Below are 115,343 nucleotides of genomic sequence, written 5' to 3' on the forward strand. Positions count from 1 at the left end.
CAAAACTGGGGGCTCACCCTGTCGCAGCTCGCCATATTCTTTGAAGGCCGGCTTGATGAAGTTATTGAATTATGATGTTATGCGGGAACGCCTAAACCCGGCCTGACACAGAATTTTAGACGCTCCCCTTTTGCCTGCCGGAGATTGGCGCTGCTGAGTGCGGCGTAGCCAAACACGCCCAAATCACTGATCTTAAACTCACGCCCCAACTTCAGCCCAAGATGAGGATCATCGGTCAATACCAGCATATTGCGGATGATCTGGCGATAATAATCAGGCGTTGCCACAAACCATTCATCATTAACCGCCTCAAGGGTCAGACCCGTTCCCTCCAGCACCTGCTGATGGGAGAATCCCCGAGCCTTCATCCGATCAAGATAAAAAGTGATTTTGTTCTTTCTCATCAGCTACACCTGAAATAAGATGCCAGAACTAACATAATTTAAGCAGGAAATACCCACTGCCTCAAGAATGTTAAATAACCCGTATCCAGCGGCAATGGCATAAGGTGGTCATTACATTGTCAAAAGAAACCACCTCTGCCCCGTCCGCTCAATCAGGCGACCTGGTAAAATTGCCCAAACCACTTGCGTAACTTGGCAATAGGGCCATCGCCATCGCACAGCAGCGGGCGCTCATGATAGGTCTTATGCTCCCAGATCACCGAATCTTCTTCCAATTGCTTGCAGATATCCCGAATAATGGCCTGGCTCACGCCACCCTCAGGGACTTCGCCGTTAACCCGCTTCTTTAAAAAGGAGAAACTGATCTTCAACCTTTCTTCGTCGATCGGAACCAACCCACCCACCAGCACGGTTTCGCAGATCCCGCTAAAGCGCGTGTAACTCTGTCCGGGGCCATTGCCCACGGCCTCAATCTGTCCGTCGATAACACCCTTCGGCGTTTTCATACGGCTGCGGATCACGCTGCGACGCTGGTGGCCATTAAATTCCACCTCAGTATCCGAACTGGGCATCTCTGCGGTACCATGAACATAATAAAAGTGTGCGGGGTCTGCCCCGTTTTCGGCAACATCCTGTATATTGGCCTTCAGCTCCCACTCATGAATCTCAAAGTCGCTCCACTCCTCATTGCCGGGAGCGGCCTCTGGAATATCAACGACCTCAAACATGGGCTTTTCATTTTCGGGGTGAAACCATAACCAAATACACTGGTTTTTTTCCTCCACTGACCAAGCGTTGATGACGGCCTGGTCGCAAGCACGTGGCGGCTTGCGCTTGGCGTAAGGAATATGCGTGCATTCCCCTGCGCCATTAAACTGCCAACCGTGAAAGGGGCAAACAATACTGTCACCCACCACCGGCCCGGGGCGGCCGGTATGTTCGTGGTTGCTGTAGCCCAAATGCGCACCCAGATGAGGACAATAGGCATCCAGTACCCTGGGGCTACCGGACTCAGTCCGAAACAGTACCAATTCTCGGCCAAAATAGTGAATGGGTTTGACCTGCCCGACCTCCAGATCCTTCGAGTATGCGATTTTGAACCATCCGAACGGATAGGGATTGGCGTGCTTTTTCATGGTGTCCTCAACTTCGATATGCAGCTCCTGAATTCTCTCAATACCGTGTCATAGCGCCCGCGTCCTATAAAGAAAAGTAGTGATTCTCTAGCGGACGAATGCAAGTCGATTGAGGACAGGGGCCACGTCCGGACTGTTCACCGGACAAAGCGATATGCTGAGCGGCCATGGTCCCAGCGGTTACTTTGTTCGCTCGATGGGTTGGATATACTGGGCCGGCACTGCAATATCAATTCCAGGGGGAATCATGTTTGATTACATTATCGTTGGCGCAGGGTCGGCGGGATGCCTGCTGGCCAATCGCCTGTCGGAAGACCCGAACAACCGTGTTTTACTGCTGGAGGCGGGAGTCAGCGATAAAAGCCCCATGATTCATATGCCGGGTGGTTGTGCCCACGCGTTAAAAAGTGACCAACTCAACTGGAAGTTCAACTCAACACCGCAACAGGGGATGAATCGACGGGTAATGCCGGTACCGAGAGGTAAAACACTAGGCGGCTCCAGCGCGGTGAACGGCATGGTTTACATTCGGGGCCACGCTAAGGACTACGATGACTGGGCCGAAGCCGGTAACGAAGGCTGGTCCTACAAAGAGATATTACCCTACTTTAAAAAAAGCGAGGGCAACTGTCGCGGCGAGAGTAAGTACCACGGCGGTGCCGGGGAACTGAAGGTGTCAGACCCGAGTTCGGGGTTGGAGCTCTTCTCCCGCTGGGTGGATGCGGGCGCGCGGGCGGGCATGAGCCGTAACGATGATTTTAACGGCGAGCACCAGGACGGAGTCGGTCTGTATCAGTCGACTATCGACAATGGCGTCAGGTGCAGCAGCGCCAACGCTTTTCTTAAGCCGGCGCGAATGAGGCCCAATCTGACGATCAGGACAGAGTCCGAAGCTGTTCGGCTGATTATTGAAAAAGACCGGGCCTGTGCCGTCGAGTACAGCCACAGGGGAAGCGTTCTTCGAGCGTCCGCCAGTCGGGAAATCATCGTTAGCTGCGGTGCGATTAAAAGCCCCCACTTGTTGCAGATGTCTGGTATTGGTCACCCTGACGATCTTGCCGCAGTCGGAATGGACACAAAAGTTGAATTGCCCGGCGTTGGCGGCAATCTGCAAGAGCATCTGGATCTGAAACTGAACTGGTCCATCAACCAACCGATTGCCCTCAACAAGTACGCCCGTTTTCCCAGTAATATTTTGGTAGGGCTGGAGTATCTCTGGCGCAAAACCGGTCTCGCTGCCAAATGCGGCATCGAGGGTGGTGCCTTCTGGCGCAGTAACGACGACGAAGACCGGCCCGACATTCAGTTTCACTTTATACCTGCCAATATGGAATACCTGACGGATCCACTGCCGAAACAGCATGGGGTAACACTAAGGGCTTGCAATTTACGCCCATATTCCCGAGGCAGCGTGAAACCGGCGTCCAACAATCCACTGGACAAGCCCCTCGTGGATTTCGCGTTTCTCGATAATGAACGGGACTGGAACAAGATGTTGTCAGCTCTGGATATGGGGCGGGAAATTATGCATGCCCATCACTGGAACGGGTTGGTAGACGGTGTCATTACTCCCGGACTGGAGAGTACAGACGAAGGTGAACTCCGGGAAATGATCAAGAACACCAGCGATACGGTTTACCACCCGGTAGGGACCTGCAAGATGGGGAACGACGATTTGGCAGTGGTGGGGCCGGACCTAAAGGTGCACGGTGTGGAAGGATTGCGAATTTGTGATGCATCCATTATGCCCACCATTATCGGTGGCAATACCAATGCGCCGACCATTATGGTCGCAGAAAAATGTGCCGACATGGTGTTGAGTGCAGCGTGAAGAAGGCAGCCCAAAAAGAAGATGTTGTAGGAGACAAACATGAATCAATTTATCAATCTGGATCAGCCTGAAGAAGGTATCACTCGAATAACTCTCAACCGTCCGGAACGAATGAATGCCATGGCGTTCGACGTGATGGAGCCGTTGGCAGAAGCTCTGCAAACGGTCAGTGAAGACAACAACTGCCGTGTGATTATTCTTACCGGTGCGGGCAGCAGTTTTTGTGCCGGTGCGGATCTGCAGGACGCGGGTTTTCTACCCAGCTTTAAGGGTCTCAAGCGTCCCGCTATTGCCCGCCGAGCCATGAGGATTCTGGACAACGTGGTGCACAGTATCCAGCAGGCCCATCAACCGGTGATCGCGGCGATCAACGGCCCGGCCATTGGCGGTGGTTTTTGCCTGGCAATGTGTACAGACATACGCATAGCGGCCCAAAGCGCCTGTTTTCGTGCGGCCGGTATCAACAACGGGCTGACGGCGGCAGAGCTGGGTCTGAGTTATCATCTGCCCAGAGCCATAGGCTCCACCCGCGCGTTTGAAATTATGTTAAGTGGTCGTGACGTGGATGCCGAAGAGGCGGCGAGAATTGGTCTGGTCTCCGAGACCGTTGCCGGGGATGAACTGATGTCCCGTTGTCTGGACGTCGCCCGTCGCATAATGTCGTTCAGTCACCTTGGGGTAGAACTGACCAAACAACTGTTGTGGGCCGGTATCAATGCCAGCAGTCTGCACACTCATATGAACCATGAAAGCCATGCACAACTCTATATGAAACTCACCACAGGCAATTTTGAAGAAGCCATTAAAGCCCGCCAGCAAGAGCGGACTCCAGTTTACGAAGTATAGGCGTTGATATTATGAGTATGCCAGTTGAAGGTCGAGTCATCGATTTAATGATGTCCATTCCCGGAGGCGGTGATCGCCCCGCTTACGAATGGATTAAGCCTATGCTGATGGATGAAGAAAGCCGAAATCAATTTCGCATGCCAGCACAGTACATGTTTAAGGATATTCCGGATGTTAGCGACGAAGAGGATTACATCGCTTACACTCTGGAGCAGATGGACCGCTTTAACATTCGTAAAGCCATGCTCAATGTCGGCTCCTTTGGCGGACTTAACGAAACAGCAGTGCGCAGGCATCCGGATCGTTTCTTTGCCTCCTATGAGGCTAACGCTAATGGTGGAATGGAAGAAGTCCGGAAGATTGTTCGGCTACATGAAGAGTTTGATATCAAAGCTGTGACTGCATCGCCGGCGATGATCTGCCCGCCGGTACCCGTAAACGACAAAAAATGGTATCCGATTTACGCCAAACTGGTGGAGCTGGACCTGCCGTTTTGCCCGTGTATGGGTATACCTGGACCGCGTTTGCCGTTTCAGCCCCAGAAGGTCGAACTGCTGGATGAGGTGTTGTGGTTCTTTCCGGAGCTCAAGGTGGTCACTCGACATGGCTGTGAGCCCTGGACGGATGTGGCCTGGAAGCTGATGCTTAAGTACCCGAACCTCTATTACATGACCAGTGCTTTTGCGCCCAAGCACTACCCCAAAGATATTATTCACTTTGCCAATACGCGGGGTTCTGACAAGGTGATGTACGCGGGCTATTTCCCCATGGGCTTGTCTCTGGAGCGAATCTTCCGCGAAATGACGGATGTTCCTTTGCGCGAGGAAGTATGGGACAAGTTCTTATACCGCAACGCAGCACGTGTTTTCAAATTGGATTAACACTAATAACGCCATTTTGGCAGGGTTCCCCTTGGTACGATTTTCCATGGTACGATTCCCAGTAGCAGCCCGCTCCGAGGGCGACCGGTCGCGCTCAGAGCGCGCTGCTACTGGGATATTTCACCCCGGGTAGTTCGTCATTGAGTCCAGTCGCTTCTGCAGCTTGTTGGTGTAAGGAGGAAGCATCCCCGCCAGTGCCATAAAGTTAACTCTTGACTGTCGGTAAACGGATTTCTTGTGACTGAAGGTGAGAAAGCCCTCATGGCCATGGTAATAGCCCATGCCGGATGGGCCGATGCCGCCAAAGGGCAACTCTTCGCAGCTGACGTGAGTCATTACATCGTTGATCGCAATGCCGCCGCTATGAGTCTCTTCCACCATTCGGCGTTCCTCGGTGGCATCCCTGCCAAAGTAGTATAGCGCCAGGGGACGCGGATGAGCATTAATATAGTTAACGGCCTCATCCATTGAACGATAAGTTTGAATGCAGATGGCGGGACCAAAAATCTCCTGCTGCATGATTTTCATATCGTTATTCACGTTCCAGACAAGATGCAAGGGCAGTTTGTGGCAACTTTTTTTCTGTTGCAAGTGTGATTCTCCGGCGGGGTTCAATGCCTCAACCTGTGCTCCTTTTTGAACTGCATCCTCCAGATAATCCAGAATACGCTGATAGTGCCGTTGATTGACCACTGAGGTACAGTCCGGGTTGTTCAGGTAAGTAGGGAATAGGTTACCGAAGTGATCCCTCATATGCTGAACCAGCTCTTCGCGTGACTCTTCGGGCACGAAGCAGTAATCCGGAGACAAACACACTTGCCCCATATTAATGATTTTGCCGTTAATGATCCGTTCCGCCGCCATTTTCAAATCGGCGCTGCGGCTGATAACGACCGGAGACTTGCCACCCAGCTCCAGCGTTACCGGTGTCAGGTTGGCCGATGCAGAGCGCATCACGGATCGACCGATATGGGTGCCTCCGGTAAACATAAGATGGTCAAACGGCAACGATGAAAATTCCGCTCCGGCTTCGGGACCACCGAGTACGCCAGCGACTTCGCTTTCGTCGAAGTACTGCTGCAGAAGTTGGAAGGTCAGCTCTGAGGTGGCAGGCGTCAGCTCAGACAGTTTGATCATACAGTGATTACCGGCCGCCAGAATGCCGGCCAGAGGCACTAGCGATACGTACACGGGAAAATTCCAGGTGGAAAGATTTCCCACCACGCCTTTGGGTTGATAGTGCACCTTGGCCCGTGCGCCAAACCAGCTTAGCGGTTTCATAACCGGTTTGGTACCGGCCTTCATCCAGTCTTTGAGGTGATCGCGGCTGTACTTGAGGCTGTTCAGCGTTGCCATAATGTCGGCAATCTGAGCCTGATGACTAGAGCGATGCCCAAAATCCATAGAGGTGGCGTTGATCAGTTCTTTCTGGTTGCTGGTAATTAAATCGATAACCCGGTTGATACGATCAATGCGCGTATTGGCACTCGGATTAGGGTTACGCTGATAGGCGCTTTTCTGGTTATTAAAAACCTGATGCATTTGTGTGTTGCCTTGCTCGCTGTCGCAAGACGGAACTAATGATTTGACGATATCCATGGCGAAATCACTTTTATTGGTTTGAGGATATAGCATAAGAAAAGTGACTGGTGGCTTTGCACCAGATTGATGTGCTGGCGGGACATCAGGTGGTTTTTGGCGGCCAAGGGCAGGGCGCACGGTTTATTCGGCAGCGCACTATGCCCTAGTCTGTGGGCTTGCTCTTATCGAATGAGGAACAGAAGCAATGGGCGACTTAAAGCTGGGCCTGCAGTTGGGCTACTGGACCAAGGGATGCCCCGGCAACAGTCAGGCGGAGCTTGCGATAGAGGCCGAAAGGCTGGGTTTCGATTCCGTATGGACCGGTGAATCCTGGGGCAGCGATGTGTTTACCCCGTTGGCCTGGATCGGCGCACAGACAGAGCGCATTCGATTGGGCACCTCGGTGGTGCAAATGTCTGCCCGCACACCAACCGCTACCGCAATGCATGCACTAACGCTGGATTACCTGAGTGGCGGTCGAATGATTCTGGGTCTCGGTGTTTCGGGGCCGCAGGTTGTCGAGGGCTGGTACGGCCAGGCCTTCAGTAAGCCGTTGGCGAGAACGCGGGAGTACGTGGACATAATCCGTCAGGTTCTCAGACGGGAAGGACCCGTGAGCTGTGATGGGGAACACTATCCACTGCCCTATCGGGGCGACAATGGGTGGGGTATGGGTAAACCCCTGCGTACCAATACTGCCGTACTGCGCCCTGAGTTACCGATCTTTATCGGTGCGGAAGGGCCCAAAAACGTGACGCAAACCGTGGAGATTGCCGATGGTTGGTTGCCGCTGTACTACTCTCCCTATCGAGAATCCGTGTATAAAGATCAACTCAAGAACGCCAGCAATGATTTCGAAATTACCGCCATGGCGATGGTAAATGTTGACGATAATGTGCAACAGGCGCTGGCTCCGGTAAAGGGTATGTTGGGGTTTTACGTGGGAGGCATGGGCTCAAAGAAACGCAACTTTCATAAAGAGCTGATGGCCCGTATGGGTTTCGAAGAAGAAGCCAATCGGATTCAGGAGTTGTTTTTGCAGGGGGACCGGGAGGCGGCCATTGCTGCGGTACCGGATGCCTTTGCCGATGAAATCTCACTGTCGGGCCCGCTACCCAGGATTGCCGAAAAAATACAGGACTGGAAGCGCTCTCGAGTGACTACCTTGAACATCTTTGGCGATAAACAACTGTTGCGGGCGATGGCGGAAATGGTACTGTAGCAGCGCGCTCTGACCGCGACTTGGGTAGAAATAATTCAGTCTGAAAGGTGGATTACGCTTTGCTAATCCACCCTACGGACTGGGGTAGAGATAATTCAGTGCCAATACCAGTCGCCGCTCGGAGCGGGCTGCTACGACAGATCAACTATTGCCAATCGTTACCTGTTGGCCCTGATTCAGGCGTTCAGCCCCTCGTACGGCCACATGGTTACCGGCCTTAAGGTATTCACTGTCCGAGCGAATATTGATCCATTGGTCCTTAGCGCGTCCCAGTTGCACGGCAATGCGATGGGCCATTTTTTGGTCATCAATAACCACAACAAAGGTCCCGCTACTGCGGATCAAAATGGCGTCTCGGGGTACGGCCAGCTGACCGGTCTCGGCGGGCAAGCCGATTTCCGCTCTCAGCAATTCCCCCGGAATCCAATTGAGCCCGCCATCCTGCTTCAGGTCAATTCTCACTTCCACCGTCTGTGAACGGGAATCAGCACTTGGCACAATGCTGCGAATATTCGCTGCCACTTTGTTGCCCCTGGCCTTTTGCCGGAATACCGCTACCTGTTGGCCAGGCGCCAGAGAGGCCAGATGTTTGACCGGCACGAACAGCCTCAGCTCCAGCTGGTCGGCCTGTTGTAACTTCAGCAGCTCGTCTCCGCGGCTCACATCTTCGCCTTCACGATGGTTGCGTTCCACCACGATGCCGTTAAACGGTGAGGTGACACGGGTTCGTCCCAATCGCTCTTCGATGATGGCCAGCCGGGCTCTGGCCACCGCCAGCTCTTGCTGTGCAATGTCGCGGCGGGACTGTACTTCTTCAAGCTCATCCTCGGACACATTCTTGCGTTTATGCAGCGATTGCATACGTTTCAGTTCACGGTTCAGGTAACTGAGTTGAATCTGGTCGCGGGCAATCAATGCCTGCTGTTCCGCCTGCAATAACCGTAGTGGTTGTGCATTAAATCTGACCACATCCTCACCCTTGGCGATTCGATCACCGGGCTCGGCAATCCAGCTTAGCTGCGCGTCAATCCCTGCTGTAACGGGCAACAAGGCACGGCTGTGGACATTGCCAGTCAACGACAGAATCGGGTTAACTGGCGAAGAAACCACACTCTCTACCCTGACAACAGGCAGCGATTGTCCGTTAACGCCGACGGCAAGCACCAGGTTTATCAACACGACAAAAGTGGATGACAAAGCGAGTTCTATGGCTGAATGTACTTTCATAATATTTCCGCTGAATAAAAGCTAATTTGGACTATTTTCTGTAGCAGCCCGAGGGCGACCGTTTGTATGCGCAATATCTCACTCATTGTCGCGGTCAGAGCCCGCTGCTACGTAGCAGCCCGCTCTGAGGGCGACGGATCATTGCCACTTGAGTTGGATTTCTCTGCCACGGCGTGTTCCTGCCCCAGTTGCAACAAACTGGGTAACAATACCAATGTGAACACTGCACTGACCGCCAGGCCGCCAACGATAACAGCCGCGAGGCCCCGATAAATCTCCGCGCCGACACCGGGCACAATCATCAGTGGCAACATTCCGAACAAACTGGTGAGCGTACTCATGTATACAGGACGGGCGCGCAGCCTAACCGCCTGGGCAACGGCGGTGGTTCGATTCAACCCCTCGGCTTCGCCCCGGCGAGTATGGTCCACCAGCAGAATCGCGTTGTTTACCACCAGGCCCAACAGGATGATAAAACCAATCATGGTAAGCAGATCCAGGGATTGATAGGTGACCAGATTCAGCAACCACAGTGAAAGGGTACCTCCGGCGGCAGCCACTGGCATTACCGTCAGTACGATCATGCTGTCAATGGCGGAGCGAAACAGCGCGGCCATAATCAGAAACAGAATAAACAGAGCAGAAACAAAGTTGATGGACAACTCTTGAATGGCCCCCTGTAATTGATCAGCGCTGCCGCTGAGACGAATGCCGGCATCCTCCGGCAGCTGTGCCTGAATCTCCGGCAATACCTTGTCGCTGATCAGCTCCAGTGCCACTTCCAGAGGCATATCTGTGGGCGGGCTGACTTCCAAGGTCACCGTACGTTGGGCATCGACCCGCCGCAGTTCGCTGGGGCCAACGGTGCGAGTCATGGTGGTTAACTCCCCCAGAGTCTGGATACCCGCTAACGGGGTATGAATGGGCAACTCAGCCAGTTGTTCAGGGGTGCTCCAAGTCTCACCACGCAGAATCACGTTCAGGCGGTCGTTGCCATCGAAATACTCGCTCACGAACAAACCGCTGGTCATGGCACGTACCGCATCGGCAATCGTCTGGCGGTCCACCCCTGATTGGGTGATGCGCCGGTCTTTAGGGATAAGTCGCAATTCCGGTTCCTGTAAATCCAGCCCAGGTACCGGACGACTGGTTGCTTCGTTCAGGTATTGCTTGACGGCGTTCTGACCCGCAACGGCGGCGGCCATCAGCGATTCGATATCGGAGCCCTGGATGTCGATATCGATAGCACGGCGGGCAATGACGCCGGCGGAATCCAGCATGGAACCCCGAAACAGGTAGTACTGGGTATCAGGCAGGTTGCTAAAGATTTTCTCGCGCGCGACGGCCATAAGCTCTTCAGTGCGCAGCGGATCCTCAGAATAAATAAACCCGCCGCCACCGGCGCCAAAGCTGTAAAAGTTGTAGCTCTTAATGGGCGGCTCGGCCTCGCCATGCATAAAGGGGGTGATTCTCTCTACGACACGACGGCTAATTTCCTCTTCGATAAACGCCAGATTGCCACCGGCGGGCATATCCAGATTGTAGTAAAAGCCATCCGTGGGGGCGCGGGGAAGAAAGTCGGCTTTGGGTAATAACAGTAGCACCAGGACAACAGAGCCCAGCAACAAGCCTCCGATCCACAGACGGCGCTTATGATTGGTATTGGTGAGTAACATGATCAACCGGGTGAGTCTGTCCCAGTATTTCGCCAGCCGGTCAGGGCGAAGCTCATGGCTGAGCCAGTAGTGGCTGGCTACCGGCAGCACGGTAATGGCTACCAGCAACGAAGCGATCACTGAGCTGGAGAGCGCGATGGCCAAATCTGAGAAAAGCTGCGCCTCTATACCCTGCATAAACAGGATGGGCAGGAAGATGGCGACGCTGGTCACCGTTGAGGCAAACAACGCGGGGGTGACCTGGGTGGCTCCCCTCAATACCGATTCCGTTCTCCCCGCACCGGACAACCTCAGCCGGACGATGTTTTCCTGTACGATAATGGCCGCATCCAGCACCATGCCCACGGCAAACGCGAGGCCGGCAAGGGAGATTACGTTAAGACTGCGACCCAGTGCATTGAGTATCAGGAACGACACCATCAGGGACACGGGAATGGTCAGCGCGATCAGCAGGGTGGTTCTGACTCCGCGCAAGAATAACCACAACACGACCAGCGCCAATATCACACCCAACCCCAGATTGCTTTGTACCAGGGCAATGGCATTGCGGATGTGTACGGAGGAATCAAAACTCAAATCGAGGGCCAGTTGCACCTGAGCCAGCGGCCCTTGGTTAAGCTCTGCAATGGCGCGATTGACAGCGTCCAGCAGCTCCACGGTGTTGGCACCGCTGGCCCGGTTAAGGGTCAAATAGTAGGCAGGGTCACCATTGCGCAAGGTAAAGGCGGTGGCGTCCGCCAGTGTTTCTCTGACACTGGCCACATCTGCGAGGTAGATGGGGCGCTGATCACTCCAGCCGATAATCATCTGGTCGAGGGAGTTGAGATCGTACTGGCCGGCAAATCGAACTGTGTACTTTCGCCTCCCCACATCTGCAAAGCCGCCGGATGCGTCCGTAGACCGGGCTACGGCGCGGACGATATCGCCAAGCTGCAATTGCAGACTGGCCAGCCGGTGCGGGTCGAACTCGATACGCACTTCACGGGGGCGCCTGCTGTTGAGATTGACCTTGCTGACGCCCTTGACCTGCTTGAGCCTGGGCTCCACCACATCTTCAATCAGCTGCTGAAACTCCCCCAGATCCTTGATGCCACTGCCGGGCAGTGCCTTGACCAATAGCGAGGCGACGGTAATGCCGTCCCGACCGGCACCGCTGGTGACGATAGGTTCATCGGCATCCAGGGGCAGGGCGGGAGCCTGGTTGAGGTTGTTGATGACATTCAACATGGCTTCCTGCATGTCGGTGCCGATGTTGAACGTCAGAGTGATTTCGCCAAACCCCGGTTGGATGCTGGAGGTCATGTTGTCGATGCCGACTGTGTTCTTGAGCACATTCTCCTGGGGTTCAATGATTACCGATTCCATCTCCTCCGGCGCCGCCGCGCGCCAGCTGGTGGTAATGGTGATCTGCGGGCGCTCGATGTCCGGCAGCAGCTGTGTGGGCAGCTTGAGGATGCTCAATAGCCCGAACGTTATCACCAGGGCGATGATCACGATAAGCGCTGCGGGATTTTTCAAGGACGATTGGGTCAGGTTCAAGGCATTATTGTTCGTTTTTAGGTCAATATGAGTGCTCGATCCCTTGAAGTGATAGCTATTTGCCGGCATCGAGACTACTTAATAGAACGAACGAAGGCTCGGAACCCTCAATTAACGTGCTGATGGAGACACCGCACCTCATCTCACCTCCTTTTTCGCAGTTGGGCCTACATTCATAGAACCATTTATCCGGGCCACCGTGGAGTATCATCAATAGAGTGGCCGTCGTAAAACGGTGCGGGGGCGTCAGTCTAATCGCTGTCTTTTGAGAAACTCTGCTATAGCAACAGGCGACGTTAAATGATAAACCTGCTTCGATTCCATGGAGTCAGTAACAAGTTGTCGATAGGCAGGAGTTAATTTTTTATGGCATAGCCAAAGTATCTTGTAGCTATTCAGGCTGCTTTTTACTATCGGGCTATTCTCGGGCCAACCTTCTGGATTAAGAAACAAGCCTTTCAAGAAACGCTTTGTCACCCACATGCCGTGTGTTAATAAAGGCAGGTCGATATAAACCAATGTGTCCGCTGCGGAAAAGCGTTCCCAGGCTGAAGCAACACAGCCAAAGCCATCGATGATCCATCGATCCTGACGGAGGAGTTCCGAATGCACGTTCAGGTATTCATCGTGGGGGACTTCCTCTCCTCCCGGACGGTATTTGATCTTGTCCAGAGAATGCAGCGGAAGACCGCTGGCAACGGCCAATTGTCTAGCCAATGTAGACTTGCCGCCACCGGTATTGCCAAAGACTGCTACTTTTTTCATTTTTGCTTCCTGTGCTTGAGTAAGAGCCCAAGAAGCTGACAATAAAAAACCCGCCTCTTGGGCGGGTTTGATAAGCGACTGACGCGTCAAAGCCCACCATTCCTATGGAATGATGGTAATAATTCGAAAGTACTGGCGCGTCGTATCTAATTTCATCCTGTAATGATTCCGGATGCATCTATGAAGGTCAACCACAATTTTGCGCATTGAATGATACATTTTCCGTTGCTAAACGTATCATTAGATGATACGTTTAAAGAGGGTAATCGTATCATAGTGAGCAGCTGATGGCGGAATGGACCTGGGTTTGGCAAAGATCCGAGTGGGGTGAGTGGACCCCGCGAGACTTCGCTGTCGGCGAAGAGCTTGAGTTGGCTGTGCGTAGAGTATCAAAAATTGAACAGTTGTCAGAACGCATCTCCGCGAACGACCGGCAGCAACTACAGGCGATCCTGTTGGAACAGGAGTCGATAACCACTTCGCAAATAGAAGGTGAGATACTCGACAGGGACTCCGTGCGTTCTTCCATTGCGAGGCGATTGGGGTTGGAGCATCAACTGGAGGAGGGGCGTTCAAGCGCACAATCCACGGAGGGTATCGTAGCCAACCTGATCGACGCAACGCTGAATTACCAGGAGCCGTTAACTCACGATAGATTGCATCAATGGCAGGCCGCGTTGTTTCCAACAGGGCGGAACTGTTATGGAGCACCTATTGATGTGGGATTTTATCGCACAGACCCATCCCCTATGCAGGTTGTCAGTGAGCGCAGGGGTGGGCGAACTGCAAAAGTGCACTACGAGGCTCCCCCGACCCACCAGGTTCCACAGGAAATGGATCGTTTCCTCACGTGGTTCAATAGCTCCGCTAGCAAACCGTCGTACGTTCGGGCCGCTATCGCAACCTATTGGTTTGTATCGATTCACCCTTATGAAGACGGCAATGGACGCTTGTGTCGACTTATTTCCGATTTGGCCATAGCGCAAGCCGAGCATCATCCGCACCGCTTATACAGCTTTTCTGGTGCCTTAATGAGTAGCAAACAGCACAGAGAGGCATACTACGGGCATTTGGAGTCCTGTCAAAAGGGACTTCGTCCACTAGGACAATGGGTTGCTTTTTTTATTGAGGCTATTGGCGATGCGGCCAGCCAATCTCTTGTCTATGCCAATGACATTATTCGTAAAACGCAATTCTGGGATAGGTACCGTTCCCACGATATCAATGCACGGCAAAAATTGCTGATTAATAAGGTGCTGGATGAAGGCAGCGAATTCGAGGGGAACATAAGCAATAAGCGCTACACTAAAATTCTCGAAGCAGCTAAGATCCACGTTGCGCCTGTCACATCAAAACGGGATCTTGCCGACTTGGTCAACAAAGGTATCATGGTTCCAACAGTGAGTTCCGGTCGAAACGCTGCTTACAGACTGAATGACGTTATTGAATCCAATATTGATTCGAGCTGTTGATAAATACACTGTAAAACCTAGTCCTTCAAACCTCCACCATCTCAAAATCCTCCTTGCTCACCCCACACTCCGGGCAATACCAATCCTCGGGCACATCCTCCCAGGTGGTGCCAGGCGCGATGCCGTCGTCTGGCAGGCCCAGTGCTTCATCGTAGACCCAGCCGCAGGTAATACATTCCCATTTACGCATAACAAGTTCTCCAGGGTAAATCACATGCCGCTGCGGAACACCGACAGGTCGGTTTTGCCGCTGCGGCGAATCGTACGGAAGGCCTGTGCGTATTCGCGCAACAGCTCCAGGCAGTAGCGCAAACGGCTTTCAAAATAGGGTTGTGCCGTATCGCTGTTTTCTTCCGGGTGGGGGTTGAATACAGACTCCACATTGCGGACGATCAAATGCTCGGGCAGGTAACAAATGCGATTGTTTTTGTAGCTGCTCATGCGCAATTCCGCTACCGGGTAGGCACCGCCATCGGTGGATGAGACGGCCACAATCAGAGCCGGCTTGTGGGCCAGCTCGCCCCCGCTCCACATCAGGAAGAAGTTCTTGAGTGCTGCCGGCACCATGCCGTGCCATTCCGGGCAGACGATCACCAGGGCGTCGCTGCTTCGCAGTTTGGAGGACCAGGGGGCCAGCCGTTGCTGCCAGGTATCATCCTGTTGCCAACAAGCCTCGTCCCAGAGTGGCAGGGGGGAGTCGGCGAGATCGAAAATGTTCGCCTGTTCGCACAGTTGGTGTTGTAGCAAACACGCGTAGATAGCATCCGCAATTTTGCGAGTTTGCGAAGCGCGGCGATGGCTGCCGCAGACGATGGTTATCTGCATTCTACGGTTATCCTCATCACTCGATATTGATATTGCCATCGGCCAGGTGTTGGCCCAGTGCCTGAAGGTGCATGGCAGCGCCGCCCAGGGTCAGTTCCACCATTTTGCTGTGAGTGGCGTAACGCCAAAGGCCGTAGTCGCGGTCGGCGCCGATACCCCCGTGCAAGTGTTGGCTGGCATAGCTGACGCGGTGCCCGGCGTCTGCTGCCCAGCACTTGGCGATGCGGACGGCGATGTCAGCGTTGCGTTGTTCACTGAGCAGGGAGACTGCCTGTTGGGTAACCAGACGCAGACAGCTCAAGTCGATAAAGCAGTTGGCGGCTCGGTGCCCCACAGCTTGGAAGGTGCCCACCTTAACCCCAAACTGCTCCCGCTCGGCGACATAGGCTGAGGTCATGGACAACATGCTATCCAGGCAACCCACCTGATAGCTGCACAGTGCCGCAGTGTAGTGTTGTACCAGATAACGCAGTGCCTCGGCGTCTCCCAGTTTTTGGGCCGCTTTGACGTTCTTGAGGGTGAGGGCATACAGGGGCTCTCCGGTATTGCTGTGCAGGGGCTCGCATTCAAGTCCGTCCTGTTGTGCATTCACCAAAAACAAACCGGCCTGATGTTCACAGCTGGCGCTGACCAAAAAGTAGTCCACGTTGTCCGCGTAGCTGACATTGATTTTTCTGCCTTCGAGTTGCCATTCATCGCCGATTTGTTGTGCCTGAGTGGTTGGTGTCTCAAGCTGGTGGGGGCTCCATTCGATCAGGGCGGGGGATGCGCAGCATTGCCCCGTTGCCAGGCTTGCCAGCACCGGTTGCAGGGCGGCATCGCCATATTTTTGCAGAGCCAGTGTGCAGATGCTGCTGACAACCAGGGGAATGGGGGCGAGTACTTTGCCGGCTTCTTCAATGACGATGCAAAGCTCGCTAAAGCTCATGCCCATACCGCCGCAGTCCGGTTTGACGGGCAATCCCAGTAGACCCACGTCACCCAGAGTACGCCAGAGGCGGGCATCGTATTTATCGTCGCCCTCGATGGCTTCCAGTTCCCGGTGTCGGTCCGTGTCAACGTTTTCACGAAAGATTTTTTCGCTCAGTTGGCGGATTTCCAATTGGGATTCTGTCGGTGTGAAATCCATGGTGTTGTCTCCTTATCGGCTGGCGCGGGGAATCATCAGCCCCGCCGCGGAAATAATGTCGCGCTGGATTTCGTTGGTGCCACCACCAAAGGTGAGCACTGACGCCACTCGATACATTTGCTCCAGATGACCATCCAACACCGCCTTTTGTGACGCCCGACTTAGCAGTGAGCCTTCGCCGATCACTTCCATCAAGGCGCGATAGGCCTCGATAAACATTTCTGACCCATAGACTTTGGCGGCAGATGCGTCTGCCATATTCAGGTTGTCCTGGTCAATGGCCCAAGCCTGTTTGTAACACAGCAGCTTGAGAGCTTCGGCGTGAACCTGCACCTGGGCGAGCCGCGATTGTACCCAGGCTTGATCAATCACCCGCTCACCATTAGGCAGGTGTGTGTCGCGGCACCACTGGCATACGCTGGTGAAGAGCTTGCAAAGGGCACCGTGTGTAACCAGCGCCAGACGTTCGCGATTAAGCTGACTGGTGATCATCTTCCAGCCGGTGTTTTCTTCGCCCACTCGCATGCTGACCGGTATACGCACATTCTCGTAATAGGTGGTATTGGTGCGCACACCGCCCAGCGTGTAGATGGGGGTGAAGCTGATTCCCGGCGTATCAAAGGGAATCAGAAACATGGAGATGCCCTTGTGCTTGGGGGTATCCGGGTGATTGTCTGTTCTGGCCGCCAGCCACACATAGTCGGAGCTCTCCGCCAGGCTGGTAAAGATTTTTTGCCCATTGATGACGTACTCATCACCGTCGCGTTCCGCACGGGTTTTTAGAGACGCCAGATCAGTGCCGGCGCCCGGCTCTGAATAACCAATACAGATGTTTACCTCGCCGGCCAGAATGCGGGGAATAATGTCGACCTTCATTTCTTCACTGGCAAAGCGAGCGATGGTGGGGCCCACCGATTCGGTTGTCAAAAAGGGGTAGGGGAAACCCGCCCGTTGTACTTCCTCGGTAAAGATGTACTGGTCAATGGCACTGCGTTGCTGGCCACCAAAGGCTTTGGGCCAACCCAGACCGATCCAGCCATCGCGCCCCAACTTGCGCAGACCTTCACGCCACCGGGGGCCGCCGCCTTCGCGGCGGGAGGGGTCAAACAGCTCGGCCTTGAGCTCTTCAGTCATAAAGTCTTCAAAGTATTGTCTTAGCTCGGCTTTCAATTGTGTTTGTTGTTCGGTAAATTCCAACTGCATTGTATTTTTCCGTTGGTTGTCGGTCAGAGACCGCGAAATATCGGTGGGCGTTTTTCGGCAAAGGCGCGCATGCCTTCTTGGGCGTCCTGGCTCTGGAAAACCGGTTGACCTATGATGAGTTCTTGCCGCAGGGCTTCTTCTTCCGAGAGGTGAGCACCATTCGCTCTCAGCGACTTGAGCACGGCAGCTACGGCGAGTGGACCATTGGTGCAGATTTTCCCAGCTATTTGGAGTGCCTCTGCAAGCGCCTGCCCCGGTTCAACCACACGATTAACAAGGCCCCAATCCAGCGCTTCACGGGCGCTGACGTGGCGTCCGGTCAGCAACATTTCAGCGGCGAGGCAGTAAGGTATCTGTCGGCGCAAACGCACGCTGGAACCGCCGAGTGGAAACAAACCACGGGCCACTTCGGTAATACCAAACACGGCATTGTTTGCGCAGACGCGAATATCGGTTCCCTGCAGGATTTCGGTTCCACCGGCCAGGGCATAGCCCTCGACGGCAAGAATGATGGGCTTTGACGGCACCTGGTGGCGCAGCAGCGCCTGCCAATGCAAGTCGGGTACCTGTTGTCGCAGGGCGTCAAACTCAGCAGCAAGGGCCTGGTCAGGGCCACTCTTGAGATCCATACCGGCGCAAAAAGTGTCGCCATTGGCGGTGAGTACCGCACAACGCAGTTCACCGTCTGCATCCAGGCGACGCCAGGCACGGTACAATCCCATCAGCATCTGCTGACTGAAAGCGTTCTTGGCGTCGGGGCGATTCAGCGTGATCAACAAAGTATGTTCACGCTGTTCCACAAGACAATGATCGGTACTGATATCCAGTAAACTCATGGTGCCTCTCCGTCTATTGGCGGGTTTTGCAAAGCAAACTGCTGCGCCCAGCGATAGTCGGGTTTGCCACTGGCGGAGCGGCAAATATGATCGGCAATGTGCAATTCCCGCGGCAGCTTATAGCGGGCGATGGTCTGGCTGCAGTGTTCCATCAACTCTTCCAGGCTCAGCTGGGTACCGGGCCGAACTGACACGACCGCTGCAACACGGCTGCCAAATCGGGGATCGGGAGTAGCCACCACCAGTGCGTCGAGTACACAAGGGTGTGATTTCGCGGCCTGTTCCACTTCTTCCGGGAAAATTTTTTCGCCACCGCTGTTGATGCAGTTGCTGCCGCGTCCATAGACAACGATAGTTCCGTCTTCCTGGACGCTGGCCAGATCGCCGGTGAGCGTCCACAAGCGTCCGTCAATGTTTAGAAAGGTACTGGCGGTTTTTTGCGCGTCGTTGTAATAGCCAACGGGTATATGCCCGGACCTGGCGAGGTAACCCTGTTCACCGGAACCGGGTGTGACAAACTTGCCTTCGGCGGTGACAACATCGGCGAATTCGTTACGGGCGATGCGCCCAAGGCCGTCGCAGGCCTTGCCATTGTCACCCCCTTGTAACCCGGTTTCTGAAGAACCAAATGAGTTGGTGACTATCAGGTTGGGGAAGATCTCCTTAAAGGCCTGTTGGACCCATTTGGAAAATACCGCACCGCCCGATCCGATGACAAACAGGGAACTGAGATCCCACTTGCTGGGGTTCGCGCGGATTTCATCCAGCAAGGGGATAGCCATGGCGTCGCCCACCAGAGCGATGATATTGACGCTTTCTTGCGCCAGCATTGGCCAGATTTCGGAGGCTTTGAACGAGCGGCCGGGGTACAGCACGATCACCCGACCGGCCAACAGCGAAGACAATGCAGCCCACCAGCAGGCGCCGTGCATCAGTGGTGCCAGGGGCGCGCAGACCATTTCAGCGTTGGGGTCAACCCGCTCGCCGATTTGCGCGGCGGTTTTGATCGGCCCGTCAGGGTGCAATGTGCTGTTGCCACCCAGTGCGGCAAAATATAAGGCTTTGTGTGGCCACATCACGCCTTTGGGGGCACCCGTGGTTCCACCGGTGTAAAGCACAAACAGATCTTCTTCTGAACGCGGGGAAAAGTCGCGACGATCAGGTTGGGCTGACAGTACTTCTTCGTAGGCTTGCGAATCGATAATGGCCGGGTCTTCGCTGGTATCATCATCCACAAAGATGCAGTGTTTCAATTTGCCAATGACGCCCTTCAGGCCCGCCAGCTCGGGTATAAATTCCCGGCCGTGAATGCAGGCCACCATATCGGAGTTTTCGATGATGTATGCCAGTTCTTCGGCAACATAGCGATAATTGACGTTAATCGGCACCGCACGAATCTTGAAACAGGCGAGTGTGGTTTCCAGAAACTCATTGCAGTTGTAGAGGTAAACGCCAACATGATCGCCGGTCTTTACACCGATAGACAACAGGTGGTGAGCCAACTGATTAGCGCGCTGGTCCAACTCTGCGTAGGTGATGCGCGCGTCTCCGCAGATCGAAGCGGTACGTTGCGGAATCCGGTCCGCGACCCGTTCAAACATGTCGGCGATATTAAAAGGTATCTCGTTCATTGGGAGCTCCTTGCTCAACCGGGTTACTGTTTCTCGGCGCCGACGACCCACATGGAAAAAAATTGGGCACCGCCCCCATAGGCGTGCCCCAAGGCCAGCTGTGTACCCTCCACTTGGTAATCGCCCGCCAAACCGCGCACCTGTTGTGCCGCCTCCGCAAATCGGATCATGCCGGATGCCCCGATGGGGTTGGTGGAGAGGACGCCGCCGGAGCAATTCCAGGGAATATCACCGCCTTCAGGCAGAGAGGTAGCGCCCTCCAGGGTTAATTTCCAGCCCTCACCGATATCACAAAAGCCCAGATTCTCCAGCCACATGGGTTCATACCAGGAAAAGGGCACGTAGATTTCCGCCGTGTCCAGATCCTTGCGCGGGTTCTGAATGCCTGCCTGCCGATAGACGTCTTTGGCACAGTCGATACCCGCTTGTGGGTTCACCTGCTCGCGGCCGGCGAAGTTGGTCGGTTCCGAACGCATGGCGGTACCGCGTATCCACGCCGGCTTTTTCGGACTTGCTGCGGCGGCGCGTTCACTGCCGATGATCATGGCGCAGGCGCCGTCAGAGGATGGGCAGCTCTCCAGGAAACGCAGCGGTTCCCACAGCATGGGTGAGGCTTCTACGGTGGCGAGATCGATGTCCGGCATATGCAAATGCGCGAGGGGGTTGCGCAGAGCGTGCAAACGATCTTTAACCGCCACCTGCATGCCGACCTCGGCGGGCGCGTTGGAGCGCTGGATGTATTCACGAATCAAAGGTGCAAAAAAACCGCCGGCGCCGGCGTTCAGGTGAGTGGCAAAGGGTTGCTTGGAAGACAATGCCCACATGGCATTGGATTCGGATTGCTTTTCGTAAGCGACCGTCAATACCCGCTCGAACACGCCACTTTGCACATGAGACGCTGCGACAATGGCGGTGGAGCCGCCCACGCTGCCGGCGGTATGTACCCGCAGAATCGGTTTGTTGGTCGCGCATAGGGCGTCGGCCAGATAAAGCTCCGGCATCATATGGCCCTCGAACATATCGGGGGCCTTGCCGATCACAACGGCATCGATGTCCGACCACTCCAGTTGCGCATCGTCCAGCGCATTTTGAGCAGCCTCGCGCACAAGACCGGCAATGGATACATCGTCTCGCTGGGTCTGGTACTTGACCTGACCGACTCCTATTACTGCTGCATGATTTGCCATTATGCGGCCTCCAGAATCGTCACCAGGTTTTGCTGTAAACAGGGGCCGGACGTCGCGTGTGCAAGCCCGAATTTGTAGTCACCACGCAATATGGCAGCGGCCATACTGCCGATGCGATCCAGCCCGGCGGCCATCATGACGTTGCCCGCGAGGGCACCACCAGAGGGATTGATGTCGACATTTTCAGATAGCCCCAGGCTTTGCCGCAAAAGAATTTCCTGGTGACTGAAGGGGGCATGGAGTTCAGCCGCTTCAATGTTGTTGTGCAAGCCGGCCGACTTGGCAGCATTTCGGGCGGAGGGTGAATCTGTCAGGTCACGAAAACCCAGCATATGGGATTCAATGCGATGATCCATACCGACAACGCGCGCATAAGGCAGGCCCATTTCCCGCGCCTGGGATTCGCGACAGATGACAAGGGCGCTGGCACCGTCGCTGATGGGACAACAGTCGGATTTCTTTAGGGGCGCGATCCAATCTACTTCCGCCTGCAGTTGTTCCTGGCTGACGGGCTTGCGCAGCTGTGCCCGCGGGTTTTTCTGCGCTTGGCGACGGCTGTTGATGACAACCTCGTTCATTTGCTCTCGCGTACAACGTCCGGCGTCCAACATAGCTCGTGCCTGCAGGGCGGCCAGCGAAACACTGTCGGGGCAGAGGGGCTGCAGATAGTAGGGATCCAGCTGCAGTGAAAGCACTTCCGGTAAATTGCCGGGAGAGCTCTTGCCGAAGCCATAGATCAAGGCAGAATCAATGTCGCCCGCCAGCATTTTCAGGTAGCACTCATAGAGTGCCCAGGCTGCATCCATCTCCACGTGGGATTCTTTGATGGGTGGAAACGCCCCCAGAGCATCCACTCCAGCTACAAAGGCAAAGGGTGCCCCCTGGAGATAATCGGCACTGCCGGAGCACACAAAATCAATATCGGTTCGAGCCAACCCACAAGCCTGCAAGGCTTCATTGATAACGGGCATGATCAACTCCACCTCGTTGGCGCAACCGGCATCTCGCACCATGGGGGCCTGGGCGTAGGAAACAATGGCAATATCAGTCATGTTCACCTCCCAGTGGTTTAAAGTAGCGAATGTTATCCAGACCGTAGTCCCACTCGGACTCCGGACGCCACACGGCCTTCACTTTCATGCCCAGTTTTACCTTGTCGTTGTCCACTTCTCCGATCAGGTGGTGGAAGGCGTTGTCGGCGCCGTTTAGTCGGATATGGGCGACCACAAAGGGTGGTTTGATTGGATTGTTGGGAATGGGGATGTGAACAACCGTAAATTTATCGATAACGCCTTCATCAGTCAGTTCGATATTGTCACAGGTTGCGACGCCGCAGCGGGCGCAGGAGCCACGACAGGGGATGTACACACTCTCGCAGCCAGGGCAGCGGCGTCCGATCAGCCGGCCTCGTTTTATGGCGTGCAGAAAGGACAGGCTGGAGGTGCCCGCGGTAAAACGGTATTGCAAATAGAGTGGGGCCTGCATCATGGTGACCGGCCCGGCGGATTCGTTTGGATTGGAACTCATATCGGTCTTCGCTTTTATTTCAAGGCACTGGTTTCTGGATGAATGTCGCCGCTATTCGTTTTCAGCTCACTGCTTGTGGACTTCGAAGCAGGCGATATCCTTCACATTGCCCACTCGCTCTGGGGCCCAGCGCACCCTAACTCTCATGCCGGTGTGTACCTGTTCTTTGGCGTCAGCCGCCAGTGCGTGCAACATCGCGCCGTCGCAACCTTCAAACCTGACCAGAACCCAGGCAAAGGGTTTGTTCAGGGGGGCGGAAGAGGAAGGTTGGCTGACCCAACACCAGGAGAGAACAGTGCCTTCGGCAGCAACGGGTTCGAGCTCCTTGATGCTGGCACCGGAGACGGGTTCAAATTCCGGTGGTGGCACCAGCAGGGTTCCTGCCCGAGTGCGCGCCGCAAGTACTTGTCCGTCGCGCAGGCCGGTCAAAAACCGGCTCAGCACCGGCCCCAGCGAACGCGTGTAGGTAAATCCGAGTTCAAAGTCCTGGGTCAGGGGCGGAAGTTCGTTCAATGTGTCTGTCATGGTGTCATCCCTGTGCCTGTTCCAGCAGTTGGTTGAGACGCTCCTGGGCGCCCAGGTATTCGTTCAGCAACCGGGTAATCAAACTACGGCAGGATTCCACCGCATTGATCTGGCCAACGACTTGTCCCACTGGGTTAAAGGCCACCTCTTGAGTGCGACTGACACCGGCGTAGTGACCGGTGCGCTTCATAGCATCGTTGGTTACCAGTCCCTGCAGGGGCATGCCGAGTGGTGATGGGGTATCCTCCAACTCCCAGGCATCGGACCAGTGGTTTCGCAACACGCGGCAGGGTTTTCCGGTCCAGGCGCGAGAGCGAACCGTGTCTTCCGAAGTGGCATCAAAGTAGGACTGTTTCTGCGCTGGTTGCGCATGGGCTTCTTCCACGGCCAGCCACAGGGAACCGGTCCATACCCCCTGCACGCCGGTGGCCATGGCCGCTAACATTTGCTGGCCGCTGGCAATGCCGCCAGCGGCCAATACCGGTATATCGCCGGCGGCTTCAACGGCTTGAGGCCAGAGTACAATGGAGCCGACGTCTCCGGTGTGACCGCCGCCTTCGCCGCCCTGGGCAACGATAAAGTCCAGCCCGGCGTCGCGGTGTGCTTTGACCTGTTTGATGCGACCGCACAGGGCTCCGACCAGGCGTCCGGAATCCTGTATCTGTTGCACAATGTGGGCCGGAGGTGTGCCCAGGGCGTTGGCGATCAGGCGGCATTTCGGGTGTCTCAGTGCAATATCCACACTGGTGCTGGCGATGGCTTCGTTCCACCCCAGAAGTCGAGTTTCCTCTTCATCGGGCATAGGAGGGACACCGTGATCACTCAGGAGTTTATCGGCAAATTCCCGGTGTTGTGGCGGTACCATTGCCTTGAGTTTGGCTTCCAGTTTGTCCGCGTCGAGCTCGCCCTGGCCCTCGTACTTCTGCGGAATCACCACATCCACACCGTAGGGATAATCACCGATATGTTCGTCTATCCAGTCCAGCTCACGCTGCAGCTTTTCGTTGGTCATGCCCACGGCACCCAATACGCCGATGCCGCCGGCGCGGGATACGGCGACCACCACGTCGCGGCAATGGGTGAAGGCAAAAATGGGTAGATCTATTCCCAGTCGTTTACACAGTTCTGTCTGCATAATGATCCTTTGGTGTTCTGTTCGGCTTGTTCGATGGGATCATTGTACGAACCGGGGGATTGGACAAAATAGCAAATTGGTTCAGTTTGGCATGGCTTTTGACGTCCAGACTTATGCCTTTACGAAATGACCAAATTCGCTAAGATAACCCATCATTATCAAGTGATTTCGGACGGATTACTGAAGGCCTGATGAATCGTTTTTGGCTCATTTCAATACCCTTGACGGGTCGAATGTGCGATGCTGTTTGCCATAATGAAGTCGACCGATGACACTGGTGACGAGAGAGTTTGCGCTTCAGTGGGCATCACGACTTCAATAAAAACGAATGCGGAGAGATTCATGTCTACCAGAACAAACGGAGCTTCATTCACCTGCGCAGCTAAACTGCTGCCACTGAGCATCGCCTTGGCGAGTCTGCCTCTTGTGAGCAGTCACGCCAGTGAGGATGACGACAGTTGGGCGATCGAGGAAATTATCGTTACGGCACAGAAACGCGAGCAATCGTTGATGGATGTGCCCAATGCCGTGAGTGCATTGACGAGTGACTTTCTGGAAAAAACCAATACCAATCAATTCGTGGATGTAGTGAAAGTCACCCCGGGGCTTTTTATTGCCGACACCCGCGATGGCCTCGGACAAGCGGTCAGTTTGCGTGGAGTGGGTGTGGCGCCATTTGCGTCGAACTTGCGTCCATCGGTGACCATGTTTCTCGATGATGTTCCCCTCACTCGCCTGGACAGCGCCTTTACCAGTCTGATAGACGTGGAGCGGATTGAGGTTCTTAAGGGACCACAGTCCACGCTGTACGGTAAGGAGGTGGCGGCTGGTGCTATTGTGATGAAGACCAAGAAACCGGAGCTTGATGTGCTGGAGGGCGGCGTTAAGGTCGACCTGGGCAGCAATAACAAACGCGAATACGAAGGCAAAATCAATATTCCTCTCACTGACAAAATGGCGTTAAGGCTGGTGGCTTACGGAGGGGAAACCGATGGTGAGTTGACCAACATTCTCACTGGGAAGGAAACCAGCCGCGAAACCGATGGCGGCCGCGTACGTTTTCTTTACCAACACAGCGATGATCTGGAAGTAATCCTCACCCATGAGCAGCATAACCAGCGGGTCCGCAATGCTGTGCGTGACCGTGTCAGCTATGGTGTCTTCAGTCAGCCGTTGATCGATGCGGGAATTATTACGCTGCCGGCGGATCCCTTCGATGATAAATCAGAAGTATTGGTTCCTTCAGGCAGAGACATCCGGGTCAAAAACAGCGCTATGCACATCACTTGGGATATAGATTCCAGATGGACACTCAGTTCGATCACCGGCTATCAAGTATTCGACCGGGAGTTGAAGCAGGGTGGCGCGGTGCCCGGATTTGAAGGTCAGTCAGGAGGTGATGGCTCTTTCCTGCCAAATGCAACTTTGCCGTTCCGTTCGGAAGGCAGCCCGGAAAACGAGCGCAGTGTATCGCAGGAATTGCGACTGACTCATGTCAATGGAAATTGGAGCAGTCTCTATGGTCTGTTTTACAACACTTTGGATTCCTATGAGGCGACATCTATCGTTACGGGAACCGGTTTCCCTTTGGTAACGGCCCGCCATAGGGAGAATTCGGAGTGGTCTGTGTATACGCACAATACGTATTCTTACAGTGAGGATCTGGATATCGTGTTCGGTCTGCGCTACGGTGAAACTGAACTGGATCAACGTAATCTGACTTCTTTTTTTACCGGCTATTATGGCGATGGGACTTTGCCGTTGGGGCCCCCCAAGGACGATACCTTCCGCAATATGGGCGGTACTTTGAAGCTGGTTTATAGCATCAGCAATGATGTGAACGTTTATGGGGGTGTTTCTCAGGGGTATAAGCCAGGTGGATTTAACGATACTCCAGGTGTGCCATCGTTTGAAGAAGAAACGTCCACCAGCTTTGAAGTGGGTGTAAAAGGAACTTTTCTTGACAACCGCCTGAGGGTGAGTGCCAGCGTGTTCCATCAGGTGTATCAGGATTATCAGGTACAGGAGTTTAATCCCGAGGTGACTTCGGGGTTGTCCAGTATTCTGTCTAATGCCGCTGAGGTGACAGTTGAGGGATTTGAGGCCGATTTTCTATGGATGGCAACCGAAAATCTGAGTTTTGATGGTGCTATTACCTATACGGATGCGCGTTATGACAGCTATAAAAATGCCAGTTGTAATGATGTTCAGAAGTTGGCTCTAATCGGTACGCCTGCGGGATCGCAGGCATTGGGTTGTACTTCGGCGGAGGACAGTACGTTTACCGCTCCCGATGGGTTTCAGGATCTGAGTGGTAAACGCTTGTCTCAGAACAGCCCTTTTGCGCTTAATCTCAATGCTCAATATACCGGTAATTTGACTGACAGTTTGACCTGGTATGTGCGTGGGGAGTATGCGTTTAAAGATGATTTTCACGGTTTTGTGACGCTTGAGCCCGGTGCGCATCAGTCTGCTTATTCGTTGGTCAATGCGCGCTTGGCGGTTGGTGCCAGTGATGGTGCCTGGGAAGTGGCTTTGTATGGCAAGAATCTGCTGGATGAGGATTATATCGGAGGGTTCTTTCCGGGGCGTGATGGGGAGTTGGGGATTGTCGGGATCAAGGGAGAGGGGCGCACCGTTGGGTTAGTGGCGGTTGGAAAATTTTGATCTTTGGAACATAACTGTAGAGACGCTGCTGTGATTCTATAGGCAGAAAAGTGCCATAAGCTGTCTTTCGTAGTTCGCAGTTTGTGCACTAGAGGGATCGTGGCGGGCCGTTTCGAAGGGAGCCGTTTTCTTTTATAGTTCGGGGGCGGTCCGCTTCGGGGTGCATCCATCTGGAACACGCTCGAGCCGTCCATGGTCGCTAATAGTTCCGCCATCCATGGCGGAACATTGTCCCATATGGATGCACCCCGAATCGGCCCTTTGCATCGATAATTGGTTTCTTAATTAGAGCTCTGTGCTCCCTTCGAAGCGGCCCTTACCTTCACGTTTTTACCTTCTTTTGCAAGGTGCGGGATGCCGCAGATGCCTGCAACGGCCGCACGAATGTAGGTCGGATTAGAAGCGCTTCGCGCTTCGTAATCCGACGTTCCGCCGAAGGTTTAAATTGGCGGCGGCCGTGTATAAAACACCTCTCGCAGCAACATCCCAAGGTGTTAAAAACCAGGCCGCAGCCAACGAACATCGCCGGCGGAACCGTCGGATTACGCTCCGCGAAGCGGAGCTAATCCAACCTACGCGAGAGCAAAACCCTGCCGATTCGAACGGCAGCAAATGGCACTTTGCTGCCGAAACTCGAACCAAAACAACCCAAAAGTTTTACCGAAACACCCTAATTTCTATGGTCTCTTGACCAAATCGGCGGCTTGGCCTTTACCATGCATTTTATCGCAATAGTGACTGCCGCCGTATTCAAGAATAGATTGATCAACTGAGACAGTTTCGACCAGCCGATCGTTCTTGTAGACCTCCACGCTGGTTTTGGCACTCATGGACTTCATAACAGGGTTCTCAGATTGAAACACTGTAAGTGAAGGCGTTACATGATTGTAGAAACTCCCCAGAGGAGCCTCGGCAACAATTTTGACTCGATAGTCTCCTTCTATCATTTGTACCTCCATCCAACTGGCGCAAATGTCGGATTTTGTAGTGGTATCCCAACCCTTGATGGAGGGAGAAAAGGTCAAGTTGTGCTTTGGTGTAATCAAACGGCCAGCCCAGCTCTCGATCGGAAGATTACCGTCAATCCCGCCGGTAAACATCAGCTTCACCTGCTCGGAGACCGCCATTAAATAGATCATTCCCGCTGCCTGACCATCGTTCCAGCCTCTGTCGATATAGGTTAGCCCATGACCGCTGTGTTGTGCCCAATGGTCCTTGAATCTGTACTGAGTCTCCGTCGCCATGCTGAAGACAAACCATTGGTTTTCTACGAATGGCAGGGAGGTTACCCATCCGAAGGGACTAGCGCCGGGGTTTTCGTCATTGGAGTAGTGGATATGCTCATCTTTGAACTGTGCGCTGATTGACACGTCTGGTAAATTCAACTCAATGGAAGATTCATTTATCTTGGCGGCGCCGGGAACTTCGAATTTGAAGGAATAGGGTTTGTCGCCGTTGACGGGGGCTGCCACAACATCCTTGTAGTAGTAATCGTATTCGCGTTTCTGGCCCGTTTTAGGAGTGAACACCACGTGCAGATACGCCTCCTGCTTATCTGCGCCTGTATCTTGGTTGAGGAAAGTTAGAAATACGATTTTGAAGTAGCCGACGTCTGGATCATGTATGTAGTAGTACCAGGCGTCGGACCAGGGAAATCCGTGAACCGGTCGTGGGGAGAATTGATCCAACGTTGTCGCTGAGGCGCTGCTGATGGCACAAATCAGGAAGAGGAGTTTGAATGTCTTCATAGGGCTTGACCAGTAATCGTCTAGAAAGCAGCTATCCTCTACAGGATAGCGCATGAACTTGGATTTTTATTTCGGGTTTTTAATCGGGCATTACACCAGGCCAGTGTTGGGTAAACGCTTCTGGCTCCAGAGCTTCCAGCGGCTTTCTAACTTTGGGTGTACCCATATACAATAATCCGCAAATATGATCAGTCTGTTCGAGCCCGAATGACCGTTTTAGCAGAGGGTGATACGCAGGGGCACCGGTGCGCCAGATGGCACCGACTTCAAGGGCGTGGGCGGCGACCATCATCAATTGGGCTGCGCCGGCGGTGGCCAAGATTTGTTCGATCTCCGGGATGCGGTCATGTTCCTGAACTTTGGCAACCACTACTACAATCAGTGGTGCACGTAGTGGTGCCCTTGCTGCTTGTTCCAGTTCCTTTTCGGTTGCATCAGGCTGACTTGTACGTTTGATTTCCTTGAGTACTTCGCCCAACCCGTGGCGGGCATCACCTTTAATGACGATAAATCGCCAGGGTCTGAGGCGACCGTGGTCATTGGCCCTGAGCCCGGCTCGGATGATTTGGTCAAGTTGTTCCGAATTTGGGGCCGGTTCCGTCAATAGTGCTACGGAGTTACGAGTGTGTAATGCTTCAATGGCATCCATAGGTGTCTCCTTTAATTGTCAGCTGACAGCTCTATTCGTCAGCAACTGTTCGATTTTATCCGCTTCGTATCCGAGGATGTCGGTTAATATGTAACGATTGTGTTCGCCGCTGCTTGGAGCGTTACCGGGCTCGGGCCAGTTTTCATCTACGAACTTGGTGGGCAGAGGCAGTAAATCCGCAACGTGCGTTGCGGCAGTCATCCAGGGCAGACGTTGGTGAAAGTGTGGATCGTTATCAAGCGTTTTCGGAGTATTTACCGGTGCAATGGCGGTGTTGTGTTCCACGGCGAACTGCATCCACGCCTTCGTGCTGCGTTGCTGAAATTCGTCGCGCAGCAGTGCCTGCAGCTCTCGGTTACCCACGGCATGGTCGCCATAGCGGTTGCCGGGCCAGCGTTCAAACCATTCGGGATGACCGACGCCATTGCAGAAGTTTCGCCAGAACTCCTGTTCGGATGCCATAAACAGAATGTGTCCATCGCTGGTCTGGTAATACTGATAGCGCACGCCGTTTTGCATTCCGGCGGTACCCGGCGCACGGCGCTCAAAGTTATCGCTGGCGTTGCCGGTGACTTCTGATTCGGGGCGTTGGTAGGCCTTCCAGGTGCCGGAACGCAGCCAGTCAAAGAAGGCGGCGGAGTCGGCCTGGGCGATATCGATCATGGCCCCCTGACCCTGTTGCCTGGCCCGCAGCAAGGCGGCACAGATCGACATGGCGGCCATAAGTGGACCTGCGTGCATGCCCACGGAAGGGTGCTCTGGAATGTAGCAAAAACCGTCCGCATCGATCTGCGGTTGTACCAGGCCGGCCCAACTGTCAAACGCGAGGCCATGGGCCGGCAAATTCTGGTAGGGACCGCTCATTCCATAGCCAGACAAACAACAGAAAACCAATTCCGGTTTGATTTTGATTAGCTGCTTGTAGCCCAGGCCGCGTCGTTCGAGGGCACCCGGTCGCATGGCTTCAATGACAACGTCGCTTTGCCGGACCAGGTCTTCAAATACTTTTTTGCCGGCGTGCTGGCGCAGATCCAGTTCAATACTCTTCTTGCCCCGTGACACCTGATGGTGCATCAACGAAGCTCCTTCGATGATGGGCCAGGTCAGCTCCCGTACATAGTCACCACCGGGTGGTTCAATTTTGATAACTTCAGCGCCCAGATCAGCCAGGTACATGGCAGCGGCACCCGGTGCTAACAGTGAGCAGTCCAGGACTCGAATACCCTCAAGGGGCAGAGTGGGTGAGGTACTGGAGGACAAAGTCTGGCTCCTTATGAATGAATGGGATTACCCGGCATGTTGGTTGGGTCACCGGGCATCTGTAGCAGCTCCATACGCACGCCATCGGGGTCTTCGATTCGAGCGACCTGGGATTGATACTGTTCGTTCTTGTGCCTATGGCCCTCAGGAACATTGCCTCCAAACGCTCGAACTCTATCCAGGGCGGCATCGAGGTTTTCGACGCGTATGCCAAAGTGGCTCAAGCCCAGTTGTTTGCGTATTTCGGGCAGTCGACAGTGTGGCGGTCGATCCTGCTGCTGCAACTGAATGCGCATGCCATCACGTTGCAGAAACAGCCCCTCGGTACGCAGCTCGTCCAGCCCGAGCTCGACGGCCGTGGGAGAACGGCCGGTGACGACAAGGTGGGAAATGGGCTCGAACCCCAGGGCTTCGATATAAAAACGACGGGAGATGTCGATATCGCTGACCATAAGGGCAACAAAGGAAATGTATTGAATAGGATCGGTACTGGACACAATAAGCTCCTGAAGGATAAAACCCCATGCTAGCCGATCGATACTGTCGATTTGAAAGCCAGAAGCAGGCTTTGCGGACAGAATTGATTCATCTGTTTCCACCTGCGTCTGCCGGATTGAAGCTCATGAGGCAACGCCACTAGAATCTATTCATGCAAGACAATAAACGAGGGGATCTGAGTGAATATACTTCAAGGTAAAGTAGCCATAGTTACCGGTGCGGGAAAGGGAGTAGGGGCTGGTCACTGTAAACAACTGATCGAGCAGGGTGCCAAGGTGGTCGTCAATGATCTCAATCGAGAATCCGCCTTGTCGGTTGTAGAAGCGCTCAGGCAGGCCGGAGGTGATGTATTGTCCAGTCACCACGACATCAGCCAGCGAGCCGGATGTGAAGCACTGGTTGAACGCGCCATCAAAACCTTCGGACGCGTTGATATACTTATTAATAACGCCGGTATCGTTCGCGACCGTACTTTGCTTAAAATGACCGATGAGGAATTTGAGCTGGTTTGGAAGGTACACGTAATGGGAACCTTCTGGTGCAGCCAGGCAGCCGCCAGAGCTATGGTGAAGCAGGGGCAAGGGGGTGTGATAATCAATACCACCTCCGCAGCGCATTTCGGCAGTTTTGGTCAAACCAACTATGCTGCTGCTAAAGGCGCCATTGCTTCTATGACCTACACTTGGGCGATGGAGTTGGCCTCGAAAGGCATTCGCGTTAATGCCATTTCTCCGCTGGCGACAACCGATATGTCCGACACCTATAAAAATGCGGGGGATATGCCGTACTTTGATCCAGCGGCGAATGGCCCCTTTGTTTGCTGGCTGGCCAGTGATTCTGCCGACTACGTTAGTGGTCAGGTGTTTGGCACTGGCGGAGAACGGATAGCGTTGTTGCAACACCCTGGCTACGGTAAAACGGCTACGCGCCAAGACGGCTGGGATATGGCCAGTATTGATGATCATTTTCCATTGCTGTTTCGGGGGCAATTCGGTCCATTGGGGATGCTGGAGCAGCCCTATCCTTTTAACGATGGCGTGAAATCGAATTTCAAAAGCGACTCAATCGACAGCGAGTGAATGTCAGCTTGTCGCCCGCCGTTGAAGTAGAATCTGCGCGAATTTCTGTTCCAGTGCGTGGGCGTTTTCTATTGTGCCGTCCAAGGCGCCCGCGTTTATAGCTCGCTTGACCGAGGCGGTGAATTCGGTATCCGCTGGTAGCAGTTCTCTGCAGAACCCGATAACCGATTGAAGAAAATTGTCATCCCCAAAAACCTTTTCAACGAGACCCATCGACTCGGCCTCTTTGGGCGTGATGCTTGCGCCGCGCCAAAACAAAGACTTGGCGCGGGCGACACCTACCAGGCCGGGCAGTAACATGGTGCTGCCTAGTCCGGGCATTACACCTATCTCCCGGAACGGCAGTTTCAACAGCGACGAACGCGATGCCAGCCTGATGTCAAAAGGCAGCGTCATGGTAACGCCGATGCCGACAGCGATACCGTTAATAGCCGCGATGGTAGGTTTGGGGTAGTGGTACAACTCTGAGCAAAAGCCGGTCAGAAATTCCTCTGTACCGATGAGTGGTTCGTTCCCGGACTGAAACTCGTTAGCGGGCTGGCGAAGCCGTTGCAGACAGGCACTATCGGCGCCCGAGCAGAATGCGCGACCGCTACCGGTAACGACAATGGCTTTGATTTCATCGTCCCGTTCGCAACGCCGGAAGACGTCCACCAGTTCGTTCCCCATGGTTGGCGTATAGGCGTTGAGACGATCCGGACGATTCAATGTCACAACGGCCATATTGTCACTATAGTGCAGTTCGATGCAGGTGTATTGATTCGATGAATCCATTGTACTCATAGCTATTTACCTTCAGAAGTTAGTAACTGAAGACAGAATACGATTTCTGAACGGGATATTTCGGTAGCACGCGTATGCCTGCAGGCCAGATTGATATCTGCGTGCCCACAGCGGTTGAGGTCTCTCTTATTCAGAATTGCTTTTCGGGTTACTATCGGCTTCAGTATCCCGCCGCTACAGAATGCCCATTTTTCTTTGATTAACTTGGAGAGATGTTGTGACTATCAGAGAAACATCAAATGTCATCCCGGAAGTGGACTTTCGGGACATTGACGGCCTCAACCAATTTGTTGGCAGAGCCTGGGGAGAGTACTCCGGCGAGCTGACGGTCACCCAGGAGATGATCGATCAGTTTGCAGCGCTCAGCGGAGATCACCAGTGGATTCACGTGGACGTCGAACGAGCGGCGCGCGAGAGTCCTTTTGGGGCAACCATTGCCCAGGGCTTTTTACTGTTGTGTTTACTGCCCAGGGTCCGCCCGCCCGCCAATCTGGTTATTGCAGGCCATCAGCGGGTTCTGAACTATGGCGGAGAAACCTTGCGGTTTTTGTCACCGATGATCGTTAATGAGCGGCTTCGAGCCCGTGAACGCACTGTTAGTGTTCAAAAGCACAGCAAGGGCACCCTGGTAACGACAGAGATTCAGATGCAGTCAGTCAATAATGAGGCTGTTGTTCTGGTGTACCGGCTACAGCTACTTTATTGCTAGGTGAATTGCTCATGATTGCGATCCCGGATGACGTCCAGGAGAAGATAGGAGTGCCCCTGTGGGCCAGTCACAGCGGTTGTGTTGTTAACGATACCAGTATCAAAAGTTACTGCGCGGCCGCTCGTAACGGCTCGACATTGTTTTGGCGAGATACTTCCGGTGCCCCACGGGAAAGTGCACCGGCACCTGCAGCCATGGTTTCGGTCTGGGGGCGCCCCGATATGTGGCGACCGGACGCCGATGAGCCCCAGTGGGCGCTGCAGTCTCACTTCTATCTCAAACGTGAACTGGGTCTGCAAGACGCGGTTATTGTGGATAGTGAGCTGGAAATTGCCAAACCATTGCGTATAGGGGATCTAGTGGACAGCGTCGAGATCATACGTTCTATCAGCGAGCTGAAGACAACACGGTTGGGGACCGGGCGTTTTTGGGATATCGATGTGGTTTACCGCAATCAATCTGGAGAGCACGTTGGCACCGAGACCTATCGTGCATTTGGTTATCAGAAATGAAACTGACTCGACACACACCAACAGGCACTCGTCTGCCGGAACTCATCGAGCAGATTACGACATCCACCGTGGTTGCCTCTGCTATTGCCACCCGTGACTGGAGGCCCATGCACCACGACCGGGACTTTGCACGCAACAATAGCAAAGCGCGGGATATTTTCTTGAATACACCGAGTCTGCAGGCCATTCTGGAGCGGTATCTAGGGGATGTGAGCGAAGAGACGTGTCGCCTGGGACGGCTTCGAATCAGAATGAAGCAAAACCTTTGTGCCGGTGACCGTATTCATCTTTGGGGCGAAGTAATTAAGCGCCATGTCGACAGTTACGGGGATGTATGGCAGGAACTTACCGTCTGCATTCAAGTCGATGGTAAAATTGCTGTGGAAGCCCGCGCTTTACTGGCGTGCCCTGATTCAGCGTTTGGTTTACAGGCAAGCCCATGGCAGTGGCGCCGAGAATGGCGGGCTCCTGCCTTTTCAGACTCAAGACGTTAGCCCGCCTCCAATAATTTCTTTTTGGCCTCTGCGAATACCCAATGCAAGCCCGCAGGTCTGGTCGGCTGCAGGGAAAATCCGCAAACTGATGACGAATCGAATATAAATCCACAACAGGAAGATAGTTATTCATGTCAGCAGTCGAATCTGTCAGGCCAAAGCTTGGTGTCATAGGTGGATCGGGAGATCTGGGTTCAGGTCTTGTAAAGCAGTGGTTGATGTCGGGTTACCGAGTGATTATCGGCTCTCGTTCCCTGGAAAAAGCGCAACTGGTGAGAAGCAATATTCTGGAAGAGCTTGGGGACAGTTCACTTGCTGATAATCTCTTCGCTGAGGTCAATGCCGATGCCGCGCGCCAAGCTGATATTGCGGTGCTGACGGTACCCTTTAGCCACCATCGCAGTACGCTGGAATCCCTTCGCGATGCCCTGCAAGGGAAAATTCTCGTGGACGTCACAGTACCCTTGAACCCCCCTGCGGTCACCAAAGTGCAACTGCCGGAGGAGGGGGCGGCCGGGCAGATTGCCCAGAATCTATTGGGAAAGGGTACCCGTGTGGTGTCGGCCTTTCAAAACGTTGCTGCGGTGCATTTACACCGGGGATTGACGGCGGACGATCGCCATAAATGCGATGTGCTGGTCTGTGGTGATGACCCCGCCGCGCGGGCGGCGGTGGTCACATTGGCCAATGATGTCGGTTTGAAAGGCATCGAAGCGGGAGGTATCGCCAATGCTGCCGCCGCGGAGGCTATGACGTCTTTGTTGATATTTATCAACAAACACCACAAATGTCACTCAGGTATTCGCATCACGGGCATGGATTGATGTTCAACCGTCCCCTGCACCTGGCGGCCGTGGTGCCTCTAAACCGACAAGATCAGGCAAAGTCGCGATTGTCTCCGCAGCTCAGTCCGCCCTGGCGACAGAAGTTGTTTCGCGCCATGAGTCTCGACGTTCTTTCTGTACTGAATTGTCACCCGGCAATCACAGACTCCTGGGTGATATCCCAAGATGAATTGAATATGGCCCTGGCCGATAGGATGGGCGCTCAATTCTTGAGGCAGCCGGATGATGAGAGAGGCTTGTCCAGGGCATTGCAGTCAGCCATGCATCAACTGCGACACCGTCAATACGATGGATTGGTGGTTGTGCACGGTGATCTGCCACGTATTTCGGATCATGCCCTGTCGAGTTTTTTGGAGCAAATTCTGCTGCAAAAGGGTAAGGGTATGGTCATTGCCACTGATAAGCATGGCCTCGGCACCAATGCGGTCTTTTGTCCATTGCCCAGCAAGTTCCGGTTTGCCTACGGTTCCGACAGTTGCCATCGTCATGTGGCCGTGGCTCATGCGCTGGAGTTGGAATGTAAAGTGATGAACATCGATGCCCTGGCCCAGGATGTGGATGGGATCGACGATATCATTGCCTTGTTCGATTGTGCTTCTTACAGTCTGGGCAGGCATACGCGTGCGCTGCTACCTCGTCTGGCTGATGAAATTCGACCAGGATTAACAACTCATAAGACTTCGAGACCTCAGTTATGTCCTCTCGACACGATCACCTGCTGAATATTGTTGGTGAAGGTGCTCAGCTTACCACCACCGACGCCAGGCAACTGGCGGAGTCATGTTCAACTCAGAATTTGATGGCAGCTGCCCGGCGACTAAGAGACGGCAAGTACGGCAAGCGTATCACCTATTCGCGCAAGGTGTTTATTCCCTTGACTCAACTGTGCCGCAATCACTGCCATTACTGCACATTTGCTCAACCGCCAAAACAGGTCCCATCGCCGTACCTGGGGGTAGAGGAGGTGATGAAGCGGGTGCACGACGCCCAAAGCCAAGGCTGCAAAGAGGTGCTGCTGACGCTGGGTGAAAAGCCAGAAAAACGTTATCGCAGTGCGAAACAATGGTTGCGACGACATGGCTTTGAAACCACTGTGGACTACCTGGCCAGCACAGCCGAGACGATTCTGCGAGACACCGGCCTGCTACCGCATATTAATGCCGGAACACTGACGATCGAGGAACTGGCGAAGCTTCGCAGGGTATCCGCCTCTATGGGCATCATGCTGGAATCGGCCAGCGAAAGATTATGCGAAAAAGGTGGGGTTCACTACGGCTCTCCGGATAAACATCCAAAGGTAAGATTGAAAACCATTGAACAGGCAGGGCAGCTTCGCGTCCCACTGACGACCGGACTTCTTATCGGAATCGGAGAAACACGCCAGGAACGAGTAGAGTCTCTCTTGCAACTGAGACAGTTGCATCGGCAATACGGACACTTGCAGGAAATCATTATTCAGAATTTTCGGGCCAAGCCGGATACACGCATGTCGACGGCTCCGGAACCGGATCTGGAAGATCTGCAGTGGACGCTGGCGATGTGCCGGTTAATATTTGGTGCCGATATGAACATTCAGGTACCCCCCAATCTGAATGAGGGACTGTGCCAGCCCTTACTTGACGCAGGCATCAACGATTGGGGTGGGATCTCCCCGGTGACGCCGGACTATGTCAACCCGGAGGCTCCGTGGCCCGGGATTCAGCGATTGGCCGCACTGACAGCCCGTGCCGGTAAACAATTGCGTGAACGATTGACCATCTATCCGGAATACGCACTCAATGCAACCAAGTGGCTGGACTCAGCATTGCAGCCAAGCGTGTTGCGTCTGCTTGATGGGCAGGGACTGGCTCGCTCAGATAACTGGCTGCCCGGAACCTCTTCGCCTCCGGCGCTGACCAACCGGGTGCCGCTCTGGCTACACGCCAGGGTGGAGCCCAGAGTGGAGGATGCTGTTAAACGAGCGTGCGCCGGAATGCGGTTGGATGAAGAAGAGATTGCGTTTCTCTTTTCCTGCCGTGGAGAAGACCTGGAATACCTGTGTCGCCAGGCTGATAAATTGCGCGAGCGCCATTGCGGTAACACCATCACTTATGTCGTAAATCGCAATATCAACTACACCAATATCTGTTACTTTAAATGTCAATTCTGTGCCTTCTCTAAAGGCAAACTCAGTGAAAACCTGCGCGGACGACCCTATCAACTGGAGCTGTCTAGCATCGAAGAGCGCGTTCGTGAAGCCTGTCAGCGAGGGGCGACAGAGGTTTGCCTGCAAGGGGGCATACACCCCGAGTTCACCGGACAGACTTATCTGGACATTCTGGCTGCAGCCAGACGTGCCAGTTCGAACGTCCATATCCACGCGTTTTCCCCACTTGAAGTGTGGCAGGGCGCAAAAACCTTGAGTCTGGAATTGGAGCCCTTTCTCTGCGAGCTTAAGTCAGCAGGGTTGAATTCCATGCCCGGTACGGCGGCGGAAATTCTGGCGGATGAGGTGCGGCAGCAATTGTGCCCGGACAAGATCAACACTGAACAATGGCTTCAGGTGATGGGGAAGGCTCATAAGGTGGGGCTGCCGACCACGGCGACCATTATGTTCGGGCATATCGATCAGTATAAACACTGGGCCCGGCATCTGTTGGCGATAAGGGATCTACAGGAGCGCAGCGGCGGTTTCACAGAATTTGTACCTCTGCCATTCGTCAGCGAACAAACGCCCCTTTACCTGAAGAGCCGTTGTCGACCGGGCCCCACCTTCGAAGAGACGCTGCTAGTCCACGCCGTAGCGCGCTTGGTGCTTAATCCCCTCATCACCAATATTCAGACGAGTTGGGTGAAAATGGGATTGCAAGGCGCCAAAGCCTGCCTGGAGGCAGGTGCCAATGATCTTGGGGGAACCCTGATGAACGAGAGCATCACACGAGCGGCCGGGGCTGTTCATGGCCAGGAGGTATCACCACGGCTAATGCAGCAGACCATCCGTTCCTGTGTGGGGCGTTTACCGCAACAGAGGAACACTTTATACCAGCCGACAACTGACCGCGCTGGCGGCTAACGCTTTTGCAGTAGCCGCCTTGCCCGTTCCACAACGGGCAGATCGATCATTTGACCCTTATATTCAAATACCCCAAGGTGTTGATTGTCAAGGTTTTCAAATCTACTGACCAGCTCCAGGGCGCAGCGCAGTTGCTCTGCTGTGGGCTGAAAAACATCATTAACGATTTCGATCTGCCTGGGATGAATGCAAAAGGCTCCGGCAAACCCCATGGATTTTGCCTGTTGAATTTGCGTTCGAAAGGACTCCGTTTGATCAATATTGGCGATGCTGCCTGGAAATCCGTAGGCGGGCAGTCCTGCTGACCGGGCCGCAAATACAAGGTTCTGGCAGGGGGAGAAAAGGTTTTCAGGGGTGGGCTCGAAGCCGCCATCCAAGGCAAGATCTTCACTGCCCAAGGCCATCGCTATATTTCGGGGGGAGGCCAGGCAAATGGATTCCGTCTGTTTCAATCCGGTCATGGTCTCTACCAGGGGCAAGATGCCGACGCTGCCGGCGGGGAGTTTGCGCTTGAGTTCCCAACGCGTGATGACTTCATCCAACAGTCGAAGGTGATCGGCGCCCATGACCTTAGGGATACATACGGCTCTGATGCCGGGAACCATGACCGCCTCCAGGTCCAATAGACAAAGTTCCAGCTCCCGGTTCAGGCGCACGATCACTTCCATATTGGCGTCGTTGAGAAGTTCGATGCTACGAGCTACAGACGCCCTGGTTTCATCTTTTTGACGCGGGGCAATACTGTCTTCGAGGTCCAAAATAATGGCTCCCGCCGAACGGGTGTGGGCAGTGGTCACAAATCGTCGATTGTTGGCAGGTATAAATAGAACAGAGTGCCAGCTTGCCGCAGGAGGGCTGTCAATTTTGTCAGTCACTGTTTCCTCTCATTCTACAGTTTCGGTGGCGACGGAAGCGCTAAACTCTCTGCGGATCTTTCGAGAGTGTTCTCCTACTTTGGGGACTCTTGCACAGTTTCCTCCATCCCGGGGTTGTGCATCAACTTTGTCGCTAAACTGTACTGGCGAGGCGACAAGGTTGACGGAACCACCTTCGGGGAGTGTGACTCTGCGGCGTTTTAATTGCGGGTGTCGAATAACCCCATCGGGCGTGTTGACCGCACCAAAGGCAATATCGGCTTCGCGCAGCAGGGATTCCATAGCGCTCCGGGAATGTGAAGAAAACACCGCCTTGATAAAGGTATCGAGCTCAATGCGATGCTTCACCCTGGTATTGTTATCGCGAAAGTGCGCGTCCGTCGCCAATTCGGGCTGTAACAGTACCCGTTCGCAGAAGCGGACCCATTCCCGTTCATTTTGAATGGATATGGCCAGGGTCTCCCCGTCGGCGGTTCTATAGCCGCCATAGGGCGCAATTGAGGGGTGGTGCATGCCGACCCGTTTAGGGGCGCCTTTGCCGTATTGGGTGTGTAACAGCGGTACGGTCATCCAGTCGGCGGCGGTGTCGAACAATGAAATCTTTACCCCTGTCCCACGACCGGTTTTTTCCCGTTGCAGCAGTGCCTGCTGGATACCGATCAGGGCATTCATACCGGCACCTATGTCGCAGAGTGATACACCAATGCGTCCGTAGGCATGGGGTGAGCCACTCACGGCAACCAGTCCGGTTTCGCACTGGACCAGAAAATCATAGGCTTTCATATCGCGGTAGCGGCCACTTTCACCATAGCCGCTTATATCGCAGGTAATCAGCCGTGGATGGCGTTGCCTCAGCGCTGTGGAGCCAAATCCGGCTCGCTCGGCCGCCCCCGGCGCAAGGTTCTGGATAAATACATCGGCTTGGGAGACTATGCGCTGCAGCAAGTCTGCGTCTTGCGGATTCTTGATGTCAAGACACAGTGATTCCTTGCTGTGGTTAGCCCAAACAAAGTAGGACGATTCGCCCTTGGCGGCATCGTCGTAGCTTCTGGCAAAATCGCCTTCTCTGCGCTCGATCTTAATGACTCGGGCACCGCCTTCGGCCAGTCGGCAGGAACAAAGAGGGGCGGCGACGGCTTGTTCCAGAGTCACCACCAATAATCCGCTGAAAGGGCCGGAGGTCGCTGTGCCAGTGTTCTGTTCAGTGAGCATGAAAGTGCCCCGGATTCTGGTGTTCAATGGAAGGGAATAAAGGTGTGGAGGCGGCAAACTGAGCAATGGCGCGCTGCATTTCATTGTTTACAACGTTCATGCCTTCGTCAAAACCCATTCCGGGCTTGATCAGCAGGCGTTCGGGTCGCGCGGCCAGTGCCACGTGTACGCAAGTTCTGGCGGATAGATCGGTTTCGTTGCAGGTACCTCCCTGATAGGCTTCAACGGTATTCTGCTGGCAGTAGCCAATGGCTTCCACCACATTATGAATGCTGCCGAGATCCGGCGTTTTTATCTGAACCATGTGGCAGCAATCAGCATCGGCGAAGTCCCTGATGTCTTGCAAGGTATTGCACCATTCGTCAGCCACAAGTTTGGCCGGGGAGCTGATGGCATTCAGGTGTTCCTTGATCCCGGCCATAGCCTCCATTTGTTCGAGTTTTCCGCCAGCATCGACGGGTCCTTCAATGTAGAGCTTCAAGTCGCCGGTCAAATCCTGCAATTCAGCGATGTACTCCGCCACTCGTTTGTGGTCATGATCAAATACCAGTCCCAGCGTGCCGTAAACATCAAGGTGCAAGTCGGGTTGGTAATTGGGGTAGTCCTGACGGCCGTCGTTGCCCAATTGCCCGATTCGTTCAGTTAGCCACTGTACATAATCCCGCAACTTTTCACCGTGACGACCAAGCTTTGAGGGACTATTGATCAGGCCGTGGGGCAAGACATCGACTTTTTTCAAAATCATTTTGTCGGCACCCAGGTAACGATCATCGCCGCTCTGGCCAAACATCGGTACCGGTTGTGGGATTCTGGGCAGCTTATACTCCTGGCACAGCACCGCTGCCTTTAGCTGACGCTTTGCCAGGGCGGTGGCCTCCAGCAGCGCTTGGGACACACCATAACGAATGGCCGTGTGTAGCGGCTGACCTTCAATTTTGAGATTGTCAAAAAAGCGCGCATTGGGCACAAAGGCGTCAACATTCAAGCCCTCCAGCAAAGGCCTGAGGTACTTCTGCAGAAAGGGGATATAGTTTTGAGCGGTAAATAGTGGGTCTCTTCCACCGGCACCGGAATACTGTACGGCGGCGCAGTCCCCCACGGCAACGCTGCCGTCGTCCAGTTGCAGAAGGATGGAGACGCACTCGCCCGCCTGGCGAATGGCTTGAAAGCCCTGGGTGTGGGCGTCGCCACGATAGACGAATCCGTCCAGCTGAGCACCCTGTTTAATCGCGTGCTGATCGTCAAAATAGAAGGCCGAGTAGCCACTGACAAACAGTGCCTGAACAATCTTCATGGGGGGGTAACCTCGGATTTATCAAAGACCATGTATCGGGGAAACAGTGTTTCGTCTCTGCGGACGGCCGATCAGAGTACTGCGGGAAACGGCGTTAACGTCATCGACCACCATATGAAACGACGCTTCCCGTTTCTCTTGCCGAGCCCGTTCGGCGATTTTGTCGCGATGGAAGGTCAGTACATCATCGGGAAGCGGAACAGAACCAGGATCCAGTAACCGAATGGCGCCGTCGTTATCGCGTACGGGCATCAGAACACCGGCGTTGCAGTCCGCCGGAGCAAAGGGAATATCCAGGGCGCCAGCGGCAAAGGCGCGTACCGTTCCGAGAGCAATATCACCCCTACCGAGGTTCAGTACCTGATCAAGCACAGCGCGAACCTCCCGCTTGATGATTTCCACTTCCCGCTCCATAGCCTCAGTAGTGGGGAAATGCTGTTCGTGTACCATATTGATGGTCTGCCGTGTGGCTTCAAGACCATGGGTGTTGGCCTCCTTGGTGGGAACGCCACAAGCTTCGTGAGGCGTCTTCACAATTATTTTTGTGGCTCCGGCAATGGCGGCAGCGGTGGCACCCCAGCAGATGACCGAGTAGGCCTTGGATTCCTCTTGCGGGAATCCGCCCATCCACTGGTGAAACACGGTACTCAACTCGTAGTCGTTAAATCCCGCCGCCTGGAAGACTTCATCACCCAGTTCCCGCAGCGATTTAATGGCGGCAACATCCTGAATAAGGTTGCCACCTTGACCATAGCCAAGGGTGATGCATTTGACGCCTTGCTCCAGAGCCAGCAACCCTTCAATCAGCATGATGCAATGAGAAACGAATGGCGGCACCAGGGTGCCGGAGAGAGGGCCGAAGGGTTCTCGATTGATGCGAATACCTTCTTCCTCGTATTTCCCCACCAGACGATCACAGTATTGCCAGTGGCGAATGGAAGATTCCAGTCGAACCCGTTTGGCGTAGGGGATATTGTAAGAAATGCCCCCGCCCTCATAACTGGTATAGCCTGCTGCCAGGGTAATCTCACTCAGCAGTCGCGCATCCGGCGTCCCGTGACGAACCTGTACCGGTTTGTTGAGGGCGTTAACCACTTGGCGACAGCCCTTGGGGCCGTGGTTAACCGCAGGAAAACCGTTTAGCAATGATGAGCCTGCCTGCAGGGATTTGGTGATGCCGCTACCCGCTTCGTCGTAGCGATTCAAGCGGGTATAGGCATCGATGGTGGTGGGCAGCAAATCGCAGGAAGACTCCAGGTGCTGCAGCAAGGCGATTTGCTCATGCAATAACGCCACACCCGCTCGCGGCTGCAACAGGGTTTTCCCTGATTGGTCCGCCTGACGGAGTACTGATGAAAACCGCTTGCTGTCGGGCAGGGCGTGCTGAAATTTCACACCTTCGGAAAAATCCACCTCTTTACCGGTGGGCCAGGACTGCAATACTTGCCGACGTTCCTGTTCAAACTCCCGTTCGGAGAGTCTCTGGTTATTCAGTTCCACGATAATGCCTGCCCTGCCTACGCCCTTGCCGCCATATCCAACACGCCATGTTCCCGATGACCGGCCACCAGCCATTGATTCCACTGCGGCTGGCGTCGCTGATGAATGTCCATCCGCAGCAACTTCGCCACGTCATGCAAATCAATGCCGGGTTGAAAAACGCGGTCGTAACCCATGCCGGCAAACAGACGTTGCACTTCGGCAAAGGGGCGCTTGCCAATCACCAGATTGCCACCCACATACAAGATAATCTCCGCCAAGCCTCGTTCCATGCATCTCTCTCGCAGTCCGGCGCAATCGATTTCACCGTGCCCATAAATAGACGACACCAAAATCGCCTCAGCATTGTGTTCAATGGCGGCGTCGATAAACTCGTCCTGACTGACCATAACCCCCAGATTGATAACCTGAAACGACAACTGACTGAGCACACTCATAATGATCTTGTTACCGACGGCATGGCAGTCGGCACCGATCACGCCAAGAATGACCGTAGGTTCGGAGGTGGATTGCTGCATGGTGTTTATCCCTTGAGTGAGAAACAGTGGTTGAGGTCTGGTATGGCGAGATTATTAGATAAGAAAGATTTACATACAATCACAAATACATAACAATAACTTAAGTGTTGAGATCCAAGTCCAACCACCGATTAACAGCCGGGTAATCACAGAGCTTCTTATGAAAGATCCCCTTCGTCATGCGTCTCTCAAGCAACTGAAAATTTTCGCCATCGCGGTAGAACAGCAAAGTTTTGCCCGTGCGGCGGAAATCCTGCATTTGTCGCAACCGGCGGTGTCCATGCAGATGAGCCGGCTGGCTGAAGGCGTGGGCCTGGAGCTGTTTGAAAAGAGTGGCCGCAATCAGCGGGTCACCCGAGCCGGTGAGATACTCTATCCCTACGTTAAACAGGTCACTCAGACGTTACGGGAGGCCGGTGAGGAGCTCGATGCACTCAAGGGCGCACGACACGGAAAAATCAAGGTGGCTATGGTAACCACTTCGCGCTATTTTGCGCCTAAGTTGGTGGCACGTTTCTGCGAGCTGAACCCGGACATAGAGATCGATTTCACCATAGCCAATCGCCAAACCGTGATTGAAAAGCTGGAAAACAATCAAATTGATCTCGCCATTATGGGTCGCCCACCCTCACGTTTGGGTGTCGTGGCGGAGGCCTTTGCCGAGCATCCCTACGTTATCATTGCAGCGCCGGATTACCCTTTGGTGGGCAAAAGGCGCTTCTCTGCTCAAAAGTTGGCGGGGGAGACCTTTTTGGCCAGGGAGGCCGGATCGGGCACCCGTATGCTGATGGAGCACTTCTTCGCAGAAAACGGTATTGAGGTGCCGGTGCTGCAAGAGGTGCCCAGCAATGAATCCATCAAACAGGCAGTCATGGCTGGCATGGGTTTGGCGCTGATTTCGAAGCATACCATCGGCTTGGAGTATCAAACCGGTAATATCGCTATTTTAAATGTCAGAGACATGCCGATTCTGCGCACCTGGTATGTGCTGCACCTGGAGGGTAAATCCGTTAACCCAATCATCAGCGCATTTAAGGCCTTTATGCTGGAGCAAGCTCCCGGGTTTATCAGCGATCTTTTCGGAAAATAGCCTGCTTTATAAAATTCGGAGAAATGTGGCTTGCCAAGTATAAAAAATGGCGTAACAATCAATAAAGACAAAAAATCCTGATGTTATGTGGGTATAGTACTGAATTGATGTTAATAGCACTGAATATTCAAAGGCTTCCAACACCTGGTCTCAGGGAGAAATGTCATGCAAGTAAGATCGGATACTGGAGTTGATAAACAAGTTTCGGCGGCGGTTGTTGCTATGGCGCTCAGGGGTGAACAGCGCAAAGAAAGCGCTGACCGACCCGTTGAAGAGCACCAATGCCTTGATGTGTCAATCGAAGTCGACGGCGATGACTGGGCGTATTGCAAGAGTGATAACTGACCTGGGTTGCTGAATAGCCCCTGAGGGCTGTTTTCAACAAGCAGGATTTTTCGCCCTGGGACCATCACCCATGGATTTAGGGCGTGTCCTTTCCTATTCTCTAAAAAATTGCCAATGGATGGTGACTTAAATCCCATTTTTTACGTCCTATAGAGTGAATTCACACCCGCTATACCATCACTTGAGGCACGTATATGGTCTGTCAGACACTGCTAAGCTCCAGTCGTCGGTTTGAACATTGGATGAGACATTCAGCCCTGCCTTTATGGACGACCAGGGGTATGCATCAAGGCAACCAGGGCGCGGTGGAGCGTTTGTCCTTTGACGGCTCGGCAGATCTGAAGTCGGATAAGCGCACCAGAGTGACCGCGCGTCAAATGTTCGTTCTCGCCTACGCCACACAAATGGATTGGTTGTCAGGTGCCGGCAATTTGATCACCGGTTTGGAAGCCTATCTTGACGCATCCGCTCGCCACCCCGAGTTTTCCCAGGGTTACGTACATCGATTGGAAGCCAATAACTCAATTGCGGAAGGCAGGCAGGATACCTATGATCTTGCATTTTTTTTGCTGGCCTATGCCTGGCGATTCCGGGCGTTAGGGGATAAACAGGCGTTGCAGCGCGCAGAACTCCTGATGCGGCACCTGGATCATAACTTCAAAGGCGATCGGGGTGGATGGGAAGACAAGCAGACTGAAGTCATCATTCGTCGCCAAAACCCCCACATGCACCTGTTCGAAGCCTTTATCGCGCTATATGAAGCCACAGGGTCGTCGAAATGGCTGGCCCGAGCCGGGGAAGTCTTTAACCTGTTCGAAACCCGGTTCTACGATGACAACAACGAGGTGTTGTTGGAATACTTCGATGCCCATTGGAATCCGATAACCATTAACGGTCACTACCTTGTCGAGCCCGGCCACATGCTGGAGTGGGTATGGCTGTTGTGCAGATACAACGAATACGCCAATACCCCTGTGGTCCGGTACACAGAAGCGCTCTATGAGAGGGCTCTGGAGTTGGGGACGGATCCGAATTCGGGGCTGCTATGGGACCAAGTCAGTCCCGAGGGGCAGGTAATAACCGCGTCCAAGCGATGTTGGCCAATGACAGAGCTGATCAAAGCCAATATCGCCCTGGCCGGGGAGGGACACAGCCGATACGAGAGTCGAGCTGCCGAAGCGATTGAATTGCTTTTGCACCACTATCTGAAGGTGCCGACGCCGGGCTCCTATATAGACAGACTGGACGCGCAAAATAAAGTCATAGATCACTCTGCCCCCGCAAGCACACTTTATCATCTGGCGTTGGCTGCCGGTGAATCGGCCTTGTACTGCCGGTCACAGGAGATCGATTGACCCTACTGAGAGTGGAGCTATTGGATCTGATCGAGTTGTCGGAGCAAATGCGATAATGTTCGACCGAAGATTTGCTATCATGACGCTGTAAACCATTTTCTGCGTTGCAGGAGTTGTGGGTTTGATAGCCGAACAGGAGATGCTTGAATTTGCAGGAGTCTGTTCCAGTGGGCGTTAGCAGTATTTCGGAATAATGAAAAATATACTAATAATTAAACACAATATCGGCCCCTATGCGCTGCTAATGCTGGTGTTGCTGACGGTCAATGGCTATGCCGCCAATCAGGAGTTGAGAAAAAGCTATCAATTGCCCCAACAGCAGCTGGAATCAGCGCTTGTCAACTTTGCAATCCAAACCAATATTGACCTGATCTATCATTCGAATCTGGTTAAAGACAAATTGTCTAACGAGGTCTCAGGCCGTTATTTATTGGAAGAGGCGCTCGCAATTCTTCTTCTGAATACCGGCCTGGGTTTCGAATCCAGCAACGCCTCTGTGTATCTTATTACGGAGCTGCCATTTGCCGACAGTGAATACAACAGCGAAGCGACGGTGCCGCAAGAAGTTATTGACGAGGTATTGGTCACCGGTTATGGGCTCCAGAATCAATACGCTATTGCCCACCGCAGAGACTCCTATTCTATTGCGGAGTTTATGTTTCAGGACGAGATGGGTAAGTTTCCCGATTTTAATATCGCGGATTCCTTCAGGCGACTGTCCGGTGTTGGTGCCATCTTCGATGAAGATGAAGGCAGGTTCGTGGTTGCCCGCGGTATCCGGTCAGAACACAATACGGTGACGATTGATGGTTTACCTATTGCCACCATCGACGGATTTGGTGAGGAGGGGCGCTCCATCGGGCTGGAAGCTATTCCATCCGTCGCCGTCAAACGATTGGAAGCGACTAAAACCTTTTCCTCCGATATGGATCCGGGAGCGATAGGGAGCAGTCTGAATCTGGTCACTCGCAGTGCCTTTGATAACGATGGCCCCTTTCTGACGCTCGACAGTTCTCTTTCCTACCACTCTTACGACGATATTCCCAACGACAACAGTTTGGGGTCCAGCAAAGATCATCCGCTGGGCGGAAACATCAACATTCTGGGTAGTCGACTTTTCGGCGGCGACCAACATTGGGGGCTTAGCGCAGTACTGACATACAATATTAAACAACGTGACGAATCAAAGACCGTTCAGGAAGGGGCGAATTACTTCGATGTCAATGGTCAACGCGTCACTGGGCCAGAGTCCCCCGAATGGAACGGGCAGGTTTCTCCCAACGAATATCGATGGCTGATTTATACCAACCGGCTGGAGCGATACGGCGGACACCTTAAGCTTGAGTACTTTCCGAGTGAAGATTTCTTCGGTTACCTGTCTGGCTATTACTTTAAGCAATCTCAGGAAGAGACGCGTAACGGTCATACGTTGACCGATTTCGAAGATCTGCAGGAGCAGTCCATAGCGCGGGGGCGGTACGGATCGGCACTGGGGCGGGTAACCTTCGATTTTTTTCCTCTCAATCAGAGAAATTATGGAATCAGTCTGTTTTCCCAGTGGATGTTAAACCAATCATCACATCTGGAAGTCAATATGGGATATTCCTTTGCGGATTTTCAAGACACAGACCCCAGTGTCATTTTCGAAACTCCAAGGACGACCGAATTGGGTCTGGATTATGACAGCTCGTCCTTTATCGCCACCTATCAGCTGGATAATCCTCAATATTTTGTGGATCCGGATAATTATTCACTCAAGGAGTATGCATTCAGACAAAGACAGTCGGAAGAATCCATCTGGGCCCTGCGGCTGGATTTGCACAACAATATTGGCATTGAAGGTCGCGGCACCGGCTACAAAATGGGGGGTGAGTGGCGCAGACTGGCTCGCCAGCGCGACAACACCGCCAGCATAATGACTCACCCGGCATTGACTCTGTCGGGCCTCACTACCGACGTCCACTTTGTACCGCAAAACCGCTCGGAACCCTACCTCTTTATAGATTTTGAACGTCTTCGGCAACAACAGGGGTTCGAATTGATGGAGGCGGAGAGCCAGTGGCAATCGGCGCTGGAAGACTTCGACTATCAGGAAGATCTGATTTCCGCCTATATGATGCTGACTTTCTCGGGTGATCACTACCGGATGGCCGCAGGGGCTCGCTTTGAGCACGTGGATGTCGATACCAGAAACCCGGTGCTGAACAATGGTGTTATTGGGCAAAAAAGTGGCGACGGCAAATACGCCAATTGGCTGCCGTCGGTATCACTGTTCTACGAAGTTTCGGAAAACACGACGCTGAGAGCGGCCTATAGCCGTACATTGGGCAGACCCGCACCGGGCGATGCGGCCTCACCCGAGACAACCAACCTTGATGGCTCGATCAATCGTGCTGACCCGGACGTCAATCCCAGTCGAGTGGACAACTATGATTTAACGCTGGACTATCATCTGGATGACGGATTTATGTCGATTGGGGTATTTCATAAAGATATCAGCGATAATATTTTCAGAGTTCCCAAGCTTGAAAACGGCACGGTAGTGATACAGCCAGACAATACAACAGACTCCAGGCTTAGCGGCGTCGAGCTAAATATCATCAAGAACCGCCTGGATTTCCTGCCGCGACCACTGTCCGGTTTGGGTTTTAGTGGCAATCTGACTCTGATGCGGGGAACACTGGACTACTTGGACAGTTCAGGAACTCGACGATCACTGGACAGATTGATTGAACAGTCTGAGCGGCTGGCAAATGCGACTCTGTTCTACAACTGGAAAAACCGGTTTGAATGCCGACTGATATACGCATACCAAGGTGAATATACTCATGTTTTCTTTCCCGACGAACCGCATTTGAACAGAGAGTGGCTCGATTACACACAGTGGGACATACATGCCCGATACACGCTTTCGAACAGTATCAGTATGTATTTCGAGGCCAGGAACATAACCGACAACGACCGGGTATTGGCGGAAGCGGAAGCGGGTCTGGGGGCCGAAATAGAATTCGGCCGGTCATTCTTTCTTGGATTGAACCTGTCCATGTAGTCTCTAGCCGATCTCTGACTGTTCTTCCAAGGTGTAGTGAACACTGGAGAGATTCCTTAATAACTCCGCGCTGGACTCGGGTGTAATGTCTCGTTGTGGTCCACACAACAACTCGTAACCCACCATAAATTTCTTGACGCTTGCCGAGCGCAGTAGCGGAGGATAGAAATGCATATGCAGGTCCCACTCGGGATGATCCGCCAAGTCTGTCGGAGCCTGGTGCAGACCCGCGGAGTATGGAAACTCGGTATGGAACAAATTGTCGTACTTTACCGTGACTTCACCAATGATTGCAGCAAGATCGGTTCTTTCCTGATTCGATAAAGTCAACAGGTTGGGATGGTGGTTGGTTGCAAGAATCAGAAGTTCAAATGGCCAGGTGGCCCAATAGGGAACCAGAGCAACGAAGCTCTCGTTGCGGCAAACAATCCGTTTTTGCTGTCGCAGTTCCACCGCCAGATAGTCCTGCAATAGTGTTCGGCCATGTCTGGAATAATACCGCTGCATCTGCGCCAGTTCTTTACCCGGCTCGGTCGGAATGTGGTGCTGGGCCCAAATTTGACCATGGGGATGGGGATTGCTGCATCCCATGGCAGCTCCCTTGTTCTCGAAAATCTGAACATAATTTATCTCGGGTTTTTCGCTGAGCTCCTTAAATTGATCATGCCAAAGGTCCACAACCCCGCGAATTTCTGCAACTTCCATCTGGGCAATGGTCAAATCGTGACGGGGAGAGAAACAAATAACACGGCAGATTCCAGGCTCGGATACAGATTTTAAAAGGTTTTCTTCACAGGTCTCGACCACGGGCGTGTGCTCCAGCAGCGCGGAGTAATCGTTGGTAAAAACGAAGGTGCTGTCGTAGGTGTCGTTCTTCTCTCCCCCTGCTCGTTGGTTGCCCGGGCAGAGATAGCAGGTACTGTCGTATTCAGGCCGTCCATCGCCGCCGATGTTTTCGGTCTGTCCCTGCCAGGGGCGCAATGCCCGGTGAGGTGACACCAGCAGCCATTCTCCGGTGAGCAGATTAAGTCGGCGGTGGGGGCTTCTGCTAAAGTCTACTGCATTCATTCAGGGCGTTTCCGGATGTTGATTTCAGAAGTGTCAGTCTTTCGGGCGTACCTTCCAGACCAAGAGAGTCAGGACCACCGAGATCAGTGCCGAGCCGATCCAAAGTATGGAGGCGGAGCTAAAGTCATAGACGGCAGCTCCGCCGATTATCTGCTTGCTGCTTTCGATCATGTATCCACTGAGGATGTCCTGAATAGCGGCGCCAAGATAACTGGCAACCCCGATAATACCCAAGGCGGTACCGGCAGCGTCTTTGGAGCAAATGTCAACCGCCATTAAACCGCCCAGATAGACGAGTAGTACGCCCAGAGATAAACCAAACAGCGCCATGGCCAGGCTGTCGGAATAGGTGTTGGCGGGCCCGAGAACAAACCAGGCAATCGACAAGGCGTAGAGCGTGCCGAAGATAAGAGCGGGTACATTGCGGCGGCCACGGAAGAATCGGTCTGAAATGATGCCTGAGAAAAACGTCCCGAGAATGCCCAGAATCGCATTAATGGACACGATGGAGCTGGCTTCAACGGTTGTATAACCTTTTTCGGCTTCGAGGAAAAAAATCCCCCAACTGTTCACTGCGTAACGGGTGACATAAAAAAACGCGCTGGCCAGGGCCAGAATCCATACGGCAGGGTTTCGAATCACATCCCATTGTTTTTGGCCCACAGACTTGGTTTGCTCTTCGCTGCTCTGGTCATTGTACACCCGCGGCAAGCCATAGACCTCTGGGCGCTCATAGAGGAACTTCCAGATGACGATACTCATGGCGATACCCAGGATTCCGGCCAGGTAAAATCCCGATTGCCAACCGAAGGCCGTAATGATGACTGCAATCGCCACGAAGGTTATGGCTTCGCCGATGTTATGACTGGTGCTCCACATGCCGTAGAAGCTTCCTCGCTCCTTACCGCCAAACCAGTGGGTAATAGAGACCACGCTAGAGGGGGCACCGAAGGACTGAAACCAGCCGTTAAGCCCCCACAGCAGGAAGAAGAACAGGAAATTCACCGTGTGACCAAGCATCAAATTGATTGCTGCTGAGACAAATAAGCCGGTGGCCATAAATTTTCGTACATTGACTCTGTCGGCCAATATGCCGTTAGCGAGCTTCCCAAACGCGTAGGCGATAAACAGGGCGGAACCGATGAGCCCCATTTCGGTTGCATCAAATATGCCTTCATCGGCCATACTTTTCTTGGCAACACTGAAACTCAGCCGGCAGACGTAGTAAAAACCGTAGCCAAAGGTAATGGCAAGAAACACAGACCACTTGCGCTTGCGCATTTCTAAGGCGATCACATCAGAGGAACTCAAAGGGGTGGTCTGCGCATTGCTGCGAGAGTAAAAGCCGGCCAGGGTTTCGATCATTCATCACCTCATGAGACGTTAGGGCAGGGTGTCTGAGAGATAGACGGCAAAGGGGAGGAACAAGTCACCACCAAATCATCATATTCCAAAAAAGAATGATTATGTCGTTTTATATGTAAAATAAGAATTGCTGAGGTGGTGACTTAGTTCGAGGGAGTTGCGTCTATTATTGTGAGAGGAACCCCATAAAGGTTTTTGGAATCATCCAGATGAAACAGTCCACGCAAGAATCCTGTGGCTTAAACGCGAGCGATACGCGTACGCAAAAACGCAATCGCCAGTTTGTGGAGGCATTGTATGCGGAGTACCACGAGAAGCTGTTGCACTACATCTCCCGTCACTCAGTAGACCGGGAGGAAGCTCAGGATGTCTCACAGGAGACCTACCTCAAAATGTCGAGAATGTCGGACACCTCATCGGTCAAGCATCCACAGGCATTCCTGTTTCGAACGGCACTGAATATTTTGAGAGACAAATTCCGCAGACAACCGTCCACCGGGCTACCTATCAACGTAGGTGATGAGATCGAAAAAATTGAGGTTGAATCCAATATTACGCCATTGAGGGAACTGGAAGCCAAACGAGAGCTAAAGCGATTTCAACAGGCGCTGGAGGGGCTGAGCCCCAATACCAGAAATGTATTTTTACTTCACAGATTTGAAAATATGACTTACGCGCAAATTGCTGAGCATTGCAACATCACGGTGAGTGGTGTCAGTAAGCACATGATTAAGGCTATCGCGCATGTCGCGTCGGCCATGGAGACACAGTAATGACCAATCATTCAGGCCAGCACAGCGGCAGGCTTCCAACAAATGCACTGGAGGATGCCGCCAAGTGGTTTTCCGTTATTCAGGAGCGCGATATCTCGCTGCATGAGCGAAAGCGCTTTGATAACTGGATCAACGAATCAAAGATCAATGAAGAAGCCTTTGCTGCAGTCAGTTCGGCGTGGCTGGGACCCCAGGGTGTGGATCAGGATGCCTATATCAAAAATGCCTGCAGCCAGGCGATGCGTAGCCACGTTCAATCCCCCCAGACCCTGCCCCAACGATTGTGGACCGGGCCATGGGCGATGGCCGCTACAGTGATGCTGGTGGTCGCGGTGGGGCTGCTGATGAATTTCATGGAGCAGTCGTCTCCGTATCCCATAATCTACGAGACATCGGTTGGAAAACAAAAAAACATTGGGCTGGAAGATGGCTCCATTCTGATACTGGATACCAACTCTCGCGTGGCTGTCAACTTTAGAGACACCGTGCGCCAACTGACTCTGGAGCAGGGCCAGGCCTATTTCCAAGTGGCTCACGACAACACCCGTCCCTTTGTCGTCAGAGCCGGAACCGGTGAAGTGACAGCGCTAGGTACAGCATTTGATATTCGCCTTGATGGCCCGGCGGCAACAGTTAAATTGATCGAGGGAAGGGTCAAGGTCAATCTGGCCCAGGCGCCAGACGGGCCCGAAATGCAATTGGTGGCAGGGCAACAAATCCGGGTCGAGTCAGATCAACTGTCTGATGTGAAGAAAGTCGATCTGGTGAATCTGGAAGCCTGGAAGATGGGCAAAATCATCTTTAGCGATACGCCTCTCCCCGATGCGATCAATGAGATGAATCGCTACAGGAAAAAGAAATACGAACTCAGGGGTGCCAAGGCGGCTGAAGTGCGAGTGAGTGGGATTTTTAACATTGACAATGCCGACAAGTTTACCAGCTCCCTGGTTTCATACTTTCCGATTCAAGCCAGGGAGTCCAGCCAGTCAACCATTATTTTGCAGTATCGGGAAAAGTAACGGCTCTGAGGGCGTTACTTTTTAATCCGCATTTCCGCCCGTGAGCGAAGCTCGTGTAGTACGTAGTTGCGCTTGGTTCTGGTCCAGGGTTGTCCGGATTGCTCGTCATAGGTATTGGGAAGCATGACAGCTTCGGGCGCATAGGCATCAATTCCCACTTCTCTTGCGGTGCGAATCGACCGAAGGGAATGTTCACTAAACGAAATGACAATGGCTTTGCCCAACTTATCCGTACTGCCGGCAATCCTTGCAATATCTTCTGCTACGCCACGTGTGCTCAGGTAAATAACGTCTCCGGTTTCCGTTATTTTCGGGTAGATGGGCGTCAGAAGATGGGCGGGTATCTGATCACCAATAATCTCTGCAATCTCCCATTGTGCGTACACGGGTGCTGCGGTTCTTCGAAAGGTTTCTATCGTCAGCTTCGCCAGAGCCTCGTTCATGGTGCCGGGAAGTCGGTTGCCGTTTTCACTGATTCGGTTTCCGAACGCAAAGGCTATGATTGAGTCGGCCTTTTGAACGTTGATGGTGTCGGCCCGCCATTGCATGACATCGTTGAATACAAAGTCGGTTAACACATTGGACGCTTCCTCATCGTTTAGCTGCCGTTGGATTCTTTCATACACGATCTCCCGTAGTTTCGCATCTCGAACATCCTCGGCACTTGCCGAAGTCATTTGTGCGCTTAACAGCAATGGGGTTAGAAAGATAAGATCTCTGGTTCGCATGGATGAACTCACTCTTGTCGGTGGGAAGCTTTCCAATGTCTTCAAAAAGTTGACCGAAGTCAAACAAAAAAATTTAAAAATGGTTGGTGACTTGTTTGAGAGTAACTACGTCTAATAGATTGATGGCGCAGGTTGATGATCGTTTGACAGCACTCAGTGTTGACTATTTGAAACCGGTCTGCGTCAGTCATCAAAAAAATAAATCGGGTAGATTGCGATGAAAGAGAACATGTTATCAAAATCCAGTTTGCACGCGGGTATCAAAAAGGCGACGGCCGGAATTATTCTCGGGTCTTCTTTGGCGATGCAGGCTACCGCGGTAGTTTCTGAAGAAATCGAAGAGATCAGCCTTCTTGATCTAGAGGAAATAATAGTAACGGGTACGGCCGGAAGCACCGTTACCAAGCTGGAATCCTCTATTGCGATTTCGTCTATGAACAATGACGACATTGCCAGACTACAACCCATGAGCGCTGCTGACCTGCTGGAGGTTATTCCGGGTTTCTTTACTGAAGACAGTGCTGGAGAGTCACACGCGAATTTCTCCGCCAGGGGAACCTGGGGCGATTCCAATCGAATGATTGGCATGCACAACGACGGTGTGGCGGTTGCCTACAGTGACATCTTTACTGGCTCCATGATTAAGTCCGATCTGATGACCGAACGGGTCGAAGTTGTCCGCGGCGGTACGGCGGGCATTATCTCCCCAAGGGGACCCACCGCCATGGTCAACTTTATTTCCCGCAAGGGAACCCATGAGCCTGAGGGCATGGTACGTCAGAGCATCAGTGACTATAACATGTTGCGTACCGATGCCTATTACAGCGGGCCATTGAACGAAGATTGGGTTTTTGCCGCCGGCGGTTTCTACCGCACGCAGGACGGCGTACGCGATCGCGGTTTCAAGGCCGATGTGGGCGGGCAATTTCGTCTCAATATGACCCGGGAACTTGAAGATGGTGAACTCACATTAAGTCTTCACGTGGTTGACGATCACAACGCATTTTACCTGCCGACGCCAATGACGGACAAAAGTGATCCGGACGGTATTCCCGGTGGCATTGACGCGCTTACCGGCACCCTGGCCAGCGCCGACGTCAAGAACGTCAATCTGCGCTCCCCCGATGGCATGGTTCGTTATGATCTGCAAGACGGTTTTCACACAAAAGCCAATACCTTTGGGGTGGATCTTACCAAGGGAATCGGTAATTCCGGATGGACGGTAAAAAATCAGTTTAAATACATGTCCTACAAGGGCGACGGACATGCAATCTACCCCAATGGCGATGGACAAATTCAGTTGGCCTCAGACCGCCTCAGCGCACTGGCGTCGGACGCAGGCCTGGACCTGTTTGGTTACTTTCCCACTGCGACATCTTTGGCATACGCCTACGCGGATACCGGAGAGATCATCAATAATCCCGATCAGATGAATGGAAACGGCCTGACTAACCTGCTGACGTATCGAAATTTTGGTTATCATGTGGATCAGTTTGTTAATAATTTCAATCTGACCTACGAAAGCGAGAAAAACACTTATACCATTGGCTCGGTTATTATTGACGCTGTTTACGATAAGCTGTACCGAAACCAGCACAAGTACCTTGCAGAGCTGACTGACGATGCCCGCCGGCTTGACGTGGTCGCACTGGACGCTAATGATGATATCGTCGGTTATTATACGAGCAATGGATTTACCGACTTCTTTACCGAAGCGACGGATGCCAGTGTCGATCTAAGGTCTGTCTCGCTCTATTTTATGGACGAGTATCAGGTCAATGACAAGCTCCGTGTTGACTTCGGGGTCCGCTATGAAGAGCTGGAAGTGGATACCGTTGGTCGAACTGTCTCTAACGATGTTGCTATCGCCGAATCCCTGAATGACCCCTTGGTTTATTCGGATGATACCGTAGGTGCCTGGGCCGATGGCGGCCAGTTTGCCATGACTCCTCGCAAAGAATCAGATTTCGGCTGGTCCGTAGGTTTTAATTACAAACTCAGCGACAATATCGCCATTTACAGCCATTACACCGATACGTTTATGTTCCGCTCCGACCTCTTGGGTGAGGCCATCAACGCCTCCCGTGGTAACGATGTGACCGACGCCCAGGAGCAGGCCAAGAGCGAACTGGAATTTTTCGAAATCGGCATGCGCTACAACGGCGATAATTTGGGGGCATCTGTGACTCTGTATACCACTGAGTTCACCCAGTCAGCCAACTTGACCATCGATGATCAACTGGTGGAAATCACCTTTGGCACCGAGTCGGTGGGTATCGAATACGAAGCCACCTGGCAGCCCACAGATTGGATGACGTTGGATCTGAGTGGTGTGATTCAAGACGCAGAATACGACGGCATTGTCGGAGGCGTTGATGCTACCGGGAACCAGGTGAATCGCGTTGCCAATGAACAGATTCGCATTACCCCGACCTTTCATATCGGCGATGCCGATGTGTTTATGACCTACCACTATATGGGTGACCGCTATGGCAATGCCGCCAACACCAGCGAGTTACCTGCATACTCCACACTGTCGGCGGGCTTTGAGTACCAGTTCAGCGACGATATCTCCTTTATGTTGAAGGGAACCAACTTGACCAATGAAGTGGGTCTCTCAGAGGGTAATCCGCGCGACGTGAGTCAGCTAACCGGTGGGGATATTGAAACCAACTTTTACGCCAGATCCATTTTCGGCCGTACCATTACCGGTTCCGTCAGTATAGCGTTCTAACCGGGTTCCTGACTTATCCCTGCACGATCCAAAATGGCTTGTGCAGGGATCTTTTTCTAGGAGGTATCATGTCAAATACGCGCTGTTTATTAGCGGGGTTACTGCTTCGGCCTGTTCTCGCGTTTATTGTTGTGATCTCGGGAGTTTCCGCGTCAGGTATTGATGACTATACTGACGATCCTGAATTTCGTCCTGTGGTGGCGGCATTTCATAAGAAAGACAAAACTGAGTCCTTTGAAGCATTGAACAGGCTGCTGCAAACGCGGCCCAATAACGCAGACGCTTTCAGACTGGGTATGCTGGTGGCAACAGGCTTTGATCAGTATGACGAATTGTTTCAATTTTCGGATTCGCTGCTGCGCGTTCACCCGCAAGACAAACAAGGTCTGGGTCTCACTCTCTTATACAGCCGCGCCCTGGAAAAGTACGATCTCTATGTTTCCACCCTGGTGTCCCTGGAAATGCAGGCTCCGGATCTGTCGAGGGCGATGGTGAGTATCATCGACGACGTCGAAGACCAGTGGTCATCCAGGGGGCGGATTGAGCATTTGTTAAAAGAGACTGCAGCTCATTTGGGAATTCTGGCATTGGGGTCACCCGCCAACGACGACGGTACCCCCAAGCCACGCTTGAAGAATACCCTGAAAAAAACACTGGAACTCGCCTCCACCTATCCAGCCGCCCCCATCTTTGTCAGCGGTGGTGCCGTATACTCACAATTTACTGAAGCCGTGGCCATGAAGAACTGGCTCATCCGGAAGGGTGTGGATGGCCATCGAATTGTGGTTGAAGACCTTGCTCGCGACACCGTGGGCAATGCAAAGAACATTATGCCTCATCTGAGCGAGAGAAAGGTCAGCCATTTGTTACTGGTGACGGTCGATTACCATCTGCCGAGATCAACGTTAATCTTCGACGGAGTTTTCCAAAAACATGGGCACGATGTCGAGCTGATTGGGGTTGCGGCGGATAGCGATCTAAAGGGCCCGCCACTGTTGCAACGCCTTAAACTGGAAAAAATCGCCAGTTATCGGGACAGAAGTCGGGCACTGGGACTCTATTCTCATCAGGAGTTTGAAAACCTTAATGTGATACCGGAATTATGAACAAAGATTTGCAGCTCTCGATCATTGATATCTCCCTGTTTCTTGTCTATGTCGCCGCGCTTATTGCTATCGCTTACTGGGTATCACGGGAAAGGGACGGCCACGATAAGGACTCAAAGGATTACTTCCTGGCAGGTAACAGCCTGCCATGGTGGGCCGTAGGCGCCTCTTTAATCGCGGCCAATATTTCAGCGGAACAGATCATTGGCATGTCCGGTTCAGGCTACGCCATCGGTCTCGCCATTGCCTCCTATGAATGGATGGCGGCGATCACCTTGATCGTAGTGGGCAAGTATTTTCTTCCCATTTACTTCAAACGGCAGATCTATACCATGCCCCAGTTTTTGGAGGAACGATACGATGCCCGGGTAAAAACCACCCTGGCCATTTTTTGGTTGGGAGTCTATGTGTTTGTCAACCTGACCTCGGTGCTTTGGCTTGGAGCATTGGCAGTAAATACCGCAACGGGAATCGATATGCTCTATGGCATGATTTTTCTGGGAGCCTTCTCGGTTGCCTATTCCCTCTACGGCGGGCTCAAGGCTGTTGCATTAACCGATATTATTCAGGTCGTAGTGTTAATACTGGGTGGCGTGATTCTGTCTTATATTTGCCTGGACCTGATTGGCGCAGGCCGTGGCGTCTTCTCAGGAGTTATGACGTTGATGGATCAAGCCCCCGGAAAATTCAATATGATTCTGGAGCGCGACCATCCCCATTACGTCAGCTTGCCCGGCATCTCGGTGTTAGTGGGTGGCATGTGGGTGATGAATCTGTCCTATTGGGGATTTAATCAATATATTATTCAACGTACGTTGGCAGCCAAGAGCCTTGAGGAGGGACAGCGGGGAATCACCTTTGCCGCGTATCTCAAGTTATTGATGCCAATTATCGTGGTTCTGCCCGGCATTGCGGCGGTGTTGCTGGCTCCGGAACTGGATCGCCCAGACCAGGCGTATCCCACCATGATGCAGCTTATGCCCGAAGGGGTAAAGGGGCTGGTATTCGCGGCATTGGTTGCCGCCATCGTGTCATCTTTGGGGTCAATGACAAACAGTATTGCCACCATTTTTACGATAGATCTTTATTCGTCGGTGAAGCCAGGCGCTACCGAAAAACACTATGTGAGAGTGGGGCGCTGGGTCAGCCTCGGCGCGTTGGTTGCGGCCATGATTTGCGCCAAACCGCTATTGGGAAACTTTGATCAGGCATTTCAATATATCCAGGAATTTACCGGCTTCTTTACACCGGGTATTGTGGCACTGTTTCTGTTAGGTATGTTCTGGAAGAGGGCTACCGCCAATGCTGCGCTGGTGGCAGCCGTAGGCTCAGCAGTGCTGTCATTGGCATTCAAGCTGTTGTTTCCCGAGCTGCCGTTTATTGACCGGGTCGGCGTCGTCTTTATCGGATGCCTTATCCTGCCCATCCTGGTGGTGATTTGGGAGCAGGCAGGTGAACACCGCAATTCGGTGGATCTGGCAGACATCAAGTTTACCACCAGTCGCAGCTATAACGCGCATTGCGTCAGTGTGTCGCTGATTCTGGCCGCGTTTTATGTCACTTGGTGGTAGAAAGATTGAGGCGATGGTAGGGCTCCCGGCAGCATCGGATTCAGGACACTGGGGAGCCCGTCCTCAATTAACGTCCATACACTCTCTGTGCCTGCTCAGACGTGATATAGCCGTTTTTAAGATCTTCTGCTACCGCCTGCGGCGATCTTAGAGACGGATCACCCCATCCGCCCCCAGTCGCTGTCACCATCCGCACCACATCGCCTTTTTTCAGGGGCACACGGGCCGCCTTGCCATATATCTCCGGAGGATCGCAGGGTTGCCCTCCCCGCAGTATTTCCACGTAATTGGAGGACCCCTGCAAACCGCCATCAACTCCCCAGGGGGGGAATTTAAAGCGACCAAAACTACCGGTAAAAAATGCTTCCTCGCAACACACTTCGTATTCCAGATAATTGCCCTTGCCGCCCTGATACCGACCAAAACCGCCGTCTTCGTTATGGAAGGCGTACTGATTCACTTTAACCCCGTAGCGCGCTTCGGTGATTTCCACCGGGAAATTATAAGTTTCACCATCAGCGATGGAGAACTGCCCATTGAGTCCGTCGCGATCTTTCATGGCGCCCCAGCCACCGACAAGGGGCCCAACCAAAATGGTGGGCTCGCCGGTCGCCGGATGGGTACCGGAGAGAATAAACGCACAAACCGACAGCAAATGCCCGGCGCTTAATCGTTCCGGGATGTGCTCCGCCAGTGCCTTCCAAATCAAGTCTTCGGCATAGAGCATGGTCTCCCAGTAGGTTGAAACCGGGGCGGGGCGCTTGGCACTGAACACGGTCTCCTCGGGACAAATCACTTCCAGGGCGCGGAAGCATCCTCCATTGGCCGGGATTTTTGGATTCGTCATGGCCTTAAAGATGGTTCTTACCGCAGACACCAAACCGGATCGTGAGGTGTTGATGGGGCCCAGTGCCTGGGGCGCGCTGCCGCTGAAGTCTGCAACAAACTTGTCTTCAGTGATGTCGATCTTTACACATACCTTTAGAGGCTCATCACCCAGGCCGTCGTCATCGATCCAATCTTCGGCATAGAAGCTGCCTTTGGGGAGCTTGCGAATTTCTGCCGCGATCATGGTCTCGCCGTATTCAAGCAATTCGTCCATAGCCCGCTTGACCGTGTGTTCACCGTACTTGGAAAAGAGATCGTGCAGTCGCCCCTCGCCCACATTATTGGCAGCCATGCCTGCCCAGAAGTCGCCCATGGAAGATTCCGGCATACGGATATTGGCTTTCAGGATATCGATCACCGAATCCAAAGCATCGCCTTTTTCAAAGATCTTGACAGTAGGCAGCTGAATGCCTTCCTGAAAGATCTCTGAGGCGTTGGTGGTGAAGCTGCCCGGGGACATACCACCCACGTCCACCCAATGGGCTTTGTTGACGGTAAAGGCCACCAATTGGTCGTTAAAAAAGACAGGCTTGGCGATAGCCACATCACATAAATGGGTGCCGCCGCCGGAGTAGGGGTCGTTGCCGACAAATACATCGCCTTCGTAAATATTGCCCTGAAACTTGGCTAAAATGTCTTCTACGAGTGAGTCGATCATGCCCAAAAAGACAGTGGTGCCATTGCCCTGGGCGATCAGATCGCCCTTGGCGTCGGTAACACCCACGGAATAATCCAGGGCCTCGTAGATAATCGGACTCATGCTGGTGCGGCTCATGGCCGCAAACATTTCATCGCCAATGGCGATCAGTGAGCTTTTAATGATTTCAAGGGTATAGGGGTTGTCCTGTTCGATCGCTGGCATCAGTCCTGGCCCTCAATGAGAATATGAATATTGCCATAGGCGTCCATACGCACCTGTTTATGGGGTGTGATGACGATGGTGTTGGTTGCGTCCTCGATAATTGCCGGGCCAACAAAACTCATGCCCGGTTCGAGCCTGGCCAGATCATAGATGTCGGCTTCGTGAATACCCTGGTCATCGAAATCCACTTTTCGCACCGCCTTGCGGGCGTCTTCCAGGCTCGCGCCGGTGGTGGCTTTCTCAACCAGTGGTTGTTTCTCGATTTTGCCGAACACCACCACATGGTAGTTCACCAGTTCAATGGGATTATCCAGGGTAAAACAATATTCCCGCTCGTGGGCACGGTGAAATTCCTGGCAGGCCACTTTCAGGGCTTGCTGGTCGATGTTGCCATCGGCCAGTGGGATTTTGATGGTGTGTTCCTGCCCCAGATAGCGCATATCGGCATAGCGTTCAACGTACATCTGTTCACGTTGGATGCCCTCGTTTTCGCACTGTTGCTGTGCGGCACAGGCAATATCGTTATAGCGTGAATCCACTGTGGCGGGGTCGCATTCCTTCAGGTTTTCAACCGAGGTCTGTAGAAAATCCCGACGCAGGTCACTCATCAGCATGCCCCAGGCGGAAAACACCGAGGCGTTTACAGGCACAATCACCTTCTTCACTTTCAGCTCTTCGGCCAGCGCCACCGCGTGCATGGCGCCGCCGCCGCCGAATGCGATCAAGGAAAAGTCCCTCGGGTCGTATCCTCTGTTTAATGACACCAGCTTCAGCGCGTTCACCATATTGGCGTTGGCAATGCGAATAACCCCGCGGGCCACTTCCTCGTGGCTACCGCCCAGTTGTTGCGCCAGTTTATCGAAGGCGTTGTACAGTGAGTTCCAGTCCGGTTTTTGTTCGCCTCCGAGAAACAGTTCCGGGTTAATGCGACCCAGCAGCAGGTTGGCATCCGTGGTGGTGGCGTTATCGCCTCCGCGCCCATAGGCGGCCGGCCCTGGGCTGGAACCGGCAGACTGAGGTCCCACGTGCATACGGTTGCCTTCGTCGATCCAGGCGATACTGCCACCGCCATTGCCAATTTCCACCAGATCCACGACCGGGGTGCGGATAGGGTATCCGGGATTTTCCCGATCCCATTCAATTCGGTATTCGGTGGTTATCTGAGCTTTGCCTTCGTGGATCAGTGCACATTTGGCGGTGGTGCCGCCAATATCCAGGGCGATCAGGTTCTCTTCGCCAATGATCTGGCCGATTGATGCCGCCCCCAGCATGCCGCTGGCGGGCCCGGATTCCACCAGGGTAATGGGGTCTGCGAGGGTGCCTTTTACGGTTGCCACACCGCCGTTGGATTGCATGATAAAGGGGCTGGGTTTTAGACCCTTTTCGTGCAAGTGAGATTCGAGGCGACCCAAATAGCGGTTGGTGATGGGCAACACATAGGCGGAAAGAACGGTGGTGCTGGTACGCTCATATTCACGCCATTCTCGGCAGACTTCGTGGGAGGCAATAACGGCGGCCTGTGGCCAGAGCTCCAGAACACGTTGCTTGATCTGCTGCTCGTGAATCGGATTGACGTAACCGTGCAGCAGGCATATCGCGATGGCCTCCACCTGTTCAGCGCGCAGATGCGCCACAATCTCGTCCAGTTCCTGCAGCTGCACCGGCGTGCTGACTTCGCCATCGTAACTCAGACGTTCGGTCACCTCATGACGTAAATACCTTGGCACAAAAGGCGCCGGCTTTTCAAACGCGATGTTAAACAGATCCGGCCGGTTGCCGCGGGCGATTTCCAAAACATCTCTAAAGCCTCGTGTGGTGATCAGTGCGGTCTTGGAACCTTTACGGGACAACAGGGCATTGATGACCACTGTGGTGCCGTGGGCAAAGTAATCAAACTGAGCGGCATCCAGGTCTGACTTATCAATGGCGTTGAGCACGCCCTGCTCAAAATTTGGGGGGGTTGTGTCTGCTTTTACGGTACGAACGCCATTGGCATCCACACAAACGAGGTCGGTAAAGGTACCACCTACATCTGTTGCTACACGCATATCTCCTCCGGAGTTACCTCTTGTTTAAAAAGCGTCGTTTTAAAAAAACGCCTGTTTAGTGCATTTAATTATTAATCTAAAGCACATATTTAAACTGTATCAAAAAATTTGACGGCAGCAAAGATTTTACTCTAGAATGAATTCCGTAGACTCAAGTGACTTAAGCTTAGATCACACACAAACCATAAAAAGACATCAGACAGATGAGAGCGGGAGAATTGATAATGAAGAGAAACTTGCCTTTTAGCCGTCGCCTACTGTGCAGCGTCATTGCCTGTACCGGCTTCACCGGGATGGCTTCTGCTGAGGAGGAGGCTGCTGCCTTTACCATTGAAGAGGTAGTGGTCACTGCGCGCAAACGCGCCGAAAGCCTGGAAGATGTACCTGTGGCGGTGTCAGCGTACACCGAGGGCATGATTGAGGACGCAGGCATTGAACGCCCGGGCGACTTTCTGGCGCTGACCCCCAATGTGACCTTTGTTGAGTCCGAGAGCGCCGGTACCAGTTTTCTTACGGTCCGTGGAGTGTCACAGGTGCGCAATGGTGAATCCCCGGTGGCGGTGGTGATCGATGGCGTTTTGATGACGGATCCAGGTCAATTCAATCAGGAGTTATTCGATATCCAGCAGATCGAGGTACTGAAAGGACCACAGGGCGCTTTATACGGTCGCAACGCCATCGGCGGCGCCATCAATATTACTACCAAGCAGGCGGCCACCGAACCGGAAGCAAAGTTGACCCTGGGGGCTGGCAACGGCAATCGCCTGAAGGGCAACTTCTCTATGAGTGCGCCGATTATTGAGGATGAGCTCTATCTGCGGCTGGCCGGCAGTTATGTGGAGCAGGATGGACATATTGACAATGAGTTCCTGAACAAAGAAGTGGACTTTTACGAAGACAAGAGCCTGCGCGCAAGGCTCACCTGGGAACCCAGCGATGAACTCAGCGTGGATGTGCGTTATGGCTACGCCGAAACCGAAGGGGGAGCGCTCAACTTTGTGGTCAACAGTGGCGATGCCGATGACACCCGTGTACCGATTCGGGCCAATCGCCTGGGGACCAATGAACGCGAGCTGGAAAACGCCTCGATCAAAATCGATTACGAGCTGGGGTTTGCCACCCTGACTTCAATAACCTCCTGGAATTCCCAGGAAGAGTTTTACGCGGCGGACGCCTACCCCTATGAATGTACGCCGGTATGCCCGCTAACCGCGGAAAACGCACCTGTTAATCACTTCTTTGACAGCGCTTTCGGCTTTGTATTGGACCAGGTGGTGAGTGTCTTTACCGACATCGAAACGGTCAGCCAGGAGCTGCGTCTGACCTCGTCCGCAGAAAATGACCTGCGTTGGATTGCCGGGGTCTACTTTTTGGAAACCGAACGTTTTCGCGGGTTGCCGACGGAAAACGACCTGGGCCAAGCCTACAATCGCGATGTCTTTGACAGCTATACCGTCTCCGGAGCCGCCGATGACAATGACAATACCGCCTGGGCGGCATTTGGGCAGATGAATTACGACGTCAGTGATCAGTGGGAAGTATCCTTTGCGCTGCGTTACGATAAAGACGAACGCGAACAGCAGGACGTGGCCCCGGCGGCATTTTCCAGTACCTCCGGTTTGACGCGCAATGAAGAGTACTCTGAATTGCAGCCCAAGTTTACGCTCAAGTATCAGCCCAACGACGACTTCAATGCGTTTTTTGTGATGAGCAAAGGCTTTCGCAGCGGCGGGTTCAACCAGAACGGCGTGGCGGCGCTGGCGGCCTCTGTCGGTATTGAAGGCATCAGCGATGACTACGAAAAGGAAGTGTCACACAATGTGGAGCTGGGCTTTAAGAGTACCTGGATGGACGGTCGCATGAAGTTGAACGGTTCGCTGTTCCGCACCGATATCGAAGACCAGCACTTCTTCCAGTTTATTGGTGCCATCAATCGCCAATTGCTCAATAACATTGATGAAGTCACACTGCAGGGGCTTGAGTTCGACGCCCGCTACCTCGCCACTGAGTCACTGGATTTGTACCTGGGATTCGGAGTGACGGACAGCGAGATCGAAGACTATACCGTAACACCGGGAGACGAAGGCAACTGGGCACCTTATGTGGCCAAGACCACACTCAACCTCGGTGGTCAGTATAACTTCACCGTGAGCGATGGTATCGACGGTTTTGCCCGGCTGGATTTTGAACGACGCGGCCAGCAGTATTGGGACACCGCCAACTCCAGCGCGCGCAGTCCCATTGAGCTCATCAACCTGCGGGTAGGATTGTCTTCCGAGGAGCACGCCTGGTCAGTCACCGCCTGGGCCAAAAACCTGACGGACGAAGAATACAACGCTGAGTACGTTAATGGTGGCTTTGCAGTGATTGCACCGCCCAGGACTTATGGCTTGGACGTGACCAAGCGATTCTAGGCAAATATTTCGCGTATATTTCAAAGGACGATTTCTCTATAATTCGGCGGAGATTTCAGATTGAGTAGTGGGAGTTCATCATGGTTTTAGGGGCAAAAACAGCCAGCACCCCACCAGTGGGGTTGATGTTGAAAAGCCGGCGCAAGGAGCTGAAGATGACGCTCCAGGACCTGGCGGAAAAGTCCGGTCTGTCAGCGCCGTTTATCTCGCAGGCGGAGCGCAACCAGACCATCCCTTCCATGGTGTCTCTGGTCAAGCTCTCCCAGGCTCTGGATGTGGACGTGAAGTACTTTATGGAAGTGCCTCACGACGATTCCATCGTCCACCGGGCGGGAGAGCTGACAGAAGTGGAGATGGACTCTCCGGTGACCTACTACAATATGAGCTCGGATCTTACCAATCAGCAGATGGATTCCATTCTGATGGTTATCCCTCCTGGCCACGAATTCCCCGTGGATCAGCGGGACGGTGAAGATCTGCTCTATGTTCTGGAAGGTGAACTATACGCCGAAGTGGGTGATGTGAAGACCACGCTTAAAGCGGGGGATTCCATGCACTTTAATTCCAACGTTCCCCATACGGCCGTTAATCAATCGGACAAGGACGTCAAGTTGTTGTATGTGGGAACGCCCAGCATTTTTTGACCAATTTGAGGCGGTAGCAGTCAATGCAGCAAATCAATATCAGCTATCCGGAAGCCAACGAAAAACTCAAAACACTGCTCACACTGAGTAAAACCCACCATAAACAACACGAGGTCGGAACCGGCTTTCTCAAAGCCGGAACCCGCATGCCGGATGCGGGAAAATCCGCGCACGCCCGCCACGAAGTGTCCATCATTGTCGATGGTATGCTAAAGACCAGCTCCGGTGGCCAGACGGTTCTTCTTCAAGCGGGGGATATTGTCTCCATCCCCGAGTTGCAAGAGCAATCCACCGAGGTAGTGGAAGACACTCGTCTTATCTACATCTTCTTCGATAAATAATTTTGCAAGGTGATATCTTCTTCTGAGGGCGGAAGTCAGTTGCTGGCGAGGGCTTCCCCTTCTTGAGTCTCCTCTGGAGAAACGCCGGTTTCCGGAAGATAAAAGCTGCCCACAAACAAGGTGGTACTGATAACGGCGATCAAAGCGAATGCCATTTCATAGCTACCATTGTTGACGTCCACCAACCAGCCAAACACCCACAACACCAGTGTTGCCACCAGGTAACTGACGGCGTAAAAGATACTGAAAATCACAGTAACGCGGGTGCCATTCATACCCGGCAGTTCCTGAGGTAGGGTAATCAGAGCGGCATAGGGCATAAAAATGCAAAACCCTAATACCATGGCGCTGACATTTTGAACCATGGAGTCGGCAGAAAAGCTCAAACCCAGGATTGCCAGGGTCAGGGCAACACCCGACCAGCGGATCAGCGGAAGACGCTTGGGAAAACACTGATTGTAAATAATACCGGCCAGTGTCCCCAAAATTCCGAAGCCGATTACAGAGGTGCTTTGCGCAATACCCGCTTGTGGGTAGAACGTAAACACGCAGATGTAAAACGCCAGCAGGCCAGAAAAGGTCAGTGCATAGATCCAGACGAACGGGTCCTTGAGCCCTTCCCAATACCCATAGTGTGGCTCTTGATTTTGAGTGGTTTTCTGCTGCGGGCTTCGGTCCTTAAAGTCCACCAGTGTCCACAGTCCGGCAAGTACCAGGCTGACAACAGAAAAAGTGGCGAGTGTGTTTTGCCAGCCACCGGTCAGAGCGTTAATGTCCTGGATTAACCAAAGTACGATACCTGTCCCCACATTGAACGCAACCGCGTTGATACCGTTGATGGTGGGCCGCTCCCTGGGGCTGAACCATTGCATCACAATGGGGTTGAAGTAGACGATCATCAACGCTCCGCCCAAGCCCATGGCAAAACGGCTGAGCAACAGGAGTTCGTAATTGGGTGAGAAGGGCGTCAGAAAACCGAACCCGACCATAAGTGCAGACACCAAAAAGGCCCACTTAACACCGACTCGCAATGCCAGCAAAGCTGCAGTAAATGTACCGACTATTTTAGCCAAAGTCACGGCACCACTGAGCAGGCTGGCAGAAGCCATGGACTGTACATTCATGGCCTCCATAATCTCAGACATATTGGCGGTGCCGCCTACCCAGGCCATGGCGAACAGAACATAGCTCAGAAAGGCGATCGTCTCGACGTAATACTTATTGCGAATCACAAGGGTTCCTCCGAGTATGGAGTTACCATACATGACAGGTGGTTCATGTGTCAATAAGTTGCACCGGCAGCGACAATAATAAATGCTATGATGCCGACATAGGGTTCTGATAGCTTATGAGAAATAGCTTTCATTCCATTTTTTCCCGGAGGGAATTGTGAAAAAACTAAAGAATGAGAAAGAGCTGCTAAAAAAAGCAATCGCCGATGGCGTCGCCTACGGCGAAAAGCGCGGAGTGGTTGAATTCGAACCGACGGATTCAGCCAGTGAGAAGGTCGAATACATATACCGATTGCTGGTTCACGACAAAGTCATTCAGCCCCTGCCTGAAGATCAGGTGTCTCAGAAATCCATGCGGCATAAGCTGGCGATCTGGGCCTCTAAGCATTAGCAATACGGTCGGCGGCTCTATCCGCGAGCGCATGCAGTGTGAAGGTCGGGTTGACGCCGCCAGATGTCGGGAATAATCCCGCCCCGGCGATAAACAGATTGGGCAGGTCGTGGGTCTGTCCATAGCTGTTGGTGACGGAGCTTCCTGAATCATTGCCCATAATGGTACCACCCATGATATGCATGGAGTTGACGCGGGAGGACCAAACCTCTTGAGCGCCTGCCGCCTCGAAGATTCGCTCACCTTGTTGTCGGGATTTCTCTGCCAGGGCCAGGCTCTCATCAGCGAAGCGGTGTGAGACCTGCGCCAGAGGCACACCATTGGAGTCAAACCGTTGAGTTGAGAGTCTTACTTTGTTGCTCGCGAGAGGCAAACCTTCGCATACGGAGGTCATGGTAGCGAGATGACTGGAGGCCTGTTGCATAAATGCTGTCAGCTCAGAGCCGAAGAGCCCCGGACGACAATTGGCGTAACCCAACAGATCATTGGGCTTTTGCGCCTGAGCAATCAACCACTGGAAACTGCCGAAGGCCTGTTGACCGTGCCGGTTTTTTTCGTATCCGTCCTGGCAGAGCAGCTGCCCGCCGGTCGCACCCAGAAAGTTTTCGGTTTGTTCCTCAAACAGTCCGTAAATAGAAACGCTGGGATGACTCATCAGGTAGTCCCCGACCCGCCCACTGCTGTTGGCCAGCCCCTGAGGGTGATGCTTGGTGGCTGACGCCAGAAGAAGTCTCGGATTTTGCACCGGGTTGGCTGCAAGAATCACGTTTTCGGCGATCAGTGTGCGAGTTTTTCCATCGGCCGTTACGTAATCAACTCCCGTTGCCCGCTGTCCGCTGGTGTCGGTCAAGATTCGCGTGACGCAGGATTCGTGGCGCAGCTCGGCACCGGCTTTCAGCGCCCGCGGTAAATAGACCGCCAGAGGGTTGGCGAGGGCACCTATGGGGCAACCCGCGTCACACCACCCGTCCCACAGACAACCGCCTCGCCCCCGATAGGGCTGGCTGGTGATTCCCAGAGGCACGGGCGATGTTCGCAACCCCAGCTTGTGAAAGCCCCTGGCAATGATGCGCCCCTGGGCGAAAGTTGGCACTGGCGGCAGCGGATAGGCTGCACCTTCCGGGCGCCAGTGTTCCGTCTCTGCGTCACCCGAGACGCCGACTTCCTTTTGCACAAGGTCGTAATGTTTACGAAGATCCCGATAGCGGATTGGCCAATCCAGCCCTTTACCATGATCACTGGCGACGGAAAAATCCTCCGGGTGCATTCGCGGCCAAACGGCGTAGTGGTGAGTGGCGCTGCCGCCGGTTCCACGGCCGGTATTGAAGTGATAGCCAATGGGGTGTTGACCCTCGTCTACTACCGGTTCTCCATCCCATTTGAGCTTGCGTGCCCATATTTGAGAGCTAACCAGATCGCTGCTACGACGTTGCTTACCCGCTTCCAGGATCACCACCGCTTGACCTGCCTCTGCCAGCCTGGCAGCCATCAGGCTGCCGGCGGCTCCGGAGCCGACAATAACAACATCTACTTCTTCCAACAGTTGTTGCATAACTTATGCTCCGGCTCTGTTTACCAGTTTGTGGAAGGCTCGATATGAGCCATATAAGGAATACTTAACGCTTCTGACCCTGCTTGCGTGCCGTAGAGAACATCACTGGCGTCTGCTCGCAGAACAAATAAAAAAAACGGGGCGGGAGGGCCTTGCCAGCCACTTGGATCTCCGCGGGTTGCCTGATTGAACAGTTCCTGTGCCTGCGTTCTTTCCAGCGCGTGGAAGTTGGCTCCAAACATTTGTTGGGCACTCACCTCGAACCCAACCAGAGCATTAAGATAAAATTCCCGATAGGGTGCTTCAATACCCAAGTAACGAATCATCAATAGGCATTCGTCTGCGGGTCGACTCAGTTGCTGATCAATGAAATGAACAACGCCTGCCTCCGTTGACCCTGGCAACGTCAACTCTGCTACATGGTGGAGTGTCAGCGCGTGTTTGTCTGAGAGAACCTGAAACGGAATGTTTTGGGCTCTCGCCTGTGCGGGAGTCAGCATCAGGGTTTTGTTGCCAACCACAAAAGCCAGCGAGCCCATAGCTCCCATGCGCAGAAGAGATCTTCGCGTAGAGTTCATGACAATGGTACCGGTAAAGGCGCCCGAATAGATAGGCGCCTGTAGTAAAAACGAAAGTAAAAACGAAAGTAAAAAACGACAGCAAAAAACGCTTGCTGCCCGATCAGAAATTCCGACGGATGCCCACGGCTATTGAACGAGGGGCGCGATAGGACACTTCGTTACAGCCGCACAGTGTTGCCAGATCGAATCCCTGTACGCCAGCGCGTTCATCGCTGATGTTGCGAAGAGCCAGTGAGGTTTCCCAAAGTTCATCAGGACTGCTCCAGGATAGTCTCGCATTACCGATGACATAACTGTCAAATTTGTCCGCGTCGAAATTACGCAGGTTGTAGTAGAACTCATCGGAGTAGGCTACATCACCCTGTATCGCCATGGTGCCGCCAAAAGCGTCCCATTGGTAGCGAACCAAAGCAGTGACTTGTAATTCAGGCGCGTAGGTGGGTTTCACGTCTCGGGTAATCGATGAGTTGACGCTTAGGGGAACATCCTGAACCTCTGCGTCAAACCAGGCAGCACTGAATAATGCATCCCAGCCTTCGGCCGGTGAAGTTTGCAGCTCCAGCTCAACTCCCAGATTAGTCGCGTCATTATTGATCACTACGCCACCGACACCGGTGAACAGGAAGCTTTGATAATCTTTGTAGTCGTAGTAAAACACGGAACCGTTGAGGCGGGTAGTACCCTCAAACCATGTCGATTTAAAACCTGCCTCGTAACTGGTCAGGACTTCTTCCTCGTAGGGAATATCCGCGTTGCCGCCCGGTAGAGAAAAAAATGTTCCTGCCAGGGGCGCATTAAAGCTGCCTGCTTTAACGCCACGATTGATGCCCGCGTACAGCAGAATATCGTTTTCCAAGCGGTAATCCAGTTGTAACTTTCCAGTCCAGAAGGTATCGGAAGAATCCGTTTCCAGACTGTTCAATGTAATTCGCTCACCCTGGTGAATACGATAAGAGCTGTTGGATGCATAGAGCCCCTGAGCCATTTCGTAGTCTTTGTCTTCTCGAGTCAGGCGAGCTCCGGCAATCAGTGTCAGTTGTTCATTCAGGTCCAATTCCACTTGACCAAAAACTGAGTAGGAGTTGGTTTCCAGTTCGGCGTCTACCGAGATATCACCACCGTCGGTGTAGTGGGGCGGAAAGGCGCCAAACACCAGCGGCAGACTGTTGATCGGCGCTTTCAGACCATTGTCGGAGTCGTTGTCGATGTTGAGGTAAAACAGGCCGGCTACCCAACGTGTGCTTTCACTCTCACCGCTAATGCGCAGCTCCTGCGTGAAGCTGGTGGAGTCGGTGGCGGCATAGTTGGCAAGCTGGTTGACTGGCGCAGAATCTACATCAATAAACAACAGCTTTTCATAGGACTTGTAGTCCGTAATGGAAGTTAACGTGGTCGTGTCGTTGAGATCCCAGGTGACCTTTGCGTTTAAACCCCAGGTTTCCACTTCGCCATGATCATCGAAGGCAAAGTCGCTGGAAAAGCTAAAGTCGTCTCCGTCAGGGTCGAGATAGCCAAAGAAGTCTCCGCCCGCAACCGGCCGTGGCGCCACATTGGTAAAGGTGCCGGAGTCGCCCTGGTCCGAGCCAGCATCCAGCGTTGTACCCTGCACAATACTTTCGCGGGTCTCGCCGCTCGGCGTATCTATAACGTTGATGACCTCGCCGCCGTTGCCGGGCAGGTCGCTAAAGACGGCAATGGTGGATTTGGACTGATAGGGACCGGTGGATACCTCCGAGTGAGCATAATTGGCAGACACCAGCACTTCGATATCTTCGCTTGGTTGGAATAGAAAACTGAGTCGTCCGGCCAGGGTGTCATCATCCCCCAAGTCGGCGCCGGCACCTTCACCCGGTGCGTTATCCTCGCTCAAACCAACGCTTTCGCCCCCGAAGGCGCTTTCCGGGTAGCGGTTTTTGAGGTAGGGATCTTGTCGATTGTATTTAACCGCCAGGCGCGCCGCTGTGTTTTCTGTCAGTGGACCACCGTAGGCGGCTTCTATGGTGAGCTTGTTGGCGTCGGCATCGGTATCGAACTCGCCGTAGCTGACATCCACATAACCATCGTGTTCATCCAGGCTGGGTTTGTTGGAAACGTAGTGTGCCAGTCCCCCCGTTGCGTTGCGCCCAAACAGCGTCCCCTGCGGGCCTTTGAGAATCTCTACGCGCTCGATATCAAACACGGCAAAGGTCTGGGCCTGGGCAATGGCCAGATAACCTTCATCGAGATACACGGCATTGGGGGCTTCAATAATATCGTTAAAGTCGTTTTGGGTTACGCCTCGTATCGAGAACTGCACATTCTGACCCGCCAGGTTACCGCTGATATGCACGCCGGGTGTTACGGTGGCGATATCAAAACTCTCCTCCACGCCCAGCTTGCTGAGCTGGTCTCCGGTAAAAGAGGTGATGGCGATGCCCACATCCTGCTGACTTTGTTCTCGCTTCTGTGCGGTAACGACAACCTCCTCGAGCACAGAGCCTGCCGCCGGCAGTGACATTAATGCCGCCAGGCCGACAGCCAGCGATAAGGGGGAGCGTGGTGGCTGGCGCCGGACGATAGTTGGTCCTATGAACATCTCTACATTTCCTCTTGCCGTTATTTATTGTTTTACGGTGTTCTTAACCCTTTGGCCGACTACACAACTATCCAGCCATGAGTGTTGGTAAATAGAATTACATAAATTTAATGCGTAAATCAACTATTAAAATGACCAATAAAATAAAGGAATAAGAGATATGTAGTCATCAATTTATTGTGCATAATAATGTTAACGGCGGTCGGACCTGTGGAATCGCTCCGGATAAAGGTTGCCAAGATAACCGTTCTTGAGATTTTTTGTTTTAATATCAATAAGTTAAGAGGGGTTTGAGTATGCATGACAAACACTGGCATATGGCGACCAACGAGCATGAGGTCTGCCTGACAGAGTTTGAGTTTGCACTATTGCGAGTCAACGAGGCCTTTAACCGCTGGATGGACGATTGTGCGGCCTGCAGCAGCAACGAAAATGTGAATGGTATGGATTTCGCTGTGCTCAACATCATCCATATGCACGACCGGCCCAAGGGCATCACGGAAATCAGTCGCCTGATGAACCGTGAAGACACCTCCAATATGCAGTACTGCATCCGCAAATTGATGAAAGCCGATCTGATTGAAAAAGTAACGACGGGCGGTGTAAAAAAAGGTGCGACCTACCAGGTGACTGAGGCGGGTAAAGCCATGACCAGCCAGTACGTGTCACTGCGCAAAAACCTGCTACTCTCCCTGACGGCACAAATTTCTAACAGTGAAGGAAAGCTCGAAGACGCCTCGCAAGTGCTGAACCTGATGTCAGGCCTGTATAACCAGGCCTCCTGCCTGGCAGCCACTCACCGGCTTCCGAGTCATCCGTGAGGGCGCGTCAAGGAATTGCTATCCCTCGCTGACTGCAGCTTGCTGTCAACGTATTCTGCAACAAACAGGCTATGGTCATGGGGCCAACACCGCCGGGCACCGGGGTGATAGCGCCGGCAACTTCCTGTGCCTCAGCGTAGTCTACGTCGCCCACCAGTTGGGTTTTTCCGGCGGCGGTGTCGATACGATTGATACCCACATCAATCACCGTCGCACCGGGTTTAATCCAATCACCTTTGATCATTTGCGGGCGGCCAACAGCGGCGACAATAATATCCGCATCGGAACACAAGCTGCCAAGATTCTCAGTGCGGGAATGGGCAAGGGTCACTGTGCAGTTTTCCTGCAGTAGTAACAGGGCCACCGGTTTGCCAACAATATTGGAGCGGCCAATCACCACGGCGTGCTTGCCGGACAAATCATCCCCCAAGTGTTGTTTGGCCAGGATAATACAACCCTGTGGGGTACAGGGCACCAGGGCTGCGGTCTGCCCGTTCATTAATCGTCCGGAATTGATGGTATGAAATCCATCCACGTCTTTTTCCGGAGCGATAGTTTCAATCACCGCATTTTCGTCGATATGCGCAGGCAAGGGCAGCTGCACCAATATCCCATTTACAGCAGGATCATTATTGAGTTGATCGATTCTTGCCAAGAGTTCTGCCTGTGAGATGTCCGGGGGCATGCGATACTCCATACTCTTCATACCCACTTCCAGTGTCTGGCGTACCTTGTTACGGACATACACCTGACTGGCCGGGTCTTCACCGACCAGAATAACAGCCAACCCGGGCTGCAGGTCATATTGTTCTATAAGAACTCTTACCGAGTCCGCTATAGATTGACGCAGATTTTCCGCGGTTGATTTTCCGTCTATAACCATCATTGTTCTCTCTCAGTTAGATGTGATTCCAAGGCGGCCTTCCGGCGTTGGTCAGCTGGAGCTGAGTGGTACGGCCTTGAGGTCTGAAGATCGGCGTGTCAGGTACAGCTCTGTGGCTATAAAGATAACCGTACTGATAATGGCGGTGACAGCCGCAAGAAGATAGACGTAGGCGTAGCTGCCATCAATGATAAGATTCCCTGCAAGCGCGGGACCAATGGCGGAGCCCAGGAGCTGGCAGGCAGGTATCAGCGGAGTAAAACGCCCTCTACTGTCTCCCTCGGTAATGATCGTCATTTGAAAGGGGAGGACAAAATTCCAGGCCGCCGCATAGAAGAAAACCGCTGTCCCAAAACTCCAGGGAGTTTTACAGATGGGCAGGAGGTAAAGCGATGCGACGCAGGCTACAGTGGCTCCAATGATAGGCCAGCAGCGACCAAAACGCGTTCCTATGGCCGATGCCAGAAACGCACCAGCGGCGCTGAGTACCAGCGTAATTCCAAAAATAGCACCCAGCTCCCCACTGGTTATTCCACCCTGGATACCGATGCGTTCGAGAAACGCCCATACGCCGGACTGGCCAATAAAATAGAGCATCATGCCCGAAATTCCCCAACAGACGGCACCGTTGGAACCGGTACCTTTTGTCACATTGGCAACTGGAAGCCGTTCGGCGCCTTTGGCATCGTTCTTCGGTAACCGCGGTATCAATAACATCGAAGCGATGGCCACTCCCGCCAGAGCGAACATGACGCCTTGAAAACCCCATTCGGGGACAACAAAAATAGGTAGCAGACAGGCGCCTATGCCTGCCAGGGTTACCTGGATACCTATGCCATAGCCAAACGATTGATCGGGATTGTCGGTATCGCCCAGGCACGTCAGCACACAGGACACGATGCTGGCATTGGTCACCCCCAACAGGAAAAATGTAACCAACAAACTGTTGTACTCGAGGTGACCGGCAATAGCATAAATGGAGGCTGAGATGAGTGTCGTGAGGAACACCACTTTGCGCCAGTCCAAGCGCCTGACCCAAAACACCGCCGATATATTGGAAAGTGTTGAACCCGCCATATAGATCGAGCCCAGATACCCGATCTGTTTTTCGTTGAGTCCGAGGCTGTCCGCGGCAGAACCGAGGATCAATGGCAACATGTTGTAAATCAGGTAGGCAATTGCCAACAAGGTCGCCGCTGAAAAAACCGTTGAGGGTTTGTTGATCATCTCGGTGGCGGGATGGGGGCTGGAAGATTGTGTCACTGTATTCGCTCTCGATATGAGTTCAAGGTCATGCCTGATGTTTATCTGAATACTACTGAAGTTAGATATACGTTCAATAGGCCGGAAGAGCAAAGGCGGGGAGTGGCTGCTCAAACACTCGATTATGGCCCTGGTGCCGTTAACCTAACCTATTGAAAACGTGAAGGTTTGTGGTGCGGATCTATCGTTATCACCCTTTCGGGTAGGGTGCAGATGATTGAACGAATATCTGATCTGGATATGATAAAAAACATCTCGCCAATCTGCTCTTGTGCCGAGGCCGGCCTACCTGTTTCGGTCTCGGTTTTTTTTCACGGCGCGGTGGTTGAGAGACTTGCTTGGTGGTGAGCACGAAAAGCAAGAACGATAGGAGAGCAACGATGAGTTCAGTCAGTTCTAAACTTAAAGATGGTGTTTACCGGGTAACATTGAACCGTCCCGAGCAACGTAACGCACTGAATCTTGAAACAGTTGGTCAGCTCAGTGAATGCCTGGATGTTGTCGAAACGAATCAGGACATTCGTTGTCTGGTGATCACAGGTGCGGGCAGCGGGTTTTGCGCGGGTGCCGATGTGGCCGAATGGGCGCAAGCCGAGGCGCGCGGTGAACTTGAAACCTACGGCTGGACCGAGGCCACACATGCACTAATGGCAAAGCTGTCCGCTTTGTCGAAACCAACCGTTGCGGCGATCAATGGCTCGGCCGTAGGAGCGGGGCTCGACCTGGCTTTGAACTGTGATTTTCGATACGCGGTGGCCCACGCCAAATTTAAGCCGGGTTATACCGGTATGGCCTATTGTCCCGACGCGGGAGCCAGTTGGCATTTGCCGCGTTTGATCGGTATCGCCGCGGCCAAGCAGTTTTTGTTCTTTGATAAAGCCTGGACCGCAAACCAGGCACTGCAGGCCGGTATGGTGACCGCTGTCCTCGAAGAGGATGAATGGGAAGATGAGCTGGCCCATGTAGCACAGACTTTAGCGTCGGGGCCGACTTTCGCGTTCGGACAAACCAAGCAGCTGTTATTGCAGTCGGCGCGATCATCATTGCCTGACCACTTGGCGTTGGAGCAGCAGGCGGGTCTTTTGTGCGGGCGTACTGAGGATGCGGCAGAAGCCCTGCGTGCGATTTCGGAAAAGCGAACGCCAATTTTTATGGGGAGGTAAACGATTATGAATTTTGAATTAACGTCAGAACATGAAATGCTGGTCAGCTCAATTCGGGCCTTTGTGGAGCAGGAGTTGCTGCCCTATGAGGCGGAAGTGGATCACAACGATCAGGTTCCTCCGGAACTGGCGGCCCAGATTCGAAACAAGGCGTTGGAGATGGGTTTTTACGCGTTCAATATGCCCGCAGAAGTGGGTGGGGGTGGTTTGGATTATGTTTCTCAAGCCCTGATTGAACGAGAGTTATCCAAAGTGAGTTGGGCGTTGCATGTGTTTGTGGCAAGGCCTTCAAAAATTCTGATGGCCTGCCAGGGCAGCCAAATTGATGACTATCTCAAGCCCTGCGTGCGCGGTGAGAAAATTGATTGTTTTGCGCTCACCGAACCGGATGCAGGATCGGATGCGGCGAGTATCAAAACCCGCGCTGAACGGGATGGCGATCACTTTGTCTTGAAAGGCAGCAAACACTTTATCAGCCACGCCGGGCATGCGGACTTTGCCATTGTCTTTGCGGTAACGGGCAACAAGGAAGTCAAAGGGCGTGTCAGAAATGAAGTCACGGCGTTTTTGGTGGACACCAACAGCAAAGGCCTGGAGATTCATCGTGGGCCCAAGTGTGTCAGTAATCGTGGCTACCATACCTACGAATTGTTTTTTGATGACTGCAGGATCTCTGCCGCCAATATCCTGGGGGAAGAAGGCAAAGGCTGGGACGTTGCCAACGACTGGTTGTCTGCAGGTCGCGTCATGGTGGCGGCCAATTGCGTGGGGCAGGCCCAGCGTGCCATGGGCGAGGCCGTGGCCTGGAGTGCAGAGCGCCAACAGTTCGGACGTGCCATTGGCAAGAATCAGGGTGTCTCTTTTAAACTTGCCAATATGGCCACAGAGATTCGGGCCGCGGATCTGATGACCCTGTACACCGCCTGGAAAATGGATCAGGCTAGCATGACCGACGGTGATGCCGCCATGGCGAAACTGTTTGCCAGTGAAATCCTGGGAAGAGTCGCCGATGAGGCGGTGCAGATATTTGGCGGTATGGGGTTGATGGATGAACTGCCCATTGAACGTATCTGGCGCAATGCTCGGATTGAAAGAATTTGGGAGGGGACTTCCGAAATTCAGCGTCACATCATTTCTCGCGAATTACTAAGGCCTTTTGAATAGAGAACGGCTGTTTGGGGCCTGGCGGCAGGCCCCTTTATCCGCCCGATATTCTTTTCTACGCTCCTCTTCCCAATATCATTTCTACTCACCGTTCCGCTTCTATCACCCTAAGTTGTGATATACCAGATCTGCCCCTCAGGTAGCATAAACCTCAATGTTCACCTACACGCACAGAGGTTTTTCGATGGCAAGTTGCGACAAAATAAAACGCTTGTTGAACCCACAACACATCGCTTTCGTGGGCGGCAGCAATATGGCCAGTGCCGTCAAACGCTGCCGCGCCAGTGGCTTTGAAGGTGAGGTGTGGCTGGTTAACCCTAAACACAAGAGCATCGATGGCGAACGCTGTTTTGCAACGGTCAAGGACCTGCCGCAGGCGCCGGATGCCAGTTTTATCGGTGTTGGTCGTGAAGCAACCGTCAACATTGTGCGAGACTTGAATAAACAGGGTGCCGCCGGTGCTATCTGTTACGCGTCGGGCTTCTCGGAAGCGGGCGAAGAAGGGGAGGTGCTGCAACATCAATTGCTGCAAGCTGCTGGCGAAATGGCACTTATTGGTCCCAATTGCTACGGCATGTTGGATTATCTGCACGGTGCCGCGCTCTGGCCTGTCGCTCATGGGGGGACTCGGGTTGACAAGGGCGTGGCCATATTGACCCAGAGTGGCAACTTTGCCTACAACCTGTCGATGACGGATCGTTCGCTCCCTGTTTCCTATATGGTCAGTGTCGGCAATCAGGCCAGCGTGGAAGTAGCGGATCTCATCGACGCATTGTTGGATGAGCCGCGAGTCACCGCCATCGGGCTGCATCTTGAGGGGCTCAAAAACGTCGCCGGCTTTGCTGCTGCCGCCATGCGCGCACTGCAAAAAGGTGTTCCCATCATCGCTCTGAAAACCGGACGATCTTCGATCGGCGCGGAATTGGCTTTAAGCCACACCAGCTCCCTGGCAGGCTCCGACGAACTCTATGACAGCTTGTTCGACCGCGTGGGAGTCATTCGAGTGAGCGGACCGGTGAGTTTTGTAGAAACCTTAAAGGTACTGGCACAGGGCAAACTGCCACAGGGGAACAAGGTGGCCGCACTGGCCTGTTCCGGTGGTGACGCCGGTTTGATTGCTGATTACTGCGAGAGCAATCAGCTGGCGTTGCCTCCCTTGCAGGCGGAACAGACTCGGACCCTGACGCAACTGTTGCCGGATTTTGCCAATGTTGCCAACCCTCTGGACTTTACCACCGCGATTTGGGGAGACGAAAACGCACTGAACGCCTGTGCGGACGCCATGTTGGCGGGTGACTGCGATGCGGGTTTTCTGGTGCTGGATTATCCGGCGGAGCAAACCGGAGAGCGTGCTGAATGCGACCTGATGGCCCGGGTTTTTCAGCGTGCCTTGGAGAAAAGGGGAATCCCCGGGGCAGTGGCGTCAGTTTTTCCGGAGCTTTTGCCCTCTTCGGCGCGAGAGATGTTGCACCAACTGGGAATCCCTGCCCTGCAGGGCGTCGAGGAGGGTTTAGCGGCTATGGGACGTGCGGTTCAGTATGTCCGTCGCCGCCGGGCGTTACTGTCTCTGGGTAAATCCTCGAAGCTGCTGCCAATAGCGGCTCCCTCTTTGACGCAGGAGGCTCAGTTGATGGACGAATGGCAGAGCAAAAAGACGCTGGCTGCGTATGGTTTGCCAGTGCCTCAGGGTCAATTGGTGCATCACTCCGAAGCCGTTGCAGCTGCGGAACTGATGGCGTACCCGGTGGTGGTAAAAGTGGTCAGCAGCGAATTGCCGCATAAAACCGAAGCCGGCGCTGTTTCCCTGAACTTGTCGTCTGCGGATGCTGTCGCTGCCGCCGTGGAGGAGATGGTGACCAACGTTAAACTTAGCGCTCCCCACGTAGACACCGAACGAGTTCTGGTAGAAAAAATGTCGCAGCCGCCGGTGGCGGAACTGATTGTGGGAGTGAAACGCGAGCCCGGTTTTGGCCTGGCCCTGGTTATCGGCTCGGGGGGGATCCTGGTGGAGCTGCTGCAGGACAGTGTCAATCTGCTGTTGCCGACAACAGAGGCGGAAATTACAGCAAGCCTTGAACGGTTGAAAGTATACAAGGTCATGTCGGGTTTTCGCGGAAAACCGGCTGGCGATATTCAGGCAACGGTCGCGGCCATCATGGCGGTGGCCAATTACGCGGTGGACAACGCTGAACACCTCGCCGAGTTGGACGTCAATCCGTTATTGGTATTGCCCGAGGGGGAGGGTGCCGTGGCGGTGGACGCATTGATCAGAACGACTGCAGAGATGTAAGGAGAGAAGTATGACTGAGAGAGATATGGCGCAATTTGAGCAATACAATACCAGCGATCTATGGCAAAAAGACCGGGACCACCACCTGCATCCCTGGCAGCACTTTGACTCCTTCCGGGAAGCGGGAGCCACAGTCATGGTGCAAGGTGATGGCTGTTACGTCTACGATTCAGATGGCGGCCGCTACTTTGACGGCATTGGCGGTATGTGGTGTGTCAATATTGGTTATGGTCGCGAAGAAATGGTGGAGGTGATCGCTGAGCAAACCCGCCGTCTGCCCTATTTTAATCCCTTTGTGGATACCACCAATGCCCCGGCGGCGGAGTTGGCTTCGAAGCTGGCGCAGTGGGCGCCGGGTTCGCTAAACCACGTCTTTTTCAGTTGTGGGGGATCAACAGCCAACGACACCGCGTTCCGTCTGATCCAATTTTATCAGTCCTGCCGTGGCAAACCGCAAAAGCAACACATTATTGCCCGTGAAGACAGCTATCATGGCAGCACCTACGTGGCCATGTCTATTGGTGGCAAAGCGGCGGACCATGTTCCCGAGTTCAGTTATATCACCGACACCATACATCATGTATCCAGCCCCAATAGCTATCGCCGCCCCGAGGGTGCCAGCGAAAGTGAGTTTTGCGATCACTTGATCTCCGAGTTGGAAAACAAAATATTGTCCATCGGGCCCGAAAAGGTCGCCGCCTTTTTCGCAGAACCGATTATGGGTTCCGGCGGTGTGATTGTACCGCCGGCCGGTTACCATCGTCGTACCTGGGAGCTGTGTAAACAATACGATGTGCTCTACGTTTCCGATGAAGTGGTGACGGCTTTTGGTCGCCTGGGTCATATGTTCGCTTCCGAGGAGGTCTTTGGTATCCAGCCGGATATCATCACCTGCGCCAAGGGCTTGTCTTCCGGGTATTTGCCTTTAGGCGCTACAATATACTCTGACGAAATTCACCAGGTTATCGATGAGGCGGGCGAGAACCGCAGTTTTGCTCATGGCTTCACCTATTCGGCACACCCGGTTTGTTGTGCGGCGGCGTTAAAGAATATGGAGATACTTGAGAGGGACAACATCCTGGGGCAGGTTCAGGAGGTCGGGCCTTACTTTGAACAGCAACTGCGGAGTCTAATGGATCTTGAAATCGTTGGTGACGTCCGCGGCCACCAATTTATGATGTGTGTGGAAAACGTGGCCAACAAGGAAACCAAAGCGCTGCTGTCGGACGAAATTGACGTCGGCAAGCGTATTACGCAGCACTGTGAGTCGATGGGGCTGCTGGTGCGTCCCATCGGCCATCTTAATGTCTTGTCCCCTCCGTTGACAATGACGCGGGAGCAGGTGGATTTTGTCGTTGAGGTCCTGCGGAGCAGTATCAAAAAGACCATGGATGACTTGGTAAAAGAGGGGCTGTGGAAGGGTTGAACATCAATGGCTTAAATGCCATAGTTGGACCAGCTCTGTTGGTATCCTTGGGTGCACGAAAGGTTCCGCATACCGATCAGGCGTTTAATCAGTTGGGATGTTCGATGAATTAACAAACGGTGTGTTGATGCCAGTTCCAGACATAACCTTCGCCCAATGGAACCAGGCTCTTGTCGGGATCCTGGATGAAGAGGATCGCAACCAAGGACTCAAACAACTGATCGGCGCCCTTGAGGCGCTGGTCAGGGTTTCGGCGACGACCTTTATTGTTTTCCCCCAGGGGGAGCGGCCGTTTGTTCCCTACCATACTCTGCGCCCCCATGAAGACCCGGCGGTTCAAATCGACCCCTATCTCAATGGCTCCTATCTGCTCGATCCCTACTATCGCACAGCGATGGATCAAGGCAGCAGCGGCGTGTATACACTGAAGGATGTGGCGCCCCACGGTTTCAAGCAATCGGAATTTTACCAGCAGTACTATGGCCGCACCGGCTATAGTGATGAAGCCTGTTTTATGATTCATGAAGGGGACCAATGTCTGTATATACTCTCTCTGGGGCGCACGCTTGAAGAGCCGCGCTTTAAATCGGCCGATAAAGAAATGTTGGAAGCGGTCTATCCGTTTGTGGCGCGTGAGTTGCATCGGTGGCACCAGCAGGAAATGGAGAGTTCTCCCAACCAGATGTTGCACAGTCATCTGGAACGTGCCCTGGAGAATTTTGGTACCTCGCTGCTGACGCAGCGTGAGTGTGACGTTGTGCACCTGATGCTGCGGGGGCATTCTTCAAAGTCGGCGGCACTTAGGCTGCAGATCAGTCTGGACACGGTCAAACATCACCGCAAGAACATCTATACCAAGCTCGATATCGCCAGCCAAATCGAACTGTTTCATCTGTTTATGAACGCGCTCAGCAATGCCAGCCCCGGCGATCCCCCCGATCCTCTGGAAGCCTATCTAAGTCCGGCCAGGTAGTCATTTCGCCGTCTGATCACCCTAAGTTGTGATTTACCCATTTTGGGGCTTCGGTAGCATTATCGTATCTGATGTTACCCAGGTATAACCCAATGGCTACTGAATCCCGTTACGATATTCTGTTTGAACCGGTGCAGATCGGTCCGGTCACCGCACCCAACCGTTTCTACCAGGTCCCCCATTGCAACGGCATGGGGCACGAGTTCCCCCGCTCGCTGGCAACTATGCGCGGCATCAAAGCCGAAGGCGGCTGGGGCGTGGTTTGTACCGAGATGATGGAGTTGCATCATACCAGTGATGTCTCCCCCGGGGTCGAAGGGCGCCTGTGGGACGACATGGATATTCCGGCACTGCAATTGATGACCGAGGCCGTGCACGAACACGGCTCCCTGGCGGGTATCGAACTGGCCTATAGCGGATACTCCGGTGCCAATCTTTACAGCCGGGTTGCGCCGCTGGCGCCGAGTCATATCAGTTGCAGTACCTACGGTAACGCACCGGTCCAGGCGCGTGCCATGACCAAGAAAGACATTCGACAGTTGCGCCAATGGTATCGTGAGGCTGCACTGCGCTCTAAACGTGCCGGCTTCGACATTGTCTATGTTTACGCGGGTCACGCCCTGACGATACTGATGCACTTTTTGTCAAGGCGCCACAATCAGCGCACCGACGAATATGGGGGCAGCCTGGAAAATCGGGTTCGGTTGTTCCGTGAAGTCATTGAAGAAACCAAAGAGGCGGTGGGGGACACCTGTGCCGTGGCAGTGCGATTTGCGGTGGATGAACTGCTGGGTGGCAATGGTATTACAGCCGCCGAAGAGGGACGTGATGTTGTCGAGATGCTGGCGGACCTGCCGGATCTCTGGGATGTGAATATCGCCGACTGGAGTCACGATTCGGCCACGTCGCGATTTGAGAAAGAAGGGTACCAGGAACCCTATATTAATTTTGTCAAGGAAGTCACCAGCAAACCGGTTGTCGGTGTGGGTCGCTTCACTTCCGCAGACGCCATGGTATCGCTGGTTCGTCGTGGTGTTGTTGATCTGGTGGGTGCCGCACGGCCATCCATCGCAGATCCATTTCTACCCAACAAAATACGAGAAGGGCGTTTTGACGATATTCGCGAATGCATTGGCTGCAATATCTGTGTCAGCGCCGATCAATTGTCGGTGCCTATCAGATGTACGCAAAACCCCACCATGGGAGAAGAATGGCGCAGAGACTGGCACCCGGAATCCATTGCCCCTCGGCACGCGGATGAAACCGTGCTTGTGGTCGGTGCGGGTCCAGCGGGGCTGGAATTTACCCAGTCCATGGGTAAGCGGGGCTATAACGTTATTCTTGCGGAGGCGACCAAGGAACTGGGCGGCCGCGTGTTGCGGGAGTCACAGCTGCCGGGGCTGAGTGAATGGGTGCGAGTGGCGGACTACCGGCAGATGTACATCAATCAAGCGCCCAATATAGAAGTGTATCGGGACAGTCGTCTCAGCGCTGAGGATATTCTTTCGTTTGGTATTTCCAATGTATTTATGGCCACTGGTGCCCATTGGCGCAGAGATGGAGTCGGGCGCGCCAGTCGCCAGCCCATCGAAGGCTTGTCACAGTCTCGCATTTATACACCAGACGACATTATGGCAGAAACCGCCGTGCAGGGTCGGGTGGTGATCTACGATGACGATCACTATTACATGGGCGGCGTTATTGCAGAGAAACTGGTTAAGTTGGGCCTGGAGGTCGCGCTGGTGACTCCTGCTGCAGAAGTTTCGTCCTGGACACACAACACGCTGGAACAATTCAAAATTCAATCGCGGTTGTTGGAAATGGGTGTGAGCATCTATTGCCAACAGAACCTTGTCCGTGTTGAACGTGATTACGTTGAACTCGGTTGTGTCTATACCGGTAAATCCCAGCAGTTGGCTTGCGACAGCCTGGTGTTGGTGACAGAACGCCTGCCCAATGACAGTGTCTACCAGGAATTGCTGGCGAATCCCGAGGCTGTAAAAGAAAGCGGTATAGATCATTTGCAGTCTCTTGGCGACTGCCTGGCTCCAGGCATCATTGCTCAGGCGGTGTTTTCGGGACATCAGGCAGCTCGGGAATTCGGTGAACCCCATCGGGATGGAACTCCCTTCAAGCGTGAGATTACCGATCTCATTATTCGCGCCTAAATATATTCGTTGAAAAACAATTTGGAGAGAACTATGAACAGCAACATTGTGTTGAGGTTTAGCTGTGCAGATCAACCGGGTATTGTTGCAGAGGTGGCCGGCTTTTTTGCCGATCTAGGCTTCAATATTGAGGAATCGACTCAGTTCGAAGATCGTCAGACAGGACGATTCTTTATGCGCACCGAATTCTGTGCCGATCGCACCCAGGAATTATCATTATCCGATCTGAACCAGCGGTTTGCACCTCTAGGTGATAAATACAGCATGACCTGGGATATCCAGCCGCAGGATTACAAACCCCGTGTGGTGATTGCCGTATCCCAGTGGGGGCACTGTTTAAACGGCCTGCTGGACGGCTGGAAACAAGGCACCTTGCCGATCGATATTGTTGCGGTGGTGTCGAATCATCAAGTCATGCGGGACCTGACCGAATGGTACGGGGTTCCCTTTCACTATCTGCCCATTACCAAAGAAACCAAACCCCAGCAGGAGGAGCAGATCCTGCAAGTGATGAACGACTGTCAGGCTGACCTGCTGGTGCTCGCCCGATATATGCAGATTCTGTCCGACGATATGTGCCGTCGTCTGGAGGGACGCGCGATCAATATTCATCACTCTTTCCTGCCGGGATTCAAAGGCGCCAAACCCTATCACCAGGCCCACGATCGAGGGGTGAAATTAATTGGCGCCAGCGCCCACTATGTCACGGCGGATCTGGATGAAGGACCGCTCATCGAGCAAGACGTTCAACGGGTGTCGCACGCGAACTCTCCCCAGGAATTGGTGGAAATAGGTCGCGACACCGAAAACCTGGTACTGCGACGGGCCGTTAAGTGGCATGCAGAGCAGCGGGTACTGCTCAACGGTGACAAAACGGTTGTTTTTAAGCGATAGATATCCAAATCACTATCTCAATGACAATAAGGAGTACGCATGTCTGAAGAAATGTTGGACACCCCTTTTAATCCGCTACAACGCCAATACAATGACAAGGTCGAATTTGGTCCTTGGGGGGCTTATAAAAGCCCCAACGTGATGTCTGATGTCAAGCGGGAAAACCTGGCGGTGCGTAATAACGCTATCGTGTTTGACATGACACCGGTCAACAAGTACGCCATTCATGGGCCGGATGCCTGCCGTTTTCTCAATTACCTGACGACCCGACAAATGGATATCGAACCCGGGCGTGTCACCTACACCTGTTGGTGTAACCCCAACGGCAAGATCATTGATGACGGCACGGTATTCCGCGTCAGCGAAAACGAATACCGCCTTTATCCGGCGGCGAACCAGACGGCCTATCTTCAGCAGGTGGCCGGAGACTTCGATGTTGAGGTGACTGATGTCACCCATGATTCAGCGGTCTTGTCAGTGCAGGGCCCCAAGTCCTTTGCCTTGCTAAAGGAAATGGGCATTGAGGGGTTGGAAACCCTAAAGCCGTTTCGCTTTGCCGATTTTACATTGGGCTCTGAAGAGCTGCGTATTTCCCGCACCGGATTTTCCGGTGACCTGGGTTACGAGCTGTGGATGCAAAAAGACCAGTCAGAAACCTTGTGGAATGCCCTGATTAGCGTCGGTGTCGAACCCATGGGCATGGAGGCGCTTTTGACGATGCGACTGGAAGCCGCTTTGATTCTGCCCGATGAAGGCTTTGAGCTGGAAGGCGCTTCCTACGACGGTAACAGCGATTCCGAGATGTCCCGATCGCCGTTTGAAGTGGACATGGCCTGGTTGATCAATTGGGAGAAGGGTGACTTTATTGGCCGCGATGCCCTGGCATCAGAAAAAACAGCTGGATCAAAATTCCGCTTGATCGGTCTGGAACTGGAAGGCACTCTCGCCTCTGAATTTGGGGCAACTGTCCTTGATATGCAGGGGCAATCGCTGGGTCTGGTGACGTCTGGTTGCTATTCAGAAGCCTTACAGCGCAATATCGCCTTGGCTTCGGTTACGGATAACTTCGGTGATGTTGGTCAACATTGCCAAGTGGTTATCGGAGAGACTACGGTGACCGCCACCGTGGTCCAGCGGCCTTTCTTTAATGACCCACGCCGGAATGCAATACCGCCGCAACTGTAAATCTCGCCAAAAAGGCACAAAAAAAGCAGCCAGTGAATCACTGGCTGCTTTTTTGCGTAGCTGTTCGATATTACCTACTCAATAATGGTATACACCTTACGCACCGTTTCAGTGACCTCGCTGGTGCCTTTCCAGCCGCGGGGAAAAGCAAAACTGTCGCCCGCCTTGAGCACGGTGACCTCGCCCTTGTCATCGGTCAGTGTCCAGATACCTTTGATCAGATGGCAGAACTCCATTACCCCAAGGTCAAGTTTCAATTTGCCGGGTTCACACTCCCAGGTCCCCATGGTTGTACCCTGGCCATCGTCAAAGAACTGGTTATAACTTTGCTTCGGCAGTGGGCCGATGGGTTCGCCGAAGGAAGGACATTCGGCCAGATCGGTAAGGGCAAGCGGTTGTTTTTGTACAGAGAGGGCTGTCATAGTGATGGTTCCTAATAAGAATTGTAAAAAACGGCAGCAGCAGAGGTCTCCTGCCGTGGGATATTTAGCTAGTGTCCATCTGGAAACACTGTTTGGGCCAGGTGTAGGGTGGATTAGCCAAAGGCGTAATCCACCAATTACCGGTAAAGTGCCAGACAAAAGGTGGATTCCAAAAGTAGGCGCTTTAGGCGACGCCTTTGGCTAATCCACCCTACAATTCAGACTTGAGCAGTGTTTCCGCACGGGAAGTAGCTAGGCCACCCGGTGCCAGCGGAAATCCTTCAGGATCTCTTTGGCGGCATTGTGCCCGGGGCAACCGGTAACGCCGCCGCCAGGATGTGCTCCGGCGCCGCAGAGGTAAAGATTGGCAACTGGCATGCGATAGTTGGCATAACCGGCAGTGGGGCGCATGGCAAAGGTCTGGTCCATATGCAAACAGCCGTGGAAGATATCACCGCCCACCAGTCCAAAGTCGCGTTCCAGATCCAGTGGTGTCAGCACCATGCGGCCAAGAATAATGTCTTTGAGGTTGGGGGCGTACTGGGCCACGGTATCGATAATCTGATCCGCAACCTGTTCCTTAATGTCGTCCCAGTTCTGCCCTTCCGGTAACTCCGGGTTAAAGTGCTGGCAGAACATGCTCATAACATGTTGGCCTTTGGGCGCCAGTGAGTCATCGTAAAGCGAGGGAATAAACATCTCTACCATGGGCGCTTTCGACCAACCCGTAGCGATCGCTTCGCTATAGGCGGTTTCGGCATAGGCTTTTGACGGGCTCAGCAGGATACTGCCGCGCAAAAACGGTTCGCGGTCTTGCTCTTTTTCCAGGCAGGAGAAATCGGGAAGCCCTGATAACGCAAGATTCATACGCAGGCTGCCGGAGCGGCATCGGTAGTTGCTCATTTCACGGCTGAAACTCGCCGGTACATGTTGGCTGTCCACCAGCTTATTGAACAGCAATTTGGGGTTGGTATTGGCAGCGACCACGCGCGCATGGATTTCGCGACCGTCCTGTAAACGCACCCCCCGGGCAACACCGTTTTTGATGATGACATCAGCTACGGGGGCATTGACTTCAATATCCACACCGTGTGCTTCTGCGGACTTGGCCATGGCCTGAGTGATCGAGCCCATGCCGCCCTGTGCATGGCCCCAGGCGCCCTTGATACCGTTGACTTCACCAAACATATGGTGGAGCAATACATAGGCGGAGCCGGGAGCGTAAATGCTTTGCATATTGCCCACCAGTGCCACGTAAACCCAGGCGCCGCTGAGGGTTTCACCATCTATCCATTCGGCCAGGTAATCCGCAACGCTCATGGTGAAGAGCTTGATGGTTTCCCGTTGAAGTTCCGGGCTGAGCTTACGAACGCGATTGGCGATTTTACCGGCACGGAAGGCGTCCATCAGCCCTCCGCCAACATTGGGCGGGGTTTCCAGTACCAGATCGCGCAATACATCGGCAACCTGCTCCAGCACAACCTCCATGGCGTGGAAGCCTTCAGCGTCTTTTTGGCAATAGCGCGCAATCTGCCGGGCGTTGCGTTCTTCATCCTTGGTCAGGTGTATAAACTTGTTGTCGTGGCCAAGCGTCAAGGAAGAGTAATCCCGGGTGGTGATATTGAGCCCGTATCTATTAAGCTCCAGATCGCTGACGATCTTGGGGTTTAAAAGGCTCACCGTGTAGGAACAAATCGAGTTTCGAAAACCGGGATGAAACTCCTCGGTAACAGCGGCACCGCCAACGATATGACGTTGCTCAACAACCTTGACGGACAGGCCTGAACGGGCCAGATAACCTGCGCAGGTCAGTCCGTTGTGACCGGCGCCGACAATGACAACGTCGTATTCCGACATCTTGCTCATGTTATTCTCCTGAGTGGTTATCCCCGGGATTGGGGATAACACACATTTACTGTATAGCGATGGGCGTCTGACAAGACGGAAAAATCGCATTTTATCCTTTTCGTGTTTTGAAAAAGTCAGGAAGACTTTTTCAATAACCTGCTAAATGGAGAAGATAGCTTCCCCGGTATAGTCATCCGGATTGATATTGAGTTTGCTGGTAGGGCGCTCCGCGGCGGACAGCATCTTGAGGTAGTGACGAATAAACGTCTCGCAGTTACCTTCCAGTTTGCTGTAGGGGCCCGGGCGATAGCGGTCTGAAAGTACACCTTTCTGGTTATCGATGATGATTTTGGCATCCTGTTCCGTGGTCACTTCCCACAACCAGGCGACGCGATCGGGCTCGTAGTCGACCCCTTCCTCAGCATCCTTGTGGACCAGATAGGTGATGGTGACATCGCTCTCCAGGGTATCCAGTGGCGTAAAGCGCAGCAGTGCCACGTAGTCGTCGGAAACCAGCAAGTAGAGGTTTTCCCCGAAGGCGAAAAAGGCATCGCCACCGTCGTAATCCGTGAGATCCCCCAGCAACTTCTTGCACGCCGGGCCGCCGTCCTGAGTGGTGGAAACGGCGTTGTCTTTGATCACCTGGCGCGAGACTCGCAGGGATTGGTCCGGGCAGGGTGGCTCAAAGTAACCGACTTTCCGGCCCTGCGCCTTGGCTTTCTCCAGCCAGCGGTTGTACATGACACGGTACTTTTCCATTCCCTCTTCGGTGCCGTCGCCATCGTAAGTCACGTGGCCCATGGTCGAGCAATACTCCGGGTGGGAGGGGCGGCAGTGGTAACACTCCAGAAAGTTCTCCACCACCAGTTTCCAGTTGGCGGGGGTGGGGAAATGCCGCACGGTTGCAATCTTGGTGTCGGCGAGTTTATAGGGGGCTATCCAGGGGAGGTAGTTGTCAGCGATATAGTCAAAATCCGGTGCCTCTTCTTCCTTGCCAAGATAGATAAAAATCAGTCCCTCAAACACACGCACCTGACAGGAATGCAGGCTGTAGTCGTTGGGGTCAAAGCCATCGGGCATCTGGCGGGCATTGGCCAGGCGACCGTCCAGCTCAAAGGACCAGGCGTGATAGGGACAGGTCAGGCGGCGCTTTCGACCTTGCTTCTCCAGGCACAGACGAGAGCCTCTGTGCCGACAGACATTGAAGTGTGCATGGATTTTATCCTCGTCACCGCGGGTGATAATAATCTCTTCACCGGCGATAGTGAACAGGAAGAAATCGCCACGATTTGGAATACGGCTGACATGATCCACGAATTGCCACTGCCGAAAAATAACCCGCTCCTTGTCCAATTGAAAAAACTCGGGACTGGTATAGAAGGGCTGTTCGAGGGTAAATCCGGGCTGCTGGCGGTCGATGAATCCCTCAACGTCATGAGTAAGATCTAGTTGACGGGCGTCAATCTTTTGCATGGGATTCTCCTTGCTGTTACTTAAGCTGCTTGCTTCTTATCCAGGTGCCCTTAATAGCGCCTGGGACAAATCCCCCCGGTAATCGGGGGTACATTAGAACTATGTCAAAGTGGTATTGTCGCCACCACTACCCTTTGGTGTGACTACACTGGGGTGTGATTCCGCTGGAGCAGTGGCGGTCAGTTAAGCCAATATGTTAAATACTAGCCAAAACGGAGAGCTCAGAACTCATAGTGCAAATCAATTCCGAGAGTGCGTCCCGGGATGATATTGCCGATGATGTTTGCTGGAATAAAGCCGGTCTCTGGTGTGAACGATTGGCTATAAGCGTATTCGTCAAACAAATTGTCAACGAAGGCGGAAATTCGCCAATTATCGTCCGAACGATAGCCGATGCGCAGGTTGGTCAGCTCATAATCTCCGCCCATTCTGGGGCCGCCACTGGAGTCGTTGTTGGTCAGAAACTCGTCCGTATAAGCGTAGGAGACCGTGGTAAAGAGTTCTCCGTTCCAGCCGGGAACAGGGTGTGCGTAATTCACCACCGTAGAGAATGTCCATTCCGGTGTGAACTGATTTGGCTCTCCCACCTGTCCTGGTGACGATGAGAATTTCTTGATTTCCGAGTCGATGTAGGAGAAGTTCAGAAAAATGTCCCAGTGGTCATTAGGAACAAACCGAAAATCCGCTTCCAGCCCTCTGCCTTCCAATTCCTCCACGGTATCCAGCACAAAAGCGGCGCCCCGTGACACCAGTACCTGTAAATCATTAAAGCGATAGAAATAAGCGGCAATGTTGGCCTGCAGGGTCTGATCGAACCAGTAGGACTTCAAACCAATTTCGAAGCTGTCATTGGTTTCCGGATCACCGGATGCAGGGGTTGCGCCTTCGGCGCTGGCATCCAGGGTTCCTTGATAGATATTGGCTTGCAAAACCTCCTCGGCGACACCCTCGATAGATACCGAGTCGAAGGCACCTGACTTCCATCCCTGTGCCCAGGCGAAGTAAGTGGTGACCGAGTCGGCGACCTCATAGTCAATCGCTATGCGCAGGGAAACATCGTCCCAGTCCTTATCGCCAACAATGGGTGAGGATGTATGGTAGCCATAGACAAAACAGGAGCAACCGGTGGACCAGTCGCCCGGAGGATTAAGCAGCCCGGGGTCGGGGACATATTGCGAAAATTTCTTGTCATCGAAACTGTAACGCGCGCCGCCCGTCAGGTTGATTCGCTCAGTCAATTCATAGGTGATGTCGGCGAAAACCGACCAACCTGAATACTCACCCTCAAAGAAACCGACTTCTCGGGTGGGCATGTCATAGTAGACAGTGTCGGCAAAAGGCTGAGAGAGGTCGAGAAAATAACCCAGAGAACCGGTCAACTCCTCACGATAGTAGCTGCCACCCAAGACCACGGAGAGGCCGGATTCACTCTCGTAATTGACCCGAATCTCTTGTTGAAACAACTCGACATCCTGAGTCTGGGTATAGGGTGAAGCCACAATCGTCAGGTCAGTTCCATCGAAGTCCTCGGCGTAGTCGTATTTCGCCTCCCTATAGCTGGTGATGGAGGTCAAGGTCGTCTGATCGCTCAATTCAAATTTCAGAGTGCCGGACATTTCCTGCAAGCGCGAATTGGACTTGAGCTCGCGGTCGGATAAGTCCGAGATGATGTCGAATTCACCCAATGGGGCAGAGAACCCGGAGGCCGCCGCAGCGAGTTCCGATTGTGGCCCGGTGAGCTGGTAGATATTGGGAGCTTCTTTACGGTCTTCGTAATTCAGGTATAACATTCCCTCCCAGTCATCGCCGTGATATAGGGCGGTCAAGCGGCCGGCCTTGATATCGTTTTCACCCACATCCTGTCCGTCGGCGAGATTATGGAGAAATCCGTCCTCGTCCTGGGTGTGGAATCCGGCCCGAATGGCAAAGCGATCATTGATCGGGACATTCAGTACGCCCGTGGCCTGGACTCGATTTCGGCTGCCGACTCCCAGGTCAATATAACCGCCCAATTCGTGGCTGGGCTTTTCCGTCTGAATGCTGTAGGCGCCGGCAATGGTACTGCGTCCAAACAATGTGCCCAGCGGCCCTTTGATCACTTCCACCTGTGCCACATCATAGAGCGAAATCGCCTGGGCACCGTTGCGCCCCTGGTAGACGCCATTCACAAAGACACCTATCTGCGGGTCAAAACCTGACGAGAACTGGGGTGAGCCCACTCCGCGGACAGACGTTTTCTCTGTAAACGGGTAGTTTGGCGTAGAGCTGACACCGGGAACAAACAGGAAGATGTCAGTCACATCATCCATGTTGAGGTTGTCCATGGTTTCTCCGTCCATGGCACTGACGGAAATGGGAACGTCCTGCAGACTTTGTTCACGTTGCTGCGCGGTGACGATTATTTCCTCAATTTGCGCGAAAGAACTCAGCGGTACGGTAGAAATGGCGATGGCGAGAAGGTGCTTGGCGAATCTATTACACGGTTTGTTCATGATTTTCTCCGGTCTGGGGGCTTCCATTGCGGTTGCTTAGTTATTGTGCTTATGGTGTCGACAACTATCGCAACCATTGAGGAAATCGAGTACTACCCCATAGGGTGATTACCGGGGAGTGGGTCATGAACGTCCGGCACTTGACCTACGCCTTCGGAATATCTATTTGCGCATTTTGAATGCACCTTACCAGATGTATGAGGTTAGTATGAAACCCTAGAGAATAGAGCTACCTCCGGGGGAACCAGGACAAAAGATGAACACCTTCATTACCTTGGCGACAGTGGTTATCGCTGTTCTTGCAGTGGCATACATTTTTTTCCCCAAGCCAATCATTGCCATGACCACATCGTTGATACGCCACCAGAGTAGACTCACATCTCACACTATGATCGTGGATGGGGAGCAGTGGCATTATCTGGAGGGGGGGCCGAAAGATGCTGAACTGATGGTGTTGGTCCATGGATTTGGCGCTGACAAGGACAACTGGACCCTATATGCCCGTTACTTTACCCATAAGTACCGGGTCATCGCGCCGGACCTTCCCGGCTTCGGTGACAGCTGTTGGAAAACGCAAAGGGACTATAGCGCGGCCTCACAAACGGCGCGGCTGCATCGTTTTCTGCAGGCCAAAGGGCTCGACAAGTACCATATGGCGGGCAATTCTATGGGGGGTTATATCACGCTCACCTACGCTCTCAAGTATCCACAAAACCTGATGACCATCGCCTTGTTTAACAGCGCGGGGGTTAAAGGCGAACATCGTTGTGAACTTGACCATGCAATACAGGCCGGAAAGAACCTGTTTGAGGTATCCTCTTTGGAGGACTTTGATCGCTTGTTATCTCTTGTGGCGCACAAACCTATCAAGATTCCCAATGTATTTCGTCGTGTCAAGTATCAGGAGCTGATTGAGCGTCAGCCTCATTTGAATGGCGTTTTCTGGTCCGTGATGTCCGAGATCGAACAACAGCCACTAAATGACAAGCTACCCCGTGTGGGAGTACCCTGTCTGATTGTCTGGGGGCGCCACGACAGACTTATCGATGTGAGTTGTGTGGATGTACTGTCCGACTCCATCGACAACAGTAGCAGCGTTATCCTGGAGGATGTGGGCCACGTCCCTATGCTGGAATGTCCGCAGGACGTGGCACAGCATCATATCCGTTATATTGAATCCGCCACCCCAGTTTAATGAGATAAAGCCTATGCAAAATGAGGCGATAGTGCATTATGCAGCCACGTCAAGAGATTATCGGTCACTTCATCTCGATTGATTTCATTGAGCATTTCATGACGCCCGCCGGGATAAAAATCGTGCGCTATGTGTTCAATGCCCGCAGCGGCGTAGTGATCGATTAAAGTAAAAAGCGCGCTGAGGTTTCCATTGACGGGATCTTTATCTCCGGCAAACAGATAGACAGGCAGCTGCTTGGGGATTTGTTCAAATTCAGTAATCGCTCTGGGAATACGGTTATGCCTGAGCATATCCAGCCAGGCGCCGATACTAAGATCAATACCGCAAAGAGGGTCATCGCTGTAGGCCTGAACTTCGTGACTGTCCCGACTTAGCCAATCATGGTGGCTGCGCGCGTTTTCAATACTGTCAGCAAATCCGCCCTTCAAGACATCGCCCATGGTACGGCAGGGTGCTTCTCTGCCTTCCTTGTTCAGTTCGGCCTGAATGGTGGGTATAAATTCATCAAACCCCTCCACCAGGGTGGAGCCACTGAGAGCAACGGCCTCGATGCTGTCGCCGTAGAGTGCCATATACTGCTGCGTCATCAACGAGCCCATACTGTGTCCCAGCATGGCGATGGGCAGGTTTGGGTAGGATTCACCAACGATTTGATTCAGTTGATGCAAATCGTCCACCGCCAGATTCCAGCCATTGGCGCTGGCAAATACGCCAAGGCCGCTGTCTCGCGCGGTGAGTCCATGGCCGCGCAGGTCGGGAGCAAAGACGCCATATCCGTTTTCCAGCAAGGTCTGCGCGAGCCGTCGATAACGCCGGGCGTGCTCTGCGGCACCATGTACGATGATCACTATCGCTTTCGGCGCCTTCGCTTTCCAGCGATGAGTCGTTATCCTGAGTCCATCTTTAGCAAGAAAGGAGAAGGAACTATGAACGTTGGAATCGTTCAGAGCCATTGGCCTTTTTCCTTTTCGCTATGCTCCGGGTCGGCCAGAAACATTAACTCTGTGTACGCTGCCCTGAGACATTCCACCAAACGTTCACTGTCAGGCAACAGCTCCCTGCTGGAGGTAATGGTAAAGCTGATGCGTCCGTTATAACTCAAAACACCAATAAAGAGCCCCATTCCATCGCTCAAGGGCGCTATAGCCAGGTTACCGGCAATACGCGCTCCATTCATATAGCGTTGCTCCTGATCACCAGGGACATTGGAGATAAACACATTACAGGCGCTGCCAAATTTGGTTTTGACTGCCAGCTTGGCGGCGGCGAGCTGGGTGGGCGAGGCGACATTGCGCGTAATATCGGCCATCAGTCTCACCGACGTACCACTCCTGGCTTCCTTGCTGTCTGCGGTTGACCGGACAATGGCCCGCAATCGGCGCAGGGGATCGGAAATATTCGTATGTATGGGGGTGGTCATGGCACTCAGATTGTTGCCGGGATCTTCACCCGTCGACACCTGGCTGGCACCAGGGCGCCGGTTTATGGGAACCCAGGCGATTAGCGAGTCATCCGGCAGGTCATTGTGGTGTTGTAGATAGCGTCTCAGTCCGCCACTGCAAACGGCCAATACCACATCGTTGATTTTGGCCTTATCGACCAACTTGCTGATGCTCTTGAAATCATTCAGTGAGAAGCTGGTGGCATCCACTGTCTTGTTGGGTGAGACTGTGCCAGAAAAACGCGTCTCGGGAACGGTCGATTTGCCACTGGCGATGGCGCCCAGCGTTTCCCGGGCAGCGCGGCGTATTAGCGGAGCAGAGCACAATAATACGTCGGTCACTCGAATAGGGGCAACCAGGTTGTTGGATAGGGCGCGTTTGATCATGTCTCCGACCCCTGGTGCCTTGTGTGTTGACCGTGTTTCGGCTGAGGGCTCCACTACCCGGGTACCCAACGCGTCTGAATCCTGAAGGGCCGCCAGGAATTTGATCACCGATGCACCGTCAACGGCAACATGATGGATCTTAGTGGCAATGGCATAGCTGTTGGCAGGCAGACCGTCAATCTTGTCCAGTCCCTCAATAATATTCATTTCCCATGGGGGTCTGCGCATATCCAGCGCACTGGAGTGGTATCGTGATATTTCCAGGCAGAACTGCTGCCAGTCACCGGGGGCTGCCAGTTGACTGCGCCGCAAATGGTTATCAATATCGAAGTGCTCATCGTCCACCCAGTAGGGATAATCCAACTCCAACGGAACGTGATGTAGTCGCCGGGTAAATAAGGCAGAAGTGTCCTGACGACTTTTAATATGAGCGGCTATGTCGTCGAACGTTACCTTGCCCTGCGGCGCAGTCGTGGGATCAAACAGTGAAACCAGCGTGGCATGCGTCAGATTGTTGGGCGATTCCATATAGAGAAATTGCGCATCCTGTGGGCTAATTTGTTGCATGATTGACTAATTCCTAAATTGAGCGTCTCTGTAAGCATTGGCAATGACTTGGCTTGTCTCAAGGCGCAGCGCTAATTCTTGAAGCCTTCGGGCGATGCGTCTGCGTGGCTGCTCAGCCTCCTTATGGTTGGAACCCGTGAGTCCCATATTCGTTAACAGCCTAAAACAGTTTTGAAACAATATCTTTCCGATAGAGGCGTTGCTGCTGATGCGCCTTTGCAGATAGGCTTGGCGACCGTGCTTGAGGGCAGCCGCGATGATTACTTTTTCTTCAAGCGGACGCTCAGTAGGTTGTTGAACGATCAGGTCGGCTACGATTTTATAGGCCTCTACATACTGCAGCAGCACGGTGTGACCCACCAGTGGCTGCAGGGCGTCCAACAACTGCTGGCGGCATGCCTTGTCCCCCCGTAGCAGGGATTTCCATTGCGGGTGAGTGTTATCCAGCTCCTGGATGATCTCCTGGCGAAATTCCGTACTGGGAGAGTAGAAGAATTCAAACTTGAACAGATCCCGCAGTTGATCGACTTCTTCCCAAAATTCCTGTTCCAGCCCGTCGCCCGCTGCATCGCAGGTTTTGAGCAGTGCCAGTTCTATGATCGCCTTGTTCACGAAAAAGTGAATAATAGTGTTGCGGTAGTAGCTGGCGACTCGATGTTGCTCCGGAGTGATGCCATAAACCTCGTCAGGGCCTTCATCATATTTGGCAATAAGCTTCTCCGCCAGCATATGATCGAGCAGCTGACGCAGATGGGAGATGTTGTCGATATCAAGGTCGCTGGAAAGCCGAATATTTCGATCCTTTGCCCAGTTAATCAACAAAAGCAGTTCTCTCTTGAGCTCAGCTTTGGTCAGTGCTCTCGGTGTCGCCCCCAGTAGAGAGAAAGTTAATAGCGCCGGCAGAGTGATTGGCGTTACTCTGTTGGCTTCCACCGCCACCTGGAAGGCAATTTTGTGCAGAGCGGGGCGGTCATCGGGCTGAGGGGCCTTGGCTAAAACGACGGGGTCACCGACATCCATATACACTCGACCCATGGGCTTGCGCAATCCGCGGATGTAACCGAGATACCAGCGCAGAGACTCCGGTTTCTTTATTCTCCCTGCCTGCTCCAGGGAATATTCTTCGACGTCGTGAATCAGATCGAAGGAGATGGAAATTGGAACGATATGGATGTTTTCAGCTTCAGTGGTGTGACAGGCATCGAGCACGTATTTGAGCAGACCATACCGCGGTGGCATTAACTTTCCCAGTCGTGAGCGGGTACCTTCGAACGCCCAGGACAGCGGAAAGCGCTTTTCCATTAAATAACCGATGTAATGACGCAGTGTGAGCTTGTAGAGTTCATTGTCCTGAAAAGAGCGGCGAATAAAAATACCACCGGCGCGCCGCAGCAGGAATCCAAAGCCCGCGAAATTCATGTTAGCGCCACCAAAAACGTGGCATAAAGGAAAGTCGTTATCGTAAAGAACCTTGGGTAACACCGCGCCGTCGAGGTAGGTTTTGTGGGTAAATAACAGTATCGAAGGGTGCTGACGTACCACTGTACGCAGCTGTTCTATAGCCGCGGGATCAACAACCAAGTCTCTTTCGTAACCCAGTTTCAGAAGAAAATTGTTGAAACGGGAAAAAACATCCAAATAAAACCGACTGGGAAGTGAGATCATCTCCTTCATATAGATCCTGGCTTTTTTCCAGGTCTCATTCAAGGAAGTCTGATCGCGCTCCGCGATTTTTTCCAAGGCGGCTTTGTAAGCCGGGCTTTCACTAAGGCTCGCCATAATAAAACGGGGAACCTTATAGCGCCCCCCTTGCAGTCGGCGCTCAGCGATATCCAGTGCTAATCCACCTTGCCGGGCAACAAAGCCGGCGAAGGCATCCGGCGTTTGTTTCGGGTTGCTCTGCAGGCGATATTTGTACTGCTCCGCCAGGTTGTGAATGGTCTCGGGTTCGCCGGCAATGCAACAAACTCTTTCAGGAAAGCGCCGCAAAATATAACGCGCTGTCAAAGCACCCGGCCGTCTTGGGTTGCCAAGCAACAGGTGGTGCAAACGTGGCCCAGAGCCAATAAAATCGGGTGATGGAAGCCACACCACACGCAGGGGAGTGATGACCGCATCGTCTCCAGAACCGAGCAACGTTTCAAGCGCGGTTAGCTGTGAACTTTTTGGCTCTTCTTCAAGATTCCACCTGAGAAAATGTGTGCCCTTTTCGCTGTGCTGGTGCGGAGCCTGCTGCTGTAACCACTCACGTAGAAGCTTCTCTTCCAGAGAGTTGGCGGCATCGAGAATATAGACGGCGGGTCTGTTACTGCAGGAATGGGGCAGGGGATTGTGAGCTGAAGTCATTGATTTACCTCGGGTGCTTCTGAGGGTGATACCTGACCAAGAGCCGCCTGCATCATACGGCGAACATCAGCAACATGTTTATTGACTGTGGCAGCACGCCAGGAAGAGGTGTCAATGGGTGGCAATATGTCGACTCTAACCGTGGCGGCTCGATAAATGAAATCCCCTTTGGGCGCCACATCAATGGCATTGTGAATAACGATAGGCACCATGGGTACCCCCGCCTGCATGGCCAGGTGAAAGGGCCCCTTTTTGAAGGGAGCGAGTGCGGTTGATACCGTGCGTGTGCCCTCGGGGGCGACTACGACGGATTTACCGCCCTTTTTCATCATGTCTACCAGGGGCTGCATGGCTTCAATGGCGCTGGCGGAGTTGGCACGATCAATGGTCACCACGCCTCCCATTTCCAAAATCTTGCCAATAACGGGCAGTTTCCTGATTTCCTGTTTGCCAATCGCGGAGATGTCTCGACGCAACAGTTTGGTGATAATCACCAGGTCTGCTTTACTCTGATGATTGAAGACAAATACCGCTGGCCGCTGTGACCAGAGGTGTTGCTCGCCGGTGACTTCCAGGTCCATACCGATTAAAGCACTGGCTGTGTCGCCGAACAGCGACAGAGAAAAATTCTGGGCTTTGGTGCGCGAACCAGTCAATGCCCAAACGGGCATTCCTGCGGCAAAGCTGGAAACCATACTGCCGGTTACCGCCATGGAACGGACCAGGCGGTTCAGGGAGGGACGGCCGCGGCTGTCGAAACTGGCACAGTCCCATCCGCGGGAGTTAGCGATGGCGCTGAGTTTCTTATTGGGGTTCAGTGGTTGAGGGTGGCCGACGTGATCGAGCAATTGCAGGTCATCGTGACTGTCGGAATAAAAAAAGCTCTGATCGAGTTTGGCCCCGGTTGCAGAGGCGAGATTTTGAGCCGCCACTACCTTGCCTTCACCGAAACAAAGAGGTCGCTCGACACCTCCTGTAAACTGCCCGTTTTCAATTTCAAACCGACTGCAAAGAACATGCTCGATACCCAATTCTTCTGCCGCCTGCGTTACCTGATAGCGTGTTGCCGAACTGATAACGGCAAGGGTGTGCCCCTTGGCTCTATGGGCATCAATCAGAGTTCTGGCTTCCGGGTAGATCAGTCGCGCAATATGGTGGTGATACATGTGCTCGCCGATATCAATATACGTCTGTTCACTGACACCTTTCATCGAGCGGGCACTGACCAACATCAGTCCGGAAAAACCCAAACTGCCGCGACTAAAGGAGACCATCGCCGCGAGTAAATCTTTTAGACCCTGAGGGGATAGTTGGCCACGTTTTACCTGTTCTCGCACAAACGCTGTCGCCGACCAACCGGCGATAATCGTGCCGTCAAAGTCAAAAATTGCGGCGACCTGGGGGCCGCACTCGGTCTGGTCAATATTTTTCAGCAGTTGTTTGAGCGCGGCCAAAGGTATTATCTCCTATTGTCCCTGATCTCAAGTTTGGTTCGATCGTCAAACACTGCTTGAGATGGGGCTGGTGGGTTATAGGATTATCTCCATTCTGAAGATGGATAGTAGTGGTGTTGCGTCGAGGGAGTGCTTTCTTGCGCGGAATGAATGCAATCTTGTTCAGACAAACTTCAACATCTGTTCTTTCTCCTCAGAAAAACCTGTCCGAGTTACCGCGTGAAGTCTGGATGGGCTTTTTCAAGGTTATACCGTCCTCCAGCAAGGCGTGGAATTTCCGCTTGGCAGCTGGTGGCGTTGGGCTATACTTATAGAAAAGCCCTGTCATAAGAACTGTCCTCACTCCATGAATCGACCCCAAATCTTTTCCATTACCCATTACCTTGCTCCTATAGCTGGTGTTATTTTAGGCTGTATACTTACTCCCAGCTTTGCCGATACCACCCCGGACACTGAAGATCTGCTGAATCTATCTATGGAAGAGCTAATGGACATGGATGTCATCGTCACCATTGGCACCCGTGCTGAGGGCCGCTCTGCCGGTAATCTGCCTGTGCCGGTGGATGTGATACCCATAGCGGCCATGGCTGGTACGGGACATACAGAAGTTGGGCGGATGCTGCAGATACTGGCGCCGTCGTTCAATTTTTCCTCGTCCAGTATCAGTGACGGTACCGATGCACTGCGACCGGCCACCTTGCGGGGTCTGGGGCCGGATCAGACGCTGGTTCTTATTAACGGTAAACGTCGCCATCAGGCGTCGCTGCTGCACATCAATACCTCGGTAGGGCGTGGTACTGCGGGTGTGGATATGAACAGTATTCCGGCGGCGGCCATAGAACGGATAGAGGTTCTTCGCGATGGCGCCGCTGCCCAGTATGGCTCGGATGCCATTGCCGGTGTGATTAATGTGGTTCTTAAAGATGACAATAAAGCCGGGGTGCTGAGTACTTCCTACGGCGAATATAAGGAGGGAGACGGCACCACCACCAACGTGGATTTAAGCAAAGGCTTTGCGCTGGGACGCGAAGGATTTCTCCATGCTGCCTTGAATTACCGTGACAGAGGCAGGACCGACCGTAGCGGGCGTCAAGGTGTTTGCGTTTATGGGGGCTGTAGTGACAGTGATGGCGATGGTTTTGAAGAGGTCGGTGATAGCCGGGAAATTGACTTCGACCGCGATTTGTTTCGCATCGGCGATGCCGACTCGGAACAATGGGCGTTTGTACTCAATGCCCAGATGGACGTAGGAGCAGGGGAACTCTATGGCTTTGTGACTTACTCAGAGCGAGACAACCAGTCCGGTGCTTTTTATCGCAATCCCAGTTCGGGCTTTTCCGCCGCGCTGCAAGACGGTGACAATGTTATCCCCGATGGCTTTTTGCCCCTGATCAATTCCCGTATTAAAGACAGGTCCATCAATCTGGGTTATCGGGTTGACCTGGGTAAGGGCAAAAAGCTGGATCTGTCCTACACCTATGGCAAGAATACCATCGATTATGTTGTAGCAAATTCCATCAATTATTCATTCGTCAACGAGTTGAGATTCGGTCGGGGCCTCAGTGATACAGACATACGCAACAGCATCCCCAGGCGCGCCAAGGCCTATGGCCTGGAGTTGGGCTTGCAGACCCTAAATCTGGACTGGACACACACCGGTGCTGATCTGGGGATCGCTGCCGGCCTGGAATACCGAATCGACGACTACCGCGTTCGTCCCGGTGAGGCCTATGCGTACCGTGATTTTGATACCGATCTCGACAACGACGGTGCCTCACTCTACCCGCAAGATGCCGAAGCTGGAATACAGGGATTTCCAGGAATAGGGCCGGCATCAGCCGTGGATGAAGACCGATACGTGGTGTCTGCCTATATGGATATGGAACACCAGTGGGGCGAATCTTTATTGGTCAGTGCCGCACTGCGCTATGACGACTACCAGGACTTTGGCGACAGCGCCAATTTCAAACTGGGTGCCAATCTGGCGGTCAGCAGCGAGGTGCGTCTGCGGGCTGCTGTGAATACCGGCTTTCGGGCGCCGTCCATGCAGCAGCAGTATTTTAACAACGTCGGCACTCAGTTTGTGACCAACCCTGACGATCCTTCGGGAGCGCAGATCCCTGTGCAGGTGGGTACCTTTCGCAATGACAGCGGACTGGCCCGATTATTGGGCATTCCTCAGTTACAGGAAGAGGAGTCCATCAATCTGAGCGTGGGTTTGGTCTATACGCCCACTGAATCCATAAGTGTGACTCTGGATTATTATGCGATTGATATTGATGATCGGATTGTGATCAGCAACCGTCTGGATACCGACAGTGATCCCAGCGGCAGCCTGGGAGAAGCTCTGCAGACTGCTGGCGCGGGGGCAGCACAATTTTTCCTCAATGGCGCCAATACCGAGACACGCGGTGTAGATTTGGTGATGACCTACCAGGATATCCGCCTGGGCGGAGGACGATTGGATTTGACACTGGCGGCGAATAAAACCGAGACCGAGGTGGCTGACCTTTATACCTCTGCAGGTGGCAGTTTGTCGCAGCTGGATCCGACTGTGGTATTCAGCGCGCAAGATATCTCTATTATCGAGGAGTGGCAGCCGCAAGACCGGGTCAGTTTGACGGCGGCGTACCAGCGGCAGAACTGGCGCGTCAACCTGTTGCTAAACCGCTTTGGTGAATACACTGTGTCGGACGGTGGGCGTCAGACCTACGGCGCAAAGCTGTTGACGGATATCAATGTCAGTTACCAGTTCAACAACGGCTTTAGCGTTAGCCTGGGTGGAGTCAATATCTTCGATAAGCTGCCAGACCGAAACCGGATCGGCAACAGCCGCGGTGGTGCTCTGGAAACGGCTGTCGGAGGGGAGCAGATTGTAAACAGCCCCGGTGTGTTCACATACTCCCGGCGGTCGGCGCCTTTTGGTTTTAACGGGGCCTATTGGTACGGTAAATTGTCGTATCGTTTTTAGAGCTGTCTTTCAGATGGTCAAAAAAGCGGGTAGTGGGTTTGATGGCCCGGCACAAAGTCGCTATTGTTTGTAGATCGACGTTTAATAGCGGTTCAAACCCGATAAACCATGAGCGGTATTGACTCAGACAAGACAGCCTCTTCAATAGCAGCCCCTGGAAAAACCGTGTCAGCCCGGATCGCCAGAGTATTTCTGCAGCTGGCCGATGATCTGGGTGTAGACCGCGATCAACTGTTCTCCAGCGCGGATATCGACCCGATCTGGCTGGAAAACCCGGATGTCTTTATCCCGGTAGAGACGCTTTATAATCTCACCAAGCAACTGGCCAAGCTCGCCGACAGCGAGGATATCGGTTTGTGGGCCGGCCGCGCCAGCTTTCTGAATCAGACCAATCTATTGATGTATCTCTCGGCCATCTGTAGCCACTTTCGTCAATGGCTGAATATGATGCCCAGTACTCTAGAAGCGGCGGGAGATATTGGCGAAACCGTCGTGGTGAGAGAGGGCGATATGCTCCGCAGCGAGTGGCGGCCTCTGGTGCCGGTGCAAGACAGCGGTCGTTATATCACTGATATGATGTTGAGCTTGTGCCAATCCCTGCTTAACTCGGTCTGCTATCGGCCAGTCCCGGTGCCGACGGTTTATTTTAGCTACCCGGAGCCCTCTGATACGACGGTCCATCGTCAAATCTTTAGCGGGCAACTGGAGTTCGGTCAATCGTTTAGCGGTCTGTTTTATCCGGCGGCGGCATTGGAATACCCGATTATCAAGGTATGGGATGAGAAATCCCCGCTGAGTAAGGACAATCTGCTGAGCGTCATCGAAAAGGGCAGTGGGGATGGTTTTATGCGCCGGCTGCGGCGTTGCATCGTCAGGGCGTTGCCTTCTGGCGAGATGACCATCGATACCATCGCCAAAGAGTTGGCAATATCCCGCCGCACGCTGCAGCGGCGGTTGTCTGATCGCGATGAGGTGTTTGCCAATGTGGTGCAGGAACTGCGCTCGGCCATGGCAGTACGTTTATTGAGCGATCAGAAGATCCCCATTACCGAGATCGCTTTTCTGCTCGGTTACGTCAATACCTCCTCCTTCTCAACGGCCTTTAAGGGTTGGCACGGCTGCTCACCCCGGGACTTTGCCGGGCAGGTTTGATGCCCATCAGATCACTCTGGCACCAAATGTAAACCGTTTGGCACCGTTTCCAAAGCGGCCTGTTCAGTAGCTTCATATTATCTGTGGAACGGGTTACCACTATTTCAATTCCAACTCGTAGCAGCCCGCTCCGAGGGCGACATGGGCTTAAGCAAATGCTATTTAAAGAGCAGATGATGATTTGAGGTTAAGCATGAATACCGACGCAGATACTTTAACGGCGTTCCGACAGGAGGTGATTGCCTGGCTGGCGGACAATATTCCTGAAGATCCCGGCTTTCTGTTGCCATTGACCTTTATGGAAGTGGGAACCGAGGAACAACTGGAATTCCTTATTGCCTGGCAGCGCAAGGTCTACGACGCCGGTTATTTGGGCATGGCCTGGCCGGAGGCCTACGGCGGTCGCGGTATGCCACAGGTCTATCAGGATATCGTCGACGAAGAACTGATGAACCACAAAGCGCCGATTATCTTTAATACCATCGGCCTGGGGTGGGCCGGGCCACTGATTTTGCAGTTGGGTACCGAGGCCGAGAAACAGAAGTACATAAAAGGTATTCTGACCGGCGATGATATCTGGTGCCAGGGCTTCTCTGAGCCGGATCACGGTTCTGATCTCGGCAATGCACAGACCCGCGCTGTGCGTGACGGCGATGACTATGTGATTAACGGCAGTAAGATCTGGACTACCCACGGCACCTATGCCAAATATATGATTCTGCTGGCGCGCACCAACCCTGAAGCCCAGAGCAAGTACGCGGGGCTGTCTTTCTTTCTCTCGCCGATGGACGTGCCGGGCATTTCCACATCGCCGATTCGCAAGATCACCGGCGAGTACGGTTTTGCGCAAACGTTCTTTGACGATGCCCGAATACCGGCGAATTGCCTGATGGGCAATGAGGGCGATGGCTGGAAACTGGCCATGCAAACCTTGCAGTACGAGCGCAGTGTGGATGGTGGCCAGGCGAGTACCTACAAGATTACTTCGATGACCAGTGCCGATCTGATCGAAACCTGCCGCACGATCCAGCGCGACGGCAAGCCCTTGTTAGATGATCCCATCGTTCAGGATCAGTTGGTGCAGTTCATTATGGAGGAGCGAAACCTGTTACTGAATCAAAAGCGCAGTAGCATTCAGGATCTGTGTACCGACTATCCACTCTCTCTCATGTTGTCCGGCAAGCTTGAGGCCACGGAGCTGTTCCGGCGTATGCGACAGTATGCGGTGAGTTTGCAGGGGGCCAAAGGTGGGCTCTATATCCACGATAACGATGCCCTGGATGGCGGTATCTGGCAGCACGCCTATTTTAATAACTTCTCGGCCACCATTGGTGGCGGCACCAGCCAGGTTCAAACCAATATCATTGCTGAGCATGCGCTCGGTCTGCCGAAGTAAGGGGAGTCATCATGAATTTCGGTCAACAAGCGAGAAATCATAAAGTCGACAGCCTCAACTTCAGCGAAGAGCAGAAGATGATTCTGGAAAGCGCTCGCAGCTTTTGTGAGGACACTTCATCTATTGAGCAGGTCAGGGAGTTACTGGACTCTTCTCGGGGATATGAAGAGAGCGTCTGGGCGCAGTTGGTAGAACTCGGTTGGACGGGTATCGCCGTACCCGAGCGTTTTGGAGGCTCTGAGCTGGGCATCGAGACGGTGGTGCCCATTGTGGAAAGTATGGGGCGAAGTTTGTCCGCGACGCCTTTTATCTCCTGTACTTTGTCGGCACAAATATTGTTGCAAGCGGGCAGCACTGATCAGCAGCAGCGCTGGTTACCGAGAATAGTGGAAGGGCAGATTGCCACCGTAGCTTTATTGGATAATGAAGATTGGGGGGCATTCAGTACTACCCAGGAACTCAATGATGAGTTGGTCTTAAAGGGAGAGAAATGGTTTGTGGACGATGCCGTGAGCGCGGAGCTGTTTATCGTCCTCACTCAATATCAGGGCAATGCCCGTTTTGTGATGGTGACGCGCAATCAATTGGAGGAGGGCGCCGTACAAGCTCACGCATTAATCGATGAAACCAAGCGCTCCGCACGAGTGGATTTTACCGGCGTGTCTGTATCAGCAGAAGCTATTCTGGTGGCGGAAGATACCTCGGAGATATTGAATGATATCAAATTGATTGGTGCATTGCTGACGGCGGCGGAAGCGGTGGGCGCAACATCCTCCTGCCTGAACCTGATGGTTGAGTATCTGAATACCCGTAAGCAGTTCGGCAAATTGATTGGCTCCTATCAGGCCTTAAAACACCCCTGTGTGGATATTCTCACTAAACTGGAAGGTGCGCGCTCCCAGGTCTACCACGCGGCAACGCTGTTTGAAGAGGGCCAGGGAAAGATGGATCGCGACCTCGAAGTCGCCTGCCGTATGGCCAAGGCGTCGGCCAATGACGCACTGCTAATGGCAGGGGACCGGGCCGTGCAGTTTCATGGTGGTATGGGTTTTACCTACGAATGCGATGCGCAGTTGTATATTCGGCGAGCGCAGTGGAGTCAGCAGCAGTTTGGCGAATCCGCGCATCACCGCAAGCGCCTGGCGCCCTTGTTGTTGAGTTTATAAGCGGGTGCCGGGCTGATTCAGTGCTCATGGCGCTATCTGCTTTCAAGACCACTAGTCTATATAAATATTGAACATTGATGGTTGGGAGGTAAACTACAGTATTAACCCCATTAGCGGCAGGTTTATCTAGGAGGGCCGCTACTGTGGGGCTCAGCATACACCAGGAGGGGAGTCATGGAGAATCTACAGCAGCTTGCCCAGGCGGTTATTCAATGGACCGCATTAACCCTGCTGTTCCTGTTCGGCATAGGAATTCTCATCCTGGTTGCGTTGTATCTGATCGACAAGACCCAGACCAAACAAACCATACGTCGCAATTACCCAGTTGTCGGAAGGTTTCGCTACGCGTTTGAACACCTGGGTGAGTTCTTTCGCCAGTACTTCTTTGCCATGGATCGGGAGGAGTTACCCTTTAACCGTGCTGAACGTTCGTGGGTGTACCGGGCCGCAAAACAGGTCGACACGACGATCGCATTCGGTTCCACTCGGTCACTGACGTTGGAAGGCGAACCGATTTTTCTCAATAGCGCGTTTCCAACTCTCGAGGACGATGTGGTCGAGCCGAGACCTGTTACCATTGGCGAAGGTGTCTGCATTAAGCCTTATTCGACCAAGTCGCTGCTTAACATTTCCGGGATGAGCTTTGGCGCTATCTCCAAGCCCGCGGTGCTTGCACTGTCCCACGGTGCCCGCCAGGCCGGAAACTGGCTGAACACCGGGGAGGGTGGCTTATCTCCGTACCATCTGCGGGGAGGGTGCGATCTTGTTTACCAGATAGGTACGGCCAAGTACGGTGTTCGAAACTCCGAGGGTAAGCTGTGCGATGCAAAACTCAAGGAAATTGCCTCCCATGAGCAAGTGCGGATGTTTGAAATCAAGATGAGCCAGGGCGCCAAGCCGGGTAAAGGTGGCATTCTGCCAGGCGCGAAGGTCACAGAGGAAATCGCAGAGATACGTGGTATAGCGGTGGGTCAGGATTCGATCAGTCCCAATCGGCATGAGGAAGTTCGCTCTGTGGATGATCTACTGGACATGATCAACCGGATTCGAAGCGTAACCGGCAAGCCAGTGGGATTTAAGATGGTCGTGGGACAGCTGGAGTTCTTCGACGATTTGTTTAAAGCCATTCACGCCAGGGGCATTGACCAAGCGCCGGATTTTATCACCATCGACAGCGCCGATGGCGGCACCGGCGCGGCACCTCAGCCACTGATGGACTATATGGGTATGACACTGCGCGAAAGCTTACCGCTTGTTGTCGACCTGCTACACGAATACGGTTTGCGTGAGCGGATTAAAGTTATCGCTTCAGGCAAACTGATTACCCCCGGCAAGGTAGCCTGGGCAATCAGTGCAGGGGCGGATTTTTGTACATCCGCACGCGGGTTTATGTTCGCGTTGGGCTGTATTCAAGCACTACAGTGCAACAAGAATACCTGTCCCACGGGGATTACGACTCACAAGAAGGAGCTTCAACGTGGGCTGGTGCTCGAAGATAAAACCGCCCGCGTGGCGGCTTATGCCAAGAAGATTAACTACGGCGTTGGCCTCATTGCACATTCCTGTGGTGTGTCGCAACCCCGTGAATTGCAGCGGTGTCATGTTCGTGTTGTCGAGACCGGTGGCTTTTCTCGTTCGATGGCAGAGCAGTTTCCTGTGCCGGAGACCAAAACCGAATACATCAAACTGCGGCAAGCTGACTAGCTTCCGCCACATACTCCCCCTCAGCACTTGGCCAAAGTGGCCACATCTTGGCCAACCATCTCATAGTTTGGTCCAGCGATCCCCTTTAATCTAACGTCTGTCTCCTGTTTCAACTCAATGGGAGCATGACCAAACGGACCAGGAGTATCCCTCCGCCGGTTTAGCCAACACGTCAGGTTGTTATCCAAACATAGAAGTGATTTATCATGATTAAGCAGTTTTTCGCCTACAGTTTTTGCATCACTAATGCCATCATCTTTATCATCGTTGGTATTGAAGTCGCCAATGTCACTGTCGAGCAAGCCGCTCTTGAAGGGATGACCCAACGGGTTTACGCGTCCATCAGTTATGTAGACTACATGATGACAGCCACTTGGATCGTTCTGGCGATAGCGATTATGCAAGGACGCAGAGATCTGTTTCTGGGCACCGCCTGGTTCTACCTGGGGCTTATCGTGTGTGACGCCGTGATTAGTCACTTTATGTCCGTCGAAGCAAATGATCCCACGTTTACGCCTATGCTTCTGTCATTGATGGTTATGCAATCCATATTTCTATACTGGGCCATTGGTCGCTTTTCTACAGCGCCAAACTCTTCCGACGCGGGTGCGGTTGGTAAAGTACAGCTAAGCGGTAGGTAACCATGATCAGCTTTCAACTCAATGGCGAAGATGTCAGTGTCGATATTCCAGCCGACACACCGCTTCTGTGGGTTATTCGGGATTACTTCAAGCTCAAGGGGTCCAAGTTCGGTTGCGGCAAGGGACTCTGTGGTGCCTGTTCCATGCACCTGGATGGTGATTCGGTGCGTACTTGCATACATCCTGTATCAGCCGTTAGCGGTAAGTCTGTCAAAACCATCGAAGGTTTAGGATCTGCTGATAACCTCCATCCTCTGCAACAGGCCTGGATAGACAACAATGCTCCCCAGTGTGGTTACTGTCAGTCCGGTCAATTAATGAGTGCCAGTGCGCTATTGGCCAAAAACCTCAGCCCCTCGGAAGAAGAGATCGACAACGCCATGAAAGGCCATATCTGTCGCTGCGGCACTTATCCTCGGATTAAAAAAGCGATAACAGAAACCGCCAAGGCTCTCAACAGCACTGCCAGTAGACCCGTAGGCTACTACTTGCCCACAGAGAACAATGTGCAGGAAGATAAGGGAGAAAGTCCATGAGCCAGTTGACTCCGAGCCGGCGCAACTTTCTGAAGCTGTTGGGTTTTACCGGAGGTGGTCTGGTTTTGGGCGTCCCTTTGGTGGCAGGGTGTGCTGCATCGACGCGAGACCACAACTCCAAAGACAAGGGGTTTACCCCCAGTTCTTTTTTGCAAATTACCGAAGACAACGAGATTCACTTCTATTTGCCACAGGATGAAATGGGGCAGGGGATCTACACCGGATTAACCACGCTGGTGGCCGAAGAGCTGGAGGTGAATCCGGAGCAGATTCAGGTCCATTTCGCCCCTCCCCATAAGGATTTTAGAAATCTAACTCTGGAAATGCAGCTCACCGGTGGCAGTAACAGTATCAGCGCCTGGTTTCGTCCACTGCGCCAGTCCGCAGCCAACGCCCGCGAGTTGATACGCAATGCCGCGGCTCAACAGCTCAATGCCCCAGTCACGCAATTACAACTGCAGGAAGGCCAAGTCAGTTGGCGGGGTAAAAAGCATCCCTACGGTGACTTTGCTGCATTGGCCGGTACACTGCCGGTCGTGGAAGACGCGCCCATCAAGAAAAACGGTGACTTTAGACACATCGGTAAAAGCCGTCCCCGTTTGGATGGGATTGCCAAATCTACCGGAACGGCCGTTTTTGGTATCGATATAGATATCCCAAACCTGTATCGCGCGGTGGTGGTACGCTCCCCGGTCCATGGCGGCATCCCCAAACAGTTCTTCCGAGGAAGTCTACCTCGATTTCAAATCTGCGCTTGATACCGAGGAGGGCGATAAGGCGGAGAAAATCGGCGATGGCGCCCAAGCTCTGGGCCGCGCGGACAAACAGATTGAAGCCGATTACCGGGCCCCCTACCTTGCGCATGCCACCATGGAGCCCATGAACTGCACCGTCCGCATTGATCAGGATCGCTGTGACCTGTGGGTGGGTAACCAGGCGCCGGAAATGGTTCGCGACGTCGCCGCTTACTATGCCGAAGTTCATCAGGATAAGGTGCAGGTTCATTCGACCTTCCTGGGTGGCGGCTTTGGCCGGCGCGTATCATTGGATTATGTGGCTGAAGCCGTGAGTATCGCCAAAGCAAGTGGCCTGGCCGTTCAAGTGGTATGGAGCCGCGAGGATGATATTCGTCATGATTATTATCGCCCCGCCTCCATGGCGCGATTCAAAGCCGCTCTGGACGAGCAGGGTAGAATCGAGAGCTGGTTTGTCAAGCGCGCAGGGCCCAACATTATGCCTTACATGATCGACGACGTTTTCGACACCATGGTTCCCGGTTTTGTACCTGACGGACTTGCCGACTGGATGAGCAAGCGCGGTTATGGTCTATATGATGGCATACTGCTGGATCACGCCAGTGTTGAAGGGCTGTTTGAAGATTACGACATACCCAATAAGGAAGTACGCCATATCACCCGGGATCCAGGATTGCGTACGGGCTATTGGCGCAGTGTTGGCCATTCTTTTGGTGGTTTCTGTAAGGAGAGTTTTATGGATGAACTGGCCCTGGCAGCCGACCGGGATCCGGTAGAGATGCGCCTCCTGCATTCACAGTCTGATCCGAATCTGCATCAGGTGATTGAGGTAGCCGCCGAAAAATCCAACTGGGGGCAGCCCTTGCCGACCAACCACTTTCACGGCATTGCCGCCCATACCTCCTTTAACAGCAGTGTGGCGCAAGTGGCGGAGATCTCCATCGAGCGTAATCAGATCAAAGTACATAAGGTCACCTGTGTGGTGAACTGCGGCACCGCCATTAACCCTGATAATGTTCGTGCACAGATGGAAAGCGGCATTATCTTTGGCATCAGCGCCGCTCTGTTTGGTGTAATCACCTTGCACAACGGTCAGGTAGAGCAGAGCAACTTCCACGATTATCCGATGGTGCGCATGGATGACAGTCCGCAGATCGAAGTGCATATCATTGAGAGTGACGAAGATCCTACTGGCGTCGGGGAACCGGGTGTGCCACCCATTGCTGCGGCTATCGGTAATGCTGTCTACGCAGCCACCGGCAAGCGGCTGCGGCAATTGCCGTTGAAGCTGAGCTGATTGGTGTCGCTACCGTGTCAGTATCAGACTAACTCAGGGCTGATGTTTTTGACGATATTGTGTCGGCGTCAACCCGGACCACTTTTTAAAGGTCGACTGAAAACTGGAGCGATCGGCGTAGCCGATTTCGTCGGCCACCTGTTCAACACTTAAGGCGGACTGCAACAGGTAGTCCGCCGCCAACTGCATCCGTACCCGTGTGTAGAGTTCGCGAAACGTTGTGCCTTCTTCCTGCAATCGACGTCTGAGTGATCGATAGCTGGTCTTTAACCCTGAGGCCACGGTTTCCGGGGTTAAGGTTTCGCCAGGGTTTTCCACCAGATAGCGGCACACCCGCTCCGCCATGCCTCCCTTATTTCTCAACGCGTTCAGAGCCGTTTCACATTGCTGTCGGCTCAGTGCGGCTACCTCGGCGTCGGAGAATTCTAATGGCAAGCCCAGTAGTGAGGCGGGCAGAAGATACTCATTATGAGCACAGTCATATTCCACCGAACAACCAACGCTGCTTTCAATCACGCTATTATAGCTGGGTTGCGCGCAGTTCATGCGGACATGAATGAAGTTGGCTTTTCTATTCAAATTTGATTCGATAATAGAGCACCATTCACCCAGCAAATACTCAGTATAATATTGCTGTACCTTGGGATCAGTATAGCGTGCTACTGTGGAGGTAATGGTCACAAACTCGCCCTGGAGGCTCATGCTCTCTTGTGCACTGTCTTCATTTCCCAGGAGTTGTTGAAACCGAAAGTAGGTTTCCAGGGAGTCACGCGCGGTTTTACAACTCAGATAGGCGTACCCCAGTATGCCATGGTCAGCCATCGAGATCCGGCGGCCGGCCTTAAAGCCAAAGGCCGGAATCTTTATGTCACTTAGGGCACACTCAAACATCCGCTCCACCGCGTCGGCGGGGACTTCCGTTGCATTACCCGCCAGGGCAGGCACGGGCACACCGGCCTCCTGCGCGTAGGCGCTCAGGTCCACGCCATGTTCCAGTGCAACCTGTTGCGCATGATAAAGCTCAATAGCTGGAATGGAATTTGGGGCGGTAACAATACCAAAGCCTGCAAGCATATTTTCAGTGGATCTGTCTGTTAATCGGTATCAAGGCAATGCTTGTATCCTGGCACAGGTGGCGCCAATAGAAAAGTGGACATTGGCCAATGAGGCCACAATCTGGCCATCTACCTCATAGTTCAGATTAGCCGCTCACTATAACCTTGGCTTCTGTCGCCAATCGATAACAAGCAGCGGAACAGGCTGCTAAATAACAGGCGCAGGTACTTCAGTTATAACAATGAGAGGGAGTCAGATCCATGAAATACTACAGTAATCCACGCGCCAATAGACTGGCGAAGGAAATCTCAGCCCTTACGAAAGTCGCGGGCAGCGCAGCTGCTTTAGCAATTTTCATTCCAGTATGCGCAAACGCACAAGAAGGATGGGCGATAGAGGAGATAGTGGTCACCGCTCAAAGGCGCACTGAAAATATCAACGACGTGGGAATCACCGTAAATGCTTTCAGCGGCGAACAGATGAAGGAGCTGGGTATCAAAACCGCGACGGACATGGCTCAGCACACCCCCGGCATGACACTGACTGAAGCGGCCCCCAATGGAATACCTGTGTACACCCTTCGTGGCATGGGGTTTGATGACTACAGCGCGGGCTCCAACTCGACAGTTGGCGTGTATGTCAACCAGGTGGCTCTGCCTTATCCGGTCATGACCAGCGGCCAGATGTTCGACATAGAGCGCATCGAGGTGCTCAAGGGCGCCCAGGGCGATCTCTACGGGCGCAACAGTACCGGTGGCGCCATTAATTTTATCTCTAACAAGCCCGCCGAGTACTTCGGTGCCGGCT

General features: G+C 53.3%; 93 protein-coding genes (1 of these 93 running past the window's edge). 46 read left to right on the forward strand and 47 right to left on the reverse strand.

Going from position 1 to position 115,343, the window contains the following annotated elements:
- Positions 1-77: 77 nt before the first annotated feature.
- Both HBA55_RS21115 and HBA55_RS21120 read right to left on the reverse strand, forming a co-directional pair.
- On the reverse strand, positions 78-404 hold the full coding sequence (locus HBA55_RS21115; protein WP_166995576.1) for an AraC family transcriptional regulator ligand-binding domain-containing protein: 327 nt from the start codon (positions 402-404) through the stop codon (positions 78-80).
- 152 nt (positions 405-556) lie between these two features.
- Positions 557-1,540 (reverse strand): Rieske 2Fe-2S domain-containing protein, encoded by a 984-nt coding sequence (locus HBA55_RS21120; RefSeq protein ID WP_166995578.1) that lies wholly within the window; start codon positions 1,538-1,540, stop codon positions 557-559.
- A 247-nt stretch (positions 1,541-1,787) separates the two neighbouring features.
- Here HBA55_RS21120 and HBA55_RS21125 point away from each other — a divergent pair, with 247 nt between their 5' ends.
- Genes HBA55_RS21125 through HBA55_RS21135 form a run of 3 tightly spaced genes read left to right on the forward strand, consistent with a single transcriptional unit; the run spans position 1,788 to position 5,098 of the window.
- Entirely contained in the window at positions 1,788-3,371 is a 1,584-nt protein-coding gene (locus HBA55_RS21125) for a GMC family oxidoreductase (protein ID WP_166995580.1), read from the forward strand.
- 39 nt (positions 3,372-3,410) lie between these two features.
- Positions 3,411-4,217, forward strand: coding sequence for an enoyl-CoA hydratase (locus tag HBA55_RS21130; RefSeq protein ID WP_166995582.1), 807 nt, complete (start codon positions 3,411-3,413; stop codon positions 4,215-4,217).
- A gap of 11 nt (positions 4,218-4,228) precedes the next feature.
- Positions 4,229-5,098, forward strand: a complete 870-nt coding sequence (locus tag HBA55_RS21135) for an amidohydrolase family protein (RefSeq protein WP_166995584.1) — start codon at positions 4,229-4,231, stop codon at positions 5,096-5,098.
- Between the two features lie 120 nt (positions 5,099-5,218).
- Here HBA55_RS21135 and HBA55_RS21140 read toward each other — a convergent pair whose 3' ends face one another.
- Entirely contained in the window at positions 5,219-6,697 is a 1,479-nt protein-coding gene (locus tag HBA55_RS21140; RefSeq protein WP_166995586.1) for a coniferyl aldehyde dehydrogenase, read from the reverse strand.
- Positions 6,698-6,884: 187 nt separating this feature from the next.
- On the opposite strand from HBA55_RS21140, the gene HBA55_RS21145 reads away from it, so the two are divergent.
- On the forward strand, positions 6,885-7,901 hold the full coding sequence (locus HBA55_RS21145) for an LLM class F420-dependent oxidoreductase (protein ID WP_166995588.1): 1,017 nt from the start codon (positions 6,885-6,887) through the stop codon (positions 7,899-7,901).
- A gap of 141 nt (positions 7,902-8,042) precedes the next feature.
- Here HBA55_RS21145 and HBA55_RS21150 read toward each other — a convergent pair whose 3' ends face one another.
- The 3 genes from HBA55_RS21150 to HBA55_RS21160 form a co-directional block, all read right to left on the reverse strand.
- On the reverse strand, positions 8,043-9,128 hold the full coding sequence (locus HBA55_RS21150) for an efflux RND transporter periplasmic adaptor subunit (protein ID WP_166995590.1): 1,086 nt from the start codon (positions 9,126-9,128) through the stop codon (positions 8,043-8,045).
- A gap of 107 nt (positions 9,129-9,235) precedes the next feature.
- On the reverse strand, positions 9,236-12,412 hold the full coding sequence (locus HBA55_RS21155) for an efflux RND transporter permease subunit (protein ID WP_206019907.1): 3,177 nt from the start codon (positions 12,410-12,412) through the stop codon (positions 9,236-9,238).
- A 177-nt stretch (positions 12,413-12,589) separates the two neighbouring features.
- The gene (locus HBA55_RS21160; RefSeq protein WP_206019908.1) at positions 12,590-13,198 is read right to left on the reverse strand and encodes a P-loop NTPase family protein; all 609 of its coding nucleotides are present in this window, start codon (positions 13,196-13,198) and stop codon (positions 12,590-12,592) included.
- 197 nt (positions 13,199-13,395) lie between these two features.
- On the opposite strand from HBA55_RS21160, the gene HBA55_RS21165 reads away from it, so the two are divergent.
- Entirely contained in the window at positions 13,396-14,580 is a 1,185-nt protein-coding gene (locus HBA55_RS21165) for a Fic family protein (protein ID WP_166995591.1), read from the forward strand.
- 25 nt (positions 14,581-14,605) lie between these two features.
- On the opposite strand, the gene HBA55_RS21170 is transcribed toward HBA55_RS21165, so the two are convergent.
- From HBA55_RS21170 to HBA55_RS21220, 11 genes are all read right to left on the reverse strand, one after another.
- Positions 14,606-14,770 carry a rubredoxin gene (locus tag HBA55_RS21170; RefSeq protein ID WP_166995594.1) on the reverse strand — a complete coding sequence of 55 codons (165 nt, stop codon included), beginning with the start codon at positions 14,768-14,770 and terminating at the stop codon, positions 14,606-14,608.
- A 20-nt stretch (positions 14,771-14,790) separates the two neighbouring features.
- The gene (locus tag HBA55_RS21175; protein ID WP_166995596.1) at positions 14,791-15,405 is read right to left on the reverse strand and encodes an NADPH-dependent FMN reductase; all 615 of its coding nucleotides are present in this window, start codon (positions 15,403-15,405) and stop codon (positions 14,791-14,793) included.
- A gap of 16 nt (positions 15,406-15,421) precedes the next feature.
- Positions 15,422-16,534 (reverse strand): acyl-CoA dehydrogenase family protein, encoded by a 1,113-nt coding sequence (locus HBA55_RS21180; protein ID WP_166995598.1) that lies wholly within the window; start codon positions 16,532-16,534, stop codon positions 15,422-15,424.
- A gap of 12 nt (positions 16,535-16,546) precedes the next feature.
- Positions 16,547-17,737 carry an acyl-CoA dehydrogenase family protein gene (locus HBA55_RS21185; protein ID WP_166995600.1) on the reverse strand — a complete coding sequence of 397 codons (1,191 nt, stop codon included), beginning with the start codon at positions 17,735-17,737 and terminating at the stop codon, positions 16,547-16,549.
- 23 nt (positions 17,738-17,760) lie between these two features.
- Complete coding sequence (locus HBA55_RS21190; protein ID WP_206019909.1) at positions 17,761-18,573, reverse strand: crotonase/enoyl-CoA hydratase family protein; 813 nt, start codon at positions 18,571-18,573, stop codon at positions 17,761-17,763.
- Complete coding sequence (locus HBA55_RS21195) at positions 18,570-20,204, reverse strand: acyl-CoA synthetase (protein ID WP_166995603.1); 1,635 nt, start codon at positions 20,202-20,204, stop codon at positions 18,570-18,572. The genes HBA55_RS21190 and HBA55_RS21195 overlap by 4 nt, the downstream gene beginning before the upstream one ends.
- Positions 20,205-20,227: 23 nt before the next feature.
- Positions 20,228-21,391 carry a thiolase domain-containing protein gene (locus HBA55_RS21200; protein ID WP_166995605.1) on the reverse strand — a complete coding sequence of 388 codons (1,164 nt, stop codon included), beginning with the start codon at positions 21,389-21,391 and terminating at the stop codon, positions 20,228-20,230.
- Positions 21,391-22,443: a lipid-transfer protein gene (locus tag HBA55_RS21205; RefSeq protein WP_166995607.1), complete on the reverse strand. Its 1,053-nt coding sequence runs from the start codon at positions 22,441-22,443 to the stop codon at positions 21,391-21,393. Before HBA55_RS21205 ends, HBA55_RS21200 begins: the two co-directional genes overlap by 1 nt.
- On the reverse strand, positions 22,436-22,918 hold the full coding sequence (locus HBA55_RS21210; protein WP_206019910.1) for a Zn-ribbon domain-containing OB-fold protein: 483 nt from the start codon (positions 22,916-22,918) through the stop codon (positions 22,436-22,438). Before HBA55_RS21210 ends, HBA55_RS21205 begins: the two co-directional genes overlap by 8 nt.
- A 66-nt stretch (positions 22,919-22,984) precedes the next feature.
- Entirely contained in the window at positions 22,985-23,443 is a 459-nt protein-coding gene (locus HBA55_RS21215; RefSeq protein ID WP_166995609.1) for a Zn-ribbon domain-containing OB-fold protein, read from the reverse strand.
- 4 nt (positions 23,444-23,447) lie between these two features.
- Complete coding sequence (locus HBA55_RS21220) at positions 23,448-24,578, reverse strand: nitronate monooxygenase (protein ID WP_166995611.1); 1,131 nt, start codon at positions 24,576-24,578, stop codon at positions 23,448-23,450.
- Between the two features lie 342 nt (positions 24,579-24,920).
- Between HBA55_RS21220 and HBA55_RS21225 the strand changes: the two genes are divergently transcribed.
- Complete coding sequence (locus HBA55_RS21225) at positions 24,921-27,245, forward strand: TonB-dependent receptor (protein ID WP_166995613.1); 2,325 nt, start codon at positions 24,921-24,923, stop codon at positions 27,243-27,245.
- A 677-nt stretch (positions 27,246-27,922) separates the two neighbouring features.
- Here the strand turns inward: HBA55_RS21225 and HBA55_RS21230 are convergent.
- The 4 genes from HBA55_RS21230 to HBA55_RS21245 all read right to left on the reverse strand — a co-directional run bounded on the left by HBA55_RS21230 (position 27,923) and on the right by HBA55_RS21245 (position 31,399).
- Positions 27,923-28,993 carry a hypothetical protein gene (locus HBA55_RS21230; RefSeq protein ID WP_166995615.1) on the reverse strand — a complete coding sequence of 357 codons (1,071 nt, stop codon included), beginning with the start codon at positions 28,991-28,993 and terminating at the stop codon, positions 27,923-27,925.
- 79 nt (positions 28,994-29,072) lie between these two features.
- A complete protein-coding gene (locus HBA55_RS21235; RefSeq protein WP_166995617.1) occupies positions 29,073-29,642 on the reverse strand; it encodes a nitroreductase family protein in 570 nt (189 codons plus the stop codon).
- Between the two features lie 18 nt (positions 29,643-29,660).
- Entirely contained in the window at positions 29,661-30,902 is a 1,242-nt protein-coding gene (locus tag HBA55_RS21240) for a CaiB/BaiF CoA transferase family protein (protein ID WP_166995619.1), read from the reverse strand.
- A gap of 11 nt (positions 30,903-30,913) precedes the next feature.
- Positions 30,914-31,399, reverse strand: a complete 486-nt coding sequence (locus HBA55_RS21245; RefSeq protein WP_166995621.1) for a VOC family protein — start codon at positions 31,397-31,399, stop codon at positions 30,914-30,916.
- Between the two features lie 180 nt (positions 31,400-31,579).
- On the opposite strand from HBA55_RS21245, the gene HBA55_RS21250 reads away from it, so the two are divergent.
- The gene (locus tag HBA55_RS21250; protein WP_166995623.1) at positions 31,580-32,479 is read left to right on the forward strand and encodes an SDR family NAD(P)-dependent oxidoreductase; all 900 of its coding nucleotides are present in this window, start codon (positions 31,580-31,582) and stop codon (positions 32,477-32,479) included.
- Positions 32,480-32,482: 3 nt separating this feature from the next.
- Here the strand turns inward: HBA55_RS21250 and HBA55_RS21255 are convergent, their stop codons facing one another.
- Positions 32,483-33,262 (reverse strand): enoyl-CoA hydratase/isomerase family protein, encoded by a 780-nt coding sequence (locus HBA55_RS21255; RefSeq protein ID WP_166995625.1) that lies wholly within the window; start codon positions 33,260-33,262, stop codon positions 32,483-32,485.
- Positions 33,263-33,479: 217 nt separating this feature from the next.
- Here HBA55_RS21255 and HBA55_RS21260 point away from each other — a divergent pair, with 217 nt between their 5' ends.
- The 6 genes from HBA55_RS21260 to cofH all read left to right on the forward strand — a co-directional run bounded on the left by HBA55_RS21260 (position 33,480) and on the right by cofH (position 38,874).
- Positions 33,480-33,971, forward strand: a complete 492-nt coding sequence (locus HBA55_RS21260; RefSeq protein ID WP_166995627.1) for a MaoC/PaaZ C-terminal domain-containing protein — start codon at positions 33,480-33,482, stop codon at positions 33,969-33,971.
- Positions 33,972-33,982: 11 nt separating this feature from the next.
- A complete protein-coding gene (locus HBA55_RS21265; protein WP_166995629.1) occupies positions 33,983-34,483 on the forward strand; it encodes an FAS1-like dehydratase domain-containing protein in 501 nt (166 codons plus the stop codon).
- Entirely contained in the window at positions 34,480-34,977 is a 498-nt protein-coding gene (locus tag HBA55_RS21270; protein WP_166995631.1) for a hotdog family protein, read from the forward strand. Before HBA55_RS21265 ends, HBA55_RS21270 begins: the two co-directional genes overlap by 4 nt.
- Positions 34,978-35,108: 131 nt before the next feature.
- Positions 35,109-35,801: an NADPH-dependent F420 reductase gene (npdG, locus tag HBA55_RS21275; protein WP_166995633.1), complete on the forward strand. Its 693-nt coding sequence runs from the start codon at positions 35,109-35,111 to the stop codon at positions 35,799-35,801.
- On the forward strand, positions 35,801-36,544 hold the full coding sequence (gene cofC / locus HBA55_RS21280; RefSeq protein WP_166995635.1) for a 2-phospho-L-lactate guanylyltransferase: 744 nt from the start codon (positions 35,801-35,803) through the stop codon (positions 36,542-36,544). The genes npdG and cofC overlap by 1 nt, the downstream gene beginning before the upstream one ends.
- Positions 36,517-38,874: a 5-amino-6-(D-ribitylamino)uracil--L-tyrosine 4-hydroxyphenyl transferase CofH gene (gene cofH / locus HBA55_RS21285; RefSeq protein ID WP_166995641.1), complete on the forward strand. Its 2,358-nt coding sequence runs from the start codon at positions 36,517-36,519 to the stop codon at positions 38,872-38,874. Before cofC ends, cofH begins: the two co-directional genes overlap by 28 nt.
- On the opposite strand, the gene HBA55_RS21290 is transcribed toward cofH, so the two are convergent.
- From HBA55_RS21290 to glmS, 5 genes are read right to left on the reverse strand one after another with little or no spacing between them, the layout of a single operon-like run.
- Positions 38,871-39,749, reverse strand: a complete 879-nt coding sequence (locus HBA55_RS21290) for an aldolase/citrate lyase family protein (RefSeq protein ID WP_166995643.1) — start codon at positions 39,747-39,749, stop codon at positions 38,871-38,873. The genes cofH and HBA55_RS21290 overlap by 4 nt on opposite strands.
- 9 nt (positions 39,750-39,758) lie before the next feature.
- Positions 39,759-40,961: a CaiB/BaiF CoA transferase family protein gene (locus HBA55_RS21295; protein ID WP_166995645.1), complete on the reverse strand. Its 1,203-nt coding sequence runs from the start codon at positions 40,959-40,961 to the stop codon at positions 39,759-39,761.
- A complete protein-coding gene (locus tag HBA55_RS21300; RefSeq protein WP_166995647.1) occupies positions 40,951-42,255 on the reverse strand; it encodes a methylaspartate ammonia-lyase in 1,305 nt (434 codons plus the stop codon). Before HBA55_RS21300 ends, HBA55_RS21295 begins: the two co-directional genes overlap by 11 nt.
- 21 nt (positions 42,256-42,276) lie before the next feature.
- Complete coding sequence (locus HBA55_RS21305; RefSeq protein WP_166995649.1) at positions 42,277-43,755, reverse strand: methylaspartate mutase subunit E; 1,479 nt, start codon at positions 43,753-43,755, stop codon at positions 42,277-42,279.
- 17 nt (positions 43,756-43,772) lie between these two features.
- Positions 43,773-44,273, reverse strand: coding sequence for a methylaspartate mutase subunit S (gene glmS, locus HBA55_RS21310; RefSeq protein WP_166995651.1), 501 nt, complete (start codon positions 44,271-44,273; stop codon positions 43,773-43,775).
- Between the two features lie 160 nt (positions 44,274-44,433).
- Here glmS and HBA55_RS21315 point away from each other — a divergent pair, with 160 nt between their 5' ends.
- From HBA55_RS21315 to HBA55_RS21330, 4 genes are all read left to right on the forward strand, one after another.
- Positions 44,434-45,363 (forward strand): LysR family transcriptional regulator, encoded by a 930-nt coding sequence (locus HBA55_RS21315; protein ID WP_166995653.1) that lies wholly within the window; start codon positions 44,434-44,436, stop codon positions 45,361-45,363.
- 165 nt (positions 45,364-45,528) lie between these two features.
- A complete protein-coding gene (locus HBA55_RS21320) occupies positions 45,529-45,708 on the forward strand; it encodes a hypothetical protein (RefSeq protein ID WP_166995655.1) in 180 nt (59 codons plus the stop codon).
- A 281-nt stretch (positions 45,709-45,989) separates the two neighbouring features.
- Entirely contained in the window at positions 45,990-47,063 is a 1,074-nt protein-coding gene (locus tag HBA55_RS21325; protein WP_166995657.1) for an AGE family epimerase/isomerase, read from the forward strand.
- Between the two features lie 193 nt (positions 47,064-47,256).
- Complete coding sequence (locus HBA55_RS21330) at positions 47,257-50,112, forward strand: TonB-dependent receptor (RefSeq protein WP_166995659.1); 2,856 nt, start codon at positions 47,257-47,259, stop codon at positions 50,110-50,112.
- Between the two features lie 3 nt (positions 50,113-50,115).
- Here HBA55_RS21330 and HBA55_RS21335 read toward each other — a convergent pair whose 3' ends face one another.
- Together HBA55_RS21335 and HBA55_RS21340 are read right to left on the reverse strand one after the other, a co-directional pair.
- Positions 50,116-51,180: a UDP-glucose--hexose-1-phosphate uridylyltransferase gene (locus HBA55_RS21335; RefSeq protein ID WP_166995660.1), complete on the reverse strand. Its 1,065-nt coding sequence runs from the start codon at positions 51,178-51,180 to the stop codon at positions 50,116-50,118.
- 33 nt (positions 51,181-51,213) lie between these two features.
- Complete coding sequence (locus tag HBA55_RS21340) at positions 51,214-52,545, reverse strand: MFS transporter (RefSeq protein ID WP_166995662.1); 1,332 nt, start codon at positions 52,543-52,545, stop codon at positions 51,214-51,216.
- A 209-nt stretch (positions 52,546-52,754) separates the two neighbouring features.
- Here HBA55_RS21340 and HBA55_RS21345 point away from each other — a divergent pair, with 209 nt between their 5' ends.
- Complete coding sequence (locus HBA55_RS21345; RefSeq protein WP_166995664.1) at positions 52,755-53,318, forward strand: RNA polymerase sigma factor; 564 nt, start codon at positions 52,755-52,757, stop codon at positions 53,316-53,318.
- Entirely contained in the window at positions 53,318-54,337 is a 1,020-nt protein-coding gene (locus HBA55_RS21350; protein WP_166995666.1) for a FecR family protein, read from the forward strand. Before HBA55_RS21345 ends, HBA55_RS21350 begins: the two co-directional genes overlap by 1 nt.
- Positions 54,338-54,351: 14 nt before the next feature.
- Here the strand turns inward: HBA55_RS21350 and HBA55_RS21355 are convergent, their stop codons facing one another.
- Positions 54,352-55,065 (reverse strand): hypothetical protein, encoded by a 714-nt coding sequence (locus HBA55_RS21355; protein ID WP_166995668.1) that lies wholly within the window; start codon positions 55,063-55,065, stop codon positions 54,352-54,354.
- A 229-nt stretch (positions 55,066-55,294) separates the two neighbouring features.
- Between HBA55_RS21355 and HBA55_RS21360 the strand changes: the two genes are divergently transcribed.
- From HBA55_RS21360 to HBA55_RS21370, 3 genes are all read left to right on the forward strand, one after another.
- The gene (locus HBA55_RS21360) at positions 55,295-57,799 is read left to right on the forward strand and encodes a TonB-dependent siderophore receptor (RefSeq protein ID WP_166995670.1); all 2,505 of its coding nucleotides are present in this window, start codon (positions 55,295-55,297) and stop codon (positions 57,797-57,799) included.
- 68 nt (positions 57,800-57,867) lie between these two features.
- Entirely contained in the window at positions 57,868-58,905 is a 1,038-nt protein-coding gene (locus HBA55_RS21365; protein WP_166995672.1) for a YdcF family protein, read from the forward strand.
- Entirely contained in the window at positions 58,902-60,476 is a 1,575-nt protein-coding gene (locus tag HBA55_RS21370) for a sodium/sugar symporter (RefSeq protein WP_206019911.1), read from the forward strand. Before HBA55_RS21365 ends, HBA55_RS21370 begins: the two co-directional genes overlap by 4 nt.
- A gap of 67 nt (positions 60,477-60,543) precedes the next feature.
- Here HBA55_RS21370 and HBA55_RS21375 read toward each other — a convergent pair whose 3' ends face one another.
- A complete protein-coding gene (locus HBA55_RS21375) occupies positions 60,544-62,226 on the reverse strand; it encodes a hydantoinase B/oxoprolinase family protein (RefSeq protein ID WP_166995674.1) in 1,683 nt (560 codons plus the stop codon).
- Complete coding sequence (locus HBA55_RS21380; RefSeq protein WP_166995676.1) at positions 62,226-64,274, reverse strand: hydantoinase/oxoprolinase family protein; 2,049 nt, start codon at positions 64,272-64,274, stop codon at positions 62,226-62,228. The genes HBA55_RS21375 and HBA55_RS21380 overlap by 1 nt, the downstream gene beginning before the upstream one ends.
- Before the next feature lie 224 nt (positions 64,275-64,498).
- Between HBA55_RS21380 and HBA55_RS21385 the strand changes: the two genes are divergently transcribed.
- The 3 genes from HBA55_RS21385 to HBA55_RS21395 all read left to right on the forward strand — a co-directional run bounded on the left by HBA55_RS21385 (position 64,499) and on the right by HBA55_RS21395 (position 67,673).
- Entirely contained in the window at positions 64,499-66,688 is a 2,190-nt protein-coding gene (locus tag HBA55_RS21385; protein ID WP_166995678.1) for a TonB-dependent receptor, read from the forward strand.
- A gap of 125 nt (positions 66,689-66,813) precedes the next feature.
- Positions 66,814-67,332 carry a helix-turn-helix domain-containing protein gene (locus HBA55_RS21390; protein ID WP_277345670.1) on the forward strand — a complete coding sequence of 173 codons (519 nt, stop codon included), beginning with the start codon at positions 66,814-66,816 and terminating at the stop codon, positions 67,330-67,332.
- A 23-nt stretch (positions 67,333-67,355) separates the two neighbouring features.
- Positions 67,356-67,673 carry a cupin domain-containing protein gene (locus HBA55_RS21395; protein ID WP_166995681.1) on the forward strand — a complete coding sequence of 106 codons (318 nt, stop codon included), beginning with the start codon at positions 67,356-67,358 and terminating at the stop codon, positions 67,671-67,673.
- 35 nt (positions 67,674-67,708) lie between these two features.
- Here HBA55_RS21395 and HBA55_RS21400 read toward each other — a convergent pair whose 3' ends face one another.
- The gene (locus tag HBA55_RS21400; protein ID WP_206019913.1) at positions 67,709-68,905 is read right to left on the reverse strand and encodes an MFS transporter; all 1,197 of its coding nucleotides are present in this window, start codon (positions 68,903-68,905) and stop codon (positions 67,709-67,711) included.
- A 157-nt stretch (positions 68,906-69,062) separates the two neighbouring features.
- On the opposite strand from HBA55_RS21400, the gene HBA55_RS21405 reads away from it, so the two are divergent.
- Positions 69,063-69,296, forward strand: coding sequence for a DUF5062 family protein (locus HBA55_RS21405; protein WP_166995683.1), 234 nt, complete (start codon positions 69,063-69,065; stop codon positions 69,294-69,296).
- On the opposite strand, the gene HBA55_RS21410 is transcribed toward HBA55_RS21405, so the two are convergent.
- The 3 genes from HBA55_RS21410 to HBA55_RS21420 all read right to left on the reverse strand — a co-directional run bounded on the left by HBA55_RS21410 (position 69,286) and on the right by HBA55_RS21420 (position 74,004).
- A complete protein-coding gene (locus HBA55_RS21410) occupies positions 69,286-70,848 on the reverse strand; it encodes a GMC family oxidoreductase (RefSeq protein WP_166995685.1) in 1,563 nt (520 codons plus the stop codon). The genes HBA55_RS21405 and HBA55_RS21410 overlap by 11 nt on opposite strands.
- 20 nt (positions 70,849-70,868) lie before the next feature.
- A complete protein-coding gene (locus HBA55_RS21415; protein WP_166995687.1) occupies positions 70,869-71,426 on the reverse strand; it encodes a gluconate 2-dehydrogenase subunit 3 family protein in 558 nt (185 codons plus the stop codon).
- 103 nt (positions 71,427-71,529) lie between these two features.
- Positions 71,530-74,004: a TonB-dependent receptor gene (locus HBA55_RS21420; RefSeq protein WP_240946206.1), complete on the reverse strand. Its 2,475-nt coding sequence runs from the start codon at positions 74,002-74,004 to the stop codon at positions 71,530-71,532.
- A 296-nt stretch (positions 74,005-74,300) separates the two neighbouring features.
- On the opposite strand from HBA55_RS21420, the gene HBA55_RS21425 reads away from it, so the two are divergent.
- Entirely contained in the window at positions 74,301-74,825 is a 525-nt protein-coding gene (locus HBA55_RS21425; RefSeq protein ID WP_166995689.1) for a winged helix DNA-binding protein, read from the forward strand.
- A gap of 7 nt (positions 74,826-74,832) precedes the next feature.
- Here HBA55_RS21425 and folD read toward each other — a convergent pair whose 3' ends face one another.
- Both folD and HBA55_RS21435 read right to left on the reverse strand, forming a co-directional pair.
- The gene (folD, locus tag HBA55_RS21430) at positions 74,833-75,711 is read right to left on the reverse strand and encodes a bifunctional methylenetetrahydrofolate dehydrogenase/methenyltetrahydrofolate cyclohydrolase FolD (RefSeq protein WP_277345662.1); all 879 of its coding nucleotides are present in this window, start codon (positions 75,709-75,711) and stop codon (positions 74,833-74,835) included.
- A 48-nt stretch (positions 75,712-75,759) separates the two neighbouring features.
- Complete coding sequence (locus tag HBA55_RS21435; protein WP_166995691.1) at positions 75,760-76,971, reverse strand: MFS transporter; 1,212 nt, start codon at positions 76,969-76,971, stop codon at positions 75,760-75,762.
- Between the two features lie 380 nt (positions 76,972-77,351).
- Here HBA55_RS21435 and HBA55_RS21440 point away from each other — a divergent pair, with 380 nt between their 5' ends.
- The 8 genes from HBA55_RS21440 to HBA55_RS21475 all read left to right on the forward strand — a co-directional run bounded on the left by HBA55_RS21440 (position 77,352) and on the right by HBA55_RS21475 (position 88,234).
- A complete protein-coding gene (locus tag HBA55_RS21440) occupies positions 77,352-78,134 on the forward strand; it encodes an enoyl-CoA hydratase/isomerase family protein (protein WP_166995693.1) in 783 nt (260 codons plus the stop codon).
- Between the two features lie 6 nt (positions 78,135-78,140).
- A complete protein-coding gene (locus HBA55_RS21445; protein ID WP_166995695.1) occupies positions 78,141-79,298 on the forward strand; it encodes an acyl-CoA dehydrogenase family protein in 1,158 nt (385 codons plus the stop codon).
- 184 nt (positions 79,299-79,482) lie between these two features.
- Positions 79,483-81,588, forward strand: coding sequence for an acetate--CoA ligase family protein (locus HBA55_RS21450; protein WP_166995697.1), 2,106 nt, complete (start codon positions 79,483-79,485; stop codon positions 81,586-81,588).
- A 10-nt stretch (positions 81,589-81,598) separates the two neighbouring features.
- Positions 81,599-83,014 carry an aminotransferase gene (locus tag HBA55_RS21455; protein WP_166995699.1) on the forward strand — a complete coding sequence of 472 codons (1,416 nt, stop codon included), beginning with the start codon at positions 81,599-81,601 and terminating at the stop codon, positions 83,012-83,014.
- Between the two features lie 127 nt (positions 83,015-83,141).
- The gene (locus HBA55_RS21460) at positions 83,142-83,987 is read left to right on the forward strand and encodes a response regulator transcription factor (RefSeq protein WP_166995701.1); all 846 of its coding nucleotides are present in this window, start codon (positions 83,142-83,144) and stop codon (positions 83,985-83,987) included.
- Between the two features lie 92 nt (positions 83,988-84,079).
- The gene (locus tag HBA55_RS21465) at positions 84,080-86,155 is read left to right on the forward strand and encodes an oxidoreductase (RefSeq protein WP_166995703.1); all 2,076 of its coding nucleotides are present in this window, start codon (positions 84,080-84,082) and stop codon (positions 86,153-86,155) included.
- Positions 86,156-86,188: 33 nt separating this feature from the next.
- Complete coding sequence (gene purU / locus HBA55_RS21470; RefSeq protein ID WP_166995705.1) at positions 86,189-87,049, forward strand: formyltetrahydrofolate deformylase; 861 nt, start codon at positions 86,189-86,191, stop codon at positions 87,047-87,049.
- A gap of 39 nt (positions 87,050-87,088) precedes the next feature.
- Entirely contained in the window at positions 87,089-88,234 is a 1,146-nt protein-coding gene (locus tag HBA55_RS21475) for an aminomethyl transferase family protein (protein ID WP_166995706.1), read from the forward strand.
- A gap of 74 nt (positions 88,235-88,308) precedes the next feature.
- Here HBA55_RS21475 and HBA55_RS21480 read toward each other — a convergent pair whose 3' ends face one another.
- The 4 genes from HBA55_RS21480 to HBA55_RS21495 all read right to left on the reverse strand — a co-directional run bounded on the left by HBA55_RS21480 (position 88,309) and on the right by HBA55_RS21495 (position 94,469).
- Positions 88,309-88,656, reverse strand: coding sequence for a cupin domain-containing protein (locus HBA55_RS21480; protein ID WP_166995708.1), 348 nt, complete (start codon positions 88,654-88,656; stop codon positions 88,309-88,311).
- A gap of 252 nt (positions 88,657-88,908) precedes the next feature.
- A complete protein-coding gene (locus tag HBA55_RS21485; protein ID WP_166995711.1) occupies positions 88,909-90,522 on the reverse strand; it encodes a phytoene desaturase family protein in 1,614 nt (537 codons plus the stop codon).
- 141 nt (positions 90,523-90,663) lie between these two features.
- Positions 90,664-91,977, reverse strand: a complete 1,314-nt coding sequence (locus HBA55_RS21490) for an aromatic ring-hydroxylating oxygenase subunit alpha (protein ID WP_166995713.1) — start codon at positions 91,975-91,977, stop codon at positions 90,664-90,666.
- Positions 91,978-92,198: 221 nt separating this feature from the next.
- Complete coding sequence (locus tag HBA55_RS21495) at positions 92,199-94,469, reverse strand: TonB-dependent receptor (RefSeq protein WP_166995715.1); 2,271 nt, start codon at positions 94,467-94,469, stop codon at positions 92,199-92,201.
- Positions 94,470-94,725: 256 nt separating this feature from the next.
- On the opposite strand from HBA55_RS21495, the gene HBA55_RS21500 reads away from it, so the two are divergent.
- Positions 94,726-95,664, forward strand: a complete 939-nt coding sequence (locus HBA55_RS21500) for an alpha/beta fold hydrolase (RefSeq protein WP_166995717.1) — start codon at positions 94,726-94,728, stop codon at positions 95,662-95,664.
- 11 nt (positions 95,665-95,675) lie between these two features.
- Here the strand turns inward: HBA55_RS21500 and HBA55_RS21505 are convergent, their stop codons facing one another.
- The 4 genes from HBA55_RS21505 to HBA55_RS21520 are packed head-to-tail and all read right to left on the reverse strand — an operon-like array spanning position 95,676 to position 101,862.
- A complete protein-coding gene (locus HBA55_RS21505) occupies positions 95,676-96,620 on the reverse strand; it encodes an alpha/beta fold hydrolase (RefSeq protein ID WP_166995719.1) in 945 nt (314 codons plus the stop codon).
- On the reverse strand, positions 96,611-98,062 hold the full coding sequence (locus HBA55_RS21510; RefSeq protein WP_166995721.1) for a wax ester/triacylglycerol synthase family O-acyltransferase: 1,452 nt from the start codon (positions 98,060-98,062) through the stop codon (positions 96,611-96,613). The genes HBA55_RS21505 and HBA55_RS21510 overlap by 10 nt, the downstream gene beginning before the upstream one ends.
- 6 nt (positions 98,063-98,068) lie before the next feature.
- Positions 98,069-100,408 (reverse strand): glycerol-3-phosphate 1-O-acyltransferase, encoded by a 2,340-nt coding sequence (locus tag HBA55_RS21515; protein ID WP_166995723.1) that lies wholly within the window; start codon positions 100,406-100,408, stop codon positions 98,069-98,071.
- Entirely contained in the window at positions 100,405-101,862 is a 1,458-nt protein-coding gene (locus HBA55_RS21520; RefSeq protein WP_166995725.1) for an HAD-IB family hydrolase, read from the reverse strand. The genes HBA55_RS21515 and HBA55_RS21520 overlap by 4 nt, the downstream gene beginning before the upstream one ends.
- A gap of 346 nt (positions 101,863-102,208) precedes the next feature.
- On the opposite strand from HBA55_RS21520, the gene HBA55_RS21525 reads away from it, so the two are divergent.
- The 9 genes from HBA55_RS21525 (at position 102,209) to HBA55_RS21565 (ending at position 113,480) form a co-directional block, all read left to right on the forward strand.
- Complete coding sequence (locus HBA55_RS21525) at positions 102,209-104,833, forward strand: TonB-dependent receptor plug domain-containing protein (RefSeq protein WP_166995727.1); 2,625 nt, start codon at positions 102,209-102,211, stop codon at positions 104,831-104,833.
- A 165-nt stretch (positions 104,834-104,998) separates the two neighbouring features.
- The gene (locus HBA55_RS21530; RefSeq protein WP_166995729.1) at positions 104,999-105,985 is read left to right on the forward strand and encodes an AraC family transcriptional regulator ligand-binding domain-containing protein; all 987 of its coding nucleotides are present in this window, start codon (positions 104,999-105,001) and stop codon (positions 105,983-105,985) included.
- A 193-nt stretch (positions 105,986-106,178) separates the two neighbouring features.
- Positions 106,179-107,381 (forward strand): acyl-CoA dehydrogenase family protein, encoded by a 1,203-nt coding sequence (locus HBA55_RS21535; RefSeq protein WP_166995731.1) that lies wholly within the window; start codon positions 106,179-106,181, stop codon positions 107,379-107,381.
- 11 nt (positions 107,382-107,392) lie between these two features.
- A complete protein-coding gene (locus HBA55_RS21540; protein ID WP_166995733.1) occupies positions 107,393-108,547 on the forward strand; it encodes an acyl-CoA dehydrogenase family protein in 1,155 nt (384 codons plus the stop codon).
- A gap of 174 nt (positions 108,548-108,721) precedes the next feature.
- Positions 108,722-110,251, forward strand: coding sequence for an FMN-binding glutamate synthase family protein (locus tag HBA55_RS21545; protein ID WP_166995735.1), 1,530 nt, complete (start codon positions 108,722-108,724; stop codon positions 110,249-110,251).
- 206 nt (positions 110,252-110,457) lie between these two features.
- Positions 110,458-110,892 carry a hypothetical protein gene (locus tag HBA55_RS21550; protein ID WP_166995737.1) on the forward strand — a complete coding sequence of 145 codons (435 nt, stop codon included), beginning with the start codon at positions 110,458-110,460 and terminating at the stop codon, positions 110,890-110,892.
- A 2-nt stretch (positions 110,893-110,894) separates the two neighbouring features.
- Positions 110,895-111,428, forward strand: a complete 534-nt coding sequence (locus HBA55_RS21555) for a (2Fe-2S)-binding protein (RefSeq protein WP_166995739.1) — start codon at positions 110,895-110,897, stop codon at positions 111,426-111,428.
- Positions 111,425-112,186 carry a molybdopterin cofactor-binding domain-containing protein gene (locus HBA55_RS21560; protein ID WP_166996083.1) on the forward strand — a complete coding sequence of 254 codons (762 nt, stop codon included), beginning with the start codon at positions 111,425-111,427 and terminating at the stop codon, positions 112,184-112,186. The genes HBA55_RS21555 and HBA55_RS21560 overlap by 4 nt, the downstream gene beginning before the upstream one ends.
- On the forward strand, positions 112,125-113,480 hold the full coding sequence (locus tag HBA55_RS21565; protein WP_166995741.1) for a xanthine dehydrogenase family protein molybdopterin-binding subunit: 1,356 nt from the start codon (positions 112,125-112,127) through the stop codon (positions 113,478-113,480). The genes HBA55_RS21560 and HBA55_RS21565 overlap by 62 nt, the downstream gene beginning before the upstream one ends.
- 33 nt (positions 113,481-113,513) lie before the next feature.
- On the opposite strand, the gene HBA55_RS21570 is transcribed toward HBA55_RS21565, so the two are convergent.
- The gene (locus HBA55_RS21570; protein ID WP_166995743.1) at positions 113,514-114,554 is read right to left on the reverse strand and encodes an AraC family transcriptional regulator; all 1,041 of its coding nucleotides are present in this window, start codon (positions 114,552-114,554) and stop codon (positions 113,514-113,516) included.
- 242 nt (positions 114,555-114,796) lie between these two features.
- Between HBA55_RS21570 and HBA55_RS21575 the strand changes: the two genes are divergently transcribed.
- Positions 114,797-115,343, forward strand: partial view of a TonB-dependent receptor gene (locus tag HBA55_RS21575; RefSeq protein WP_166995745.1) — the 5' end (the start) only. Its footprint extends 1,805 nt past the window's final position; only the first 547 of its 2,352 coding nucleotides appear in the window; the start codon lies at positions 114,797-114,799; its stop codon lies beyond the right edge, outside the window.

The organism is Pseudomaricurvus alkylphenolicus (assembly GCF_011683955.1).
GTDB classification, from domain to species: Bacteria; Pseudomonadota; Gammaproteobacteria; order Pseudomonadales; family Cellvibrionaceae; genus Pseudomaricurvus; species Pseudomaricurvus alkylphenolicus.

Bases quoted from the DNA above. Each gene is read 5' to 3' on its own strand.
- HBA55_RS21115 (WP_166995576.1), bottom strand. From the start codon at position 404: ATGAGAAAGAACAAAATCACTTTTTATCTTGATCGGATGAAGGCTCGG.
- HBA55_RS21120 (WP_166995578.1), bottom strand. From the start codon at position 1,540: ATGAAAAAGCACGCCAATCCCTATCCGTTCGGATGGTTCAAAATCGCA.
- HBA55_RS21125 (WP_166995580.1), top strand. From the start codon at position 1,788: ATGTTTGATTACATTATCGTTGGCGCAGGGTCGGCGGGATGCCTGCTG.
- HBA55_RS21130 (WP_166995582.1), top strand. From the start codon at position 3,411: ATGAATCAATTTATCAATCTGGATCAGCCTGAAGAAGGTATCACTCGA.
- HBA55_RS21135 (WP_166995584.1), top strand. From the start codon at position 4,229: ATGAGTATGCCAGTTGAAGGTCGAGTCATCGATTTAATGATGTCCATT.
- HBA55_RS21140 (WP_166995586.1), bottom strand. From the start codon at position 6,697: ATGGATATCGTCAAATCATTAGTTCCGTCTTGCGACAGCGAGCAAGGC.
- HBA55_RS21145 (WP_166995588.1), top strand. From the start codon at position 6,885: ATGGGCGACTTAAAGCTGGGCCTGCAGTTGGGCTACTGGACCAAGGGA.
- HBA55_RS21150 (WP_166995590.1), bottom strand. From the start codon at position 9,128: ATGAAAGTACATTCAGCCATAGAACTCGCTTTGTCATCCACTTTTGTC.
- HBA55_RS21155 (WP_206019907.1), bottom strand. From the start codon at position 12,412: ATGCCGGCAAATAGCTATCACTTCAAGGGATCGAGCACTCATATTGAC.
- HBA55_RS21165 (WP_166995591.1), top strand. From the start codon at position 13,396: ATGGCGGAATGGACCTGGGTTTGGCAAAGATCCGAGTGGGGTGAGTGG.
- HBA55_RS21170 (WP_166995594.1), bottom strand. From the start codon at position 14,770: ATGCGTAAATGGGAATGTATTACCTGCGGCTGGGTCTACGATGAAGCA.
- HBA55_RS21175 (WP_166995596.1), bottom strand. From the start codon at position 15,405: ATGCAGATAACCATCGTCTGCGGCAGCCATCGCCGCGCTTCGCAAACT.
- HBA55_RS21180 (WP_166995598.1), bottom strand. From the start codon at position 16,534: ATGGATTTCACACCGACAGAATCCCAATTGGAAATCCGCCAACTGAGC.
- HBA55_RS21185 (WP_166995600.1), bottom strand. From the start codon at position 17,737: ATGCAGTTGGAATTTACCGAACAACAAACACAATTGAAAGCCGAGCTA.
- HBA55_RS21190 (WP_206019909.1), bottom strand. From the start codon at position 18,573: ATGAGTTTACTGGATATCAGTACCGATCATTGTCTTGTGGAACAGCGT.
- HBA55_RS21195 (WP_166995603.1), bottom strand. From the start codon at position 20,204: ATGAACGAGATACCTTTTAATATCGCCGACATGTTTGAACGGGTCGCG.
- HBA55_RS21200 (WP_166995605.1), bottom strand. From the start codon at position 21,391: ATGGCAAATCATGCAGCAGTAATAGGAGTCGGTCAGGTCAAGTACCAG.
- HBA55_RS21205 (WP_166995607.1), bottom strand. From the start codon at position 22,443: ATGACTGATATTGCCATTGTTTCCTACGCCCAGGCCCCCATGGTGCGA.
- HBA55_RS21210 (WP_206019910.1), bottom strand. From the start codon at position 22,918: ATGAGTTCCAATCCAAACGAATCCGCCGGGCCGGTCACCATGATGCAG.
- HBA55_RS21215 (WP_166995609.1), bottom strand. From the start codon at position 23,443: ATGACAGACACATTGAACGAACTTCCGCCCCTGACCCAGGACTTTGAA.
- HBA55_RS21220 (WP_166995611.1), bottom strand. From the start codon at position 24,578: ATGCAGACAGAACTGTGTAAACGACTGGGAATAGATCTACCCATTTTT.
- HBA55_RS21225 (WP_166995613.1), top strand. From the start codon at position 24,921: ATGTCTACCAGAACAAACGGAGCTTCATTCACCTGCGCAGCTAAACTG.
- HBA55_RS21230 (WP_166995615.1), bottom strand. From the start codon at position 28,993: ATGAAGACATTCAAACTCCTCTTCCTGATTTGTGCCATCAGCAGCGCC.
- HBA55_RS21235 (WP_166995617.1), bottom strand. From the start codon at position 29,642: ATGGATGCCATTGAAGCATTACACACTCGTAACTCCGTAGCACTATTG.
- HBA55_RS21255 (WP_166995625.1), bottom strand. From the start codon at position 33,262: ATGAGTACAATGGATTCATCGAATCAATACACCTGCATCGAACTGCAC.
- HBA55_RS21265 (WP_166995629.1), top strand. From the start codon at position 33,983: ATGATTGCGATCCCGGATGACGTCCAGGAGAAGATAGGAGTGCCCCTG.
- HBA55_RS21270 (WP_166995631.1), top strand. From the start codon at position 34,480: ATGAAACTGACTCGACACACACCAACAGGCACTCGTCTGCCGGAACTC.
- npdG (WP_166995633.1), top strand. From the start codon at position 35,109: ATGTCAGCAGTCGAATCTGTCAGGCCAAAGCTTGGTGTCATAGGTGGA.
- cofC (WP_166995635.1), top strand. From the start codon at position 35,801: ATGTTCAACCGTCCCCTGCACCTGGCGGCCGTGGTGCCTCTAAACCGA.
- cofH (WP_166995641.1), top strand. From the start codon at position 36,517: ATGTCCTCTCGACACGATCACCTGCTGAATATTGTTGGTGAAGGTGCT.
- HBA55_RS21295 (WP_166995645.1), bottom strand. From the start codon at position 40,961: ATGCTCACTGAACAGAACACTGGCACAGCGACCTCCGGCCCTTTCAGC.
- HBA55_RS21300 (WP_166995647.1), bottom strand. From the start codon at position 42,255: ATGAAGATTGTTCAGGCACTGTTTGTCAGTGGCTACTCGGCCTTCTAT.
- glmS (WP_166995651.1), bottom strand. From the start codon at position 44,273: ATGCAGCAATCCACCTCCGAACCTACGGTCATTCTTGGCGTGATCGGT.
- HBA55_RS21315 (WP_166995653.1), top strand. From the start codon at position 44,434: ATGAAAGATCCCCTTCGTCATGCGTCTCTCAAGCAACTGAAAATTTTC.
- HBA55_RS21320 (WP_166995655.1), top strand. From the start codon at position 45,529: ATGCAAGTAAGATCGGATACTGGAGTTGATAAACAAGTTTCGGCGGCG.
- HBA55_RS21325 (WP_166995657.1), top strand. From the start codon at position 45,990: ATGCATCAAGGCAACCAGGGCGCGGTGGAGCGTTTGTCCTTTGACGGC.
- HBA55_RS21330 (WP_166995659.1), top strand. From the start codon at position 47,257: ATGAAAAATATACTAATAATTAAACACAATATCGGCCCCTATGCGCTG.
- HBA55_RS21335 (WP_166995660.1), bottom strand. From the start codon at position 51,180: ATGAATGCAGTAGACTTTAGCAGAAGCCCCCACCGCCGACTTAATCTG.
- HBA55_RS21340 (WP_166995662.1), bottom strand. From the start codon at position 52,545: ATGATCGAAACCCTGGCCGGCTTTTACTCTCGCAGCAATGCGCAGACC.
- HBA55_RS21345 (WP_166995664.1), top strand. From the start codon at position 52,755: ATGAAACAGTCCACGCAAGAATCCTGTGGCTTAAACGCGAGCGATACG.
- HBA55_RS21350 (WP_166995666.1), top strand. From the start codon at position 53,318: ATGACCAATCATTCAGGCCAGCACAGCGGCAGGCTTCCAACAAATGCA.
- HBA55_RS21355 (WP_166995668.1), bottom strand. From the start codon at position 55,065: ATGCGAACCAGAGATCTTATCTTTCTAACCCCATTGCTGTTAAGCGCA.
- HBA55_RS21360 (WP_166995670.1), top strand. From the start codon at position 55,295: ATGTTATCAAAATCCAGTTTGCACGCGGGTATCAAAAAGGCGACGGCC.
- HBA55_RS21365 (WP_166995672.1), top strand. From the start codon at position 57,868: ATGTCAAATACGCGCTGTTTATTAGCGGGGTTACTGCTTCGGCCTGTT.
- HBA55_RS21370 (WP_206019911.1), top strand. From the start codon at position 58,902: ATGAACAAAGATTTGCAGCTCTCGATCATTGATATCTCCCTGTTTCTT.
- HBA55_RS21375 (WP_166995674.1), bottom strand. From the start codon at position 62,226: ATGCCAGCGATCGAACAGGACAACCCCTATACCCTTGAAATCATTAAA.
- HBA55_RS21380 (WP_166995676.1), bottom strand. From the start codon at position 64,274: ATGCGTGTAGCAACAGATGTAGGTGGTACCTTTACCGACCTCGTTTGT.
- HBA55_RS21385 (WP_166995678.1), top strand. From the start codon at position 64,499: ATGAAGAGAAACTTGCCTTTTAGCCGTCGCCTACTGTGCAGCGTCATT.
- HBA55_RS21390 (WP_277345670.1), top strand. From the start codon at position 66,814: ATGTTGAAAAGCCGGCGCAAGGAGCTGAAGATGACGCTCCAGGACCTG.
- HBA55_RS21395 (WP_166995681.1), top strand. From the start codon at position 67,356: ATGCAGCAAATCAATATCAGCTATCCGGAAGCCAACGAAAAACTCAAA.
- HBA55_RS21410 (WP_166995685.1), bottom strand. From the start codon at position 70,848: ATGCAACAACTGTTGGAAGAAGTAGATGTTGTTATTGTCGGCTCCGGA.
- HBA55_RS21415 (WP_166995687.1), bottom strand. From the start codon at position 71,426: ATGAACTCTACGCGAAGATCTCTTCTGCGCATGGGAGCTATGGGCTCG.
- HBA55_RS21420 (WP_240946206.1), bottom strand. From the start codon at position 74,004: ATGTTCATAGGACCAACTATCGTCCGGCGCCAGCCACCACGCTCCCCC.
- HBA55_RS21425 (WP_166995689.1), top strand. From the start codon at position 74,301: ATGCATGACAAACACTGGCATATGGCGACCAACGAGCATGAGGTCTGC.
- folD (WP_277345662.1), bottom strand. From the start codon at position 75,711: ATGATGGTTATAGACGGAAAATCAACCGCGGAAAATCTGCGTCAATCT.
- HBA55_RS21440 (WP_166995693.1), top strand. From the start codon at position 77,352: ATGAGTTCAGTCAGTTCTAAACTTAAAGATGGTGTTTACCGGGTAACA.
- HBA55_RS21445 (WP_166995695.1), top strand. From the start codon at position 78,141: ATGAATTTTGAATTAACGTCAGAACATGAAATGCTGGTCAGCTCAATT.
- HBA55_RS21450 (WP_166995697.1), top strand. From the start codon at position 79,483: ATGGCAAGTTGCGACAAAATAAAACGCTTGTTGAACCCACAACACATC.
- HBA55_RS21455 (WP_166995699.1), top strand. From the start codon at position 81,599: ATGACTGAGAGAGATATGGCGCAATTTGAGCAATACAATACCAGCGAT.
- HBA55_RS21460 (WP_166995701.1), top strand. From the start codon at position 83,142: ATGCCAGTTCCAGACATAACCTTCGCCCAATGGAACCAGGCTCTTGTC.
- HBA55_RS21465 (WP_166995703.1), top strand. From the start codon at position 84,080: ATGGCTACTGAATCCCGTTACGATATTCTGTTTGAACCGGTGCAGATC.
- purU (WP_166995705.1), top strand. From the start codon at position 86,189: ATGAACAGCAACATTGTGTTGAGGTTTAGCTGTGCAGATCAACCGGGT.
- HBA55_RS21475 (WP_166995706.1), top strand. From the start codon at position 87,089: ATGTCTGAAGAAATGTTGGACACCCCTTTTAATCCGCTACAACGCCAA.
- HBA55_RS21480 (WP_166995708.1), bottom strand. From the start codon at position 88,656: ATGACAGCCCTCTCTGTACAAAAACAACCGCTTGCCCTTACCGATCTG.
- HBA55_RS21485 (WP_166995711.1), bottom strand. From the start codon at position 90,522: ATGAGCAAGATGTCGGAATACGACGTTGTCATTGTCGGCGCCGGTCAC.
- HBA55_RS21490 (WP_166995713.1), bottom strand. From the start codon at position 91,977: ATGCAAAAGATTGACGCCCGTCAACTAGATCTTACTCATGACGTTGAG.
- HBA55_RS21495 (WP_166995715.1), bottom strand. From the start codon at position 94,469: ATGAACAAACCGTGTAATAGATTCGCCAAGCACCTTCTCGCCATCGCC.
- HBA55_RS21500 (WP_166995717.1), top strand. From the start codon at position 94,726: ATGAACACCTTCATTACCTTGGCGACAGTGGTTATCGCTGTTCTTGCA.
- HBA55_RS21505 (WP_166995719.1), bottom strand. From the start codon at position 96,620: ATGGCTCTGAACGATTCCAACGTTCATAGTTCCTTCTCCTTTCTTGCT.
- HBA55_RS21510 (WP_166995721.1), bottom strand. From the start codon at position 98,062: ATGCAACAAATTAGCCCACAGGATGCGCAATTTCTCTATATGGAATCG.
- HBA55_RS21515 (WP_166995723.1), bottom strand. From the start codon at position 100,408: ATGACTTCAGCTCACAATCCCCTGCCCCATTCCTGCAGTAACAGACCC.
- HBA55_RS21525 (WP_166995727.1), top strand. From the start codon at position 102,209: ATGAATCGACCCCAAATCTTTTCCATTACCCATTACCTTGCTCCTATA.
- HBA55_RS21535 (WP_166995731.1), top strand. From the start codon at position 106,179: ATGAATACCGACGCAGATACTTTAACGGCGTTCCGACAGGAGGTGATT.
- HBA55_RS21540 (WP_166995733.1), top strand. From the start codon at position 107,393: ATGAATTTCGGTCAACAAGCGAGAAATCATAAAGTCGACAGCCTCAAC.
- HBA55_RS21545 (WP_166995735.1), top strand. From the start codon at position 108,722: ATGGAGAATCTACAGCAGCTTGCCCAGGCGGTTATTCAATGGACCGCA.
- HBA55_RS21550 (WP_166995737.1), top strand. From the start codon at position 110,458: ATGATTAAGCAGTTTTTCGCCTACAGTTTTTGCATCACTAATGCCATC.
- HBA55_RS21555 (WP_166995739.1), top strand. From the start codon at position 110,895: ATGATCAGCTTTCAACTCAATGGCGAAGATGTCAGTGTCGATATTCCA.
- HBA55_RS21560 (WP_166996083.1), top strand. From the start codon at position 111,425: ATGAGCCAGTTGACTCCGAGCCGGCGCAACTTTCTGAAGCTGTTGGGT.
- HBA55_RS21565 (WP_166995741.1), top strand. From the start codon at position 112,125: ATGGCGGCATCCCCAAACAGTTCTTCCGAGGAAGTCTACCTCGATTTC.
- HBA55_RS21570 (WP_166995743.1), bottom strand. From the start codon at position 114,554: ATGCTTGCAGGCTTTGGTATTGTTACCGCCCCAAATTCCATTCCAGCT.